Below are 115,343 nucleotides of genomic sequence, written 5' to 3'. Positions count from 1 at the left end.
GCCGAGGAGGTGGTTGACCAGGGACCCGGCGCCGGATCCGCGGGCCGCGACGCGGATGCCGCGCTGCCGGATGTCGTCGACGACCTGGGCGACGGTCAGGAAGTACGAGGGGTAGCCGAGCCGTTCGATCGTGCGCAGCTCGTCGTCCAGCCGGGCCCAGCGCACCCGGTCGCGGTCGTGGCCGCGCAGGACCATGCCGGCGGCGCAGCGGGAGCGCAGCACCCGGGCGGCGGTGCGGCGTTCCGCGCCGACCAGCCGGGGTTCGGGGAAGTGGATCCGGCCGAGCCCGATGTCGTCCTGGGGGTCGACGAGGCACTCCCCCGCGGTCCGCTCGGTCATGGCGAGCAGTTGGTGGGCCAGACCGCGCCGGAAGCCGGCCGCCTCAGCGGTCCGCTCGGCGGTGCGGGCCATCGCGGCGGCGTCCTTGAGCCAGCGCTCGCCGCCGTCCCAGGACTCGGGGCGGTGCGGGTCCACCGGCACCAGGCGGCGGGCGGAGTCCAGGACGTCGGCGACCGGGCCCTGGCCGGGGTCGGCGTAGCGGACCGCGTTGGTCAGGACGGCGCGGATGCCCTGGTCGACGGCGAAGCCGAGGGTGCGGGCGGCCAGCCGGGTGGAGCCGGGGCCGCTGCCGGGCCGGCCGTGGTCGACGACCTCCAGCCGCAGCGCCTCGCCGTACCGCTCGCGCCAGGGGGCGGCGAGCCGGGCGGCGCGGTCCGGGCGGCCGGCGGCCAGCGCCCGGCCGATGTCGGAGTCCGGGCCGAGCAGCACGGTGAGTCCGTCCGCGGCGGATTCCAGGTCGCCCCAGGAGAGGACGGGCCGGTCGCCGCCGCCCGCGTGGGCGGCCGAGACCAGCCGGCACAGGGCGGCCCAGCCGGCCGCTCCGTCGCGGGCCAGGAAGACGGCGCGGGCGGCGGACTCGTCGATGAAGGCGCCGCCGCGCACCGGGGTGCGCCGGCGGGTGGTCGCCGAGGGCTCCGGGGTGTGCTCCGCGACGGCCAGTTCCGCGCCGAAGAGCGGGCGGACGCCGGCCTCCGCGGCGGCCCGGGCGAACCGTACGGCCCCGGAGAGGCCGTCCCGGTCGGTCAGGGCGAGGGCGTCCATCCCGCGTTCGGCGGCGCGCTCGGCCAGCCGCTCCGGGTGGGAGGCGCCGTAGCGCAGGGAGAACCCCGAAGCGGTGTGCAGATGCGTGAACCCGGGCATCCGCACCTCCTGCACCTCACCGCCCCCGGCTGACCTTGTGTCCCTCGTTCCTCACCTCCACCATAACCCGCCCGTCGAACATTCGTACGAACAACACGCCGGGGCACCCAGAAGATCGTCTTCGCACCCTCCGCCGTTCAGCCCAGCCGTTCTGCACCGACCTGCGGCGGATCGCAGGATATGGGGGCAAAAGCCGTCTTCCGGTGGGCCTGCCGCCGGTGGGCGGACCTGCGGCGAGGAGTGACGGATGGCCACCACCACGGACGACGGCAGCCGCACCACCTTTCTCCGCGAGGTGCGGAGCGCGGTGACGCCGCACGCCTCGCTGCTGGTGCTCGGCGTCCTGGGCCTGATGATCGCGTTCATCACCTCGTACACCGGCGCCTTCCACCACCCGCGGCCGACGGACGTACCGCTCGGCGTGGTGGCTCCCCCGCCCGCCGCCCGAAAAGTGGTGACGCAGCTGGACCGGCTGCCCGGCTCCCCGCTGGCCCCGCGCGCGCTGCGCTCCGAGCGCGTGGCCCGGCAGCAGCTCGCCGACCGGGCGATCGACGGGGCGCTGCTCGTCGACCCGCGCGGCACCACCGACCGGCTGCTGGTCGCGAGCGGCGGCGGCGCCTCCCTGTCGCAGGCGGTCGAACTGGTCGTCCGCGCGGCCGAGAAGGCCCAGGGGCGCACCGTCCGGACGGTCGACGTCTCCCCCGCCGCGGCGGGCGACAGCCGCAGCCTGTCGTCCTTCTACCTGGTCGTCGGCTGGTGCGTCGGCGGCTATCTGTGCGCCGCGATCCTCGCGATCAGCGCCGGGGCGCGGCCGTCCAACGGGCACCGGGCCGTCATCCGGCTGGCCGCCCTCGCGCTGTATGCGATCGCCGCCGGACTGGCCGGTGCGATCGTCGTCGGCCCGGTCCTGGACGCGCTGCCCGGCACCTTCGCCGGGCTGTGGGGACTGGGCGCCCTGGTGGTCTTCGCGGTGGGCGCGACGACCCTGGCCTGCCAGGCCCTGCTGGGCATCATCGGCATCGGCCTGGCGATCCTGCTGATCGTCATCCTGGGCAATCCGAGCGCGGGCGGCGCCTACCCGTATCCGCTGCTGCCCCCGTTCTGGCGCGCCATCGGCCCGGCCCTGCCCCCGGGCGCGGGCACCTGGGCGGCGCGCTCGCTCGCGTACTTCGACGGCGCCGCGCTGACCGGCCCGCTACTGGTGCTCGCCGCCTGGGCGGTGGGCGGCACGCTGCTCACGCTCCTGCTGTCGGTCTTCCTGAAGAAGGACCGCCCGGCGGACCGGCCCCCCGAGGACGAACGACCACCGGCCTGAGCCACCGGGCGCCGGCCCGGACACACCGCTCACCCCCACCGCACGAAGGAGCAGCACCATGACCCTCCCCGCCGACCGGCTGACCCACCCCGCGGTGCGCGCACTGGTCACCGCCCTCAACGCCCACGACGAGCAGGCGTTCTTCGCCGCGCTCACCCCCGACGCGACGATGTCCGACGACGGGTCCGACCGCGACCTCCGGCAGTGGACCGGCCAGGAGGTCTTCGGCTCGCGCGGGCACCTGGCGGTGCGGTCGCAGTCGGACGACGGGTTGTCCCTCGTGGCGGACTACCGCAACGACACCTGGGGGGAGATGCGGACCCGCTGGGAGTTCACGGTGACGGACGGGAAGGTGAGCCGGTTCGAGACCGGGCATGCCTGACGTAACGTCATTCCTCTTTGGAACAAGGCCAGTTGGCCTCGGTCACATATGTGTGCCGCCGTCGATCCGGATCTCCGTGCCGGTGATGAACGCGCCGTCCTCCGAGGCGAGCATCGCGATCACGCCGGCGACCGTCTCCGGGCCCGCGAAGCCCTCGCCGAGGGCCGGAGCGAGCTTGGCGAACAGCGACATGTCGGCGTCCTCGGGCAGGCCCGGCCCGCGGCCGCTGGTCATCCCGCTGGCGATGGAGCCCGGCGCCACGCACACCGCGCGCAGCCCCTGCTTGCCGTATTCGGCGGCGATCGCGTGCGTCATGGACTGGATGCCGCCCTTGCTCGCCGCGTACGCCGCCATGTAGGGGTGCGCGAACGAGGCCGAGGTGGAGCTGAAGTTGACCACGACCGGGGACGCGCCCTCCAGGAGGGCGGGCAGGGCCTCGCGGATCATCAGGAACGTGCCGGTCAGGTTGGTCGCGATGATCGCGTTGAAGAGCTCCAGGCCGGTCTCGTGGGTGTGCGCGGAGCGCAGGATGCCGGCCGCGTTGACCAGCACGTCCAGGCCGCCGAGACCGTCCACCGCGGCGGCGACGCCGGAGCGGACCGCCGCCTCGTCGGCTATGTCCAGCACCGCGGTCCGCAGCCGGCCCGCGGCCCCGTCCGCGGCGGCCCGGGCCGCGGTGGCCTCCAGGCCCGCGGCGTCGACGTCCGCCGCGACCACCCGGCCGCCCTCGGCGAGGATCCGGTGGACGGTGGCCTGCCCGATGCCGGAGCCGGCCCCGGTGATCAGGACCCGGCGTCCCTCGAAGCGGTTCATGGTGGTGCTCCCTTCGCGATGGTGACGATCGGCGCTGCGACGATCGCCCTGCACGGTACGCCGCAGTGGCACGATGTGCCAAACACGCGCGACGTGCCGACCTGGCGCCGCGCTCCGTAAGCTGAGCCCATGTCCGCCGAATCCGTGCCCGCCGAACCCCGCTCCGCGGCGCCCGCCGCCCGCCCCTCGCTCACCGAGCGACGCAAGGCCGCCACCCAGCTGGAGATCGCCCGCTGTGCGGCGGCGCTGTTCGCCGAGCGCGGCGCCGCGGTCACCGCCGAGGAGATCGCCCGCACCTCCGGCGTCGCGCTGCGCACCTTCTACCGCTACTTCCGCACCAAGGAGGACGCGGTGGCGCCGCTGCTCTCCGTCGGGGTCAGGCAGTGGATCGACGACCTGGCCGCACCGCCGGCCGGGCCGGCGGCACCCACGGTCCGCGAGGCCCTGGAGCTGGCCGCCCGCCGGGCGCTGACGCCCGCCGACGAGCCGGCCGCGGAGGCGCTGCGCCGGACCCGCGGGCTGCTGCGGGCGATGCCCGGCGATCCGGCGCTGCGCGCGGTCTGGCACCGCGTCCACCACGACGCCGAGGAGGCGCTACGGCCGGTCCTGGCGCGGATGACGGGCGCGGACGCGCTGCAGGTACGGCTGGCCGCGGCCGCGGCGAACACCGCGATGCGGGTCGCGGTGGAGGAGTGGGCGGCACAGGACGGGCCGGTGGACGGGGCGCGGGGGCCCGCCGCGCTGGTGACCCGCGGCATGCGGGCGCTGACGTCCGGACTGCCGGAGCTGGACGGGCCGCCGAACGGGCGGCCCGCGCCCGGGAATTGAGGGAGCCCGCGCCCCGGGGTCGAGAGCGCCCGCACCCCGATTGCGTACGAAAACGCGGCGGGTAAGGCGGCCCGCCGCCGACCGCCTGTTACCTCGAACGGCGGCCGAGGCCGTACGGAGGCAGCCTCCGGCCCTCCTCTTCGGCCATTCGGCGGAGATCGAAACCCTCCCGAACGACCGGTCGGCGGCCGGATTGCTTCCCTCCCGGTCATCGGGGCCCTTGCCCGCCGCACGATGCACGGGGCATCCCGGCTGGCCGCACCCCGCTTCCCGCACGCAAGCCCGAACCCCTCCCGTCAGGTTCGCGCCATTACTCTCAGCTTTCACTCAACGACTCAAAGCGATCGGCGGAGGACCGCTCAAGGTGCTTTCGGGATGTGTTTCGACCAAACTCCCGTCCGGTATCTGCACCTTCGAGCAAAGGAGTGTTCGTCATGCGGTACACCACTGGGGCGATCGCGCTCGGTACGGCGCTGGTCCTCGGCACGCTGGCCACCAGCGCACAAGCCGTCGCCGCCCCAGCACAGCCCGCGCGCAGCGGCGGTCTCTACGCGCCGTCGGAACTGGTGCTGACGGTCGGCCAGGGCGACAGCCGGGCGACCGCCACGGTCCAGCGCGCGGTGTCGCTCAGCTGTATGCCGGTGGCCTCCGGCAGCCACCCGGCGCCGAAGGCCGCCTGCGCCGAACTCCGGGCCGCGGCCGGTGACTTCAACACCGTCACCAGCCCCAAGTCGGACCGGCTGTGCACCAAGGAGTGGGCCCCGATCGTCGTCACCGCCGACGGCGTGTGGCAGGGCAAGCGGGTGTCGTACACCTACACCTACGCCAACTCCTGTGTGATGCGCGCCGGCCTGAGCTCGGTCTTCGAGTTCTGAGCACCGCACCCAGGTCCCCGGGCACCGGTGGGTGGTGCCCGGGGACCGCCACGCGCGGGGACCGCCGGTGCATAGGCTCGACCCATGACCGACATCAACATCCCTTCCCCGCAGGTCTCTTCGGGCCGGGCCGGGGTCGCCGTGCTCTCCGACATCCACGGTGTGCTGCCGGCCCTGGAGGCGGTGCTCGCCGAGCCGGACGTCCGCGCAGCCGGGCGGATCGTGCTGACCGGCGATCTGCTCGCCGGGCCGCAGCCCCGCGAGACCCTCGCCGCGCTGCGTTCCCTCGGGGAGCGCGCGGTGTGGGTCCGCGGCAACGCCGACCGGGAGCTGACCGCGGATCCGGCGGGCGGGGAAGAGGGCCCGCCGGACCCGGTGAGCGCCTGGGCGGCCGGCCAACTCGGCCCGGAGGAACGGGATTTCCTCCGGTCGTTGCCCACCTCCGTCACGCTGGAGGTGGCCGGGCTCGGCCCGGTCCTGTTCTGCCACGCCACGCCCCGGGACGACGAGGAGATGGTGCTCGTCGACTCGCGGCCGGAGCGCTGGGCCGAGGTGCTGGCGGAGCTGCCCGACGCGGTACGGACCGTGGTCTGCGGGCACACCCACATGCCGTACGTCCGGCTCACCCACGGGCGGCTGGTGGTCAATCCCGGCAGCGTCGGCATGCCGTACGGGAGGGCCGGTGCGCACTGGGCGCTGCTGGGGCCCGGCGGCGGCGCGGTCACCCTGCGGCACACTCCCTTCGACTACGACGCGGCCTGCGCCCGGATCGCCCGGGAATCGGGCTTCCCGTCGGCGGCCGACTGGGCGGATACGTACGTACGGGCCCGGGTCTCGGCCGAGGAGGCACTGGCCGCGTTCGGGCCGGGCGACGGGCGGGCGGCGGGCTGACCCCGCGGCGCACCGGCCCCGGAACGCGTCCGGCGGCCGGTGCCCCGGGAACTGCCCGGGCGGTCCTGGAACCGCTGCCGCCGTCAGCCGATCTGTGCGCCGTAGGCCTTCAGGGCCTCCGGGACCGGCTGGAAGAAGGTCTCGCCGCCGCCGGAGCAGTCGCCGCTGCCGCCGGAGGTGAGGCCGATCGCGGACTCGCCGTCGAAGAGGGCGCCGCCGCTGTCACCGGGCTCGGCGCAGACATCGGTCTGGATCAGCCCGTCGACCGTGCCCTCCTGGTAGTTGACGCTGGCGTTCAGCGCCTTGACGGTGCCGTCGTGGACCTGGGTGGTGCTGCCGCTGCGCTGGACCTTCTCGCCGACGGTCGCCTCGGCGGCCTTGGTGATCTTCTGGGTGCTGCCGTTGTAGAGGTCGACCTCGCTCGGGTGCTCGGTGTTCCCGGTGTACTTGGCGATGGAGTAGTCGTCGCCGGGGAACTTGGAGTCCTCGGTGGTCGCGATCTCCGAGCCGCCCTGCTTGTCCGACCAGCTCTTGACGGCGTTGCCGCAGTGGCCGGCCGTGAGGAAGTAGGGCTGGCCGTCCTTGACGACGTTGAAGCCGAGCGAGCAGCGGGCGCCGCTGCCCCAGATCGCGTCACCGCCACCGATGAAGGGCTTGAACTGCCCCTTGCTGTGCCGGAGTTCGACCTTGTCGCCGAGGTTCCGGGTGACCTCGGTGAGCCGGTCCAGCTTGCTGCCGGTGACCGTGCGGTCGGCGGTCACCACGACCTTGTTGCTGCGCGGGTCGACGCCCCAGGCCGTGCCGGGGATGGTGGCCTTGGCCTTCAGCGTCTGCCGGGCCCCGTCGAGCTGGGCCAGGGTGTGCTTGACGAGTCTGGCCTCGGCGCCCTTGGCCCGGACGGCCTTGGCCGCCGTCTCGCTGACGACGTTGACCACCAGCTTCTTCGCCTGCGCGTCGTAGTACGCGCCGGCCGTGCCGGTCTTGAGCTGGGACGCCAGGGTGGTGGCCGCGGTGGAGGTCAGCCGGGCCACCGAGGGGGCGGTGGGGGCCGGGGACGCCTGGGCGTTGGCGAGGGTGACGGTGGCGGTGGCGGCGAGGGCGAGCGCTCCGGCACCTGCCAGAACGGCGCGCCTGTTGGGTATGCGTCGGTGCTTCAACTCAGAGCCTCCCGTGGGGGGAAGGGCCCGGACTGTGGGGAGTCGCACGGGCCCGGAGAGTGAGGTCCGGCACGAACGGGGGCCGCCCCGCGGCGCAGCACCTCAGGGGAGTCGCGTTCATGCCAACGTGCGGAGCCGAGTATTCCCACCCGTCTCAGTCGTGCACAAGACCGAGTTCCGGTCTCACGTACGGCCGTTCACGCTTTCGTCACATCACGGTCACACCGATATCCGCGGACCACGCTCCTGAGTGCGGACATCAGGAGGGGTGCGCGGGGTCCCGGGCGGATCCGTATGTGAGGGTCCGCTCCGGCCGAAAAACGCCCCCGCCGGGGAACGGCGGGGGCAGGGGCGGGCGGACCGGCTCAGCGGAGGTCTTCCGGGAGGTCCACCGGCACGTCGGCGGACCGGTCCGCGGACACCTCGGTCGGCAGGTCGACGGGCAGGTCGACGGGCAGGTCGGCCGGGTGCTCGGCGTTCGGGAGCACTTCCAGCCGCTCTTCGCCCGGCAGCGGCTCCTCCACGGCGGTCGCGCCGTCCGGGCGCCGCGGCCGCTCCCGCCCGTCCGCGGTCTCCGGCGGGCCGGCCGGGACCTGGCCCTGCTGCCCGGAGCGCTCCAGGAACCGCAGCAGCTCGACGGGGAACGGCAGGACGAGGGTGGAGTTCTTCTCGGCGGCGACCGCCACCACGGTCTGCAGCAGCCGCAGTTGCAGCGCGGCGGGCTGGTCGGACATCGCGGCCGCGGCCTCGGCCAGCTTCTTCGACGCCTGCAGCTCGGCATCGGCGTTGATCACCCGGGCCCGCCGGTCGCGGGTGGCCTCCGCCTGGCGGGCCATCGACCGCTTCATCGTCTCCGGTAGCGAGACGTCCTTGATCTCCACCCGGTCGACGGTCACGCCCCAGCCGATGGCCGGGCTGTCCATCATCAGCTCCAGGCCCTGGTTGAGCTTCTCGCGGTTCGACAGCAGATCGTCCAGTTCGCTCTTGCCGATGATCGACCGGAGGGAGGTCTGGGCCATCTGGGAGACCGCGAAGCGGTAGTCCTCGACTCGGATGACCGCGTCGGCGGCGTCCACGACCTTGAAGTAGACCACCGCGTCGACCCGGACCGTGACGTTGTCGCGGGTGATGCCTTCCTGGGCGGGCACCGGCATCGTGACGATCTGCATGTTGACCTTACGCATCCGGTCGATGCCCGGGATGATCATGGTGAAGCCCGGTTGCCGGACCGCGGAGGTCAGCTTGCCCAGCCGGAGCACCACACCGCGTTCGTACTGCCTGACCACCCGTGCCGCCGCCATGAAATACACCGCGCCGGCGCACGCCAGTCCCACTCCGGCCGTCACCAGTTCTTCGACCATCACGGCCCCCTGAGGTGTGCCGTATACCGTCCGTGTTCGGGCTGCTTTTCCATGGTATGCCCGGCCCGGAAGCCGGTCGAGGCGCGTGCGCGGCGGTGCCGGCCGGGTCCCCGTCCGCCGGCTGACGGGGGCCCGGCCGGTGTCAGCCGGTCAGTAGACGCTCACGCCGTACGCGCTGAGCGCCTCGGTGACGGGCTGGAAGAACGTGGTGCCACCGGACGTGCAGTCGCCGCTGCCGCCGGAGGTCAGGCCCAGGGCCGTGGTCCCGGAGTAGAGCGGGCCGCCGCTGTCGCCGGGTTCGGCGCAGACGGTGGTCTGGATGAGTCCGGAGACGATGTCGCCGCCGCCGTAGTTGACGGTGGCGTTCAGGGCGGTGACCTTGCCGCTGTGGATGCCGGTGGTGGAGCCGCGGCGGGTGACAGACTGGCCGACGCTCGGGGTGCCGGCGCTGGTGATGTCCTGGCTACCGACGGTGCCCGGGTGCGACAGGGACGTGTTGGTGTACTTCACGATGCCGTAGTCGTTGCCGGGGAAGCTGGTGCCGGTCGTCGGGCCGATGCTGGTGGTGTCCGAGGAGTTGGTGTACCACGGCGGCTTGCCCTCGGTGCAGTGACCGGCCGTCAGGAAGTAGTAGGTGCTGCCACTGCGGACGTTGAAGCCCAGCGAGCAGCGCCAGCTCGGTGCGTAGATGGCGTCGCCGCCGGCGATGAACTTGCGGAAGGTCCCGGCGGTCCGGTCGATGCGGAGCGCTCCGGCGTTGGCGCCGGCGGCCCGCTGGATCTTCGCGATCTCCGCCTGGGAGACGGTGCGGTCGGCGGTGACGACCAGGGTGTGGGTCGCGGGGTCGACCCGCCAGGCGGTGCCGGCGACGTCCGCCGCGCGGACCGCGTCACCGGCCGCGGCGAGCCGGGCCACGCTGAACGTCTGGGCGGGGGCGGGGTTCTGGGCGCTGGCGGTCGGGACGGCGATGGCTCCGACGGCCACCAGTCCGGACGCCACGGCGATCAGCCGGGTGCGTCTCGCTACGCCGCTGCGGGGGGTGGTGCGCTCGTTCCTCACTGATTCCTCCGAGGGGATCGGGGGGCCGCCGGTGGGCAGCCCGGTGAGGCGCAGCCGAAGGGCACGCGGAATCCGCACGTTCGTTTTTGCGTGCCCCTGACAAGCGCTGAGCGGGAGTCTCCGGCGCGCCACCCCTCAAGCGCAAGAGGGCTTCACGCATGTCTCCGGCCGGAAACCCGGCCGACACGCGTCAACACCGCGCCCCGGCAGCGGAGTTGACGGCTGCCGGGGCGCGGGGTGCCCCTCGGTCGATGCGGGGACGGGGTCAGCGGACGGTGGGGTTCCGCTCCCCCGCGCGCAGCGCGATCGGCAGGGTGTTGCCGGGCGGCGGGAAGGGGCACAGGAAGTGGTCGGCGAGCGCGCACGGCGGCAGCACGATCCGGTTGAGGTCGACCGTGACGGTGCCGTCCTCGGCCGGCGCGGGCGGGCGCAGGAAGCGGAAGCGGTAGCTGTCGGTGCCGCTGGTGGCGTCGGCGAGCACCGCCCACAGCGAGCCGTCGCCCTCGACCGCGACCTGCAGGGTGTGCTCGTCCCCGTCGAGGCCGAAGGCGAGCTCCCCGGCCAGTCCCAGGCCCCGCCGCTGCCCGTCGGCGTTGCGCACCTGGATCGTGCGGCCCTGCGCGTACGGCCGGAAGAGGCCCGGCCGCACCCAGCGCTCGTCGTACTCGTACACGTCGATCCCGGCGAACGACCGGCGGGCCTCGGACCGCGGGTCGAAGTCGCGCACCGCCCACCGGCCGTCCCGGCGCAGCACCAGCAGGTGCCGCTCGCCGCACGTCACCCGCGTCGCCCCGGGGTCCGCGTCCGGGCCGAGCCGGGTCTCGCCGGCGGCCGGCTCACCGTCGACGGCGAGGCCGTCGTCCGGCCCGGCCCGCAGCACGAGCGCGTCGTCCTGCGCGGTCCAGTGGCCCGGCAGGCCCTCGATCCGGCCGTCGGGGTGGTCCGCCGGCCAGTGGGTGCCGGCCAGGGCGAGCGGGCCGTACGGCCCGGTGAGCGCGGCGCGGCGCCGCTCACGCCAGGCCTGCCACTCCTCGTGTGCGTCGGTGCTCATGCGGTGGGTCCCCTTCCTGCGGCGCGGCCGGGCTGCGACGGCAGCCCCAGGTGGGAGCGCAGCGTCGTGCCGGCGTATTCCGTGCGGAAGACCCCGCGCTCCTGAAGGAGGGTACCACCCGGTCGACGAACGGGTCGAGACCGCCCGGCGTCAGATGCGGCACCAGGATGAACCCGTCGGCCGCGTCGGTCTGCACGAAGGCGTCCATCTGCGCCGCGACGTCCTCCGGAGTGCCGATGAAGGACTGCCGGCCGGTGGTCTCGATCACCGTCTCGCGCAGGGACAGCCCCTTGGCGCGGGACAGCGCCCGCCACTTGTCGGCGATCGCCTTCGGGTCGGCGATCCTGACCCGGCCCTGGGCCAGCTCGCTGCCGGGGTCCGGATCGACGTCCGGCAGCGGGCCGTCGGGGTCGTACCCGGAGAGGTCCACGCCCCAGATCTGTTCCGCCGCGAGCAGCGCGTTCTGCGGGGAGACCTGCTGCCGGCGGATCTCGGCGGCGCGCTCCTGGGCCTCGGCGGCGGTGTCGCCGAGGACGAAGGTGACCCCCGGCATGATCGCGAGGTGGTCCGGCTGCCGGCCGTACGCCGCGAGCCGGCGTTTGACGTCGGCGTAGAAGGCCCGGCCGGCTTCGAGGCCGCTGTGCCGGGTGAAGACGACGTCCGCGGTGGCGGCGGCGAACTCCCGGCCCTCGGCGGAGTCCCCGGCCTGGATGATGACGGGATGGCCCTGCGGGCTGCGCGGCACGGTGAACTCGCCGCGGACGGTGAAGTGTTCCCCGCGGTGGTCGACCGGCCGGGGCGCTTCCCCGTCCGGCCAGGAATCCCACAACTCCCGTGCCACGGCGACGAATTCGGCCGCCCGGGTGTACCTGTCGGCGCGGTCGAGGTAGCCGCCGCGGCGGAAGTTCTCCCCGGTGAAGGCGTCGGAGGTGGTGACCACGTTCCAGGCCGCCCGGCCGCCGCTGAGGTGGTCGAGGGAGGCGAGCCGGCGGGCGAGTTCGTACGGCTCGTTGAAGGTGGCGCTGACGGTGGCGGCGAGTCCCAGGTGCTCGGTGACCGCCGCGAGGGCGCTCAGCACGGTGAGCGACTCGGGCCGGCCGACCACGTCGAGATCGTGGATCCGCCCCTTGTGCTCGCGGACCCGCAGCCCCTCGGCCAGGAAGAAGAAGTCGAACAGCCCGCGCTCGGCGGTGCGGGCGAGGTGTTCGAAGGAGGCGAAGTCGATCTGGCTGCCGGATCCCGGGACGGTCCAGACGGTGGTGTTGTTGACGCCGGGGAAGTGGGCGGCGAGACGGATCTGCTTGCGCGGGGTCGGTGCCGTCGGGGTCATGCGGTCTCCCTGGCGGGGGCGTAGCGGCTGGCCGGGCGGGGCAGGCCGAGGTGTTCGCGCAGCGTGGTGCCCGGGCGGCCGGGGCGCCGCAGCAGACCGCGCGCCCGGAGGACGGGGACGGTGGCCTCGACGAGCAGCGCGAGGTCCCGGCCGGGGTCGGCGGGGCGCAGGTGGAAGCCGTCGGCGGCGCCGGCCGCCCGCCAGTCCGCGATCAGGTCGGCGAGCCCGGCCCCGTCGGCCGGGTCGGCGAGTTCGACCGGCAGCGAGGCGAAGACCAGCAGCCGGCCGGGGTCGCGGTCGTGCGTGCGGGCGCGGTCGCGCAGCTCCTCGCGGACGGCCCGGGCGGTGGCCGGGTCCTCGACGCGGACCAGGGCGAGGTCGGCGTGGGCCGCGGCCACCGCGCGCGCCGGCTCCTCGGTGGCATCCACCGCGATGACCGGGCGGCCCTGCGGGGGCCGGGGCACGATCGAGGGGCCGCGGACGGAGAAGGTACGGCCGGTGAAGTCGACGTGGTGGAGCTTGTCCCGGTCGATGAACCGGCCGGTGGCGCGGTCGCGGATCTCCGCGTCGTCCTCCCAGCTGTCCCACAGCCGGCCGGCGACGTCGGCGACCTCGCCGGCCTCGGCCCAGACCTCCGCGGGCGGGGCGGCCGGCCGGCGGCCGAAGAGCGCGGCGTCGGCCTCGGTGGTGGAGACCTCGACGGCCCAGCCGGCCCGGCCGCGGCTGACCCAGTCCAGGGTGGCGACCGTGGTGGAGACGTGGAACGGCTCGGTGTGGGTGGTGGTGACGGTGGGGATCAGCCCGATCTGTTCGGTGGCCGGGGCGACCCGGGCGAGCACGGCCGCGGCGTCGAGGCCGGGGCGGCCGAAGCCGTCGCCGAGGGTCACGAAGGTGAGGCCGCCGCGCTCGGCGAGCCGGGTGAGCGCGACGACGTGCGCGGCGTCGTGGGCGGCGCGGCCGGACGGCTGCGGGGCGTCCAGCGCGACGGCCAGGTGCAGGGGGTGGGACATGGGGTTCCTTTCCGGTCCGGCGCCGGTCAGTTCGCGGTCCTGGGCAGGCCGGGCGGGTTGATCCGGGAGGATTTCAGTGCCTCGCCGGTGAGCCCCCAGCGCGCCAGCACCTTGCCGTAGCGGCCGTCGTCGATGACCTTCTGCAGCGCCGCCGCATAGGCCTTGACCAGTCCGCTGCCCTTCTTCGTGGTGGCGGCGATCTTGCCCTGGACGCTGCCGCCGCCGGAGAAGGTGCCGACGATCTCCGTCCGGCCGGCGGTGTTGACGTGGTACGCGGCGGTCGGGTTCGGCCCGAAGTAGCCGTCGATCCGGCCCGATTGGAGCGCGAGATAGGTGTCGGACGGCTTCTGGAAGTACTTGATGTCGACCGGCTCGCGGCCGGCCTTCTCGTTCTCCTTGCTCCAGTCGACCAGGATCTTCTCCTGGTTGGTGCCGCTGCCGACCGCGATGGTCCGGCCCGCGACGTCCTTGGGGCCGCGGACCTTCCAGCCGCTGCCCTTCTTCGCCTCCATGGCGAGCTGGTCGAGCCGGTAGGTGGCGAAGTCGTACTTGTCCTTGCGCTCCTCGGTGACGGTGACGTTGGCGAAGACCGCGTCGAGCTTGCCGCTGTCCAGGCCGACGAAGAGGTTCTCCCACGACAGCGGCTCGAAGCGGGGCTTGAGGCCGAGGGTGTCGGCGACGAGGGTGGCGAGGTCCTCCTCGACGCCGATGAGGGTCTTGTCGTCGGTGGCGTAGAAGCTCAGCGGCGGGCTGGACTCGGCGCCCACACCGATCCGCAGACCACCGGTCCGGCGCACCCGGGCGGGCACCAGCGCGGCGCTCTTCGGGTCCTTGACGCCGTGGACGCGGTGCTGGTCCGGGCCGATGTTGAGGGTGCTGCCGTGGGCGCCGGTGACGGTGTTCCCGGCGTCGCCGCCGCTGCCCGCGGCCGCGCCGCCGCAGGCGGTGAGCAGCACGGAGCCGGCGGCGAGGGTGAGGGCGGCGGTCAGGGTGCGGCGGTGCAACGGATGTCTCCTCATGTTCACAGGACCTTGGAAAGGAAGGACGTGGTGCGCGCATGGCGCGGGTGGTCGAGGACCTGGCCGGGCGGGCCCTGTTCGACGATCCGTCCGCCGTCCATGAAGACGACGGTGTCGGCGACCTCGCGGGCGAAGCCGATCTCATGGGTGACGACGATCATGGTGGTGCCCTGGCGCGCCAGGTCCTTGATGACGTCGAGGACCTCGCCGACCAGCTCCGGGTCGAGTGCGGAGGTCGGCTCGTCGAAGAGCAGCAGCTTCGGTTCGAGGGCGAGCGCCCGGGCGATGGCCACCCGCTGCTGCTGGCCGCCGGAGAGCTGCTTGGGGTAGGCGTCCGCCTTGTCGGCGAGCCCGACCCGGTCGAGCAGTGCCCGGGCGGCCGCCTCGGCGTCCTTCTTCGGGCGGCGCAGCGCGGAGACCGGGGCCTCGGTGATGTTGGCCAGCACGGTCAGGTGCGGGAAGAGGTGGAAGTTCTGGAAGACGAAGCCGATCCCGGTGCGCTGCTTGAGGATCTCGCGTTCCCGCAGCTCGTGGAGTTTGTTGCCGGAGCGCCGGTACCCGACCAGCGACCCGTCCACGCTCACCGAGCCGCTGTCGACCTTCTCCAGGTGGTTGATGGTGCGCAGCAGGGTGGACTTGCCGGAGCCGGACGGGCCGAGGACGACGGTGACCTCGCCGGCCCGGACGGTCAGGTCCACGCCCTTGAGGACCTGGAGCGGGCCGTAGCTCTTGTGGACCGAGCGGACGTCGACCATCGCGGTCTGCGTGCTCATCGGGTGGCTCCCTTGGCGAAGTGGCGTTCCACGTAGTGCTGGAGGACGGAGAGCACGGTGGTGAGGAGGACGTACCAGGCGGTGGCGACCATCAGCAGGGGCACGACCCGGCCGTTCCGTCCGTAGATGACCTGGACCTGGTAGAAGAGCTCGCCGATCGCCATGACGGAGACGATCGAGGTGCCCTTGAAGAGGGAGATGACCTCGTTGGTGGCGTTGGGCAGGATCGAGCGCGCCGCCTGCGGCAGCACGATGCGGCGCAGCTGCCGCAGCCGGGGGATGCCGAGCGCGGCAGCCGCCTCCAGCTGTCCGCCGTCCACCGCGAGCACCCCGCCGCGCACGATCTCGGCGGCGTACGCGGCCTGGTGCAGCGCCAGCCCCAGCACCGCCGCGCCCATCGCCCCGACCAGGCCCATGGTGTCGAAGTGGAAGAAGCCGGGCCCGAAGGGGATGCCGAAGTCCAGCCGCTTGTAGAGGTAGGCGAGGTTGAACCAGAACAGCAGCTGGACGATGAGCGGGATGGAGCGGAAGGCCCAGATGTAGCCGAAGGCGACCCAGCGCAGGAAGGGGCTGGCGGACAGCCGCATGAAGGCCAGCACGATGCCCAGGGCGAAGCCGAGGGCGGTGCCGTAGACGGTCAGCTGGAGGGTGATCCAGACCGCCTTGAGGACCGTCTCCGCGGTGAAGAACTGGGCGAACACCGGCCATTCCCATGCCGGGTTGGTGACCAGTCCGTGCGCGAACTGCGCGAGCAGCACGGCGGTCACCGCGATCGCGGCCCAGCGCCAGGGGTGACGTACGGGGACGACCTCCAGGGCGGCCGGATCGTCGGCGGCCGGTGGTCCGGCCCGCTCGGTGGCGGTCCGCCGGGCGGCGGGTGGGTCAGTGGTCAAGGGCATGGGTGTCCTCGGGGGTGGGTGCGGTGCCGGAGGCGGGGACGGGGGTGGGGACGGGGGCGGGCCGGTCGGCCCGGTCGCGGAGGAAGGCGAGCAGCACCCGAGCGGTGGCGTCGTTCTGCCGGAAGGCGGGGGCGTTGGTCCGGGGCCGGGAGAACGCGCCGCCGGCCCGGGCGTCGGTGTGCGGGCCGAGGGCGAACAGCCGCGGGTGGTGGGGGCCGCTCCCTGTGCGTGGGGGTCCCCCGGTCGAGCGCAGCCGAGAGTGGGGGAGGAGCCGAGAACCAGGGGGAGGCCGGCCCGGTCCAGGATCCGGCCGTCGGCGGGGTCGACCGCCAGCAGCCCGGCCGGGGTCGCGGCCGCGCCCTCGGCGTACAGGGAACGCAGCAGGGTGTCGCGGGTGTGCGCCACGGTCGGCTCCGGCAGCCGGGCCTCAACCAGCGCCCGGGCCGTGACCGACTCCCCCGGCACGCTGGGGCTCTCGGCGCGGAACACCCCGCGCCGCTCGTCGGCGGTGACGGTGGTGTCCGCGCCGAGGAAGCGCACCACACCGGCCCGGGAGAGCGCGAGCAGCTGGCGCAGCCGCGGCCCCGGCGGGCCGGAGGCGAGGTAGCTGAAGAAGCCGTGCCACCAGGGCCCGCGGTCGCCGAGCCGCACCAGCTGGCCGTAGACCGACAGCAGCGCGAGGAAGACCGCGAGGTCGGGGCTGTGCGCGGGGTCGTGGCGGCGGGCGAGGTCGGCCTCGATGTAGCCGCGCAGTCCTTCCTGCAGCGCCTCGGCGTCGGGGTAGCGCAGACCGGCCAGCGGATGGTCCAGCGCCCGCAGGTCGAGCCGGTCGGCGGGGTCCGGGACGGCCGCGCCGACCAGGGCCTGGAGGGCGGCGCTGCCCGGGTCGGCGGCGGCGTACTTCTCCTCGAAGTCGGGCCAGGCCATCCGGGTGCGGTCGGCGTGCGCGGTGAACAGCCGGTGGTAGTGGGCGAAGCCCAGCTCCTTGTCGATCAGCGGCCAGACGTCGCGCCGGAAGTCGATGCCGTCCTTCCCGGCCCGGGCGAGCAGCTCGTCCACCTGCGGGGGCCCGAAGAACCGCGGCAGCGGCGGCCGTTCACCGCTCGGCGGGTAGCCGATCTTGGAGTGGTACGGGACGCCGCGCCGCGAGCCGACGTACAGGACGGGCTCGCGCCCCGAGGGCCGGTAGGTCAGCCGCCCGTCGGCGCCGGTGGTGTACGTACCGCCGCGGCCCTCGGTCAGCAGCACCATCAGGTCGATGAAGGCCAGCCCGAAGCCGCGCACCAGCACCGGTTCACCGGGCCCGAGGACGCTCAGATCGCTGTCGGCCGTGAAGGCGGGCGGCAGGTGCGTCAGTCCGTGCCGGGCCGCGAATTCGGCCAACTCGGCCTGTTCGGACGGGAGTTCGGCGTCGAGGTGGCCGAGGGCGAGGACGACGAGGTCGGCCGGCAGCGGGGCCGGGCGGCCGGCCAGCCACACCTGTTGCCGGCCGTCGCGCGAGCCGGAGACCCGTACGGCGGTGCCCCGGTGCTCGTGGACGGTGACGGTGGGCGGCAGCGCGGCCACCGACCGCTCGTACACCCAGCGCAGATACGCGCCCTGCTGCTGCCGGCTCAGGAACGCCTGCCCGCCGGCCCCGGTCCACTCGGCGAGGGTGGGCCCGGGCCGGACCGGGCCCGCCTGCTCCACCGTCTCGTCGGTGAACATGGTGACGTCCTCGGCCATCGAGTTCATCCACAGCAGCGGCGACTGGTCGTGGCGCCAGATGCGGCCGCCGCCGGGCGGGTGCGGATCGACGAGGTGGATGTCCAGGGGCCGGTCGCCGTACAGCTCGGGGAGGTTGGCGGCCAGCCGCTCCAGGACGCCGGTTCCGCGCGGGCCGGCCCCGACGATGACGAGCGAGGCGTTCACCGGGCACCTGCCGTACCGCGGGCGTAGTGCCGCTCGACGAAGAACTGGCCGGCGCCGAGCACGGAGGTGACCACGATGTACCAGAGGGTGGCGACCAGCAGCAGCGGGATGACCTGGTAGGTGCGGTGGTAGACCAGCTGCACGGAGTACAGCAGGTCCTGGACGGCGATGACGCTGACGATGGAGGTGCCTTTGAGGGTGCCGATCAGCATGTTGCCGGCCGGTGGCACGATCGCCCGCATGGCCTGCGGCAGCACGATCCGGCGCAGCCGCCGCCAGGCCCCCAGCCCCAGCGACTGGGCCGCCTCCAGCTGCCCCTTGTCGACCGACAGGATGCCGCCGCGGACCACTTCGGCGGCGTAGGCGGCCTCGTGCAGGGTCAGCCCGATGACCGCGATGGCGACCGGGCCGAGCAGGTCGACGGTCTTGATGCCGAGGATCGTCGGGTAGAGCGCCCCGATGTTGAACCAGAACAGCAGCTGCACCAGGATCGGCATCGACCGGAAGAGCCAGACGTAGCCCCAACTGACGCCGCGCAGCACGGGGTTGTCCGACAGCCGCATGGCCGCGAGCAGCGTGCCCAGCGCGAAGCCGAGCACCATGACGGCCACGGTCAGCCAGAGCGTCAGCCCCAGGCCGCGCAGGACGGCGGTGGTGAGGAAGTAGTCGGCGACCACGTCCCATTGGAAGGCGTCGTTGCGGACGACGGAGACGAGGGCCAGCGCCAGCAGGGCGAGGACGACGGCGGCCGCGGCCCGCCGGCCGGTGCGCCGGCGCGGCACGATCCGCGGCGCGGCGGGGTCCGGGGCGTCGGGTGGCGCCGCGACGGGTGGGGCCGGGGCGTCGAGGGTGTCGGAAACGGGGTCGACCAAAGGCATGGCGAAGGCTCCGTGGATGCCGAGAGCGAGCACGGGCTCCGGCGCCTTCACACGAACGAGCGGGTCGCGCCCCTCAGCACGACCGGCTCTTGAGGCTATGGCGTCAACACGCCTGGTTGTCAAGGCCGTCCGCACTGTGAGCCGTGGATCACTCGGCGGTTGACGCGGAAACGGATGCCTGTTCCACTTGTTGGCATGTACGCATGGCAGCGGCTGGTCACCCGCGACCACATCGACTTCGGTCGTGTGTGGTCGTCGTCCTGTTGAGCTGACCCCCTGCCCCGCGGCCCGTCGCCGATAAGGCCGGGCCCCTTCCGCGGTTCTCCTTCCTCTCCCGCCGCGCGCCTTCACACTTCACGCCGCTCCTTCGGCGACCCCTCCCCTCGCTCCGCCTTCTTCGCCGTTCCTCCCTCCCCTCCCCGGAGCCTCCCTTCTCCCTTCTCTCTTCTCGCTTTCCTTCCTCTCCTCCCCCTCCCCTCCGTCCCGCTCGCAGAAGGGCGCGGTATGCGCTTCGGCGTCATGACTCTGATCGACAACGTCCCGGACGCACTGTCCGGACACCTCCTCACCCCACACGACCGGCTCCGCGAGGTCGTCGAACTCGCCGTACTGACAGAGGAGTTGGGATTCGACGCCTTCGGTGTCGGGGAGCGGCACGGGGCGCCGTTCCTGTCCAGCTCGCCGCCCGCGGTACTGGGCGCGATCGCCGCCCGGACCCACCGGATCCGGCTGTTCACCACCGTCACCGTGCTGTCCACCCTCGACCCGGTACGCGTCGCGGAGGACTACGCCACCGTCGACCAGCTCTCCGGCGGCCGGCTGGAGCTGACCATCGGCAAGGGCAACGCGCCCGAGCCCTGGCACCTCTTCCACCGCGATCCGGGCGACCAGTACGCGCTCCAGGAGGAGAACTACGAACTGCTGCGCCGGCTGTGGAGCGAGGATCGGGTCACCTGGTCGGGCCGGTTCCGGCCGCCGCTGAAGAACGCCACGGTGCTGCCCCGCCCGTTCCGGCGGCCGCCCACCATCTGGCACGGCAGCGCCACCAGCGAGCGTTCGGTGGAGCTGGCGGCCCTGTGGGGCGATCCGGTCTTCGCGGCCAACGTCATCCAGCCGGTGGCCGCCTACGCCAAGCTGATCGACCACTACCGGGCACGCTGGGCGGACTACGGGCACGATCCGGCGGCCGCGCTGGTCGCCTCGGGCGGCACGCTCTACGCGGCGGCCGACGACCGCACCGCCCGCCGGGAGTTCGCGCCGTACTACGAGGCGGCGGTCGCCGCGCGCGACGTACCCGGCAACAACACCCCGTTCCGCACCCTGGACGACGCCGCCGACCACGGTCCGGCACTGGTCGGTTCGCCCGCGCGGATCGCCGGCAAGATCCTCTCGCAGCACGTGGCCTACGGCCATGCGCTGCAGTTCTTCTCCGTGGACAGCGCCGGGCTGCCGTTCGCCCGCAAGGCCGAGGTGCTGCGGCTGACCGCCGCCGAGGTACTCCCCCAGCTGCGCCACGAGCTGCCCGACCCGCTGCCCTGGCCGTCGCCCGCACCGGCCGCGCCGCCGGAGCCGGCCGTGGAGGCGGCCCGATGGCCACCACGCCCCGGCCGCGGCCGGCAGCCCGACTGACGGTCCGTCACACCACCGTCGGCGACCCTCCCCCAGCCTCCGGCCGGGGGCACCCCCAGCCCGCCCGCTGCTGGACGAGCTGACCCACGAATACAGCACGCGCTACCAGAAGCCGGTCGACCTCGGCCTGGAGTACCCGGCGGAGGAGTTCGTCCCGCCCGGCGGCACGTTCCTGCTGCTCCTCGCGGACGGCGAGCCGGTGGCCGGCGGCGCCTACCGCCGCCTCGACGCCCGGACCGCCGAATTCAAAAGGATCTGGACGCACTCCGCGCACCGCCGGCGCGGACTGGCTGGGGGCGCCCCCGGACGAAGTCCGGGGGAGGGTCCTCGACCTCCTGGAGGAGAACGCCGCGGCCCGCGGCTACACCCGTGTCCACCTGACGACCGGCCCCCGCCAGCCCGAGGCCAAGGGCCTCTACCTCGCCGCGGGCTACCGGCCACTGTTCGACCTGTCCGCCGACCCGGAGTCGATCGGCCCGCTGCCGTTCGAGAAGCACCTGGAGACCCCGCGCCCATGACCACCACCACGCCCCGCACCCCCGCACTGCGCGCCACGGCGCTGCTGGCCACCGCGGTCCTGGCGCTCACCGCCTGCGGCTCGGGCGACCCGTCGGACGGCACCGGCGCCACCGGACCGGCCGCCGCGCAGGCCAAGATCCCCACCACCGACGTGGTCTCCGGCGTCACGAAGGACCCGGCCGCGGCGAAACTGCTGCCCGCCGACGTCCGCGAGCGCGGCACCCTCGCGCTCGCCGCCAGTGTCGGCACCCCGCCCGGCGCCACCTACCTGCCCGACGGCACGACTCTCGCCGGCGAGGACATCGACTTCGCGGACGCGGTCGGCAAGGCCCTCGGGCTGCGGATCCACCGCGAGGTGGCGAGCTTCGAGGCGATCCTGCCGGCCCTCGGCAGCGGCAAGTACGACGTGGGCACCGGCAACTTCGGCGTCACCGACGAGCGCCGCAGGACCATCGACTTCGTCACGTACATCAACGACGGCCAGGGCTTCGCGGCCCGCAAGGACAGCCCGCTGAAGAAGGTCACCTCGCTGAAGCAGCTGTGCGGACTGACCGTCGCCACCGGCGCGGGCACCACCTTCGAGGCGACGCTGGAGCAGAACCGGCACCTGTGCACCGAGGCCGGCCGGAAGCCGTACGACGTCAAGACCTTCGCCGAGCAGGGGGCGCTGTGGATCTCGCTCCAGCAGGGCCGCAGCGACGTGGTGATGAGCACGATCAACGGGCTGCGGTACGCCGTCAAGCAGCAGCCCGGCCTGACGTTCCTCAACGAGTTCAAACGGCTCGACGTCGGCTTCGCGTTCAAGAAGGGCACCCCGCTGGCGCCCGCCTTCCGGGCCGCGGTCAACCATCTGAAGAAGGACGGCACCTACGACCGGATCCTGCAGAAGTGGGGCACCGGGCCCTCGGCGATCAAAACGTCGCAGATCAGCCCGCCGGAAATCAAGTAGTCCGGGTGGATCAGGCCCCGGCACGGGCCGGCCACTTGCCGCCACGACACGATCGGGTACCGACCGTTACGCTCTTCATACAGTCAGTTTCCTTATAGGGCGCGGAAGCTGATGGCGCGCCACCCTCTTTGCACCAGATGTGTCACGAACCCCCCGTGCGGCCGCTATCCACTTGGCACTCCCTCGGCCTGATGGACGACGATAGGGGCAGGAACACACACAGACCACGGGTGAGAGGAGGCGTCAATGGGATCGGTGCGCAAGGCGAGTGCTTGGCTTGGCCTCGTCGACGACGGTGATGACGAGCGCTACTACGACGACGACTACGCCGAGGGACCCGATGCCGCCGGCCCGGGTGGCAACCCCTGGGTGACCGACCCCCGGGTCCGGGTGGCCGACGAGGCCGCCCAGGACCAGGGCACCCGCATCGCCACGGTCACCCCGGAGAGCTTCCGGGACGCCCGTGGCATCGGCGAGCTGTTCCGGGAGGGCGTCCCGGTGATCGTCAACCTGACGTCCATGGAGTCCGCCGACGCCAAGCGGGTCGTCGACTTCGCGGCCGGCCTCACCTTCGGCCTGCGCGGTTCCATCGAGCGGGTCGCCACCCGGGTCTTCCTGCTCACCCCCGCCGACTACCGGGTGCTCAGCGGCGAGACCCACGACCACCGCAACGGCGGTTTCTTCAACCAGAGTTAGGGGCGGGGCCGCTCACCGGGGGCGCCGTGCGCCGCCGGCCTCCGCTCACCGGAAGGCGTCCAGCCCGGTGAGCGCCTTGCCCAGCACCAGCTGGTGCATCTCGACGGTGCCCTCGTAGGTGAGCACCGATTCGAGGTTGGTCGCATGCCGCATGACGGGGTACTCCAGCGAGATCCCGTTGGCGCCGAGGATCGTCCGGGACGTGCGGCAGATCTCGATCGCCTCCCGGACGTTGTTCAGCTTGCCGAAGCTGATCTGCTCGGGGCGCAGCCGCCCCGCGTCCATCCGCAGCCCCAGGTGGTGGGCGAGCAGGATCCCCTTGTGCAGTTCGACGGCCATGTCGGCGAGCTTGGCCTGGGTCAGCTGGAAGCCGCCGATCGGCTTGCCGAACTGCTCCCGGGTCCGGGCGTACTCCAGCGCCGCCTCGAAGCTGGCGCGGGCGGCGCCCATCGAGCCCCAGACGATGCCGTAGCGGGCGTGGCTCAGACAGCCGAGCGGGCCGCGCAGACCGGTGACGCCGGGGAGCACCGCGTCGGCCGGCAGCCGCACCTCGTCCATGACGAGTTCGCTGGTCACCGAGGCGCGCAGGGACCACTTGTGCTTGATCTCGGGGGCCGAGAAGCCCGGGGCGTCGGTGGGCACGACGAAGCCGCGGATGCCGTCGTCGGTCCGGGCCCACACCACCGCGACGCCGGCCACCGAGCCGTTGGTGATCCACATCTTGCGGCCGGTCAGCACCCAGTCGTCGCCGTCCCGCTTGGCGTACGTGCGCATCGCGGCCGGGTCGGAGCCGTGGTCCGGCTCGGTCAGGCCGAAGCAGCCGATGGTCTCGCCGGCCGCCATCCCGGGCAGCCACTGCTGCTTCTGCTCCTCGGAGCCGAAGCGCCAGATCGCGTACATGGCGAGCGAGCCCTGGACGGAGACCAGCGAGCGGATGCCGGAGTCGGCGGCCTCCAGTTCCAGGCAGGCCAGGCCGTACTGGACGGCGGAGGCGCCGGCGCAGCCGTAGCCGGTGAGGGACATGCCGAGGGCGCCGATCGCGCCGAGTTCCCTGGCCAGTTCGCGGATACCGGGGAGTTCGCCCGCCTCGTACCACTCCGCGATGTGCGGCAGGACGCGGTCAGCAGCCCATTGGCGGACGGTCCCGCGGACCGCGCGGTCCTCGTCGGTGAGCAGGTCGTCGATGCCCAGCGGGTCGCCCGGGTCGAACGGCGGAACTGTCGAAGAAGCTGAGGAAGCTGGCTTGGCTGACATGGCGGGCCTCCGGCGGGTTCAGCGCGCGACTAAAACTAGCAGTGGTAGTTATGCAGCGCGTCCGACGGTACGGCCCGCGGTGCCGCGCGGCAAGGGCCGGCGCCGCGCGGCGGTACGGAAAGCGGGAGGTCCGGGGAGCTCAGCGGCCGGAGCCGGCCGGAGCGGGCTTGCCGGTGCCGCGCCCGGCGCCCGCCGGGGCACCCTCCGCGGTGCCGGTGTCGCCCTCGGCCCGCTCGGTGGTCTCCGCGGCCCGGCGCGGCAGCCGCAGCGCGATGCCGGCACCGACCAGCAGCAGCACGGCGCTGGCGACGAGGGTGATGTGCAGCCCACGGACGAAGGAGTCGCGGGCGGCGATCCGCAGCGCCTCCTTGGCGCTCTCGCCCAGGCCCGCGGCGACCTTGTACGCCTCGCCCAGGGAGTGCGCGGCGGACCCGGACGTCTTCGCGGAGACCCCGTCGACATGTGTCAGACCGGGGGCGTAGGCGGCGTTCATGACGCTGCCCAGCAGCGCGACGCCGATCCCGGCACCGAGCTGGTAGGAGGTCTCGCCGATGGCCGCGGCGCCGCCCGACTGCTCGGCCGGGGCCTCGCTGAGCATCGATTCGTAGGCGCCGAACAGCGTGGACTGGAAGCCGAAGCCGAGCAGCACGAAGCCGCCGGACAGCAGCCACGGGCGGTCCTGGCTGCTCATCGCGGTCAGGCAGAGCACCGCGACGGCGGTGAGCACGAAGCCGAGCGAGACCATCGCCCGCGGACCGAGGGCCTGCAGCAGCTTCGAGCCGGTGAGGCCGGCGGCCATCGCGGCGAACACCAGGGGCAGCATCCGCAGCCCGGTCTCCAGGGGGCTGAGCCCCAGGACCAGTTGGAGGTACTGGACGGCGATCAGCTGGAGGCCGACCAGCGCGAGCATGGCCAGCACGATGCAGCCGACGGAGGTGCCGAACGCCGGCCGGGCGAACAGCCGCATGTCGATCAGCGGGTGCGCGAGCCGGCGCTGGCGCCGTACGAAGAGCAGCAGCAGGGCGATGCCGAGCACGATGGGCAGGAGCGTGGTCGGTCCCACGATCGCCGCGCCGCTGCCGATCCGCTTGACGCCGAGCACGATGCCCAGCACGCCGAGCGCCGCGACGACCGCGCCGATCACGTCCCAGGGACCGTTGCGCTCACCGCGCGACTCCGGCAGCAGCCACCGTCCTATCAGGAACATCGCCGCCATCATCGGGATGTTGATCAGGAAGACCGAGCCCCACCAGAAGTTCTCGACGAGGAAGCCGCCGAGGACCGGGCCGACCGCGGCGCCGACCGCGGCCACCGCGCTCCACACGCCGATGGCGACCGCACGCTCCCGCCGGTCGGGGAAGACCTGCCGGAGGATCGAGAGCGTCGCGGGCATGATCATCGCGCCGCCGATGCCGAGCAGGGCGCGCGCCGTCATCAGGATCTGCGGGTTGGGGGCGAGCGCGGCGACGGCCGAGGCCAGACCGAAGAGGCCGTAACCGAGCAGGAGGATGCGGCGGCGGCCGACGCGGTCGCCGAGCGTACCGAAGAGGATCAGCAACGAGGCCGCGATCAGCGGGTAGATGTCGACGATCCAGAGCAGCTCGACCGGTCCCGGCCGCAGGTCCTCGGTGACCGAGGGCACGGCCACGTAGAGGATCGTGGTGTCCAGCGCGACGAAGAGCAGGCTGACGCAGAGCACGATCAGCACGGTCCAGCGGTTCACACCGCCGCCTGGAAGCCGGGGAACACCAGCCGTCCGTCCCTTGCCGGACGCGGTCGTCCCGGACATGCAGCACCTCCAGTCAAGCTCTCGCGGCCACGGATCAGGGCGCGAAAAACGCCCCGGGGGAACCGGCGGCACGGGCGAGTAGAGACGTCAGACTACGCGAGTCCTCAAGGGTGCCGCGTGGCTCACCTCACGATGAGACGCTCATCGCAGCACCGGACGTTCCCCCTCCGCCCGTCGCCCGGCATTTCCGGAGACCTGGATAATCGTCCAGATGAACGATCTTGCCTCGGCCGCGGTTCCCGGCCGGACCGCTCGGGACGGCGCCGCCGTGGTCGCCGCGCTGCGCCGGGCCGCGCCCGCGCTGGCGGCGTACGCCGCGGTCCGGCTGCTCGGGCTGCTGGTGCTCGGCGTCTGGTCGGCCGCGAACGGCAAGGACTGGCACACCCTGCTCACCGCCCGCTGGGACTCGCTCTGGTACACCCGCGTCGCCGAGCAGGGCTACGGCTACAGCGTCCAACTGGCCAACGGCGACGTGCACTCCAACCTGGCGTTCTTCCCGCTGCTGCCGTGGCTGGAGCGCGGCCTGTCGGCGCTCACGCCGCTGTCGGCCGCGGACGCCGGGATGGCGGTGGCCTGGTCGGCGTCACTGGCCGCGGCCTGGGCGCTGTACGCGACCGGCGAGCGGCTGCACGGGCCGCGGGCCGGGATCGCGCTGGCGGCGCTGTGGGCCGCGCTGCCGGTCGGGATCGTGCAGTCGATGGCGTACTCGGAGTCGCTGTTCACCGCGCTCGCGGCCTGGGGCGTGTATGCGGTCCTGACCGGGCGCTGGGTGACCGCGGGGGTGCTGGCGTCGCTGGCCGGGCTGACCCGGCCGGTGGGTGCGGCGGTGGTCGCCGCGGTGTGGGTCACCGCGGCGGTGCCCCTGTGGCACGAGCGGGCTGCGGGCGTACGGCTGCGCGCGGCGCTCCGCTCCCACCCCGGCATGGCGGCCGGCGTGCTGCTCGCGCCGCTCGGCTGGTGCGGCTACTTCGTATGGGTGGGAATCCGCGAGGGCTCGGTCACCGGCTATCTGGACGTCCAGGGCGGCTGGGGCAACGGCTTCGACGGCGGCGTCGCGTTCGCCGGGTTCATCGGGCAGCAGCCCTTCGCGGCCGGTCTCGGACTGCTGGCCGGCGTCGGACTGGTGATCTGGCTGTACGTCCACGGGGTGCGGCGCGGCCAGCCGCTGCCGCTGGCGGTCTACGGCGGGCTGGTGCTGCTGCTGGCCCTGACCGCCAAGGGCTACTTCGGATCCAAGCCGCGGCTGATGATGCCGGCCTACCCGCTGCTGCTGCCCCCGGCGGCGGTGCTCGCCCGGTGGCGGCCGGCCTGGTCCTGGCTGGTCATCGGGGTGGTGGCGGCGGGGGCCGCGGTCTACGGGGCGTTCTGGCTGAACGGATCGGGCCCGCCGTGACCCGGCCGCGGCCACAAAGATCAACTTCTTCCGGCCGGCGGCCGGATGATCCTCTTCCGTGATCGCGGCCGCGAGGAAACATCATCCAACGCCCCAGTAAATAGCCGATAAACTCCCTTCGGGGAAAAGCAGATAAGGCGCTCGACGGACCGACACGCGGACGCCCGGAAGCGATTGGGAATCCATCGGAATTCCCTTCCAAATCCCGCCGCCGAAGCCCCGATTGAGACCCATTCCACATCACATCGTCATTACAAAGCGCACAGTTTGACCAAGCGCCTACATCACAGGCGGTAACGTCGATTGAGTGCGTACCGATGAGAAGAAGCTCGACCAGATGGAGGAGCGCCCGACCGATCGCGCCCGACCACCCCAGATGACCCGGACCCGCCTGTGGCTGTTCGGCGGCACGCTGGCGGTGTACGCGGCGATCGTGGTCGGAGTGCTGACCACCTCCTGGCTGGTCACCTTCGACTGGCAGGTCATGTTCTTCAGGCCGTACAAGCAATGGCCTGCGATCCACGCCTTCCTCGACTACTTCGTGGTGCTCGGCCAGCGCGGCCCGACCGCGGTGGCGGTGGCGGCCTGGCTGGGCTGGCGCTGCTGGCGCCAGCGCAACCTCCACCCGCTGCTGGTGCTCGGCGCCTCACTGCTGCTGCTGAACATCACGGTGGGCGCCGCGAAGCTGGGCATGGGGCGGCTCGGTCCGCACTACGCGACGACGGTCGGCGCCAACGAGATGTGGCTGGGCGGCGACATATTCCCCTCGGGTCACACCGCGAACGCCGTGGTCACCTGGGGCGTGCTGGCCTATCTGGCGACCACCCCGCTGCGCCGCCGCACGCTGTCGGTGATCGCCGCGCTGGGCGCGCTGGGCGTCGGCATGACGACCGTCTACCTCGGCACCCACTGGGTCAGTGACGTGCTGCTCGGCTGGGCCGCCGGCGTGCTGGTGCTGCTGACGATGCCCTGGCTGGAACCCGGCATCACCTGGGTCGAGGACCGCATCATGGGCATCCTGCTGCGGCTGTGGCTGCGGCTGCGCCCCGATTCGCTGCGCGGCCCGCTGCCGGCCGGCTCGCTGGCTCCCGGTCTCTCCCGGCAGCGCCTCGCCCCGGACGGCGAGGTGCTGGTCCGCGAGACCATCGGCGCCACCACGGGCGGCCGCCCGGCCACCCGCGCCCCGGACGGCGGCTGGCCGCACCACGCGTCGCGCCCGTACACCATCCGGTCGGAGCGCACCCCGGCGAATCCCGCGGGCAGCCGGCGACCGCCGCACGCGGACCGCGTCCCGCGCACGACCCCGCTCGGCCCGACGTCCGTGCGCGGCCGCAACACCGGCGGCTGACCGCCCCACCAGCGGCGGGGCCGGTACGCACACACCCCCGCCCCGCATCGAAGGCCCCGGCCGCTCCTCCGAGCGGCCGGGGCCTTCGTCGTCGTCCCGTCGTTTCGTTGTCGTTCCGCCCGACGTGCCGGGGCGTCGTGCCGCCGGCGCTCAGCCCGGCCAGCAGCGGTGCACCACGTCGTCCTTGACCTCGAAGTTCAGCCGGCCGGCGACGTACTCCATGGTGATCACCGTGCCGGGCGGCAGCGCGCGGACGGTGCTCCAGCCGCGCCCCCGGGCCCGCTCCTCGGCGTCCTGCTGCGCCAGACCGACATAGGTCCGGACGTCGTCCTCGGGATTGGTCGGAAAGTCGGGTACGTCACTCATGACAGCCACCGTAGGCGCCCGTCCCGGGCCCGCGGAAGGGCCGTCCGTCGCACACCCCGGTGACTTTCCGGTCCGGCATTGGTCACACTTGTGTCACAGCCGGCGTTCCGGCGTTTGCCGGATCTTCCGTCACCCGTACGCGCCGGGTGACGGCGCAACCGGGTGGAAAAATAAAACCGGCTGAATTCCGCCGTGATCGGATACGAAACGGACACGGCCGCTCCGGGCACCGGGCAACACCGGCCGGAAATTAATCCACGGTCCGCACCGGATTCCCGCTTATCGGACGCCCATTCCCGGCCGCCGGGAAATTGGCGGACGCACCACACTCCACACACATTTCCCGCACATCGCACCGCGACGGCGCGGCCGGCCGGGCAGCGGGGACGGCGGGCCGGCCGGGACGGCGCGGGCGGGCCTGGGCGGGTATGGCCGGGTATGCGGAAGCCCGGCCGGCGTCCCCGCCGACCGGGCCGGCGCGCCTCGGGCTCCCTCCGCCCGCGTCCGGCTCAGTCCGCGTCCGGACCGGCGACCCGTACGGCCAGGTCGTTGTCGAGCGTGTAATACGGGCCGATGCGGAGCTGCGCCGCGGCCGAGGCCACCGGCAGCGCCGGGTAGCTGAAGACCTGCTTCTTGTCGGCGACGTCATCGAGGAGCCGGGCGATCCGGACCGGCCGGGCGCCCTCGGCGGGGCGCAGCCACAGGTCCCAGGGCTCGGTGCCGTGCGCCCAGCGGGTGGCCAGCTCCTCGTAGGGCAGCGTGAAGCAGAACTCCGCACCGTTGACGGTCAGCGGGACGGTGACGGGCGCCGGGGCCGTCTCCGGGGAGCCGGCGGCGCGCCGGGCGCGGGCCTCGGCCAGGGCGCCGGCGGCCGGGGCGGCGCCGTAGAGCCGCCCGGAGACCGTCATACCGTCCGGCGTGACGAGGATGTCCCCGGCCTCGGCGTGCGGCCCGCGCAGCCAGCTGCGCAGCGCGAGGTTGCCGAGCTTGGTCGCGTACGGGATGCGGACCCCGAGCCGGCCGATGCCGGCCAGCGGACGGCGGTCCACCAGCGACCGCAGGTCGTTGACGCCGGGCTGCAGGCGCCGCGGCGCGCCGCCGTCGCCGAGGTCGGCGTAGGCGTTCCAGCGGCCCTCGGCGAGCGCGACGGTGCTGGGCAGCACGGCCCGCAGCCGGCCGGCGCCGTTCGGGCCGAGCGGCAGCCGGACCTCGTCGTCCGCGCCGTCGCCGCCGCGCCGCCGCAGCACCAGCGCCGCGCTCCAGGAGGGCGCGGCGTCCTGCGGGGCGGTCAGGTCGAAGGTGAGGCCGCCGGCGGAGTCCGCGATGCAGTCGGCCCGCAGCTCGGCGGGCGCGGCCGTGCCGTCCGCCCGCTTCCGCCGCCCGGCCCGCCGTTCGCGTCCGTCGGGTGCCGCGCCGCTCACGGCAGTGGCTTCCTGATCGATGGCGGCCGACTCCTTCGTCTCGTCTCCGGTCCAGGTCAACTGGCGCGACGCGGTCATGCCGTGCGCACCCCTCCCAGCGCGGCGCGGGCCGCGTCCTTGGTGGCGTAGGCACCGCTGAGCAGCGCTCCCCGGGCGCGGTGCAGACCGCCGTGCAGCCGACTGGCGCGCCGGCGCGCCAGCAGTTCGCCGAAGAGCGCCTCGTGGCGTGCGGCGATCCGGGCGGGGTCGAAGCGGGCGGACGCGGCGAGGGCGGCGGTGCCCATCCGGCGGCGGGCGGCGTCGTCGCCGATCAGCGTCAGCAGCGCGCCGGCCATCGCCTCCGGGTCGCCGACCGGCACCAGCCGGCCGTCCACCCCGTCGGCGATGATCTCGCCGGGGCCGTGCGGGCAGTCCGTGGCGACGACCGGCAGTCCGCACCGCATCGCCTCGACGATCGTCATGCCGAACGCCTCCATGCTGGAGGAGACCGCGGCGATCGAGCCCTTGGCCCACTCGGCCTCCAGGGGATGGGCCGGGCCCATCAGGAAGACGTGGTTGTACAGCCCGAGTTCGTCGATCAGCGACCGCAGCGCGGCCTTCTCGGCCCCGCCGCCGTAGATCCGCAGCCGCCAGTCCGGGCGCTCGGCGGCGACCCGGGCGAAGGCCCGGATCAGGACGTCGTAGCGCTTGACGGGGGCGAGCCGGCCGGCCGCGACGACGACCTTTCCGGTGCCGTCGGCGGGCGGCAGCGCGGGCGCGGGCACGCCGTTGGGCACCGCCTCGACGCGTACGCCCGGCAGCCGCAGCCTGCGGCGGTAGGCGCGGGCGTCGGCCTCCGTGACGGTGGTGACCGCGTCCAGCCGTGGATAGGCCCCGCGCAGCGCCAGTTTGAGCGCCCGGCTGTGGGTGTCGAGGGTCAGATGTTCCTGGCCGATACGCACCGGGCCGCGCCGCGTCTGCCGGGCGAGGTGCACGTTCAGCCCGGGCCGGGTGCCGACCACCACATCGGCCTCGATCCGGCGCAGATGCTGGGCTATTCGCCGGTCGGTGAGCTCGCTGTACTGGTCGTAGCGGCGCTCCGCGGCCGGGAAGACCTTCGCGGGCCGGGCGTGCGCCGGGTCGTCGCCGTCGAAGCCGGGCCCGGATTCCCTGAGATCGACGAGGTGCCGCAGCGCGACCCGCGGTCCGGGGTCGAAGACGGGGGCGTCACGGTGGCGCAGGACGGACACGATCTCGACGTCGTGCTGCTCGGCGAGCGTACGCGCCAGCGTGCACGTCGTACGGATCGTCCCCCCGATGCCGTAGGCGTTGTGTATCAGGAATGAGATGTGCATCGTCCCTGTGTCCCCATGGTCTTCCGGTCGTCCCGCTCTCCTCGCGGTCGCCGCGCGCACCCCTCCCCCGCGCAAGGCATCCCTTCTCTGAACGCGAAGACCGCACAAGCTGGTTCCGGGTTGGGGACTTTGGCCAAGATGTGCCGAAAAAGTTAGGCCATCGGTAGCGGTGGGACGGAACCCCGCCGCCGGAAATCCCGTCGGGCCCGGCCGGGTTGGCGCACTACGGCGTGGCGGCGGCGGACCGCCGGACTCCGCCGCCCGCGTGTCGGTCATTCTCCGCCGCGGCGGCCCCCGGATTCTGTCCGGATCCGGCCCGGGCTCCACCTTGCCGGAGTGCCGGCCCAACCGGAAGCCTGTACGGGGCCGTTGCGGCGCCCGGCGTCCGACGCCGGGGCACGGTGGGGCACTTCGTCTGCTCGAACGGGGGAGCAGCCGAACCGCGACGGTCCGGCCCGCACCGGGGGAGGTGCCCGGGCCGCCGAGGAGGTACCGGTGAGGATCAGACGATGGGGCACGGCGGTGGCGGCCGCGTTACTGGCGGTCGGCGGCCTCGTGGTGGCAGGCCCGGCGAGCGCCGCCGACCAGGACGGCGGCGCATCCGCACCCCGGCCCCCCTCGGGCCACTGGGCCCGGTACGACACCTTCTCCCGCTCCCTCGCCGGCCGGACCGAGTGCCGCGCCGCCGGCGAGGCCGGCCGCCGCCAGGGCCGTTGGCCCGCCTACTCCTGCGACTCCGGCGTCTTCACGACCTACTTGGCGGTCTGGGTGCCCTGAGACGGCGGGCCGGCGGTCTGCGGCCCTTGAGACGCGGAACCGGCCGGCGCGGCCCCCGGTGGCGCCACACCGCCGGGCCGGTCCCCTTGAGGCGGCGGACCGCCCGTCGGAACCGCAGGTGGCACCGTGCCGCCCGCCACGGCCCCCTGAGGCGGCGCAGAACCATCCGTGGCGACCGCTTGAGGCGGCGTGGAACCGACCGGCTCGGTCTGCGGAGGCAACGGGCCGACCGGCTTGGTCGCCGTTGGCACCACCTCGACCGTCTTGGCCACCGGAGGCACGCTGTCGACCGTCTCGGCCACCGGTGGCACCACACCGTTGTCGTTCCCGCTCGGTGTCACCGGAGCGGGGCCGGTGGGCTGCCGGACCGGAACGGTTACCGCGGTTCCCGGGATCCGCAGCGTGAGGCCGGCCTTCAGCCGGCGCGGATCGGCGCCCAGGGCCGTGCGGTTGGCCTTGTAGAGCGCCCGCCAGCCGCCCTTGACGTGCAGGCTGCGGGCGATCTTGCCCAGCGTGTCACCGCGCCGGACGACATAGGTCCGGTCTTCGCTGATCAGCCCGTAGCGCCTGGCGCAGACCGGCCAGGCGCCCCAGCCCTGCGCGGCCTGCACCTTCTTCGCGACATGGATCTGCTCCTTGCGGCTCGCGAGGTCGGCCCGCCGCGCGAAGGCCAGCCCGCCGAACGCCTCCCACGTGGGCTGCCAGAACTGCAGCCCGCCGTAGAAGGTGTTGCCGGTGTTGATGTGCCAGTCGCCGCTGCTCTCGCACTCGGCGAGGCATGCCCAGGGCCAGTCGTTGCCGGCACAGGCGTGCCGGGCCCGCACCGAGGCGGGCGCGCCGCCGTCGTCGTAGGGGACCTCGGCGGCGGCACCGGGCGGGCACAGGCCGAGGACGAGGGCGGCGGCCGCCGCGGTGAGCCTCCCGACGGTTCCCACGACACGCCGTGCGGCCGAAGAGTTGTCCGACATAGCCGGTGACGGTAAGCAGGCACCCCCGGCCGGCTCGCGCGCCGCGCCCGCGAAGCCCCGCTCCCACCCGCTCCGGTGTACGGAACGCCGCCGACTGCGCCATGCGTTGCGCAGAGCATGTCCGTACGTGATCGCCCAACGGGTGACTTTCCGCAGTTCTCCTGTGTGCGGTGAATGGTTCGATTCTGTTCCCGTCGTCGCGTGACCCCTGCCGCAGGTCGCCCGTTGTCCTTGTACGAGCCGGGAGACCGCCCGGCAGACGCACAGAGATCGAGGAGCCACCCGTGCCGCGCATGCTCGACGTCAGCGACGACGTTCGCGCCGAGATCGGCGACGAAGAAGCCGACCGCCTGCTGGCCGGTGGCGACGCCCCCGGCAGCTACGACTGCACCTCCTGCCGGACCCCCGGGGACAGCGAGCAGGAGCGCACCAGCACCGTCCTGTTCGTGGGCGAGGAGACCGCGGTGCTCGCGTTCGCCCACGCCACCTGCATCCCCTCGCAGGTCGTCCCGGTGTCGGAGGAGCAGCTCCAGGGAGCCGTGCGCTCCATCACCGGGGCGGACGCCGCCTCCGGTTCCGGAGGGGAGGCCGCGGCGTCCGCTCCGATCCCCGCGAGTGAACGCCAGGCCACCCTCGGGATCACCTGCGGTCTGGTGCTCGTCGAGGACGATCTGCGCCCGGCCCTGGTCGTCGAACCGGACGGCCCGATCGCCCGTCCCGGCTCGGTCAGCCTGAACGACGACTTCCTGCCGCTGCTCCTGGAGCAGGGCTTCCAGCCGGTCTCGGACATGAACAGGCTCCCCGCCGTGATCCCGGGCTGGTCGGCCCTGCTGGCGATGGGCAAGCTGCACGCCGTGCTGCAGCCGGGCAGCGGCGGCAGCCAGGCCGCCTGGTGGCAGGCCCACCAGCCGCTGGCCGTGTCGGACGGCTGGCGCACCGCGGCCAACAAGGCCCAGACCGTGCTGATGTACGCCGCGCCCGCCGGCACCATCGGCCACCAGCCGCGCGAGGACCTCATGCGGCAGGCGCTGGAGCAGGCCGCCGCGCAGGGCAAACTGGTCGCCGCGGCCATGCCGCTGGCCGGCACCTGACCTACCCGGCACCCGATCGCGGGGGCAGGACCGTCGATTCGGCCGGTCCTGCCGCCGCGATCAGCCATTTCCGCGCGCAGGCCGCATCCCGCGGCCATCGGGGTCGTTGGCACATACGTGCACGCATACGACCCCTCCTCCCGCGCCCCGTACACCCACCCGATCCCCGGCATGCGCCCGTCGCACGAACACGGGACGACGCACCCGACCGACCGTGGTTCCGCCACGCCGATCTACGACGCGTTGTACGCCGAGTACCGCCGCTCCTTCCGGGCCCTGCCCGGGGACCGCACGGACGAGCCGGAGACCTCGGAAGTGCTGCGCACCGGGAATTGGGGCCGTACGACGGCGTCCTCGGGCCACTGGGAGGTCGTCGGCCGCCAGCCGTACCACCCCCACAGCCACCTTCCGGCCCTCCCCCCGAGCCCCCGGGACGCCCACCCCCGCCACCCCTGAGGCCCGGGGCACCCGCAGCAGCCGCTACTTCTTCTTGCCGCGCTTCTCCCGCACCCGCACCGAAATGTGGATCGGCGTGCCCTCGAAACCGAACTCCTCGCGCAGGCGGCGCTCGATACTGCACCACTCCGGGGGATAACCCCCGAACCCCCAGCCGCCCCCACGCAGCCGGAGCCACACCTCCCCACGGGGCACCCGCAGCAGCCGCTACTTCTTCTTGCCGCGCTTCTCCCGCACCCGCACCGAAATGTGGATCGGCGTGCCCTCGAAACCGAACTCCTCGCGCAGGCGGCGCTCGATGAAGCGGCGGTAGCCGGCCTCGAGGAAGCCGGAGGCGAAGAGGACGAAGCGGGGCGGCTTGGTGCCGGCCTGGGTGCCGAAGAGGATGCGGGGCTGCTTGCCACCGCGGATCGGGTGCGGGTGGGAGGCGACGATCTCACCGAGGAAGGCGTTCAGCCGGCCGGTGGGGATGCGGGTCTCCCAGCCGGCGAGCGCGGTCTCGATGGCCGGGACGAGCTTCTCCATGTGGCGGCCGGTGCGCGCGGAGACGTTCACCCGCATCGCCCACGGGACCTGGACGAGGTCCCGCTCGATCTCCCGCTCCAGGTAGAAGCGGCGCTCCTCGTCGAGGTTGTCCCACTTGTTGTAGGCGATGACCAGGGCCCGGCCGGCCTCCACCGCCATCGTGATGATCCGCTGGTCCTGGACGCTGATGGACTCCCCCGCGTCGATCAGGACGACCGCGACCTCGGCCTTCTCCACGGCCGCCGCGGTGCGCAGCGAGGCGTAGTAGTCCGCGCCCTCCTGGAGGTGCACCCGGCGGCGGATACCGGCGGTGTCCACGAACTTCCAGGTCTTGCCGCCGAGTTGGATCAGCTCGTCGACCGGGTCGCGGGTGGTGCCGGCCAGTTCGTTGACGACCACCCGCTCCTCGCCGGCGACCTTGTTCAGCAGCGAGGACTTGCCGACGTTCGGACGGCCGATCAGCGCGACCCGGCGCGGCCCGCCGACGGCCTGGCCGAAGGTCTGCGCGGGCGCCTCGGGCAGCGCCTCCAGCGCCGCGTCGAGCATGTCGCCGGTGCCCCGGCCGTGCAGCGCGGAGACCGGGTGCGGCTCGCCGAGGCCCAGCGACCACAGCATGGCCGCGTCGGCCTCGCCGGACGGGCCGTCGACCTTGTTGGCGACCAGCACGACCGGCTTGCCGGCCCGGCGCAGCAGCTTGACGACGGCCTCGTCGGTGTCGGTCGCGCCCACCTTGGCGTCGACGACGAAGACCACCGCGTCGGCGGCCTCGATGGCGAACTCGGCCTGCATCGCCACGGACGCGTCGATGCCGAGAACGTCCTGCTCCCAGCCGCCGGTGTCGACGACCTTGAAGCGGCGGCCGTTCCAGTCCGCCTCGTAGGTGACCCGGTCGCGGGTGACACCCGGCTTGTCCTCGACGACCGCCTCGCGACGGCCGATGATGCGGTTCACCAGTGTCGACTTACCGACGTTGGGTCGGCCGATGACGGCGAGGACGGGCAGCGGGCCGTGGCCGGCCGCGGCGATGTCGCCCTCGACCTCCTCGAGGTCGAAGCCCTCCTGCGCGGCGAGCTCCATGAACTCCGCGTACTCGGCGTCGCCAAGCGCACCGTGCTCGTCGCCGGTGGGGATCTGGTCGTTCATGAAGTCCGTTCCTCGTTCATCATCGTGATCGGTGGGCCGCTCGTCCGCGGCCCACTACTCAAGTTTCGGTCAGCGCCCGGTCAGGCGCCTGGCCGCTGCCAGGTGGGCGGTCAGCCGCTCCTGGATCCGTACGGTCGCCTCGTCGAGCGCCTTACGGGTGCGCCGGCCACTGCCGTCGCCCGCCTCGAAGGCGTCGCCGAAGACGACGTCGACGCGGCTGCGCAGCGGCGGCACGGCCGGGGTGAGCCGGCTGCGGCGGTCCCCGCCGCCGAGGACCGCCACCGGCACGACGGGGGCGCCGGAGCGCACCGCGAAGTACGCCAGGCCCGCCCGCAGGGACGCGAAGTCGCCCGCGCCGCGGGTGCCCTCCGGGAAGATCCCCAGCACCCCGCCGTGCGCCAGCACCGCGAGCGCGTCGGTGATCGCCTTGCGGTCGGCGGCGCTGCGGTCCACCTTCAGCTGCCCGATGCCCCGCAGGAACGGGTCCAGCGGGCCGACGAAGGCTTCCTTCTTGATCAGGAAGTGCACCGGCCGCGGCGCGGTGCCCATCAGCATCGGGCCGTCGATGCCGTGCGAGTGGTTGACGGCGAGGATCACCGGGCCGGTGGACGGCACCCGCCAGGCACCCAGCACCCGCGGCCGCCACAGGCCGTACATCAGGCCGATGCCGATCCGCCGGCCGACCGCGGCACCGGAGGCGCTCGGGGCTCCGGACGCCTGCCCGGCCCCGGCCCCGGCGCCGGTGACGCTCGGTGCCCCCGTGTCGGTCACCGGGCGAGTCCCGCCTTTTCGGCGCTGGCACCCTCGATGAGGGTGACCACGCACTCGATGACCTGGTCGAGGGTGAGCTCGGTGGTGTCCACCTCGACCGCGTCGTCCGCCTTGGCCAGCGGCGAGGTCTTGCGGGAGGAGTCGGCGGTGTCCCGCTTGATCAGCGCCTCGCGGGTGGCCGCCAGGTCCGCGGCCTCCTTGCCCTTGAGCTCGCCGCTGCGGCGGGCCGCCCGCGCCTCGGGCGAGGCGGTGAGGAAGACCTTGAGGTCGGCGTCGGGCAGGACCGTGCTGCCGATGTCCCGGCCCTCGACGACGATGCCGTTCGGGGCCTCGGCGGCGATGGAGCGCTGCAGGTCGGTGATCAGGGACCGCACCTCGGGGACCGCGCTGACGGCGCTGACCGCGGCGGTGACCTCCTGGGTGCGGATCGGGCCCGCGGCGTCCAGGCCGTCGACCGTGATGGTCGGGGCGGACGGGTCCGTGCCGGAGACGATCACGGGCTTGGCGGCGGCGTCGGCCACCGCCGTGGCGTCATTCACATCGATGCCGTTGTTCAGCATCCACCACGTGATCGCGCGGTACTGGGCGCCGGTGTCGAGGTAGCCGAGGCCCAGCTTGGCGGCGACGGACTTGGACGTGCTGGACTTGCCCGTGCCTGCGGGGCCGTCGATGGCGACAATCACTGCAGCCGGGGCGGTCCGGGCGGCGGTTTCCACGGTGACGAACACCTTTCTGGTACACGGGGCGGGGTCCAAGGGCCATGAGGGCCTCGCCCAAGGTTACTGGCTCACCCGGACGGCGCCGTCCACCGCGTCCCGGCCGGGCGGGACCGGGACGTCACTGCCGGATGGACCAGCCCCGCTCCCGCAGCTCCGCGGTCAGCACCGGGACCGCCTTCGGCTCGACCATCAGCTGGATGAAACCGGCCTGCTGTCCGGTGGCGTGCTCGATGCGAACGTCCTCGATGTTGACCCCGACGCGGCCGGCGTCGGCGAAGATCCGGGCCAGCTCGCCGGGCTGGTCGCCGATGTACACGGCGACGATCTCGTACGCGGCAGGGGCGGCGCCGTGCTTGCCGGGGACCCGCTCGCGGCCGGCGTTGCCGCGCCGCAGGACGTCCTCGATGCCGGTGGCGCCGCCGCCGCGCTTCTCCTCGTCGGCGGACTCCAGGGCGCGCAGGGACCGGACGGTCTCGTCCAGGTCGGTGGCGATCTCGGCGAGCACGTCCGCGACCGGACCGGGGTTGGCGGAGAGGATGTCGATCCACATCGCCGGGTCGGAGGCCGCGATCCGGGTCACGTCCCGGATGCCCTGGCCGCAGAGCCGGACGGCGGTCTCGTCGGCGCCCTTGAGGCGGGCGGCGACCAGGCTGGAGAGCAGCTGGGGGGTGTGCGAGACCAGGGCGACGGCGCGGTCGTGGGCGTCCGCGTCCATCACGACCGGGACGGCCCGGCAGAGCGCGACCAGCTCCAGGGCGAGGTTGAGCACCTCGGTGTCGCCGCCGGGGGCCGGGGTGAGCACCCAGGGGCGGCCCTCGAAGAGGTCGGCGGTGGCGGCCAGCGGACCGGAGCGCTCCTTGCCGGCCATCGGGTGCGTGCCCAGGTAGGCGCTCAGATCGCAGCCCATCGCCTCCAGCTCACGGCGCGGGCCGCCCTTGACGCTGGCCACGTCGATGTACCCGCGGGCCACCCCGCGCCGGATGGCATCGGCGAGCGCCGCCGCGACATGGGCCGGCGGCACGGCCACCACGGCCAGATCGACCGGCCCCGTGGGCTGCTCGGCGGTGCCCGCGCCGAGCGCGGCGGCGGTCAGGGCCTGGGCCTGGTCGTGGTCCTCCAGATAGACCTGCACGCCGCGCGCGCCGAGGGCGAGCGCGGCCGAGGTGCCGATCAGGCCGGTTCCGATGACGAGTGCGGTCCTCACTGCGCGATGTCCTTTCGCAGCGCCCCGGCGGCGCCCAGGTAGACATGGGCGATCCCGGTCTTCGACAGCTCGGTCTCCACATGGGCGAGCACCCGCACCACGCGCTCCATGGCGCCGTCGACGTCCAGTTCCTGGGCGCAGATCAGCGGGACGTCCGTGATGCCGAGGGCGCGGGCGGCGGCGGCCGGGAAGTCGCTGTGCAGATCCGGGGTGGCCGTGAACCACACGCTGATCAGGTCGTCGGCGAGCAGTCCGTTGCGCTCCAGGATGGCGGTGAGCAGCTCACCGACCTGCTCCTGCATGTGCTCCGCGTCGTCCCGCTCCAGCTGGACGGCCCCCCGGACCGCTCGTACCGCCACGTCACTGCTCCCCTGCGTCCTCGAGCCGCGCCACACATCCGTGCGCTTCACTGCTCAGCGTAACCAGCCGCACCGACATTCCGTACGCGACGGCCGCCCGCCCGGCCGGCTCCGCCCCGGCCCCGGCCGGAACGCACCGGACCGGTCCCGGCCGTCCGCCGCAAACCTGATGACATTACCCCTCCCACCAGCGACAATCGCCGCCATGTCCGCAGCCGCCGCAGACCACGCTCTGGTCACCGAGCACACCGTCTACGCCTGTGTGATGGGCTCGCGGGCCTTCGGGCTGGCGACGGAGAGCAGTGACACCGACCGGCGCGGGGTGTACCTCGCGCCCACCCGCCTCTTCTGGGGCTTCGAGAAGCCGCCGACCCATGTGGAGGGGCCGCGCGAGGAGGAGTTCTCCTGGGAGCTGGAACGCTTCTGCCAGCTTGCGCTGCGGGCCAACCCCACCGCCCTGGAGTGTCTGCACTCCCCCTTCGTGGAGCGCATCGACGCCACCGGCCGCGAGCTGCTGTCGCTGCGCGCGGCGTTCCTCTCCCGCCAGGTCCACCGCACGTTCACGGGCTACGCCACCGGGCAGCTCAAACAGCTGCGGGCCGATCTCCGACGGCACGGGGCGCCCCGCTGGAAGCACGCCATGCATCTGCTGCGCCTGCTGGCGAGCGCCCGCGATCTGCTGCGTACGGGCGCGCTGACGCTGGACGTCGGCGACGACCGCGCCGAACTGCTGGCGGTCCGGCGGGGCGAGGTGACCTGGGAGGCGGTCGAACGGCGGATGGCCCGCCTGGCCGGGGAGGCCGATGCGGCGGTGTCCGGTTCCCCCTTGCCCCCCGAACCGGACCGGGCCCGGGTGGCTGATTTCTTGTTCCGGGCTCGGCGTTCCTCTGCGATTGGTTGAGCCTTCCCACGTACTTGGCTGTCCCGCCGCGGGTGTTGTTCGCCGTTGCGTGCTTTGCGGCGCCCCGCACGTGCCTGTCTGCGGCGCCGCGGGTGTTGTTCGCCGTTGCGTGCTTTGCGGCGCCCCGCACGTGCCTGTCTGCGGCGCCGCGGGTGTTGTTCGCCGTTGCGCCTGCGGCGGGCTAGGTGTTGTTGGGTGCGGTGACGGACCTCCGGGACCGGTTGTGTGGACTGCTGACGCTTTACGTCCACACAACCGGCCCCTCCGGCCCGTCCCCTCCCGTGAGGGGGAAAGTTGGGGCCGGTGGGGGTGCACGTGACGTCCACGTGCCCGCAGGCAACAGACCAGGCTCGCCCCCAACCAGCTAAGAACTCCCACCTACGGGAGGGGCTGGACCGGAGGACGAAGTCTGGAGGGCCGGCACCGCACCCAAAACACAAACGCCCGCCGCCAGGCGCAACGGCGAGACGACCCGCGGCGGGACGGCGAGGTACATGCGGGGCGCCGCAAAGCGCAACGGCGAACAAGCCCCGCGGCGGGACAGACGGGTACGTGCGGGGCACCGCAAAGCGCACAACGGCGAGGTACCGCCACGGCGCTGCAGCCGAGTACGTGGGCTAGAAATCCCACCCCTCGCCGAGGGTCAGGAGCTCGCTGCGGTATTCGATGCGGGTGGTCCACTCCGCGGGCCAGGCGTCGGCGCCCAGGTGGGCGCCGGCGAACGCGCCGGTGAGGCAGGCGATCGAGTCGGAGTCGCCGGAGGTGCAGGCGGCCCGGCGCAGGGCGGTGAGCGGTTCGGTGGGGAAGAGCAGGAAGCAGAGCAGGCCGGTGGCCAGCGCCTCCTCGGCGATCCAGCCGGCGCCGGTGGCCAGGCAGGGGTCGGTCTCCCGGTCCGGGGCGGCGAGCGCCGCGTCCAGTCGGTCCAGGACGCCGAGGCAGTCGTCCCAGCCACGGGAGATGAACGCGGCCGCGGAGGCGTCCTGGCCGCGCTGCCACAGGTCCCCGAGCCAGTCCTCCCGGTAGACGGTCCGCTGGTCGTGCGCGTACGTACGGAGCAGGGCGGGCAGGTCGGCGGGGGCCGCGCCGTCGGCGAGGACGCGCACGGCGTACGCGGTGAGGTCGCTCGCGGCGAGTGCGGTCGGATGGCCGTGGGTCAGCGCGGACTGGAGCTGGGCGGCGCCGGAACGCTGCTGCGGGCTCAGCCCCGGAGCGAGCCCGATGGGCGCGACCCGCATGGCCGCGCCGCACCCCTTGGAACCGATCTGACTCGCCTCGGCCCAGTGGCGGTCCTCGTCGCTGAGCAGCTGACAGGCGCGCAGACAGGTGTTGCCGGGGGCACGGTTGTTGTCGGGCGAGCGCCACCAGGCGACGTACTCCGTACGCACCGGGCCGACGAGCCGCGCCGGCGTCAGCTCACCGGCGTCCATGGCCGCCCGTAGGCCGCGCGCCAGCGCCAGCGTCATCTGGGTGTCGTCGGTGACGAAGGCGGGGTCGGGCAGTGCCATCTGCCGCCAGGGGCCGCACTTGGCCTCGATCGCCGGTACGTCGTTGAACTCGGTCGGAAAGCCCAGCGCATCGCCGAGCGCGAGGCCGACCAGCGCGCCGGTCGCCGCACTCGTGCCCGTGCCCGTGCGCGACGTCGCGTCCGTGGAGTTCGTGTTCCCCATGAAAAACCACCCCTTAATCGTCACGGTGACGTTAAGGGGTGATGGGTCGGCACCGCAAGCGAGTTGGGGGCCCGGGCGTGCCTGGTGGGACCGCTTCCGCGTGTGGCGGGGTCGCTTCCGCGCGGGGCAGGGCCGCTTCCGCGCGGGGTGGGGCCGCTTCGGTGCCGGTGGGGTCGCTTCCGCGCGTATGGGGTCGCTTCGGTGCTCGCTGCCTCTTTTTCCCCGCCGCCCACCCCCCTTCGGGGGGTGGGCGGGTCAGGTGGTGAGGTTCCGGCGCACGTGCGGGACGGGCCCGGGAATCCGGGCGCCCGCCGGGAAGTCGCCCGGGCACTGGCCCCGGGACCTGCCTCAAGGGCCGGCCCGGGCAGGCCGTCGGGGGCCTAGAGCTCGACCTCGCGCATCAGCATGCCGACCTCCGTGTTGGTCATGCGGCGCAGCCAGCCCGACTTCTGGTCGCCCAGGGAGATCGGGCCGAAGGCCGTACGCACCAGCTTGTCGACCGGGAAGCCGGCCTCGGCCAGCATGCGGCGGACGATGTGCTTGCGGCCCTCGTGGAGGGTCACCTCGACGAGGTAGTTCTTGCCGGTCTGCTGGACGACCCGGAAGTGGTCGGCGCGGGCGTAGCCGTCCTCCAGCTGGATGCCGTCCTTGAGCTGCTTGCCGAGGTCACGCGGAAGCGGGCCCTGGATGGCGGCCAGGTAGGTCTTCTTGACGCCGTAGCGCGGGTGCGTCAGGCGGTGCGCCAGCTCACCGTGGTTGGTGAGCAGGATGATGCCCTCGGTCTCGGTGTCCAGCCGGCCGACGTGGAACAGCCGCGTCTCGCGGTTGGTGACGTAGTCGCCCAGGCACTGGCGGCCGTCCGGGTCCTCCATCGTGGAGACGACACCGGCCGGCTTGTTGAGCGCGAAGAAGAGGTACGACTGGGTCGCGACCGTCAGGCCGTCGACCTTGATCTCGTCCTTCTCCGGGTCGACCCGGACGCCCTGCTCCATGACGATCTTGCCGTTGACCTCGACCCGCGCCTGGTCGATCAGCTCCTCGCAGGCCCGTCGCGAGCCCATGCCGGCCCGGGCCAGCACCTTCTGGAGCCGCTCGCCCTCCTGATCGCCGAACGTCTTGGGGGTCTTGATCTGCGGCTTGTCGTGCCGGGCGCGGTTGCGCTCCTCGACCTGGGCGTCGTACTCCCGCGGCCGCGCGGGTGCCTGGCCGCGGCCGCGCTGGGGCCGCCCTTGCCGCCGGGGCGTCCCGCCTTGGAGGCCGCGCCGGTGCGCGGGCCGCCCTTGGCGCCGCCCCGGGCCGCCGCACCCCGGCTGCCGCCCGCCTTGGGGCCGCCGCGTTCGTCCTTGGCGCCGCCCGCGCTCCCGGATCCGCCCACGTCGTAGCGGCGCTCCTCGGGACGGGGGCGGCCGGCGCGCTGCTGCTTCTCGTCCTTCTTGTTGCCCGCGCCGCGGTAGTTGCCGCGTCCGCTGTCCCTGTTGTTCCTGCCGCTGCTTCGCATCAATGATCCGTCTGAGAGTCGCCGCTGTCGTCTACGTCGAACGACGGATACCTTCCGCGGAGTCGCCCTCGACCGCGTCCGCCTCCGGAAGGAACGGTGCGAGCTCAGGGAGCTCGTCCAGGCCGCGCAGGCCCATCCGCTCCAAAAAGTAGTTCGTCGTCCTGTACAGGATCGCACCTGTTTCAGGTTCCGTCCCCGCCTCCTCCACCAGGCCGCGCTGGAGGAGCGTGCGCATCACGCCGTCACAGTTCACACCGCGCACGGCCGAGACGCGGGAACGGCTGACCGGCTGACGGTACGCGACTACGGCCAGAGTCTCCAATGCGGCCTGGGTGAGCCGGGCCTGCTGGCCGTCCAGGACGAAGCTCTCCACGGCGTCGGCGTACTCGGCCCGGGAGTAGAACCGCCAGCCGCCGGCGACCAGCCGGAGGTCGAATCCGCGGCCCTCGCGGGCGTAGTCGTCGGACAGCTCGCGCAGCGCCAGCGCGACCGCGCGGCGGGGCCGCTGCAGGACCCTGGCCAGGTGTTCCTCGGTCGCCGGCTCGTCGACGACCATGAGGACGGCCTCCAGTGCCGGCTTGAGCTCCAGCTCGGCGACGCCCAGCGCCCCGGCCGGCGGTCCCGGACGCTCCGCCGGCCGCCCGTCGTCCGCCCCGGCCTCCGTGACGTCGTACGTCTCGACGTCATACGTCTCGACGTCATACGCCTCGACGTCGTACGCGCCGTCGTCGGCCGCGCCGCTCATGCCTGCTCCTCTTCCGCTCGCCCGGCCCGCCCCGGTTCCTCTTGTTCCTCTTGCCGGCCCGGTTCCTGCCGGCCCGGTTCCTGCCGGCCGGTGCTTGCCGGCCGGGTTCCTGGTCGAACTCGTCGGTGACGACCGGTACGGCCCCCTCTGCGCCCGTCCAGCGCACCGTGAGCGCCCCGAGCGCCTCCTCCTGGTCCAATGCCACCCCGCTCGCGGTAGAGCTCCAGAAGGGCCAGGAAGCGCGCGACGACCGTGAGGGTGTCCGGGGCGTCCGCGACCAGCTGCTGGAAGCTGGTCTCGCCGCCTCCCGCAGTCGCCCCAGCAGCACCTCGGCCTGCTCCCGCACGCTCACCAGGGGCGCGTGGATGTGGTCGACGTAGACCTGTGGCCTGGCCTTGGGCTGCATCGCCTTCACCGCGAGCTTGGCGAAGCCCTCGGCGCCGATGCTGATCACGACCTCGGGGAGCAGCTCCGCGTGCTGCGGTTCCAGCCCGACCGTGCGCGGGTAGCGCCGCGCCTCGACGGCCAGCCGGTCGCTGAAGATGTCGGCGATCCGTTTGTACGCGCGGTACTGCAGCAGCCGGGCGAAGAGCAGATCGCGGGCCTCCAGGAGCGCGAGGTCCGCCTCGTCCTCCACCTCGGCGGCGGGCAGCAGCCGGGCCGCCTTCAGATCGAGCAGGGTGGCCGCGACGACCAGGAACTCGGTGGTCTGGTCGAGGTCCCAGTCCGGCCCCATGGCCCGGATGTGCGCCATGAATTCATCGGTCACCTTGGACAGCGCGACCTCGGTGACGTCCAGCTTGTGCTTGGAGATCAGCTGGAGCAGGAGGTCGAAGGGCCCCTCGAAGTTGTCGAGCCGGAGCGTGAACTTCCCGTCACCGCCGGTCTCACTGCCGGGCCCGCCACCCGCCTCCCCACCGGCCTCGTGATCGGCCCGGTCCCCGCCCCGGGCTCGACGCCGAACTCGGCCTCGGCATCCAGGGAGGTCGGTCCGGGGGTCTCCTCAGCCGCCTCTTCGGGCGCCTCCGCGGTCTTCTCGGCCGCCTCCACGGGAGTCCCGCCGCCGGGGGACCCCACCGGCGCCGCGGGCGCCGGCTCCGCGCCCGGCCGCGCCCGAGTCGTCGGCGGGCGCGGGGGGCGGGGGTTTCGTCATGGTTCGGCATCGCGGTGGCAGGCTATCCCGCGGCGTGCGATGTGACGTTTCAGCACCGCGGCGGACGCGCCGCGCGGCGGAGCCGGTGGTCCTCAGCGGCCGCGCAGCCGCCGTACCAGGATGCTGGCGTCGCCGCGCGACTCCAGGTCGGCGAGGACCACGGCGACCGCCTCGCGGACGATCCGGCCGCGGTCCACGGCGAGGCCGTGCTCGCCGCGCAGCACCAGCCGCGCGTGTTCGAGGTCCATGAGCTCCTCGGCGGAGACATAGACGGTGATCTTCTCGTCGTGCCGTTCCCGGCCGCTGGGGCGGCGGTTGGCGCCCCGTGTGCCCGGCGCCGGCCGCCGGCCGGTGCGGTGGCGGCCGCGCCGGCCTCGGGAGCGCCCTGCCGGGAGGCGCGGGTGCGGTGGGACGCGGCGCCGTCCGCCTCGCGCCCGCTGTGCTCGGCCGCGGGGACGACCGGGGGCACCGGGGGCGGGGTGGCCGGGCCGCCGTCACTGGCCGTGGCCGGTGCGTCGGTACCGTCGTTCTCCGTGCGCCGCCGGCGTGCGGAGGCCGCCTCCGGGCCCTCCGCGGCCGGGTCGGGCTCGCCGGCCGGCGCGGGCACCCGAGGTGCCTCGCCGTTGGCCGCGGCCGCCGAACCGCCCGGCGTACGGCGGGGGGTGGAGGGCTGGAGCGCCACTCCCCCGGTGGTGCGGAACAGTTCGTCGGCTCCCGGCAGACTCACTCGGCGTGACACCGGGCGAGCACCTCCCTGGCGAGCTGGCGATAGGCGGCGGCACCGACGGAGTTGGAGGCGTACGTGGTGATCGGCTCGCCCGCGACGGTGGTCTCGGGGAAGCGGACCGTACGGCCGATGACGGTGTGGTAGACGTGGTCGTCGAAGGCCTCGACGACGCGCGCGAGGACCTCGCGGCTGTGCACGGTGCGGGAGTCGTACATCGTCGCCAGGATGCCGTCGAGCTCCAGCTCCGGGTTGAGCCGCTCCTGGACCTTCTCGATGGTCTCGGTGAGCAGCGCGACACCGCGCAGCGCGAAGAACTCGCACTCCAGCGGCACGATGACCTTGTGAGCCGCCGTCAGGGCGTTGACGGTGAGCAGGCCGAGCGAGGGCTGGCAGTCGATGACGATGTAGTCGTAGTCGGCCAGCAGCGGCTTCAGGGCGCGCTGCAGGGTCGACTCACGGGCGACCTCGCTGACCAACTGCACTTCTGCCGCTGACAAATCGATATTGCTGGGGAGCAGGTCCATGTTGGGGACCGCGGTCTTCAGCAGCACCTCGTCGGCCGACATGCCCCGCTCCATGAGCAGGTTGTAGACCGTCAGGTCGAGTTCCATCGGGTTGACGCCGAGGCCGACCGACAGGGCGCCCTGGGGGTCGAAGTCGACGAGCAGCACCCGTCGTCCGTATTCGGCGAGTGCGGCGCCCAGGTTGATGGTCGAGGTGGTCTTGCCGACCCCGCCCTTCTGGTTGCACATCGCGATGATCTTGGCCGGGCCGTGGTCCGACAGCGGTCCCGGGATGGGGAAGTAAGGGAGCGGGCGTCCGGTCGGGCCGACGCGTTCGCGGCGCTGGCGCGCGGCGTCCGGCGCGAGCGTCGCGGCGTATTCGGGGTCCGGCTCGTACTCCGCGTCCGGATCGTAGAAGTGCCCCTCGGGCAGGTCGTCGTAGTCGGCGAAACGGGCGGGTTCTCCACTGCCCCGGTCGCCGGCCATGGCGTTCACGTGATGGCCGTCCATGCTCTGGTGGGCTGTCGTGGAAATGCTCTGATGGGCTGCGAAGGTGTGGACCGCAACGGAGCCGACAGCCTCGAACCCCGAGGGACCCTGGCCCCGTGCAACCGCTCCTGGTTGACCACCTCCGGGAGTAAATGTCGACTCATTCACAAGTCGTCTTACCTCCTTGGACGTGACCAGGAAACTTTATCGATAGGTCAGCGTGGCACCATGCCGACGGTTGGCGACTCTATGGCGTGTCGGGCGTCCGCAGCAACACAATCCACCGGACCCGGCACGATGTGTCGGTAACCGGACCCCTCGATGTCAAGGGCGCAAGCGGGATCGGACCGATGTTTCGGGGGTGCGCGAATCGGTTAAAGGGTTACGTTCACGGCGAGTTGAGAGACGACGTTCCGGAACGGCGCGCACCGTGCGTCACACACGCCACCGGCCGGGCCCTGTCGACAAGGCCCGGCCGGATGCTCAGCGTTGACGCGCTTCGTTGACGTCTCAGCCGAGGAGGGTGCGCAGTTCGGTGCACTCGAGACCGTGGGCCTCGGCGACCGGGCCGTAAACGACCTTGCCGTCGTGGGTGTTCAGGCCCTTGGCCAGCGCCGGGTCACGGCGCAGCGCCTCGACCCAGCCGCGGTTCGCCAGCTCCACGATGTAGGGCAGCGTGGCGTTGGTGAGCGCGTGGGTGGAGGTGTTCGGCACCGCGCCGGGCATGTTGGCGACGCAGTAGAAGACCGAGTTGTGCACCTCGAAGGTCGGCTCGGCGTGCGTGGTCGGACGGGAGTCCTCGAAGCAGCCGCCCTGGTCGATCGCGATGTCGACAAGGACACTGCCCGGCTTCATCTTGGCGACCAGCTCGTTGGTGACGAGCTTGGGGGCCTTGGCGCCCGGGATCAGGACAGCACCGACGACCAGGTCGGCCTCGACGACGGCCTTCTCCAGCTCGTAGGCGTTGGAGACGATCGTCTGCACCTTGGTGCCGAAGATCTTGTCGGCCTCGCGGAGCTTGTTGATGTCCTTGTCGAGCAGGGTGACGTGGAAACCGAGGCCCACGGCGATCTGCACCGCGTTCCAGCCGGAGACGCCACCGCCGATGACGACGGCCTTGCCCGCGTGGACACCGGGGACACCACCGGGCAGCACACCGCGGCCGCCGGCCTGGCGCATCAGGTGGTAGGCGCCGACCTGCGGGGCGATCCGGCCCGCGACCTCGGACATCGGGGCGAGCAGCGGCAGCTGGCGGCCGGCCGTCTCGACGGTCTCGTAGGCGATGGCGGTGGTGCCGGACTCCAGGAGGGCGTCCGTGCACTCACGGGAAGCGGCCAGGTGCAGGTAGGTGAAGAGGGTCTGGTCCTTGCGGAGGCGGTGGTACTCCTCCGCGATCGGCTCCTTGACCTTCAGCAGCAGGTCAGCGGTGCCCCAGACCTCGTCGGCGGTGCCCAGGATGGTGGCGCCGGCGGAGACGTACTCCTCATTGGTGATGGACGAGCCGAGGCCGGCGTCCTTCTCAATGAAGACCTGGTGGCCGTGGCGGACGAGTTCGTTTACTCCGGCGGGCGTGATGGCCACGCGGAACTCGTTGTTCTTGACCTCGCGGGGGATGCCGACCTTCACGTCGATCACGGTCCTTGAAAGAGAGGGTGCAGGAGGAATTATCCCCTCATGCGATGCATGACGGAACTGACCGCGCCGTACGCGGCCCAGCCAGTCTATTGAAGGAGCTCTTCTTGTCTAGCCTTGCAAAGCATTAAATCTTGGGAGAGGCACTACCGATTTCGTAGGTCACTCCGGGTGATCTTCCAGGAGTCGCTCTCCCGCGGCGCGGTGGAGCCCTGCCGCGCTTGGGTCCCCGAGCCGTTCGAGGGTGTCCGCGATCCGCAGCTGGAGGGCCGCCTGGAGCCGTCCGTCGTCCGTTTTCCGGACCAGTTCCAGGGCCTCCAGACAGGTCCGCAGCGCCTCCTCGGGGCGTCCGGCGTACTCCTGGACCCGCGCCGCCTCCCCCGTCGCCCGGGCCTGGCCGGCCAGGTCACCCAGCCTGCGGTACGTCCGGGCGGCCGCCCGCCACTGCTTGAGCGCCTCGCCCCACCGGCCGACCGCCATCAGGGCCCCGCCGATCCGCCCGTGCACCCGTGCCGCGTCCGCCGCCTCGCCGCGCGCCAGCCGCAGCTCCAGTGCCCGCCCGTACCAGTCGGCGGCCCGCACGCCGTCGCCCAGCTCGGCGTACGTACCGCCCAGGGACTCCATCGCCCGGACGGTGGCCACCGGGTCCGCCGCCGACCGGGCGGCCTCCAGCGCACCCCGGTACCGGCCGAGCGCCTGGGCCGTCCGTCCCGCGCCGCTGTCCAGGTCCGCGAGGTTCAGCAGCGCGGCGGCCCGCTCGCGCGCCAGCCCGCGCCGCTCGGCGGCCCGCAGCACGAGCCCGTGCACGGTATAGAGGTCCGGCGCGGCCGCCTCGGGGCCCTGGTGCGCGAGCAGGGTGCGGGTCAGTGCGGCCATCAACCGCCGGTCCAGGGTGTCGAGTTGGCCGTCCGCGGCGGCCGCCCCGGCGGCGGCGAGCAGCGCCGGGCGGCGGCTGCGCAGCCAGTGCGCCGCGGTGGCCCGGGAGCTGAAGCGCAGCGACCGGGGCAGTCCGGCGGCCTTCTGCCGGGCGGTGGATCCGGCCGGTTCGGTCATCGCCCGGCACGACTGCAGCAGCCGTACGGTCCGCTCCAGCACGCGGGCGCGGGCCAGCTGGAGCTCGGCCGGCCGCTCGTGCTCCGCGAGCAGCTCGCGCAGCAGCGCATCGAGGCAGCCGGGGACGCGGTACTGCGGGTGCAGCGCGGCGTCCGCGGTCCCGGGGCCGGCGAGCGGGGCGCAGGGCTCCGCCGCGACCGGACGCAGCAGGCCGAGCGCGGCGAAGTCCGTGAGTGCGGCGGCGGCCGTCGGCATCGAGCAGCCGGCCAGCGCGGAGGCGGTGTGCGCGTCCACGAGGCCGGCCGGGGCGAGGGTGAGCAGCCGCAGTATCCGGGCGGCGGTCGCCGGGAGCGCCTCGTAGGAGAGCCGGAAGGCCCGGAAGAGGGGGCGGGCGCCGCTGGGCAGGTCCGGCGGCACCGGGACCGCCCGCAGCGCCTGGTACAGATCGGCCACCGAGAACTTGGGGCGGGCGGCGAGCCAGGCGCCGGCCAGGATCAGCGCGGCGGGCTGGCCGCCGCACTCCTCGGCGACGCTGTCGGCGGTCCGCGGGTCGACGGTGATCCGGGTCGGCCCGGCGTACCGCTCCAGGAGGTCCACGCAGGCCGCGCCGTCCAGGCCGCCCAGGGTGCACGGGCGAACGTCCGGGATGCCGGTCAGCGGCCCCTGGGAGACGACCACGACCAGGCAGTCCGGCGCGTCCGGGAGCAGCGGTTCGACGGCGTCGGCGCCCGGTGCGTCGTCGAGGAAGAGCAGTGCGCGGCGGCCGGCGAGCGCCCCACGCAGCCGCTCGGTCAGCTCGTCCGCGTCGGCGCCCGGCGGGGCGTCCGCACCGAGGGTGCTCAGCAGCTCACGTGCGGTGCGGCCAGTGTCGGCCGGCTCCCCGCCCGGTCCGGTCAGCGTGGCGCGCAGCACCCCGTCGGGGTGGCCGCCGGCCAGTTCGGCGAGCAGTTGCTCGGCGAGTGCGGTACGTCCCGAGCCGGGGCGGCCGGCGATCAGCAGGACCCGGCTGCGGGCGCCCTTGCGGCCGGAGAGGGTGTCCAGGCCGGCCCGGGCGATGTCGGCGTGCAGTGCCTTGAGCTCGCGGCGGCGGCCGGTGAAGCCGGCCGTCTCCGGCGCGAGCCGCCCTGTGCCCACCGCCTGGTCCGTCACCGGTCACGCTCCCGTCCACCTGCGCGTACGCACCCGCCGCAGGCGCGGACGGGAACCCTTACGAGCGTAGTTCACGGGGCGTCACGTCCCCTGCGGAGCAGGGCGGTTGGGTCACCCGACCGGATCGGGGCCGGTCGGGCGCGGGACCACGGCAGGGGTGCGGTCAGGCCTCGAACGGGCGGGCCGGCCAGGGCGCGTCCGCCGGGCGCAGCGCGTCCAGGCCCGCGCCGCGCTGCGCGGCGGTGAGCGCCAGCACGCCCACGACCAGGCAGTTGTTGTGCAGCTCACCGGCGAGCACGCCGCGCACCAGCTCGTCCTGCGGTACCCGTGCCAGCTCCATGTCGGCCTCCTCCTCGGCGACCTCGAAGCGCTCGCCCTCGGCTTCGGACAGGTTCCGGGCGAGGAAGATCCGCACGGCCTCGTCGCAGCCGCCGGGGGTGGTGTAGACGTCGGTCAGCACCCGCCAGTCCTCGGCCTTGACGTGCGCCTCCTCGTACAGCTCGCGCTGGGCGGCGTGCAGCGGGTTCTCCCCGGGGACGTCGAGCAGCCCGGCGGGGATCTCCCACAGCTTCATGCGCACGGGGTGGCGGTACTGCTTCAGCACCAGCACCCGGCCCTCGTCGTCGAGGGCGAGGACGGCCACCGAGCCGGGGTGGACCTGGTAGTCCCGGGTGACCCTGGCGCCGTCCGGCATCACGACCTCGTCGGTGCGGACGCTGGTCTTGTTCCCGGTGAACGGCGTGGTGGAGGCGGTGACCGTCCACTCCTCCGGGGTGTCCTTGATCGCCATGGCGCGTCCTCCTGTATGAGCCTTTACCAACGCGGAAACCGGGGCACGACCTCGGGAAGAGGCCGTACCCCGGCAACCGTAACCGGCAGGTGGGTGCTACTTCGCGGCGCCCGTCTTGCGCGCGACCGCGGCCTTCACCAGCCCGGCGAAGAGCGGGTGCGGGCGGGTCGGGCGGGAGCGGAGCTCCGGGTGCGCCTGGGTGGCGACGAGGTAGGGGTGGGTCTCGCGCGGGTACTCGACGTACTCGACGAGCTTGTTGTCCGGGGAGGTGCCGGAGAACTGCAGCCCGGCCTTCTTCTCCAGCTCACCGCGGTAGGCGTTGTTGACCTCGTAGCGGTGGCGGTGGCGCTCCTCGACGTACCCCTGGTCGCCGTAGACCTCGCGGACGATGGAGCCCTCGGCGAGCTTGGCGGGGTACATGCCCAGCCGCATCGTGCCGCCCATGTCGCCCTCACCTGCGACGATGTCCAGCTGCTCGGCCATCGTGGAGATGACCGGGTGGGCGGTCGCCGGGTCGAACTCGGTGGAGTTGGCGCCCTCGATGCCGGCCAGGTTGCGGGCCGCCTCGATGACCACGCACTGCAGGCCCAGGCACAGGCCGAGCAGCGGCAGCTTGTTCTCGCGGGCGTAGGTGATCGCGCCGACCTTGCCGTCCACACCGCGGTCGCCGAAGCCGCCCGGGATGCAGATCGCGTCGCAGTCGGAGAGCTGCTCGGCGGCGCCCGCGGGCGTCTTGCAGTCGTCCGAGGTGACCCACTTGATCTTGACCCGGGCCTTGTTGGCGAAGCCGCCGGCCCGCAGCGCCTCGGTGACCGAGAGGTAGGCGTCCGGCAGGTCGATGTACTTGCCGACCAGCGCGACCTTGACCTCGTGGTCGGGGTTGTGGACGCGCTCCAGCAGATCGGCCCACTGGGTCCAGTCCACGTCGCGGAACGGCAGGTCGAGCTTGCGCACGACGTAGGCGTCCAGGCCCTCGGCGTGCAGGACCTTGGGGATGTCGTAGATCGACGGGGCGTCGATCGCGGCGACGACCGCGGCCTCGTCGACGTCGCACATCAGCGAGATCTTCCGCTTGATGGCGGTGGGCACCTCGCGGTCGGCGCGCAGCACGATCGCGTCGGGCTGGATACCGATGTTGCGCAGCGCCGCGACCGAGTGCTGGGTCGGCTTGGTCTTGAGCTCGCCGGACGGGCCGATGTACGGCAGCAGCGAGATGTGCACGACGAAGACGTTGTCCCGGCCGACCTCGTGGCGGACCTGGCGGACCGTCTCCAGGAACGGCAGCGACTCGATGTCGCCGACGGTGCCGCCGACCTCGGTGATCACGACGTCGACGTCCTCGGTCGCCATCCGCCGGATGCGGTGCTTGATCTCGTTGGTGATGTGCGGGATGACCTGCACGGTGTCGCCGAGGTACTCACCGCGGCGCTCCTTGGCGATCACGGTGTTGTAGACCTGGCCGGTGGTCACGTTCGCCGAGCCGTCGAGGTCGACGTCGAGGAACCGCTCGTAGTGGCCGATGTCCAGGTCGGTCTCGGCGCCGTCGTTGGTGACGAACACCTCGCCGTGCTGGAACGGGTTCATCGTTCCGGGGTCGACGTTGAGGTACGGGTCGAGCTTCTGCATCGTGACCCGCAGGCCCCGCGCCTTGAGGAGAGCACCCAGGCTGGAGGCCGTGAGCCCCTTGCCGAGCGAGGAGGCGACGCCCCCGGTGACGAAGAGGTGCTTGGTCGTCGTGGATTTGGCTGGCATGGCCAAGAGGGAGCTCCCGTGGTCGCGAGGTGGAGAGGTGCGAAGCGGCGCCGTCCCGCGTCTGTGAGGGGTGCCGTCGCTGCGGTCGGGGTGCCGTGACATGTTGCCGGGGCCCACCGGTCCACGGGGTACCAGGCTATCAGCGCCCGGGCATGGTCGCGCCCGGCCACGCACCGGAACCTCGTGCGACCCCTCCCCGTCACGATGCGTGACGAACAGGGTTGACGCTGTCACGTGACGGAGGCCACCCGTTCGGAGCACTTCACTCGTCGCGAGCGTCGCGCGGATCACCCGCGTGCGTCGTATCCTGCTCGGACACTCGCAACGAGCCATCCGGTAAGGCACCACCCCAGCCCGATTTCCGGTCCCGCTGCTCGGCGACGTTTCATGGGCAGGACGGACAGATCACAACGTCCCATGGGGGGCGTGACTCCAGTTCGACGGGAGATGCACGTGGCCGGGCGCATCGAGGACTACGCACTTATCGGCGATATGCAGACCGCCGCTCTAGTGTGCAGGGACGGGACGGTCGATTGGCTGTGCCTGCCCCGCTTCGACTCGCCGGCGGTCTTCGCAGGGCTGCTGGGCACAGAGGAGAACGGCTACTGGCGGATGGGGCCGGTGACCGGTTCCGAGGACGGGCCGCAGCCCGCCGACCGCCGCCGCTACCGGGGCGATTCACTCGTGCTGGAATCCGAGTGGGACACCCCGCGCGGTACCGTCCGGGTGATCGACTTCATGCCGCCGCGGGACGGCGCACCGCAGGTGATCCGCATCGTGGAGGGCGTCAGCGGCCGTGTGCCGATGCGTTCGGAGCTGCGGATGCGCTTCGCGTACGGCTGGGTGGTGCCCTGGGTGCACAAGATCGACGAGCGGACCGTCGCGGTCGCCGGCCCGGACTCCGTATGGCTGGACACCGAGGTCGAGACGTACGGGAAGGACCTGACGACCTTCTCCGACTTCACCGTCTCGCCGGGCGAGCGGATCGCGTTCACGATCAGCTGGCAGCCCTCGCACCACCAGCCGCCGGCCGTGGCGGACCCGGAGGGGTCGCTGGAGGCCACCGAGGAGTTCTGGCGCGAGTGGGTCGAGCACTGCACGTACCACGGCCCCTACCGCGACGCCGTGGTGCGCTCGCTGATCACGCTGAAGGCGCTGACGTACGCGCCGACCGGCGGGATCGTCGCCGCGCCGACCACCTCGCTGCCCGAGTGCATCGGCGGCGTCCGCAACTGGGACTACCGCTTCACCTGGCTCCGGGACGCCGCGATCACCCTCTCCTCGCTGCTGCGTACCGGCTACCGCGAAGAGGCCCGGGCGTGGCGGGAGTGGCTGCTGCGGGCGGTGGCCGGCGACCCGGACAACCTGCAGATCATGTACGGCATCGCCGGTGAGCGCGAGCTCGGCGAGAACGAGCTCAACTGGCTTCCCGGGTACGAGAATTCGCGTCCGGTGCGGGTCGGCAACGGCGCCGCGGGCCAGCTCCAGCTCGACGTCTACGGCGAGGTCACCGAGGCCCTGCACCTGGCGCACATGACCGGCCTGGCCCGCAACGACTACGCCTCGCTGCTCCAGCTCAAGCTGATCCAGTGGGTGGAGAAGCACTGGGACGAGCCGGACGAGGGCATCTGGGAGGTCCGCGGTCCGCGCCGGCACTTCGTCCACTCCAAGGTGATGACCTGGGTCGCGGTGGACCGCACGGTCAAGCTGATCGAGTCCGGGACGTCGACGGCCCGTTGGAGCGCTGGAAGGACCTGCGCGAGACGATCCACCGGGACGTCTGCGAGAAGGGTTACGACAAGGAGCGCAACACCTTCACCCAGTCCTACGGCTCGCAGGAGCTGGACGCCTCGCTGCTGCTGATCCCGCAGGTCGGGTTCCTGCCGCCGGACGACAAGCGCGTCATCGGCACGATCGAGGCGATCCAGCGCGAGCTGACCACCGAGGACGGCTTCGTGCTGCGGTACCCGACGGCCGGCCAGGGCGAACTCGGCGTGGACGGCCTGGAGGGCGAGGAAGGTGCCTTCCTGGCCTGCTCGTTCTGGCTCGCGGACGACCTCGCGATGATCGGCCGGGTCGACGAGGCCCGCAAGCTCTTCGAGAAGCTGCTCTCGCTCCGCAACGACCTCGGGCTGCTGGCGGAGGAGTGGGACCCCAAGGCCAAGCGCCAGGTGGGCAACTTCCCGCAGGCGTTCAGCCACGTTCCGCTGATCGACACCGCGCTGCGGCTGACGGCGAGCGGGGCGTACGGCGGCTGAGTCCGCCGGTGGTGTACGCCGCGGCCGCCCCCGGGAGTGTTCCGGGGGCGGCCGCGGCGTGTGGGCCGGGAGACCGGGACGGCCGGGTGCGTCAGAAGGGGGTCAGGGTGAGCGTGATCTCCTTCGGGGCGCTGTCCTCGATGTACGAGGCGAAGCCGGCGACGTCGTCGAAGGCGAAGCCGTAGGCCCGGCCGTCCTGGGTGGCGGCGTGCATGGCCTTGGCGTAGTGGTTGGTCAGCCGCTGCCGGTAGAAGGCGGCGGGGTCGGTCGTGGGCTGGTGCGCCTGGGAGATCAGGGTGGAGCGGTTGAGGGCCGCGCCCAGGACGGCGGCCACCGGTCCGAGGGTGCCGTCGTTGGGGGCGGCCAGGGTGCCGTCGCAGAAGAGGACGTCGCGGGTGGACGGCTTGTCGAAGGACACGGTGCCGGGGCCTTGGAAGGTGAGTTTGCCGCCGCTGACCCGGCCGGTGAAGGTTCCGGCGTTGGTGGTGACGGTCAGGTCCTTGGCCGCGTAGGCGGACCAGGCCTCGTCGATGGCGGGGGCGAGGTAGTCCTTGGCGAACAGGCCGCTGTCGAGTCCGTGCCCGGGGGCGATCACCCGCTTGTCGCCGATGACCAGCCGGCCGAAGCCCTCGGCGGCCTTGACGTCGGCGAAGACGCGGGCGCGGGCGCCGTCCTTGAGGGTGCCGGTGGTCTGCTCCTTGGCGCCGGAGAGCTTGATGGCGAGCGGCACGCTGAACATGTCGACCATGGTGGTGTTGCAGTACAGCCCGCCGGAGTTGTGGGTGAACTCGGCGCAGTCGTGGAGGACGTCGTAGTTGGGGTCACCGGAGACCCAGCCCGCCGGGTAGGCGAGCGCGGGCTTGCCGTTGCCGTCCTTGACGGCCTTGAACTTGAGCTTGCTGCCCAGCGCGACGTAGATCCGGCCGGACATCTGCGGCAGGGGGACGGTCGTGGTCCCGCTCGCGGCGAGCGGGATGGCGTAATCGGTGTACCCGTCCGGCCCGTTGTCGCCGAGCGCCACCGGCCTCCGTCCCCCGTCCGGCCCGACCCACACCTGCTGCGCCCCGTCATTCCCCACGATGTACACCCACACCGAGGAATTCCCGTACGCCCCCGAATTGTTGAGGATGCGCAGGGGGACCGCCCCCGCCGCCGTTTTTGCCCCGAGGTCGTCCGTGCCTCCAGAGGGGACCCGAGGGCGCGGCCGGCCAGGGTGAGGCCGGAGGCGGTGGCGGCGCCGGCGGCGAGTCCGCCGAGCAGGGTACGTCGAGTGATCACGGGGTGGCTCCTTGCGGGGCGGCGGGGTGCCGGTCGGCGGCGGCGGGGGCGGGCTCACGGTCCGTACGGGTGGCCGCTGTTGCGGGCTGCTGGACGGAGACCGCGATGTGGTCGACGAGGAGCGAGCCGCCGGGGCGGGTGGCCTCGGTGGGTGTCGCCCGGCCCGCGACGCCGTCCGGGAACGCCCCGCCCATCGCGAGGTTGAGCAGCAGGAAGTGGCCGTGGTGGGTGGCCTTCGCCCAGGTGCCGGCGTCCATCTCGGCCGACGTCACGGTGTGGAACTTCTGCCCGTCGACATACCAGTTCAGCGACTCCGCGGCGCCGTTGGCGCGGTCCAGCTCCAGCGCGTACGTGTGGAAGCCGGCCTGGCAGGCGCTGCCGGGGCACTCGCGGGAGCTGCCCTTGCCCTGGGTCTCGTTGCACGGCCCGCCGGGGTTGACGCCGCAGTGCAGCGTGCCCCAGACCTTGTTGATGCCGTTGACGTTCTCCATGAGGTCGAACTCGCCGATGCCCGGCCAGTTCTGGTAGTTGCCGCGGTAGTCGGCACCCAGTGTCCAGAAGGCGGGCCAGTAGCCGAGCGCGGCGTCACCGGTGACGTCGGGCATCCGGATGCTCGCCTCGATGCGGAGCTTGCCGCCGGCCGGGGCGGCGAAGTCGGTGCGCCGGGTCTCGACGCGGGCCGAGGTCCAGGTGGCGCCGTCCTTCAGTGCGGTGATCTTGAGGTGGCCGGCGCCGTCGAGCTGGAGGTTCTCGGGGCGGTCGGTGTACGTCTCGCGTTCGCCGGTGCCCCAGTTGGCGGGGCCGCCGGGGTAGCCGGTACCGGTGTCGGTGATCCAGTCGTCGCTGGAGGGGCGTGATCCGGCAGCGCCGTCGAAGTCCGTACGCCACACTTCCTGGAAGGCGGTCGTCGCGGCGTTCGCGGTGCGGTCGCTGCTCGTCGTGCGTGCGGTGCTCGCCGTGCGTGCGGTGCTCGTCGTGCGGTCCGTGCTCGGCGGGTGGGCGGTGCCGGTCGCCGGAGCCGCTTCCCCGCGGAGGCGGTGGGGAGGGCGAGGGCGAGCGAGCAGGTGCTGACGAGTGCGGCGCTCATGGCGAAGAGCACCGCCCTCTTCTTCATGCTCATGACATTCTCTCCTCGGGAACAGTGGGGGGTAGTGAGGAGTTCGGGGGGGGTAATCGTGGGGACACCGCGCTTGAGAGCGCTCTCATGGCGTCCTCCGTGCACCCTGCCGACTCGACGGCACACCGTCAAGTCACCGAGTCGAAAAAGGAGTTGGAACGTGCCTGAGCCGAACGGTGGGCGACCCACGCTGGAGGCGGTCGCGGCGCGCGCCGGCGTCTCCCGCGCCACGGTGTCCCGCGTGGTCAACGGCGGTGCGGGCGTACGGGAGGCGGTCCAGGAACGGGTCCGCCAGGCGGTTCACGAGCTGGGATACGTACCGAACAGCGCGGCCCGCACCCTGGTCACCCGCCGCACCGGAGCGGTCGCCGTGGTCATCGCGGAACCGGAGGCCCGGGTCTTCACCGACCCCTTCTTCGGCCGCCAACTACGGGGCATCAGCCGGGAACTGGCCGCCGCCGACACCCAGCTCCTGCTGATGTTCGTCGAGCACCGCGCCGACTACGACCGCATCGGCCGCTATCTGGCGGGGGGCCATGTCGACGGCGCGCTGATGTTCTCGCTGCACCGCGACGACCCGCTGCCCGCCATGGCCGAGCGCGCCGGACTGCCCACGGTGTACGGCGGCCGGCCCGGCTGGACGGGCGCCGACCGCGCGCCGCGGCCGCTGTACGTCGACACGGACAACCGCGACGGTGCCCGGCAGGCCGTACGCCACCTCCTCGACCGCGGCCGCCGGCGGATCGCGGTGATCACCGGCCCGCTCGACCAGACGTCGGCGGTGGACCGGCTCGACGGCTATCTGGAGGCACTGGGCGCGAGCGAGCCCGATCCGCGGCTGATCGCGGACGGCTGTTTCACGGCGGAGGGCGGCGAGCGCGCCATGGCCACCCTGCTGGACGCGGCGCCGGACCTGGACGCCGTCTTCGTGTCCTCCGACCTGATGGCGAACGGCGCCCTGCGGACCCTGCGGGCGCGGGGGCGGCGGGTCCCGGACGATGTCGCGGTGGTCGGTTACGACGACCTGGAACCGGCGGCCTGGGCGGACCCGCCGCTGACCACGGTGCGGCAGGACGTGGAGGAGATGGGCCGGCTGATGGCCCGGCTGCTGCTGCGACTGCTGGATACGCGGCGGGCGGGGGGTACGCGGGGTCCGGGGGCCGGGGACGACGACGGCGCGGAGCTCGCGGAGGGCGCGGGTCGCGGGAGCGGGGCGGACCTTGGAGGTGGCGCGGCTCTTGGGAGCAGTGCGGATCGTGGGACCGGGGCGGGTGGCGCGGCGGCGGCGCCGGAGCTGGCGCCGGTGATCACGGAGGCACGGTTGGTGGTGCGGGAGTCGACGTGAGGGGGCCGTCCCGGGGCGGGGCGCCGCCCGGACGTCGCCCTCGTCCCGCAGCCCCCGACCTCGGACGGAGAGGCTCCGGATAGCGGACTGCGGGTACCGTTCGTCGGCATGGGGCCGGAAGCAAAAATCGAAGCCGAGATCACGGTACGCAGGGCGCTGGAGCTGCCCGCGCTGCGGCGCGGGCTGCCGGAGGTGCTGGCCGGCGGGGACCGGCTGGACCGCGCGGTGCGCTGGGTGCACGCGGGCGAGGTGCCGCACATCGCCTCGCTGCTCAAGGGCGGCGAGCTGCTGCTCACCACCGGTCTCGGACTGGGCGCCCGGCCGTCCGAGCAGCGAGCCTTCATCCGCAAGCTCGCGGACCGCGAGATCGCCGCTCTCGTCGTGGAGCTGGGCTCTCGTTTCGAATCGCTGCCCCGGCGCTGGTGGACGCCGCACGGGACTGTGGTCTGCCGCTGATCCAGCTGCACCGCGAGGTCCCGTACGTCACGGTCACCGAGGCCATCCACACAGAGATCATCAACAGCCACTACGCGCTGCTGCGCCGCGCCGACCAGATCCTGCGCCGGTGTACCGACGTCCTGCTGCGCGGCGGAGGCGCGCCCGAGGTGCTGCGGCTGCTGGCCGTCTTCACCGGCAACCCGCTCTGCCTGGAGGCCCCGGACGGCAGTCCGCTGTACGCCGCGGGCCCGGACGGCGGCGACGAGGAGGGGACCGCCGACGCGGACCCGCTGCTGGCCTGGGAGGGCCTGCGCGATTCCGGTGTCCGGATCGACGTTCCCGGTGGCGGGCACGGCCCCGACGCGGTCCGCGCGCGCCTGGTGCTGCTGCCCGTCAACGCCCCCGTGGCGCCGGTGCACCGGATCGCCGCGGAACGTGCCGCCGATCTGCTCGCCGTCGTGATGCTCCAGTCCCGCCAGGAGGAAGTGCTGGCCGCCCGCGGCCGCGGCGACTTCCTCGCCGACCTGGCGGAGGGCCGGATCTCCGCGGCCGAGGCGCCGGCGCAGGCCCGGCTGCTCGGCTTCCGCCCCGGCCCGGAACCGGTCCTTCCGGTGGTCATGCGGCTACCGGCCGGCCTCCCCACCCCCAACAGCTGGGCGCTGCTCGCCCAGACCCTGCGCGAGGAACTCGCCGCCCTCGGGGCGCCGGTGCTCCTCGGCGTACGCCCCGTGGAGGGCCGGGTGCCGATGCTCGTGGCGCTGCGCGCCGGCCAGCAGCGCGAGGAGCTCGCCGACCGCGTCGCCGAGGCACTGCGCGCCGGGGTGGTCCGCGCGGGGCTGGACCGTCCGACGGCCCACCGGCCGGTGGTCGTCGTCGGCGCCGCGGGTGACTGGGCGGCGGCCGGCCCCGGTCTGCGGCACGCCGCGGAGGCCGCGGCGGCCGCCCAGGGCCTGCCGGAACAGCCCTGGTACGACGCGCGCCGGCTGGACATCGAGCTGCTGCTGTGGCGGATGCGCGAACAGGGCGAACAGGGTGTGCTCAGCGATTTCGTGGACCGTGCCATCGGCCCGCTGCTCGCCCACGACCGCGGCGCCCGGCAGCCGTTGCTGCCGACGCTGGAGGCCTATCTGGCCAGTGCGGGGCGCAAGGCCGAGACGGCCCGCGATCTGAACGTCAACCGGCAGACCCTCTACGACCGGCTGGCCCGCATCGCCCAGCTGCTCGGCACCGACCTGGACGATCCGCAGACCGTGCTGGGCCTGCGCCTGGCCCTGCGCGCCAGGCGCCACACCGACCGGTCGTAGCCCACGGCCGCGTGGGCCAGGGCGAGGGCCAGGACTAGGACTAGGGCTAGGGCTAGGACTGGGGCTGCGTCAACTCGTCGTAGACGCTGAGGACTTGGGTCACGGTGTCGTTCTCGGTCGGCCAGCCGGCCGCCTGGATGCGGCCGGCCTCGGCGAGCGCGTCCCGGCGGTCGGGGTCCGCGAGCAGGGCGAGCACGCTGCGGGCCAGGGCGGCGGCGTCTCCGTAGGGGACCAGTTCCGCGGCGCGGCCGACCAGTTCGCGGGTGCCGCCGGTGTCGGTCGCGACCAGCGGCACCCCGGCGCGCAGCGCCTCCTGCGCGATCAGCGAGCGCGCCTCCCACCTGCTGGGCAGCACCACGAGGTCGGCGGCGGCGAGGAGTTCGGGTACGTCGTCGCGGCGGCCGAGCAACTGGACGGGCAGCTCCTCCAGGTCGATCCGGCGCTGCAGCGCGGCCCGTTGGACGCCCTCCCCCGCGATGACGAGCAGCGGCTGGGGGTCGAGCGCACACCAGGCGTGGGCGGCGTCCAGCAGCAGGTCGTGGCCCTGGCCGGGGCCGAGGCGGCCGACCGCGAGCAGCAACGGGCGGCCGGTCGCGCCCAGTTCGGCCCGCTCCTTGTGGCGCAGGTGGTCGCGTTCCTCGGGCTCGGCCGGCGCTCCTCCGGAGCGGGGCCGCGGGATGGCGACCGGAGCGAGCCGGGCATCGCGCGCACCCCGCTCGCGGGCCCGGTCGACGAGGTCGGAGCAGGCACCCAGGACCACGGCGGCGGCCCGGGCCACCCGACGCTCCATCAGGTGCACCACGCCGGCCCGCGCGCCCTCGGTGTGCGGACTCGTGTGCCAGGTGATGACCAACGGGACCCGCCGCCCTCCCCTGGGGCCGCGCAGTCCGCGCAGCGCCATCGAGGCGCGCAGCCCGGCCCGCAGGCCGTGCGCGTGGACCAGGTCGGCGTCCCAGCAGGCGCTGCGCAGCGTCGCCACGCTCACCGGGTCCATCCGCGGCGGAACGTGGACGAACCGCGCGCCCGCGCCGGTGAAGTCGTACGCCTCCTCGGATTCCGGGGTGGCACAGACGGTGACCCGGACGCCGCGCGCCACCAGCCCCTCGGCCAGCGAGCGGACATGGGCCGCGCTGCCGGCGCCGCCGTACCCCAGCACCTGGACCGTGCGCAGCGGTGACAGACCGTGCGTCGAGGTCGGGGTACTCACGTGTGCGGGACTCCTGGGTCGAGGCGGAACGGGCCGTACCGGTGAGGTCGGTCCGCTGGGTGCGGGCGCTGCGCGGCGCGCCACCGGGCGGGCCGGCCCACCGGAAGACGGCAGGACGCAGCGAGCGCGCCCGGAACCGCGCACCGGGCCCAGGATGCCAGTCCGGCGGCGTCAATTCGGCATCGTCCGCCCGCCGTTCCGGTGGGAAGTCTCACCCCAGCGCCCTTGAGATCACCCACATGGATGACAATCCGCCCGCGCGGGTCGACGGTACGTACGGGTGAGCCGCCCACCGGAGCGCGCCATCTGCCTCACCGGGAGGCGCGCACGACGCGTTTTGTTCCGCCGCGCAGCCCCTACGCGCCGCCCCGGCTGAGGCGCTCCCCGGCGATCGTGGCGGCGACGAGGGCCGCGGCGTGGGCCGTCAGGGCGGGGCGGGTGGTGCCGGTGGCGAGGGCGAGGCCGAGGGCGGCGCCGAGGGAGTGGGCACCGGCGTCGCCGAGCATGGTGCGTTCCTCCAGGTCGTCGCGGGCGACCGCGGCCACGGCTCCCATGGGGGCGGCGGACAGCGGTCCCGCCGGGCCGTTCCGGAGAAGGCCGGGCACGCCGAGGGCCACCACGGCGCCGGCCGCGCGGCCGGGGCGGACGTCCAGGAGGTTCACCAGGTGCGCCGAGCCCGCGATGACCACGCCCGCCAGGAGCTTGTCGGCCGGGCGTTCCTTCACCAGGGCGCCCGCCGCGAGACCGGCGGCACCGATGCCGAACAGCTTCACCGCCCCGCTGGTGACCTCACGGTTCCGCAGCGCCGAGAGGTGGGCCCGGAATCCGCGACGGGGATCACCGGCGCCGAAGACGTCGTCGTACGCCCCGCAGGCCCCGGCCGCCAGTACGGCCAGCGCGGCTGCCGCCCGGGTGCGGGCGGTGAGCCCCGGGGCGGTGGCCGCGGCGAGGGCCGTGCCGGTGGCCGTGGCGAGTCCGGCGTGCAGGTGGACGGTGCGGCCGGCGTGGTTCTTGCGCTCCCACAGGACGGCGCCGCCCGGTGGCCGGCTCCTGAGCGCCCCGTAGGCGGCCCGGGTCGCCCCTGCCGCCGCCAGCAGCGCCGAGATCCGTGTGAGCGCCTTGCCGCCTGCCACCGCCACCATGTCACTCCCTCGCCCGGCACCCTGCCGGCTCGAACTCCCGTCACCCTAGGGCGCGGGAGCGGACCGGCCGGCCCGGGGAGCGCAGCCGGGCGGGAGGACGCGCCTAGCGGCCGGTGCGGGCCGTTTCCAGGAGTTCCTCGGCGTGGGCGCGGGCCGTTTCGGAGTCCTCCTGTCCGGCGAGCATGCGGGAGAGTTCGCGGACCCGCTCCTCGCCCTCCAGGATCGTGACGCCGCTCCTGGTGACCGAGCCGTCGTTGGTCTTCGCCACCAGGAGCTGCCGGTCGGCGAAGGCGGCGACCTGCGGGAGGTGGGTGACGACCACGACCTGGGCCGACTTGGCGAGCCGGGCCAGCCGCCGGCCGACCTCGACGGCCGCCTTGCCGCCGACGCCCGCGTCGACCTCGTCGAAGAGGTAGGTCGGCACGGGGTCGGAGCCGGCGAAGACCACCTCGACGGCGAGCATCACCCGGGAGAGTTCACCGCCGGACGCCCCCTTGGCGATCGGCCGGGGCGGGGCGCCCGGGTGCGGGGCCAGGAGGAGTTCTACCTCGTCGGCGCCGGCCGGCCCGTAGGCGACGGTGCGGCCGCCGACCACGATGCCGTCGGCGTCCTCGGGCACCTCGGTCTGCCGGATCTCGACGGTCACCCGGGCGTGCGGCATGGCCAGCTCGGCGAGTTCGGCGGTGACGGCGTCCGCGAAGCGCTGGGCGGACGCGGTGCGGGCATCGGTCAACGTCTGGGCGAGTTCGCCCAGTTCGGCCCGGAGTGCGTCGCGCTCGGCGGTGAGTTCGCCGATCCGGTCGTCGTCGCCGTCCAGTTCGGCGAGCCGGGCGGCGCTCTGCTCCGACCATGCCAGTACCGCGGCGATGTCCTCGCCGTATTTGCGGGTCAGGTGGTTCAGGGCGGCGCGGCGCTCCTCGACCGCGGCGAGCCGCAGCGGGTCGGCGTCGAGGTTGTCGGCGTAACCGGCGAGCTCGCCGGCCACGTCGGCCATCAGGATGCCGATCTCCCCGAGGCGGTCGGCGAGGCCGGCGAGCTCCGGGTCGTGGCCGCGTACGGCTTCCAGGGCGCGGTGCGCGCCGGCGACGAGCGTGGTGGCCTCGACGCCTTCGGGGTCCTCGGGGTTGCCGGCCAGTGCGGCGTGGGCGGCGGTCGCGGCGGAGGCGAGTGCCTCGGCGTGGCCGAGCCGCTCGGCCTCGGCGGCGAGTTCGGTGTCCTCGCCGGGCTGCGGTTCGACCGCGGCGATCTCGTCGAGGCCGAAGCGCAGCAGATCGGCTTCCTGGGCGCGTTCCCGGGCCCGGGTGGTCAGCTCGTCCAGTTCGGTCGTGACGGCGCGCAGCCGGCGGTGCGCGGCGGTGTATTTGGCGAGCGGGACGTCGACCGCGTCGCCGGCGTAGCGGTCCAGGGCCTGGCGCTGCCGGGCGGGGCGGAGCAGGCCCTGCTGGTCGGTCTGGCCGTGCACGGCGACCAGGTCGTCGGCCAACTCGCCCAGCAGGCCGACGGGTACGGAGCGGCCGCCGACGTGGGCCCGCGAGCGGCCCTCGGCGGAGAGGGTGCGGCTGATCAGCAGGGCGCCGTCGTCGAGCTCGGCGCCGGCCTCCTCGGCACGTACCGCGGCCGGGGTCTCGGGGCCGACGCTGATCCTGCCCTCGACGACGGCCGACTTGGCGCCGATCCGCACCAGGGCGGGGTCGGCGCGCCCGCCGAGCAGCAGGCCGAGGCTGGTGACGACCATGGTCTTGCCGGCGCCCGTCTCGCCGGTCACCGCCGTGAAGCCCGGGGACAGCTCGACTACGGCGTCGTCAATGACGCCCAGGGACCGGATCCGCATCTCCTCCAACACGGATACGACCTTACGAGGTCCCGGGGGCGCCCCGCGACGGCCTCCCCTCCCCCGTCCGCCCGGTACTGCGGAAAACCCCACCCGAAAACGGAGGGTTTCCGCATGGTGCCCGGTACCGCCGGGCCGCGACCCTGATCACGGTTCCGGGACGGTCGCCCCGCGGCCTTCCGGGACGACCCCGCAGGTCAGGTCCGGGACGGCCGCTTCGGTCAAGGTCCGGTCCGACCGCCCTGATCACGGTTACGAAACGAAAGGTGCGTTCATGCCCAGCGGATTGGCGCGCGCGGCGTTGCGCGGTCACCGGCCGGCGTTCGCGGGGACGGCGGTGGCGGCGCTGTTCGCCGCCGCGGTCGTCGGGGCGTCGGTGACGATGCTCGCGGCGACCGGCGCGGACGGCGTCCCGGTCGCCGCGCGGCGGACCATGGCGGCCCACGGTGTCGGGGACATGGCGCTGGTGCTGCTCCTCGGCTCGGTCTACCTGTCGGTCTTCGTGGTCGCCTCGACGATGGGTACGGCCGTCGCCCAGCAGCACCGCGAGTTCGCGATGCTGCGGGCGGTCGGTGCGCGTCCGTGGCAGATCCGGCGGGCGGTGGCCGCGCAAGCGGTGATGGCGGCCGTGCCGGCGGCGCTCGCGGGGTGTGCGCTGGGCGCGGTGCTGGCGCGCTGGTGGTTCGACGGCATGGTCGCCCGCGGCCTGATCCCCGGCACGGTGGCCTTCCGGTTCAGCTGGGTGGCGCTGCCGGTGTGCCTGGCGGTCGCGGTGGTGACGTCGGCGGTGGCCGGGCTGCTCGCGGCCGCCCGGTTCGCGGGGCTGCGGCCCGCGCGGGCGCTCGCGGAGGCGGCGGCCGGGCGCCGGGGGCTGGGGCCGCTGCGGCTGCCGCTGGGGCTCCTGGCGACGGCGGGCGGGGTGCTGCTCTCCCGGCTGCTGGCCGACCAGCCCGCCGAGAAGGCCGGCCAGGGCGCGTTCCTGGTGCTGCTGCTGTTCTGTGCGGGGGTGGCGCTGCTGGGGCCGCGGCTGGTGGGCCCGGCGGCGTGGCTGCTGTCCCGGCTGGTCGGCCGGGGCGGCGCGGCCGGGCTGGCGATGCGGAACGTGACGACGCAGTCCCGCCGGTTCTCCGCTGCGGTGGTGCCGCTGGTGCTGGTGGTGGCGTTCGGCACCACGAAGATCGCGCTGCACACCACCGCGGAGCACCGGACCGGTTCCGCCGGCCCGCCCGACCAGGTGTGGCTGGACTACGTCGGTACCGGGCTGTACGCGGGGTTCGCCGCCATCGCCGCCGCCAACACCCTCGCCGTGATCACCGCCGAGCGCCGCCGCGAGCTGGCGCTGCTGCGGCTGATCGGCTCGTACCGCCGCCAGGTGCGGGCGATGGCGGCCTGGGAGGCGGCCGTCGTCGCGGGCACCGCCCTGCTTCTCGGCACGGCCATCGCGCTGCTCACGCTCGCCCCGGTGCTCCGGCGGACGTTCGGTGCCGCGCTGCCGTACGTGCCCTGGACGACGGCCGCCGCGATCGCCGGCGGCACCCTGCTGCTCGCCCTGCTCGCGACCGGTGTGCCGGTCCATCTGACCCTGCGCCGCCGCGCCACGGGCACCCTGGCCGCGGCCTGACCACCCTGATGAGGTATCTGATGAACGACCGCCGCGGCCCCGGCCGCTCCCCTCGCCCCCGCGGCACGCGCGCGCTGTTCGCCGCCGTGACGGCGGTGACCGCGCTGACCGCCGCCACCGCCTGCGCCGGCGGCCCGGCCGCCGCGCCGGGCGCCACCGCTTCCCGCCCGGCGTCCGCCAGCCGCACCCTGGAGGGCGTCTGGCGGATGGACGGCTACGGGACCCTCGTCACCATCAAGGGCCGCAGCCTGCGGACGTACGAGACCACCGCCGTCAGCTGTCTGCCGGGGGCCGTCACGGGCACCCGGGCGGGCGGGCCCGACGCGCGGGGCCGGAGCCGGTTCACGGTGCCGGACTCGGCGCCGCTGACGGTGGCCCGGACGGCACCAGCGGTGCCCGGCTGACGAGTGCGGACAACGCGGGGCGGCGGGCCCTGCACCGGATCGCCGCGCTGCCCGCCCGGTGCGCCGAACGCCCGTCGCGCGATCCCCGGGCGGTCTTCGACGTGTTCTGGCGGACGTATGCCGAGAACTACCCGTTCTTCCGGGCGAAGAAGGTCGACTGGGCGGCGGTCCGCGACCGCTACCGCCCCCGGATCACGGCCCGGACGACCGACGCCGAACTGTTCGCGGTGCTGCGCGCGATGATCGAGCCGCTGCACGATGCGCACACCCGCGTCGTCGCCGGTCCCGACCGGTGGTTCGCGGGGAAACGTCCCGGTACGGTCCTGCCCACCCCGGCATTCACCACCCGTGTCGACAAAGCGATAGCGGCCGGTCTCGGTCCCGGCGTCCACCGGCGCTCGTGGGCGCAGGGCAAGCTGTCCTATGCCGATCTGCCCGGCCGTATCGGCTACTTCCGCGTCACCCAGTTCGCCGGGTACACGAAGAAGGGCGACTACGCGGGGGACGCCGCCGAGCTCGACCTCGCCCTGGACGCCGTGTTCACGAAGGGCCGTACGCGGGGCCCGGGGGCGCTGCGCGGCCTGATCGTCGACGTCCGGCTGAACGGCGGCGGCGCCGATCCGCTGGGCCTGCGCATCGCCTCCCGGCTGACCGACCGCGGCTATTCCGCCTACCGCAAGCGGGCACGCAACGACCCGCGGGATCCGGCGCGGTTCACCACGCCCGTGCCGGTGCGGGTCGGGCCGCACCACGGGCCGGTCTACACCGGCCCGGTGGCACTCCTCACCGGCCGCCTCACCATCAGTGCGGGCGAGACCTTCACCCAGGCCCTGATGGGCCGCTCCCCCGCGCCCACCCGGATCGGGGAGCACACCCAGGGCGTGTTCTCCGACGTCCTGGACCGCGGCCTGCCGAACGGCTGGCGCTTCGGGCTGCCCAACGAGGAGTTCCTGACCGCCGGCGGCCGCACCTTCGACGGCGCCGGCATCCCCCCGGCGGTACCGGTCCCGGTCTTCGCCGACGCGGACCTCGCCGCCCACCGGGACCCGGCCCTGGCCCGCGCCAGGGCACTCCTCGCGGGGTCGTCGTGAGCGCCCGCTAGTGGGGCGCCCCCCGCCAGCCGGCCACCGGGAGGGCGAACTTGGCGACCAGGCGGTCGGTGAAGGAGGCGTGGTGCAGCCGGGCCAGGCGGACCGGCACGGCGCCGCGGCGGACCTCGACGCGGGCGCCGGCGGGGAGTTCGACGCTGCGGCGGCCGTCGCACCACAGCACGCCGTGCGGCGTCTTGGGCTGGACCTCGACGGCCAGGACCGAGCGCGGCGAGGTGACCAGCGGCTTGGCGAAGAGGGCGTGGGCGCTGATGGGGACCATCAGCAGCGCCTCGACCTCGGGCCAGACCACCGGGCCGCCGGCCGAGAAGGCGTAGGCGGTCGAGCCGGTGGGGGTCGCGCAGACCACGCCGTCGCCGCCGAAGCGGGAGACCGGCCGGCCGTCGACCTCGGTCACGACCTCCAGCATCCGCTCGCGCGCGGCCTTCTCCACCGAGGCCTCGTTGAGCGCCCAGTCGGTGTGCACGACGTTGCCGTTGTTGCGGACGAGGACGTCGAGGGTCATCCGCTCCTCGACCTCGTAGGCGCGGGTGACGACCCGGTCGACGACCTTGTCGAGGTCGTCGCGCTCGGCCTCGGCGAGGAAGCCGACCCGGCCGAGGTTGACGCCGAGCATCGGGACGCCGGACGTCCGGGCGAAGTCCGCGCCGCGCAGCAGGGTCCCGTCACCGCCCAGGACCACCAGCAGTTCGCAGCCCTCGGCCGCGCACTGCTCCAGTTCGACGCGTTCGACCGAGGACGGCAGCGGCAGGTCCGCGGCCTCCTCGGCCAGCACCCGCACCCCGATGCCGCTGCGCAGCAGCCCCTGGACGACGAGTTCGGCACTGCGGACGGCCGCCGGGCGGCCGGTGTGTGCGAGCAGGAACACCGTCCGCCGGTCTCCGGTGTTCTCGTGTGCTGCGCTGCCTTCAACTGCCTGGGTTGTGGTCAACGAGGCCCCTCCGCCACTGCACGGTCGACATCCGCCGGGTCGAGTGCAGGCGCCCCGGCGCGCAGCCACAGAAAGTACTCGACATTCCCGGAAGGTCCAGGCAGCGGGCTCGCAACTACTCCAAGTACGCCAAGTCCGAGTTCCGCCGCCCGGCCCGCGACGGCCGTGACCGCCTCGGCCCGCAGCGCGGCGCTGCGCACGACGCCGCCGCTGCCCAGCCGTTCCTTGCCGACCTCGAACTGCGGCTTGACCATGAGCACCAGGTCGGCGTCCGGCGCCGCGCAGCCGGCCAGCGCGGGCAGCACCAGCCCCAGCGGGATGAACGAGAGGTCGCCCACGACGAGGTCGACGGGCCGGTCGTCGATCTGGTCGAGCGTCAGCTCGCGCACGTTGGTGCGGTCCTTCACGGTGACCCGCTCGTCGCTCTGCAGCGACCAGGCGAGCTGGCCGTATCCGACGTCGACGGCGACGACATGACCGGCGCCGGCCCGCAGCAGGACGTCGGTGAAGCCGCCGGTGGAGGCGCCGGCGTCGAGAGCCCGGCGCCCCTCGATCTTCAGGCCGTGCGGGACGAAGGCGGCGAACGCCCCGGCGAGCTTGTGGCCGCCGCGCGAGACGTAGTCGGGGTCGCTGTCGTCGGCGCGGACGACCACGGCCGCGCTGGTCTCCACCTGGGTGGCCGGTTTGCTCGCGGTGGTGCCGCCGACGGTCACCCGGCCGGCGGCGATCAGCTGGCTGGCGTGCTCGCGCGAGCGGGCCAGCTTGCGGCGCACCAGCTCCGCGTCGAGTCGGCGTCGTGCCACTCCTGCCACCTGTGGTTCAGCTCCTGTTGTCGTGCGTCGTGGAGGACGGTGCGGGCGGCCCGGGGTGCTGGTCGAGACCGGCCAGTACGTCGCGGAGCCCGCGGTGCACATCCTCGTACACCTTCAGGTGTCCGCCCACCGGCAGGTGGTCGGCATCGGCGAGACGCCGCAGTCCGGCGTCGACCGCGGGCTGTCCGGTGGGGGTGACGGGGACGCCGAGCGGCCGGGGTCCGGCCGCCTCGGTGGCCGCCGCCTCCTCGTCGCTGCCGGCCGGCCGCGCGGGCCCGGCCTGCTCCGGGCCGCCGGCTGCCTCCGGCTCCGGCTCCGGGCCGGGCGTGGACTGTTCCATGCCTTTGACGCTACCTCGGCGGGCGGGTGTCCGGGGCCGACCGGCCGCCCGGCGACCTGGCGTATCGTCGATCGCGATGGCAACCCTCGACCAGTGCCGTGCCGCGCTCGACCGGCTGGCCCAGAACCTGTCCTCGGCTGACGGCAAGGTCCGCAGCGCCGCAGCGCTGGACCGTTCGCTCAGCTGCCGCATCACCGACCTGGACGTGACGTTCCTCGGCCGGCTGGCCCAGGGCAGCATCCAGGACGTGACCTGCGTGCCCGGCCCGCCCCCGGACAAGGCCGAGATCCGGTTGGCCATGACGGGCGACGACCTGGTCGCGCTGGTGGACGGCCGGCTGAACTTCGCCCGGGCCTGGGGCAGCGGCCGGGTCAAGCTGGAGGCCGGGCTGCGCGATCTGCTGCGTCTCAGGACGCTGCTGTAGCGGCCCTGCCGACCGTCTCGCCGGCTGCCTGCCGCGCCGCCCGGCCCCCGCGGGGCTGCCGGGCCGCGGGCACGACCAGCGGCGTGCCGGTCTCCGGGTCGTCGATGACCTGGCAGCCGATCCCGAAGACCCGGGCGACCAGGTCGGCGGTGACGATGTCGGCGGGCGGGCCCTGGGCGATGATCTCGCCGTCCTTCATGGCGATGAGGTGGGTCGCGTAGCGGGCGGCGTGGTTGAGGTCGTGCAGCACGGCGACCAGCGTCCGCCCCTGCTCCTCGTGCAGCTCGGCACACAGGTCCAGCACCTCGATCTGGTGCTGGATGTCCAGGTAGGTGGTGGGCTCGTCGAGGAGGAAGAGCGGGGTCTGCTGGGCGAGCGCCATGGCGATCCAGACCCGCTGGCGCTGGCCGCCGGACAGTTCGTCGACGTAGCGGTCGGCGAGCCCGTCGACGCCGGTGGCCGCCATGGACTCCGTCACGATCCGCTCGTCCTCGCCGGACCACTGCCGCAGCAGCCCCTGGTGCGGGTAGCGGCCGCGCGCCACGAGGTCGGCGACGGTGATGCCGTCCGGGGCGACCGAGGACTGGGGCAGCAGCCCGAGCGTCCTGGCGACCTTCTTGGCCGGGAGGGACGAGATCGCCGCGCCGTCCAGCAGCACCGATCCGGCGCTCGGCCGGAGCATCCGGGACAGGGCGCGCAGCAGCGTGGACTTGCCGCAGGCGTTCGGGCCGACGATGACCGTGAAGGAGTGGTCGGGAATGGCGACCGAGAGGTTCTCGGCGATGACCCGCTGGTCGTAGGCGAGGGTGACGTTCTCGGCCGTGAGACGGCTCACTTCGAAGCTCCTGGGGTGGTGGTGAGGACGTGGTCGCGCCGCGGTCGGTGCCCGGGCCCGGGTCGCCGGGGCCTCATACCCGCCCGGCCTTGCGCTCGGTGGCCAGCAGCCAGAGCAGATAGCCGCCGCCGAGGACACCGGTCAGCACGCCCACCGGCAGCTGGTCGGCGCCGAAGAGCTGCTGGGAGGCCCAGTCGGCGGCGACCAGCAGCAGGGCGCCCATGAGGGCGGCGGGCAGCAGGTTGGGGCCGGGCGAGCGGGTCAGCCGGCGGGCGAGCTGGGGCGCGGTGAGCGCCACGAAGGAGATCGGCCCGGCCGCCGCGGTGGCCGCCGCGACCAGCACGACCGCGGCCAGCAGCACGACGATGCGCACCCGGTCGACGCGTACGCCCAGTGCGTACGCCGCGTCGTCGCCCATCTCCAGCATCCGCAGCGGCCGCGCGTACAGCAGGACCAGCGGGATCAGGACGGCGCAGACGGCGGCGAGCGGCCCCACCTGGTCCCAGTCGCGGCCGTTGAGGGAGCCGGTCATCCAGGTGGTGGCCCGGGTCGCCTCGACGATGTTGGCCTTGGTCATGAGGTAGAGGACCATCGCGTAGAGCATGGCGCTGGCCCCGATGCCGACGAGCACGAAGCGGTAGCCGTGGATGCCGCGCTTCCAGGCGAGCAGGAAGATGGCGAGTCCGGTGGCCACGCCGCCGGCGACCGCTCCGGCGGCGACCGCGAAGGTGCCGGCCTGGAAGTAGACGATGGCGATCAGCGCGCCGACCGACGAGCCCTGGGCGAAGCCGAGGACGTCCGGGCTGCCGAGCGGATTGCGGGAGACGGTCTGGAAGACCGCTCCGGCGATCCCGAACGCGGCGCCGACCAGCAGTCCCACCAGCACCCGGGGCAGCCGCAGGTCCTGCACGATGAACTGGGCGCCGGGGTCGCCGCCGCCGGTCAGCGTGGCGACCACCTCGCCCGGCGTCATCGGGTAGTCGCCGGAGCCGATCAGCGCGATGCCGGCGGCCAGCGCGAGGACCAGCAGCACCAGTCCGACGACCGCGGCGCGGACGTCCAGGCGCAGCGAGAGCCCGCCCCTGGTGCGCAGCGCCGCCGCGCGCTTCGTGCCCTGCGCGGGCTTCACAGTGGCACTCACAGCTGGGCCATCCTCCGCCGTCGTACGAGATAGATGAAGACCGGTCCGCCGATGACGGCGGTGACGATGCCGACCTGGAGTTCGCCGGGGCGGGCCGCCACCCGGCCGAGGACGTCAGCGCCGAGCAGCAGGACCGGCGAGAGCACCGCGGAGTACGGCAGGATCCAGCGCAGGTCGGGGCCGGTGATGGCCCGTACGACGTGCGGAACCATCAGGCCGACGTAGACGATCGGGCCGCAGGCGGCGGTCGCGCCGCCGCACAGCAGGGTGACCGCGACCATCGCCAGGACCCGGGTGCGGGTCAGCCGGGCGCCCAGGGCCCGCGCCTGGTCGTCGCCGAGCGCGATGGCGTTGAGCGGGCGGGCGAGCAGGAGCGCGAGGACGCCGCCGACGGCCAGGAAGGGTGCGACGTGGGTGACGGTCGGCATGGTGGCGGCGGCCAGTGAACCCACCGTCCAGAAGCGCATCTTGTCGAGCGCCGCGGTGTCCATGAGGTTGACGGCGTTGATGTAGCCGACGAGGACGGCGGTCAGTGCGGTGCCGGCGAGCGCGAGCCGTACCGGGGTGGCGTTGCGGGTGCCACCGAGGACGTAGACGGCGACCGAGACCACCGCGGCGCCGGCGAACGCGAACCACACATAGCCGGTGAGGGAGGTGATGCCGAAGAGGCTGATGGCGGAGACGACGGCGGCCGAGGCGCCGGCGTTGATACCGAGAACTCCCGGGTCCGCCAGGGGATTTCGGGTCAGGGCCTGCATGACGGTGCCGGCCAGGCCGAGGGCGGCGCCGGCGATCAGGCCGAGCAGGGTGCGGGGGATGCGCACGTCGTGCACGACCACGTCGGTGTCGGTGCCGGAGTAGTGGAACACCCCGTGCCACACCTGGTCGAGCGGGATCTGTTTGGCGCCGACGGCGATGCCGAGGACGACGACGACGGCGAGGACGGCCACGGAGCCGAGCAGTCCCGCGGAGCGCAGGGCGTGCCGCTTCCGGGGTGCCGTGGGGGCCGGGGCCGTTGATGCTTCGGGGGGACTGTCGACCAACACGGTAGTTAGGTTAGCCTACCCTCACATTCGACTTGCAGGCCCTCCCAGAGAGAAGTGCAGCCACCATGAGCACCTCCCGAAGCGTAACTCCGTCCCGTCGCGGCGTCCTGGCCGCGGGCGGCGCCGTCGGCATCGGCGCCCTGCTGGCCGCGTGCGGTGGTGGCAAAAGCTCGGCGGGCGCCAACGGCAGTGCCAAGGGCGGCCCGTGGAGCTTCACCGACGACCGCAAGCAGAAGGTCTCCCTCAAGGGCACCCCGCAGCGGATCGTCGCCTTCACCGGCACCGCGGCCGCCCTGCACGACTTCGGGATCGACGACCAGATCGTCGGCGTCTTCGGCCCCACCAAGCTCAAGAACGGCAAGCCCGACCCGCAGGCCGGCGACCTCGACGTCGACAAGGTCACCATCATCGGCAACGCCTACAACCAGTTCAACGTCGAGAAGTACGCGGGCCTGCGGCCGGATCTGCTGGTCACCAACATGTACGAGCCGGGCGCGCTGTGGTTCGTCCCGGACGACAGCAAGGACAAGATCACCAAGCTGGCCGAGTCCGTGGCCATCACCTCGTCCCGGGTCCCGCTCGTCAAGATCATCGAGCGCTACGCCGAACTGGCCGCATCGCTCGGCGCCGACCTCAAGGCCAAGAAGGTCACCGACGCCAAGTCCCGCTTCGAGCAGGCCGCCGAGAAGCTGCGCAAGGCCGCCAAGTCGAACCGGGTCAAGGTGCTCGCCTGCTCCGGCAGCCCGGACCTCTTCTACGCCTCCAACCCCGGCATCAACGCCGACCTGATGTACTACAAGTCCCTCGGCGTCGACCTGATCGTCCCCGACCACCTGGACAAGGGCGGCTACTTCGAGAGCCTGAGCTGGGAGAACGCCGACAAGTACCAGGCGGACGTGCTCCTGCTGGACAACCGGACCGCCACCCTCCAGCCCAAGGACCTGGCCGCGAAGCCCTCCTGGGCGAAGCTGCCCGCCGTCAAGGCCGGCCAGATCACCCCGTGGTCGAGCGAACCGCGCTTCTCCTACGCGGGCGCCGCACCGCTCATCGAGACGCTGGCCAAGGCCATCGAGAGCGCCAAGAAGGTCAGCTGACGCAGCGACGTACCGCGCGGGCCGCCCCCCGGGCCGTCCGCACGGCACGTCCGCCGGCCGCGGTGCACCGCCCGCCGCACCCGCGCGCCCCGCGGCCCCACCCACCCCCACCACCGTCCGGGAGGTTCCCGCATGACCACGACCGCCGCCCCCGCCACCGCCCCCTTCCGCTTCTTCGACGTGCACGTCGTCCGCTCCCGACGGCTCGGCCCCGCCATGCTGCGGGTCACCTTCGGCGGCGAGCGGCTGGACGAACTGGCCTCCGGCGGCCGTGACCAGCGCTTCAAGCTCTTCCTCCCGCAACCCCACCAGGACCGCCCGGTCTTCGACGACACGGGCGACGGCTGGTACACCGCCTGGCGCGCCCAGGACCCGGCCGAGCGCGCGGTGATGCGCTCGTACACCATCCGCGAACAGCGCCCGGACGCCGGGGAGTTCGACGTCGACTTCGCGCTGCACGGCGCGGAACCCGGGCCGCGGTGACGCGGGGCGGACCGGCCTCCCGCTGGGCCGCCGCCGCCCGGCCCGGCGACCGCCTGACCGTCCTCGCCCCGGCCGTCCCGGACAACGGCGGCGTCGACTTCCGCCCGCCGGCCGGCACCGACTGGATCCTGATCACCGGCGACGAGACGGCACTGCCCGCGATCGCCGGCATCCTCTCCTGGCTCTCGCCCGGCACCCAGGCCAAGGTCTTCCTCGAAGTGGGCCACGAGGACGACCGGCAGCCGCTGCCGACCTTCGCGGACGCCGACATCAGCTGGCTCGTCCGGGACCCGGCCACCGCGGCGCACCACGAGCCGGTGCTCGACGCGCTGCGCACCGCCGCACTGCCCGCCGGCACGCCGTACGCCTGGTCGCCGGGGAGTCCGGCACCGTCAAGGCGGTGCGCCGCCATCTGGTCCGCGAGCGCGGCTTCGACCGCCGGACGGTCAAGTTCACCGGCTACTGGCGGCGCGGCGCCACCGAGGAGGACCTGCTCGCCGAGCTGACGGCGGGTACCGCGACGGCCGAGCGGGACTGAAGCCATCGGCCGCCGTGCGCCGGGCCCCGCCCGACGCCGGGCCCCGTGGCGCCGTCCTCACCACCCGATGCGGGCCAGCGCCTTCCCCGCGTCCGCCCGGCAACTGCCGTCCCCCGCCTGCGTCCAGGCCGCCGCGCACAGCGCCCGCAGCCCGTCCAGCGGCTCCCCCTCGCCCGCCACGGAGAGCACGTCGCCGCCGGCCTCGGCCCGCCAGCCGCCGCACCGGAAGCCGCCGCCGTCCGCGGTCACCTCCGGCTGCGGCGCGAGCAGCCCGCGCAGGTCCTCGTCCACGTAGGAGGGGCGGTGCTCCGGCGGGGCGGCCAGCAGTTCGGCGGGGGTGGTCACGCCGGTGAGCACCAGCAGGGAGTCCACCCCGCCGTTGTGGGCGCCCTCGATGTCGGTGTCCAGCCGGTCGCCGATCACCAGCGGCCGCCGGGCGCCGGTCCGCAGCACCGTCTCGCGGTGCATCGGCGGCTGCGGCTTGCCCGCCACCTGGGGCGTGCCGCCCGCCGCGATCCGGACGACCTCCACCAACGCGCCGTTGCCGGGCGCGATCCCGCGCTCCTTGGGGATCGTCAGGTCGGTGTTGGACGCGAACCACGGCACCCCGCGCTGCACGGCGTACGCGGCCTCCGCCAGCCGTCCCCAGTCCAGGGTCGGGTCGTAGCCCTGCACCACGGCCGCCGGCCGGTCGTCCGCGGAGAACACCGGCTCAAGGCCGCGCTCGCGCAGCGCCACCAGCAGCCCCTCGCCGCCGATCGCCAGCACCCGGGCGCCCGCCGGCACCTGCTCGGCGATCAGCCGGGCCACCGCCTGCGCCGAGGTGATCACGTCCTCGGCGCCGGTGGGCAGTCCGAATCCGGACAGCTGGTCGGCGACGGCCTGCGGGGTGCGGGCCGCGTTGTTGGTCACGTACGCGAGGTGCATCCCGGCGTCCCGGGCCGCGGTCAGCGACGCGACGGCGTGGGCGATGGCCCGGCCACCGGCGTAGACGACCCCGTCCAGATCCAGCAGCGCCGTGTCGTAGACCTCGTGGAGCGCGCGCCGGCTCCCGTCGGGCTGCCTGCGAACCTGCTCGTTCATGCCGTCCCGCTCCTCGCACCTACCGGTATTTCCAGCCACATCCGGACTGTCCCCCGATCTTCCCTCATCGCCCCCGCGGCATAGCATTCTTCAATGACCGATACCGACGGCCTCCGCCTCCTCCCGTTCCGCGGACTGCGCTACGCCCCGGACCGGATCAGCAGCCTCACCGCCGTGACCTCGCCGCCGTACGACGTGGTGGTCCGGCCGGAGGGGGTGCGCCATCTGGAGACCGCCGATCCGTACAACATCGTCCGGCTGATCCTGCCGCACGCCGCGGACCCCGCCGCCCGGCACCGCCAGGCCGCCGACACCCTGCGCCGCTGGCGCGCCGAGGGCGTGCTGGCACAGGACCCCGACCCCGCACTGTACGTGTACGAGCAGCGCTCCGGCGAGGTGCTCCAGCGCGGGCTGATCGGCGCGCTGTGCCTGGACGGCCCGGTGCTGCCGCACGAGGACGTGATCCCCGAGGTCGTCGAGGACCGGGCCGCGCTGATGCGCGCCGCGGCCGCCAATTTCGAGCCGTTGCTGCTGTCGTACCGTGGCGGGAATCCGGCGAACGGCGCCACCGCGGTGATCGAGCGCGTGGTGGAGGGCACCCCGCTGCTGTCCACCACCACGGAGGACGGTTTCACCCACCGTCTGTGGGCGGTCACCGCCCCCGCCGATCTCGCCACCATCGACGCGGACCTCGCCCGCCGCCAGGCCCTGATCGCCGACGGCCACCACCGCTGGGCGACCTACCAGCGGCTGTACGAGCAGCAGCCGGACGCCACCGCCGCCTCGCCGTGGGCGTCCGGTCTGGTCCTGCTCGTCGACACCGCCCGCTATCCGCTCCAGGTCCGCGCGATCCACCGCGTGCTGCCGCATCTGCCGCCCGCCAAGGCGCTGGCGGAGCTGGCCGGCGCCTTCCGCACCCGTCCGCTCGCGGGTGGGCTGGCGGACGCGCTGCGGACCCTGGAGGAGACGTCCGGTACCGCCTTCGTCCTCAGTGGCGGGCCGGACACCTTCCACCTCCTGGACCGCCCGGATCCCGGGCTGCTGGACCGTACGATCCGCCGGGACCGGCCCGAGGCGTGGCGGCGGCTGGACGCCACCGTGCTGCACTCCGTCCTGCTGGACGAGGTCTGGCACATCCCCGACCACCCGTCGGACATCGGCTATCTGCACCACGCCGACGCCGCCGTCGAACATGCCGCCCGGCACGGCGGTTCGGCCGTGCTGATGCGCGCCACGTCCGAGGAGACCGTCCGTCAACTCGCCGAGTGCGGTGTGACGATGCCCCGCAAGTCCACCTCGTTCGGGCCCAAGCCCGCCACGGGACTGGTCCTGCGGACGCTGGAGGACGACAACTGAGGCCGCGGACAGGCCCGGTCCGGGCCCTGTCTCCCCACCCGGGACGTAGTTAGGTTAGGCTTACCTCACTACGTCACCGGGCGGGTCTCCCTGCCCCTGCGCACACCCCGTCCTGCGCAGGACGTGGTCAAGTCCGCACCAGGGAGGACACCTTCATGAGTCTCCTCGCGCACTCCGCCGAGGACCCGGCCGACAGCCGGACGTATCTGCTCAACAACGGTACGGCCCACCGCTACCACAGCGCGGTCACCGAGAGCGTCACACGGATCAGCGCCAAAATCGCCGGTACCGCCCGCCCGTTCACCGGCATCTCCGTCGACCGCCTCGCCCCCGCGATCACCGGTGTCGACCTCGACGCACCGCTGCACGACGCGGCCGCCGCGCTCGACGAACTCGAAGAGGTCTACCTCCGCGACGCGGTCTACTTCCACCACCCGCGCTACCTCGCGCACCTCAACTGCCCCGTGGTGATCCCCGCACTCGTCGGCGAGGCCGTGCTCTCCGCCGTCAACTCCTCCCTGGACACCTGGGACCAGAGCGCCGGCGGCACGCTCATCGAACGCCGGCTGATCGACTGGACGGCCGCCCGGATCGGCCTCGGCGAGCTGGCCGACGGCATCTTCACCAGCGGCGGCAGCCAGTCCAACCTCCAGGCCATGCTGCTCGCCCGCGACGAGGCCTGCCGCCGCGAACTGGCCCGGGACGAGGCACCTCACCACGCCCGGCTCACCGACGTCCTCCCCCGGCTGCGCATCCTGACCTCCGAATGCAGCCACTTCAGCATCCGCAAGTCCGCCACCCTGCTGGGCCTGGGCGCCGAGGCCGTCATCTCCGTACCGGCCGACGCCGAGAAGCGGATGCGCACCGACGCGCTCGCCGACGCGCTGGCCCGCTGCCACCGCGACGGCCTGATACCCATGGCGGTCGTCGCCACCGCCGGCACCACCGACTTCGGCTCCATCGACCCGCTCCCGGAGACCGCCGACCTGTGCGCCCGTCACGGCGCCTGGATGCACGTCGACGCCGCCTACGGATGCGGACTGCTGGTCTCCCGCCGCCGCGAACTCCTCGACGGTATCGAGCGCGCCGACTCCGTCACCGTCGACTACCACAAGTCCTTCTTCCAGCCGGTCAGTTCGAGCGCCGTCCTGGTCCGCGACCGCTCCACCCTGCGGCACGTCACCTACCACGCGGACTACCTCAACCCGCGCCGGATGGCCGAGGCCCGGATCCCCAACCAGGTCGACAAGTCGATCCAGACCACCCGCCGCTTCGACGCCCTCAAACTCTGGCTCACCCTGCGCATCATGGGCGCGGCGGCCGTCGGCGAACTCTTCGACGAGGTCATCGACCGCGCCGCCGACGCGTGGAAACTCCTGCACGACGACCCCCGCTTCGAGGTGGTCACCGAGCCCCGGCTGAGCACCCTGGTCTTCCGCTACGTCCCCAGCGCCGACCCGGACCCCGAGCTCGCCGACCGGGTCAACCTGCACGCCCGCGAAGCCCTGTTCGCCTCCGGCGACGCCATCGTCGCCGGCACCAAGGTCGACGGCCGCCACTACCTCAAGTTCACCCTGCTCAACCCGGAGACCACCCTCGAAGACATCGCCACCGTCCTCGACCTGATCGCCGAGCACGCCGGTGCCTTCCTCGCCGAGCAGCCGCGGCCGGCGCTCACCGCGCGCTGACCCGCCCCGAGCCGAACCCCCCATCGGAGACCCCGTGTCCGCCCCTTACGACTTCCTCGCCATCGGCCTCGGGCCCTTCAACCTGGGCCTGGCCTGCCTGACCGAGCCGATCGACGGACTCAACGGCCTGTTCCTGGACGACAAACCGTCCTTCGACTGGCACCCCGGCATGATGCTGGAGAGCAGCCACCTCCAGGTCCCGTTCATGGCCGACCTGGTCACCCTCGCCGATCCGACCTCCCCGTTCTCCTTCCTCAACTACCTGAAGGAATCCGGGCGGATCTACCCGTTCTACATCCGCGAGAGCTTCTATCCGCTGCGCGCCGAGTTCAACGACTACTGCCGCTGGGCGGCCGGCAAACTCGACACCCTCCGCTTCGGACACCGCGTCACCACCGTCACGTACGACGCCGGCGAGGAGCTGTACACCGTCCACGCCGAGCACCTCCCCACCGGCGAACGGCTCACCTTCCGCGCCCGCAAGCTCGTCCTCGGCACCGGCACCCCGCCGCACCTCCCCGAGGCCTGCCAGGGCCTCGGCGGCGACCTGCTGCACAACGCCGGCTACCTGGACGCCAAGCCCGCCCTCCAGGCCAAGGACTCGATCACCCTGATCGGCAGCGGCCAGAGCGCCGCGGAGATCTTCCACGACCTCCTGACGGACATCGACGCCCACGGCTACCACCTGACCTGGGCCACCCGCTCACCGCGCTTCTTCCCCCTCGAATACACCAAGCTCACGCTGGAGATGACCTCACCGGAGTACGTGGACTACTTCCACGCCCTCCCCGGGGCCACCCGCGACCGGCTCAACGCCACCCAGAAGCACCTCTACAAGGGCATCGACTCCGAGCTGATCAACGAGATCTTCGACCTGCTCTACCAGAAGAGCCTGGCCGGCCCGGTCCGCACCCGCCTGCTCACCAACACCGCCCTCCACACCGCCTCCTACGACGAGACCTCCGGCACCTACACCCTGGGCCTGCGCCAGGAGGAGCAGGGCACCGACTTCAGCCTCGACACCCAGGGCCTGGTCCTCGCCACCGGCTACCGCTACCGCGTACCGGACTTCCTCGAACCGGTCCGCGACCGGATCGCCTGGGACGACGCCGGCCGCTACGCCGTCGCCCGCAACTACAGCATCGACACCACCGGCCAGGGCATCTACGTGCAGAACGCCGAGCTGCACACCCACGGCTTCGTCACACCCGACCTCGGCATGGCGGCCTACCGCAACTCGTGCCTCGTCCGCGAGCTGCTCGGCCGCGAGTACTACCCGGTCGAAAAGGCCATCGCCTTCCAGGAGTTCGCCGCCCCGGCCGGCCCGCACCACCCCACGGAGATACCCGCATGAACACCCCCGTCTTCACCCGCACCGATCCCGCTCTGGGGGAGTTCTCCCTGCGGCCCGTCGACCCCGCCGCCGACGCCGCCGTCCTGCACTCCTGGGTCACCCACCCCAAGGCCGTCTTCTGGCTGATGCAGGACTGCGACCTCGCCGCCGTCGAGAAGGAGTTCGCGCGGATCGACGCCGACCCCCACCACGACGCCTTCCTCGGCCTGCACAACGGCACCCCGGCCTTCCTCATGGAACGCTACGACCCCGCCCACCGCGAACTGGTCGGCATCCACGTCGCCGAACCGGGCGACATCGGCATGCACTTCCTCTGCGCCCCCACCGACACCCCGGTCCACGGCTTCACCCACGCCGTGCTCACCACCGTCATGGAGATGCTCTTCGCCGACCCGGCCACCCACCGCGTCGTCGTCGAACCCGACACCCGCAACACCGGCGTGCACGCCCTCAACAAGGCCGTCGGCTTCGAGATCCGGCGCACGGTCTCGCTGCCCTCCAAGGACGCCTACCTGAGCACCTGCACCCGCGACCAGTTCCTGGCCGCCCGAGGAGACCACTGATGCCCACCGCCCAGGACGCCGTCGCCCACCTCACCCCCGCCCTGTGGGACCGCGCCAACCGCCTGCTGATCCGCAAGGGCCTGGCCGAATTCGCCCACGAGCGCCTGCTCACCCCCAAGCGCCTGCCGCAGGACGGCCACTACGCCGTACGCAGCGACGACGGCGGTACCGAATACCGCTTCGCCGCCCGCAGAGCCGCCCTCGACCACTGGCAGGTCGACGCCGACAGCATCACCCGCCACCACGGTTCGGACGAACTCCCCCTGGACGCCCTGGAGTTCTTCATCGAACTCCGCGCCTCCCTGGGCCTCGGCCAGGAGATCCTGCCGGTCTACCTGGAGGAGATCAGCTCCACCCTCTCCGGCACCGCCTACAAACTCGGCCTCGACCAGCCCTCGGCCGCCGAACTCGCCAAGTCCGGCTTCCAGGCCATCGAGACCGGCATGACCGAGGGCCACCCCTGCTTCGTCGCCAACAACGGCCGCCTCGGCTTCGGCATCCACGAGTACCACGCCTACGCCCCCGAGGCCGCCAGCCCGCTGACGCTGATCTGGCTCGCCGCCCGCCGCGACCACGCCACCTTCACCGCCGGCGCCGGCCTCGACTACGACACCCTGATCCGCGCCGAACTCCCCGAGGAGACCCGCACCCGCTTCACCACCACCCTCACCGGCCTCGGCCTCGACCCCGACGACTACTACCTCTTCCCCGCCCACCCCTGGCAGTGGTGGAACAAGCTGTCGGTCACCTTCGCCGCCGAGGTCGCCCGGCAGCACCTGGTCTGCCTGGGCCCCGGCGACGACGAGTACCTCGCCCAGCAGTCCATCCGCACCTTCTTCAACACCACCGACCCGGCCAGGCACTACGTCAAAACGGCCCTCTCGGTCCTCAACATGGGCTTCATGCGCGGCCTGTCCGCCTCGTACATGGAGGCCACCCCGGCCATCAACGACTGGCTCGCCCGGCTCGTCGACGCCGACGACACCTTCCGCGCCGCCCGCTTCTCGATCATCCGCGAGCGCGCCGCCATCGGCTACCACCACCGCCAGTACGAGGCCGCCACCGAGAAGGGCTCCCCGTACCTGAAGATGCTGGCCGCCCTCTGGCGGGAGAGCCCGGTCCCCACCCTGGAACCGGGCCAGCGGCTGGCCACCATGGCCTCGCTCCTGCACACCGACCGCGACGGCGGCTCCCTCGCCGGCGCCCTCATCGAGGAATCCGGCCTGGAACCGGCCGTCTGGCTCCGCCGCTACCTCGACGGCTACCTCGTCCCGGTCCTGCACGCGTTCTACGCCTACGACCTGGTCTTCATGCCGCACGGCGAGAACGCCATCCTGGTCATCGAGGACGGCACCGTGGCCCGCGTGATCTTCAAGGACATCGCGGAGGAGATCGCCGTCATGGACCCCGACGCGGTCCTGCCGCCCGCCGTCGAACGCATCCGCGCCGACGTCCCCGAGGACAAGAAGCTCCTCTCCGTCTTCACCGACGTCTTCGACTGCTTCTTCCGCTTCCTCGGCTCCACCCTCGACGACCGCGGCATCCTCGACGAGGACACCTTCTGGCGCACGGTCGCCGAGTGCGTCACCGACTACCAGGCGGCCCACCCCCACCTGGCCGACCGGTTCGCGCAGTACGACATGTTCACCGACGAGTTCGCGCTCTCCTGCCTCAACCGCCTCCAGCTGCGCAACAACCAGCAGATGGTCGACCTCCAGGACCCCGCCGGCGCCCTCCAGCTCGTCGGCACCCTCCGCAACCCGATCGCCCCCCACGCACCGGGCCGCTGACCCCCCCCCACAACGCCGAAGGGCGGGATCCCACCGGGATCCCGCCCTTCGTCACCTCCGTCCGCGACGGTCAGCCCTGCTCGGGCCGCTCCCCGCCGTCCGCGTCGCCGTTATCCTCCGTCTCGCCGGACTCCTCCAGCACGTCGGTGAACTCCACACCGTCCAGCTCCGCCAGCCGGTCCGAGGCGTCCGTGGTACCGCCCTGGTCGGCCTCCAGCGCCTTGGCGAACCAGTCACGGGCCTCGCCCTCACGCCCGACCTCCAGCAGCGCATCGGCGTACGCGTACCGCAGTCGCGCCGTCCACGGGTGCACGGCCGTCGAGGCCAGCTCCGGGCTCTGCAGCGTCACCACCGCCGCGTCCGCCTGCCCCATGTCCCGACGGGCACCCGCCGCGACCAGCCGCATCTCGACCTGCCCGGCCCGGTCCAGCTTCTGTACCTCGGGCTCACCGGCCATCGCCAGCGCCTTCTCCGGCCGGCCCAGCCCGCGCTCGCAGTCCGCCATCACCGGCCACAGCTCCACGCTGCCGGTCATCCGCCGCGCCGCCCGGAACTCCGCCAGCGCCTCGCTGTACTTGCCGACCGCGTACGCCGCGAAGCCCGCGGCCTCCCGCACCGCCGCGACCCGCGACGCCAGCCGCAGCGCCACCCGCGAGTACCCGTACGCCTGCTCCGGGTCCTCGTCCAGCAGCCGCGCGACCATCACCAGGTTCCTGGCGACGTCCCCGGCCAGCGTCTTCGGCAGGCTCATCAGCTCCTGCCGGACGTCCTTGTCGATCTCCTCACCGGTGACGTCGTCCGGAATCGGCAGCCGCTTGATCGGCTCCCGGTCCCGGTCCCGCCGCTCGTCCCGACGGTCGTCCCGGCCGCGCCCGCCGCCGTACGGCCGGCGCCCACCGCGCTCATCGTCCCGCCGGAACCCACCACGGTCGTCCCGCCGCGGCCCCCGGTCATCCCGCCGGAATCCACCACGCCCGCCACGCTCGTCATCCCGCCGGAACCCACCACGGTCATCGCGCCGCTCGTCCCGACGGTCGTCACGCCGCTCGTCCCGACGGAACCCGCCACGGTCGCCGCCGTGCCCCCGCTCGTCCCGCCGGAACCCACCACGGTCGCCACCGGACGGACGGTCGTCGCGCCGGAAGCCCCCACGGTCGCCACCCGACGGACGGTCATCCCGAGGGAACCCACCACGGTCGCCACCCGACGGACGGTCATCCCGACGGAACCCACCACGGTCGCCACCCGACGGACGGTCATCCCGACGGAACCCACCACGGTCGCCACCCGACGGACGGTCGTCCCGACGGAAGCCCCCACGGTCGCCACCGGACGGACGGTCGTCACGCCGGAACCCACCACGGTCGCCACCCGACGGACGGTCATCCCGACGGAAGCCACCGCGGTCGCGGTCGCCACCCCGGTCGCCCCGGGAGAATCGCTCGTCCCGGTCCCGCGAGAACCGGTCGTCCCGACGGTCGTCCCGCCGCTCGTCACGGCGGAAGCCCCCACGGTCGTCCCGGCGGAACCCACCGCGCTCGCCGCCGCCCGACCGCTCATCGCGCCGGAACCCGCCACGGTCGCCGCCGTGCCCACGCTCGTCCCGACGGAACCCGCCACGGTCATCCCGCCGCTGGTCATCCCGTCGCTCGTCCCGACGGAAGCCCCCACGGTCGCCACCCGACGGACGGTCGTCCCGACGGGAGCCCCCACGGTCGCCACCGGACGGACGGTCATCGCGCCGGAACCCGCCACGGTCGTCCCGCCGCGGCCCCCGCTCGTCACGCCGGAAGCCACCGCGCTCGCCGCGGTCACCACCCCGGCTGTCCCGGCTGTCCCGGCTGTCCCGGGCGTCGCGGCTGTCACGCCGCGGCCCCCGGTCGTCACGCCGGAAACCACCGCGGTCACCGTCGTCACGCCGCTGCGGCCGGCGCTCCGAACGATCGTCGGAAGAGTTGGTGGACATCGACGTGACTCCTGTCTTCGGTACTGCATTCATTCTCACGCACCGACCACTTCGGCGCGCTTCGGAAAAAACAAAAGGACCCTTGGTCCCAGCATGCACGCTGGGACCAAGGGTCCTTGAAAGATTGTTCGGCGGCGTCCTACTCTCCCACAGGGTCCCCCCTGCAGTACCATCGGCGCTGAAAGGCTTAGCTTCCGGGTTCGGAATGTAACCGGGCGTTTCCCTAACGCTATGACCACCGAAACCCTATCGGGTTCGAGCGAACAAGCACACTCTTCAGTTAATTAAAGTGAAACTTGGTTCAACCGGTGCGACTGTTCGCAACCCGGGAACCACACAGTGGACGCGAGCAACTGAGGACAAGCCCTCGGCCTATTAGTACCAGTCAACTCCACCGGTTACCCGGCTTCCATATCTGGCCTATCAACCCAGTCGTCTACTGGGAGCCTTACCCTCTCAAGGAGGTGGGAGCCCTCATCTCGAAGCAGGCTTCCCGCTTAGATGCTTTCAGCGGTTATCCTTTCCGAACGTAGCCAACCAGCCATGCCCTTGGCAGGACAACTGGCACACCAGAGGTTCGTCCGTCCCGGTCCTCTCGTACTAGGGACAGCCCTTCTCAAGACTCCTACGCGCACAGCGGATAGGGACCGAACTGTCTCACGACGTTCTAAACCCAGCTCGCGTACCGCTTTAATGGGCGAACAGCCCAACCCTTGGGACCGACTCCAGCCCCAGGATGCGACGAGCCGACATCGAGGTGCCAAACCATCCCGTCGATATGGACTCTTGGGGAAGATCAGCCTGTTATCCCCGGGGTACCTTTTATCCGTTGAGCGACGGCGCTTCCACAAGCCACCGCCGGATCACTAGTCCCTACTTTCGTACCTGCTCGACCCGTCAGTCTCACAGTCAAGCTCCCTTGTGCACTTACACTCAACACCTGATTGCCAACCAGGCTGAGGGAACCTTTGGGCGCCTCCGTTACCCTTTAGGAGGCAACCGCCCCAGTTAAACTACCCACCAGACACTGTCCCTGATCCGGATCACGGACCCAGGTTAGACATCCAGCACGACCAGAGTGGTATTTCAACAATGACTCCACACCAACTGGCGTTGATGCTTCAAAGTCTCCCACCTATCCTACACAAGCCGAACCGAACACCAATATCAAGCTATAGTAAAGGTCCCGGGGTCTTTCCGTCCTGCTGCGCGAAACGAGCATCTTTACTCGTAATGCAATTTCACCGGGCCTATGGTTGAGACAGTCGAGAAGTCGTTACGCCATTCGTGCAGGTCGGAACTTACCCGACAAGGAATTTCGCTACCTTAGGATGGTTATAGTTACCACCGCCGTTTACTGGCGCTTAAGTTCTCAGCTTCGCCATGACGAATCATGACTAACCGGTCCCCTTAACGTTCCAGCACCGGGCAGGCGTCAGTCCGTATACATCGCCTTACGGCTTCGCACGGACCTGTGTTTTTAGTAAACAGTCGCTTCTCGCTGGTCTCTGCGGCCACCACCAGCTCAGGAAGAAAATTCCATCACCAGCAATGGCCCCCCTTCTCCCGAAGTTACGGGGGCATTTTGCCGAGTTCCTTAACCATAGTTCACCCGAACGCCTCGGTATTCTCTACCTGACCACCTGAGTCGGTTTAGGGTACGGGCCGCCATGAAACTCGCTAGAGGCTTTTCTCGACAGCATAGGATCATCCACTTCACCACAATCGGCTCGGCATCAGGTCTCAGCCTTAACGTGTGACGGATTTGCCTACCACACGGCCTACACCCTTACCCCGGGACAACCACCGCCCGGGCTGGACTACCTTCCTGCGTCACCCCATCACTCACCTACTACAAGTCTGGTTCGTCGGCTCCACCACTCCCCTACGCTCCGAAGAGCTCAGGGCGGCTTCACGGACTTAGCATCGCCTGATTCAATGTTTGGCGCTTCAAAGCGGGTACCGGAATATCAACCGGTTGTCCATCGACTACGCCTGTCGGCCTCGCCTTAGGTCCCGACTTACCCTGGGCAGATCAGCTTGACCCAGGAACCCTTAGTCAATCGGCGCACACGTTTCCCACGTGTGTATCGCTACTCATGCCTGCATTCTCACTCGTGAACCGTCCACAACTCGTTTCCACGGCTGCTTCACCCGGCACACGACGCTCCCCTACCCATCACGATCCCCGTTAGGAGTAATATCGCAATGACATGACTTCGGCGGTGTGCTTGAGCCCCGCTACATTGTCGGCGCGGAATCACTTGACCAGTGAGCTATTACGCACTCTTTCAAGGGTGGCTGCTTCTAAGCCAACCTCCTGGTTGTCTCTGCGACTCCACATCCTTTCCCACTTAGCACACGCTTAGGGGCCTTAGTCGATGCTCTGGGCTGTTTCCCTCTCGACCATGGAGCTTATCCCCCACAGTCTCACTGCCGCGCTCTCACTTACCGGCATTCGGAGTTTGGCTAAGGTCAGTAACCCGGTAGGGCCCATCGCCTATCCAGTGCTCTACCTCCGGCAAGAAACACACGACGCTGCACCTAAATGCATTTCGGGGAGAACCAGCTATCACGGAGTTTGATTGGCCTTTCACCCCTAACCACAGGTCATCCCCCAGGTTTTCAACCCTGGTGGGTTCGGTCCTCCACGAAGTCTTACCTCCGCTTCAACCTGCCCATGGCTAGATCACTCCGCTTCGGGTCTTGGGCACGCTACTCAACGCCCTATTCGGACTCGCTTTCGCTACGGCTTCCCCACACGGGTTAACCTCGCAACATACCGCAAACTCGCAGGCTCATTCTTCAAAAGGCACGCAGTCACGAGAACAAGGCAAGCCTTGTTCCGACGCTCCCACGGCTTGTAGGCACACGGTTTCAGGTACTATTTCACTCCGCTCCCGCGGTACTTTTCACCATTCCCTCACGGTACTATCCGCTATCGGTCACCAGGGAATATTTAGGCTTAACGGGTGGTCCCGCCAGATTCACACGGGATTTCTCGGGCCCCGTGCTACTTGGGTGTCTCTTAAACGAGCCGTTGACGTTTCAGCTACGGGGGTCTTACCCTCTACGCCGGACCTTTCGCATGTCCTTCGCCTACATCAACGGTTTCTGACTCGTCCCACAGCCGGCAGACTGCAGAAAAGAGATCCCACAACCCCAACCACGCAACCCCTGCCGGGTATCACACGTGACTGGTTTGGCCTCATCCAGTTTCGCTCGCCACTACTCCCGGAATCACGGTTGTTTTCTCTTCCTGCGGGTACTGAGATGTTTCACTTCCCCGCGTTCCCTCCACACTGCCTATGTGTTCAGCAGCGGGTGACAGCCCATGACGACTGCCGGGTTTCCCCATTCGGACACCCCCGGATCAAAGCTCGGTTGACAGCTCCCCGGGGCCTATCGCGGCCTCCCACGTCCTTCATCGGTTCCTGGTGCCAAGGCATCCACCGTGCGCCCTTAAAAACTTGGCCACAGATGCTCGCGTCCACTGTGCAGTTCTCAAGCAACGACCAGCCACCCACCACCCCAACCCGAAGGCTGAGTTCACTGGGGCCGGCATCGCGAAGGTCCAGACTCACAGTCCGTACCCTCAGATACCCAACAGCGTGCCCGACACCCTTGACCAACGAACCGCGTTCCACGCCGAAGCAGTACTAACGCTCGTCTCTCAAGTGTGCCGAGTAGTCAACGTTCCACCCATGAGCTAACCACCGCAGGACATTCGCCTGCGTTATGGCTCTGGACAACCTTGCGGCTGCCTAGATGCTCCTTAGAAAGGAGGTGATCCAGCCGCACCTTCCGGTACGGCTACCTTGTTACGACTTCGTCCCAATCGCCAGTCCCACCTTCGACGATTCCCTCCCACAAGGGGTTGGGCCACCGGCTTCGGGTGTTACCGACTTTCGTGACGTGACGGGCGGTGTGTACAAGGCCCGGGAACGTATTCACCGCAGCAATGCTGATCTGCGATTACTAGCAACTCCGACTTCATGGGGTCGAGTTGCAGACCCCAATCCGAACTGAGACCGGCTTTTTGAGATTCGCTCCACCTCGCGGTATCGCAGCTCATTGTACCGGCCATTGTAGCACGTGTGCAGCCCAAGACATAAGGGGCATGATGACTTGACGTCGTCCCCACCTTCCTCCGAGTTGACCCCGGCAGTCTCCTGTGAGTCCCCATCACCCCGAAAGGCATGCTGGCAACACAGAACAAGGGTTGCGCTCGTTGCGGGACTTAACCCAACATCTCACGACACGAGCTGACGACAGCCATGCACCACCTGTACACCGACCACAAGGGGGACCCTGTCTCCAGGGTTTTCCGGTGTATGTCAAGCCTTGGTAAGGTTCTTCGCGTTGCGTCGAATTAAGCCACATGCTCCGCTGCTTGTGCGGGCCCCCGTCAATTCCTTTGAGTTTTAGCCTTGCGGCCGTACTCCCCAGGCGGGGAACTTAATGCGTTAGCTGCGGCACGGACGACGTGGAATGTCGCCCACACCTAGTTCCCAACGTTTACGGCGTGGACTACCAGGGTATCTAATCCTGTTCGCTCCCCACGCTTTCGCTCCTCAGCGTCAGTATCGGCCCAGAGATCCGCCTTCGCCACCGGTGTTCCTCCTGATATCTGCGCATTTCACCGCTACACCAGGAATTCCGATCTCCCCTACCGAACTCTAGCCTGCCCGTATCGAATGCAGACCCGGGGTTAAGCCCCGGGCTTTCACATCCGACGCGACAAGCCGCCTACGAGCTCTTTACGCCCAATAATTCCGGACAACGCTTGCGCCCTACGTATTACCGCGGCTGCTGGCACGTAGTTAGCCGGCGCTTCTTCTGCAGGTACCGTCACTTTCGCTTCTTCCCTGCTGAAAGAGGTTTACAACCCGAAGGCCGTCATCCCTCACGCGGCGTCGCTGCATCAGGCTTTCGCCCATTGTGCAATATTCCCCACTGCTGCCTCCCGTAGGAGTCTGGGCCGTGTCTCAGTCCCAGTGTGGCCGGTCGCCCTCTCAGGCCGGCTACCCGTCGTCGCCTTGGTAGGCCATCACCCCACCAACAAGCTGATAGGCCGCGGGCTCATCCTTCACCGCCGGAGCTTTCCACACGGAGGTCATGCGACCCCGTGTCGTATCCGGTATTAGACCCCGTTTCCAGGGCTTGTCCCAGAGTGAAGGGCAGATTGCCCACGTGTTACTCACCCGTTCGCCACTAATCCCCTCCCGAAGGAGGTTCATCGTTCGACTTGCATGTGTTAAGCACGCCGCCAGCGTTCGTCCTGAGCCAGGATCAAACTCTCCGTGAATGCTTCCGGGTACTCCCGGTGAACACTCGCGTTGAGCGGAACCAGAGGGAGGAATAATCCCTCGGTTCACAGCGTCCTCGCTGTGTTTTTCTTCAAAGGAACCTCGTCACCAGACCATCCGGTCCGGTAGACGGGGTATCAACATATCTGGCGTTGACTTTTGGCACGCTGTTGAGTTCTCAAGGAACGGACGCTTCCTTTGTGCCTGTTTCACCAGGCTCTCCGGGCGCTTCCCTTCGGTCTTGCGTTTCCGACTCTATCAGATCCTCGCGGTCCTGATTTTCGCCGGTGCGTTTCGGCCTTTCGGCTTCTTCGCGGTTCCGACTTTATCAGATCCGGTTTCTTTCGATTCCAGCTTCCGATTTCGTCGGAGTGCTTCGGGGTGCCTTTGCGGCGGCCCCTCGGCGTGTCACCACTTTAGCGAATTTCCTTGGCGACTCATAATCGAGTCGCCCGGATCGATTTTCGGCAACGCGAAAGTCGATCCCGTCAGGGAATCGTGCGGAAGTAGTTGGTTTGTGCCACCTGGCGGAGGGCGCAGAAAGCGCTGTCCGTCTCCAGCGGCTCGGGCTACGTTAGGCGGTGAGGCAAGCAGAGTCAAGTAGCCGAGGTGGCGCGGCGGCGGGGCACGTGACGGCGGTAGGGACTGACCGTCGGGTCGCCGTCGATCCAGTAGCGCCAGGGGTGGTGGGCGCCGTCTCCGCCCACACCGGTGCGCGGGCCGTTGCACACCCGGTCGGGGGCGGGCGGGGTGCCGTGGAGCAGGGACAAGGGGGCGTCGCCGCCGCGGCAGAGGTCGGTGCCGTCGAGGGTGCGGTCGATGTCGAGGGCGGTGGCCAGGCGGGCCGGGCCCTTGGCCAGTTCGTGCGCGCTGCGGGCCTTGGGGCGGCGGGCGGCCGCCAGGTGCGCGCCGCTGAGGATCTCGCCGGCGCGCAGCAGGACACCGCTCGCCCGGCCCTCGGGGCCGCAGACCGCGTTGAGGCTGAACCACATGCCGTAGATGAAGTAGACGTACGCATGGCCGGGCGGGCCGAACATCGCGGCGTTGCGTTCGGTGCGGCCGCGGTAGGCGTGGGAGCCCGGGTCGCCCTCGCCGTCGTACGCCTCCACCTCGGTCAGCCGGAGCTCGATCGGGCCGTCGGGGGTGTGGCGCAGGAGGGTGCGGCCCAGCAGGTCGGGGGCCACCTCCACGACGGGGCGGTCGAAGAAGTCGCGGTTGAGCGGCATTCGTTCCGGTACGTCGGTCATGCGGATCGAGGGTAGTGGAACCGGCAGGGGTGCCGGCTGGCCAGGTGGGCGGCGGGGTTGGGAAGGTGTGGGCCGTGGAACCGGCCCGTGCCGGTTCGCGTTCGTAGGTAGCGACCCGCGGGTCGTAATGGAGCACAGGCGCTGTGCCTGGGGAGGACGAGCATGGGATTCAAGAAGCTGCTGGCGAGCCTGGGGGCCGGGGGTGCGTCGGTGGAGACGGTGCTCTTCGAGGAGAACGTCGTCCCGGGCGGTGTGGTGCAGGGCGAGGTGCGGATCCAGGGCGGGTCGGTGGCCCAGGAGATCCAGGGGCTGTCGGTCGGTCTGCAGGCGCGGGTCGAGGTCGAGAGCGGCGACGAGGAGTACAAGAGGAACATCCAGTTCACGAAGGTGCAGCTGGGCGGGGCCTTCGAGGTGCAGGCGGGGGCGGCGCACACCGTGCCGTTCGGGCTGGAGATCCCGTGGGAGACGCCGATCACCACGTTCCTGGGCACGCATCTGCGCGGGATGAGCGTCGGGGTGACGACGGAGCTGGCGATCGCGCGGGCGGTGGACTCCGGTGATCTGGACCCGGTCAACGTGCATCCGGTGCCGGCTCAGCAGGCGATCCTGGACGCGTTCGGGCGGCTGGGGTTCCGTTTCAAGGCGGCGGATCTTGAGCAGGGGCACATCCGGGGCACGCGGCAGCAGTTGCCCTTTTACCAGGAGATCGAGTTCTACGCGCCGCAGCAGTACCGGGGGCTGAACCAGGTCGAGCTGTCCTTCGTGGCGGACGACCGGGAGATGGACGTCGTGCTGGAGATGGACAAGAAGCCGGGGCTGTTCTCCGAGGGGTCGGACACCTACCGGTCGTTCACGGTGGGGCTGCACGACTTCGAGGGGACCGACTGGGCGGCTTATCTCCACCAGTGGCTGGCGGAGGTCGGCGGTAAGCGGAACTGGCTCTAACCTGGCCCGACAGAGTGTCAGCGAGCGACCAGGAGGTTCATGTGTCCGAGCTGAAGCGGCGGCCGCTTCCGCACGATTTCCATCCGCCGGTACCGGAGTTCACCGTGGTGAGCGACGAGGTGGAGCCGGGCGGGACGCTGCGGCCGGAGCAGGTCCACTCGGGCGGGAACCGCTCGCCGCACCTGCGGTGGGAAGGGGCCCCCTCGGGGACCAAGAGCTACGCCGTCACCTGCTACGACCCGGACGCGCCGACGGGCAGCGGTTTCTGGCACTGGGTGCTGTTCGACATCCCGGCGTCGGTGACGGAGCTGCCGTCCGGTGCCGGCTCGGGGGACATGAAGGGGCTGCCCGAGGGCGTCGTGCACGCGCGTAACGACTACGGGACGCGGGACTTCGGCGGGGCTGCCCCGCCGCCCGGGGACGGCCCGCACCGCTACGTGTTCACGGTCTACGCGGTGGACCAGGAGAAGCTCGGGCCCGATGCGGACGCCTCGCCCGCGGTGGTGGGTTTCAACCTGCGGTTCCACGCGATCGGGCGGGCCCAGCTGATCGGCGAGTACGAGGTGCCGGCGCAGGGCTGAGCGCCGTAATTCCGTTGCGCCCCGGCGCTTCCGGCACGCAGAGTGGTACCTGTGCCGCCGCCCCTCATCAGGGCGTCGGGCAGTCGGTACCGCAGTGGCGGGAGCGGCGGGGCGCAGGTGTGTCGCCAGCCTCCCCCAAGCTCTTAAGGAGCAGGGGGACCCCCATCCGGAGCCCGGCCTCGTGCCGGGCGTCCGCGCCGGCTGCCGTTCGCTCCGGGTCCCGCGTGTTTCACGGGGGCGGGACCCGGAGCGCACTCTTTTCGGCCGGTCGCGGCCCGTGCGGTCCTCAGGTGTGCGCCATCGCCGGAGCACCCGGTCTTCATCTCGTGCTCGTCCGCCATTTCCCTTGTGGCATGCGGAAATTGCGTTGTTCGGGGAATACCTGCCGCTGCACAGTGGAGCAACTTCGCCGCGGGGGCGGAGCGGGTCCGGGAGGTGGACGGGATGCGCGAGACGCTGGTGCTGAATGCGAGCTTCGAGCCGCTGGCGACGGTGTCGCTGCGGCGTGCGGTGGTGCTGGTCATGCAGGACAAGGCGGTCGTCGAGCACGCCCACCCCGGGATGCGCGTGCGGGCCGCCTCGGTGGACGTACCGGTGCCGCAGGTGATCAGGCTGAGCAGATACGTACGGGTGCCGTTCCGAAGACGGGCGCCGTGGTCGCGGCGCGGGGTGCTGGTGCGTGACCAGCACCGGTGCGCGTACTGCGGGCGGCGGGCGACGACCGTGGACCACGTCGTGCCGCGGTCGCACGGTGGCGGGGACACCTGGCTGAATACCGTCGCCTCGTGCGCGGAGGACAATCACCGCAAAGCGGACCGTACGCCCGAGCAGGCCGGAATGCAGCTGCTGCGGCGGCCGTTCGAGCCGACGCCGGCGGATGCGCTGCTGTCGACGCTGGGGGTGTCGGTGCGGGACGGTCTGCCGGAGTGGCTGGCGCTGCCGGCGTAGTTCCGTTCGACCCGTCGGCCGTCGCCCAACTCCCGCTACCTGAGCAGGAGATGGGCGATGGCCGCCAGGCCGACCAGGACGATGACGGCGCGCAGGACGGTCGGCGGCAGCCGGCGGCCGATCTTGGCGCCGAGCAGGCCGCCGAGGGCGGAGCCGACGGCGATCAGGGCGACCGCGGTCCAGTCGAAGTGGGCGACGAAGAGGAAGAAGACCGCCGCGACGCCATTGACGCCGCCGACGAGGACGTTCTTGAGGGCGTTGAGGCGCTGGAGGTCCTCGTCGAGCAGCAGGCCCATGAGGGAGACGTAGAGCACGCCCTGGGCCGCGCCGAAGTAGCCGCCGTAGACGCTGGCGAGCAGCAGTCCGAGGAGCAGGACCGGGCCGCCGTCGGGGTGGGCGGCGGTGCCGTTGCGCGCCCGGCGGGCGCGGAGGCGGGCCGAGAGCCAGGGCTGGGCGACGACGAGGACGAGCGCGACCGCGATCAGCGCGGGAACGACCATGGCGAACGCCTCGGGCGGCAGCGCCAGCAACAGGATCGCGCCGCCGAGGCCGCCGAGGAGGGCGGCCAGTCCGAAGCGGAGCAGGCGGCGGCGCTGGCCGGCGAGTTCGCGGCGGTAGCCGAAGGCACCGCTGAGCGAGCCGGGCACCAGTCCCAGGGTGTTGGAGACGTTGGCCGTGACGGGCGGCAGTCCGAGGGCGAGCAGCACCGGGAAGGTGATCAGGGTCCCGGACCCGACGATGGCGTTGATCGTGCCGGCGCCGACTCCGGCGGCGAGGACGGCGGCGGCTTCCCAGAAGGTCATGCTGGCTCCCCCCGTGCATGCTCGGTGTGGTCCTGCCCGATCATGCACCAGGGGTGCGGGCGGCGGCGGAGCCGGGCTCAGTCGTCGAGCGGGGGCGTCTCGTGCTTCCGGGTGCTGGGCTTGGGGATGGAGCCACCGCCGGTCGGCGGGGTGAAGTTACCGATGGCGCCGCCGAGGCCCTTGAGGGCGTCGCCGATCTCGCTGGGCACGATCCAGAGCTTGTTGGCGTCGCCCTCGGCGATCTTCGGGAGCATCTGGAGGTACTGGTACGACAGCAGCTTCTGGTCCGGGTCGCCGGCGTGGATGGACTCGAAGACCACCCGGATGGCCTGGGCTTCGCCCTCGGCGCGGAGCGCGGCGGCCTTGGCCTCACCTTCGGCGCGCAGGATCGAGGACTGCTTCTCACCTTCGGCGGTGAGGATCTGGGACTGCCGGACACCCTCGGCCTGGAGGATCGCGGCGCGCTTGTCACGGTCGGCGCGCATCTGCTTCTCCATCGAGTCCTGGATGGAGGTCGGCGGCTCGATGGCCTTCAGCTCGACGCGGTTGACGCGGATGCCCCACTTGCCGGTGGCCTCGTCGAGGACGCCGCGCAGGGCCGCGTTGATCTCCTCGCGGGAGGTCAGGGTCCGTTCCAGGTCCATGCCGCCGATGATGTTGCGCAGGGTGGTGACGGTGAGCTGCTCGATGGCCTGGATGTAGCTGGCGACCTCGTAGGTGGCCGCGCGGGCGTCCGTCACCTGGTAGTAGATGACGGTGTCGATGTTCACGACGAGGTTGTCCTGGGTGATCACCGGCTGCGGCGGGAACGGCACGACCTGCTCGCGGAGGTCGATGCGGTTGCGGATCGAGTCGATGAACGGGACGACGATGTTCAGGCCGGCGTTGAGGGTGCGGGTGTAGCGGCCGAAGCGTTCGACGATGGCGGCGCTGGCCTGGGGGATGACCTGGATCGTTTTGATGAGTGCGATGAACACGAGCACCACCAGGATGATCAGGACGATGATGACGGCACTCACAGCGGCTCCCGTGCCCCTTCGTTGCTGGTCCGTGCCGGCCGGCGACCGGCTTGCCGTTGATCAGTCTTTCAGAGACGTGGTTCGTCGCGCAGCGTGTTCGGGTCAGATGACGACGGCGGTGGCGCCGTCGATCTCGACGACGTCGACCTGCTGGCCCGGCTCGTACACCCGGTCGCCGTCGAGGGCGCGGGCGGACCAGATCTCGCCGGCGAGCTTGATGCGGCCGCCGACGCCCCCGTCGACCCGCTCCAGGACCGTGGCGCTCTTCCCCCTGAGGGCGTCGATCCCGGACAGGTGCTGGGGACCCTGGACGCGGCTGCGGTTGGCGAGGGGGCGTACGACGGCGATCAGCGCGACGGAGACCGCGGCGAACACGAGGAATTGCGCGACCGTGCCGCCACCGAGCGCTGCGGTGACGGCACCGGCGGCGGCACCGACCGCGAGCATCCCGAATTCGGGCATCGCGGTCACGACGAGCGGAATACCCAGTCCTACGGCGGCGATCAGCCACCACACCCATGGATCCACGGGCTCATGGTAGATCCGTACGGCGGCCCGGGGACAGGGCGCGATCGGTCAGCGGCGGCCGGGCGGACGGGCGTTCAGGCCAGCGGCAGGCCCTGGGCGGTGAAGCGGTCGCCGACCCGCTCGACGACCAGGGGCACGCCGAAGCAGTGGGAGAGGTTCCGGGAGGTGAGCTCCAGCTCCAGCGGGCCGGCGGCCAGCACCTTGCCCTGGCGGATCATCAGGACGTGGGTGAAGCCGGGGGCGATCTCCTCGACGTGATGGGTGACCATCAGCATCGACGGCGCGTACGGGTCGCGGGCGAGGCGGCCGAGGCGGCGGACCAGGTCCTCGCGGCCGCCGAGGTCGAGGCCGGCGGCCGGCTCGTCGAGCAGCAGCAGCTCGGGGTCGGTCATCATCGCGCGGGCGATCAGGGTGCGCTTGCGCTCGCCCTCGGAGAGGGTGCCGAACTTCCGGTCGAGGTAGTCGTTCATCCCGAGGCGGTCGAGGAACGCACGGGCGCGCTGCTCGTCGACGTCCTCGTAGTCCTCCTGCCAGTGGGCGGTCATGCCGTACGCCGCGGTCAGCACGGTCTGCAGCACGGTCTGGCTGCGCGGCAGCTTGTCGGCGAGCGCGATGCCGGCGATGCCGATGCGCGGGCGGAGGTCGAAGACGTCGACCTTGCCGAGCTGCTCGCCGAGGATGGAGGCGGTGCCCTGGGTCGGGAAGAGGTAGCTGGAGGCGACGTTCAGCAGGGTGGTCTTGCCGGCGCCGTTGGGGCCGAGGATCACCCAGCGCTCCCCCTCCTTGACCGACCAGGAGACCTGGTCCACCAGAGCCCGTCCTTCGCGGACCACGGATACGTCCACCAGCTCCAGCACATCGCTCATGAGCGCGTTGTCTCCCATTGCATCTCGGTCGTCGCGTGCACCTGTAGGCGCAGCCCCCCTGCAAACCTACGCCACTCGTTGTCAGTGCCGTTCCCTAGGCTGGGGGCCATGCTCAAGGAACCTCGTTCAGGACGGCTGGCGGCATGGGGAAATGCCCTTTTGGCCGGGCTTGTCTCACCTGATGAAGCGGTGCACCGTATCGCGGAGGACGACGCGGTGCACCGCGTGGCCGGTCTGCCCGGGGAGGAGACGCCGGTCGGGCTGACGCTCGCGCTGGGGCGGCTGCGGGCGCTCGGCGCGGTCGGGCTGCGGGTGGCGCTGCCGGTGCCCGGCCATCCGCTGGGGCTGTGCGGGCCGCCGGAATTCAACGCCCGCGCGCTGGAGGCCGAGGAGGCGGTGATCGTCACCGGCGCCGGGCTGGGCCTGGTCCCGGAGACGTACGAGGCCGGGCCGGAGGGCGGAGCGGCGCCCGATGTGCACGTCGAGGTGGTCTGGCGGTGCCTGCCGGTGCGGGAGGCACCGCCGGCGGACGTGCCGTCGCTGGGCGAGGCGGAGCGGGAGCTGGCGGAGGCGCTGCGGGACGCGACCGAGGTGCTCTCGAAGCTGGACGTGGCCGGGGCGGGTCCGGTGGCGCAGGCGGCGCTGGCGGCGTACCGGGCGCGGGCGGAGGCGGGCCGTCAGGTGCTCGCCCCGGGGTATCCGCCGCGGGCGGTGCGCGTGTTGGAGCTGGCGCAGCGGGTCGGGGCGCTGATCGACATCGCGCGCGAGGCCGGCGGGGACGGCGCGGAGCACGGCGCGGCGGTGAGCGCGTCGGAGATGGCGGCGCGCGCGGAGGCGCTGCGTCCGGTGGAGCGTACGGCCCGCCGGGCGCAGGTCGCGGCGTACAACTCCGCCGTGGAGGAGCGGGAGCGGCGCGGCGGCTGAGGAGGGGTGGAAAGGGGCGGGCCCCGCCGGACCATTGTGTGGTCGACGACGGGGCCGTTGCCGAGATGGGCCGAACAGCCCTGGGCAGGGTGAGCTGTTCACCCCAGATCGGACAACCTCAGCTGTTCGAGCTCTCGTTGTCGAACGTGGGGTTGAGCACGCCGACGACGTTGGCGCTGTTGCCGGTGGCGTTCACCGGGACGTGCACGGGCACCTGGACGAGGTTGCCCGAGCCGATGCCCGGGGAGTTCGTCGCCTTGCCGTCGGCCTGGGCGCCGCTGGTGGCGAAGGCGGAGCCGGCCGCGGCGGTCAGGGCGAAGCCGGTGGCCGCGAGGACGAGCGCGGCCTTCTTGGCGGTGTTCATGGTGAGGTGAGTTCCTTGCGTGGTGGCGCGGGACCGCAATGACGGTTGCGGCTTCGGGCGGCTCAGAAGTTGGTGCTGTGGTTGCCGAAGGCGGGGTTGAGCACACCGACGACGTTGACGCTGTTGCCGGTGACGTTCACCGGCACGGTCACGGGCGCCTGGACGAGGTTGCCGGAGAGGACGCCGGGCGAGGTCGTGGTGGCGCCGGCGGCCTGCGGGCAGTCGGTGGCGAAGGCGGAACCGGCGGCCGCACCCAGGCCGAGGGCGGTACCGGCGACGACGAGGGCGGCCTTCTTGGCGGTGTTCATGAAATCTGGTCCTTGCGTGGTGGGAAGCGATCGGAAGAAGAAAGAAAAAGCGGGGTGGTGACGGCTTCCGCGCGGCCGACGGGGGCCGGCGCGGCGGCGGTCAGACGTTCTCGCAGACGTTCCCGAAGGTCGGGTTGAGGATGCCGACGACGGAGACGCTGTTGCCGCAGGCGTTCACGGGGATGTGCACCGGGGCCTGGACGAGGTTGCCGGAGACGACGCCCGGGGAGTTCTTGGCCCCGCCGTTGGCGTCCGCGCCGCCCTGCGCGAACGCGGAACCGGCGGCCGCACCCAGGCCGAGGGCGGTGGTGGCGAGGACGAGGGCGGCCTTCTTGGCGGTGTTCATGCGGGGGATTCCTCCGGTGAGGGGGGCACAGAGCCGGTGAACAGCACTGATGGGGATGACGGGGTGGGGAGGGGGACCGGCCGCGCGCTCACGGCGGTGAGGGGGCCGGTCCGGTGCGGGCCCGCGCGGACGGGATCGTCACACGGGCCGCGCGCAAGGGCCTTGCTGCCCTCAGAAGTTGACGCAGGGGTTGCCGAAGTTGGGGTTGAGCAGACCGACGACCGAGATGGTGTTGCCGCAGACGTTCACCGGGACCTTCACCGGGGCCTGCACGAGGTTGCCCGAGCCGATGCCCGGGGACTGCACCGCGGCGCCCTGCGCCTGCGGGGTGTGGGCGGAGGCGATGCCGGCGCCCGCGAGGGCGAGACCGCTCGCCATCATCGTGACGGCCGCTACCCGCTTGATGTTCTTCACTTCTCTGCTCCTCATTGCCAGTGCCGTGACCAGCCGTCACGGCTGCTCTGGACAACGGCCCGGCACGAGGAGGGATACGCCGAACGGGCTACGGCTACACGACAGTATGAATCTCGGACCGGCGGGCGACGTTCGGGTTGACGCATTGTCGTACCGAAGGGCCGTCCGACCCCGGGCCGGCGCCGCCGCCGGCCCGGTCGTGGCGGCTTACGCGCCTGGTCAGGCCCCGATTCCGTGCCGTACGGCCCACAGCGCCGCCTGGGTCCGGTCGGCGAGGTCGAGCTTCATGAGGATGTTGGAGACATGGGTCTTGACGGTCTTCTCGGAGAGCACCAGGGCGCGGGCGATCTCGCGGTTGGAGCGGCCGTCCGCGATCAGGGCGAGGACCTCGCTCTCGCGGTCGGTGAGCGAGGTCCCGCGTCCCTGGCCGCCGTTGCCGTCCTCCTGGGAGAGCAGCGCGCCGGCGACCTCGGGCTGCAGCAGGACGTGGCCGGCGTGCACGGAGCGGATGGCGGCAGCCAGCGCCTCGGGGTCGATGTCCTTGTAGACGTAGCCGGTCGCTCCGGCGCGCAGGGCCGGGACGACGGTGCGCTGTTCGGTGAAGCTGGTGACGACCAGCACCCGGGCGGGGTTGTCCAGTTCGCGGAGCTTGCGGAGGGCCTCGATGCCGTCCATGCCGGGCATCTTGACGTCCATCAGGACGACGTCCGGGCGGAGTTGTTCGGCGGCGGCGATGCCCTCGGCCCCGTCGGCGGCCTCCCCCACCACCTCGATGTCGTCCTGGACCTCCAGGAACGTGCGCAGACCGCGGCGGACGACCTGGTGGTCGTCGACGAGCAGGACGTGGATCGGTCGGGTGTCAGCCACCGGGCACCTCCATCTCGACAGCGGTGCCCTTGCCGGGCTCCGACTGCACGGTGAGCGTTCCGCCGACGCCGCCGGCGCGGTCGTGCATCGAGACCAGGCCGAGGTGACGGCCGGCCCGGCGGACCGTGCCGGGGTCGAAGCCGCAGCCGTCGTCGGCGATCCGCAGCAGTGCGCCCTGGCCGGCGCGGGAGAGGGTGACCTCGACGTGCTCGGCGCCGGAGTGCCGCAGGGCGTTGTGGAGTGCCTCCTGGGCGACCCGGAGCATGGCCTCCTCCTGGGCGGCGGGCAGCGCGCGGACGCCGTGGGCGGCGAAGGTGACGTGGGCGGAGTGGGCGCGGTCGAGGACCTGGGCCTGTGAGCGCAGGGTGGCGACCAGGCCGTCCTCGTCCAGGGCGGCGGGCCGCAACTCCACGACGGCGGCGCGGAGTTCGTCGGCGGCCTCGGCAGCGAGCGCGGCGACCTGGTGGAGTTCGTCCTTGGCGCGGACCGGGTCGCGGTCGACGAGGGCGGTGGCGGCCTGGGCGGTGAGCCGGAGCGAGAACAGCTTCTGGGACACCGCGTCGTGCAGTTCGTGGGCGAGCCGGGCCCGCTCCCCCACGATGGTCAGCTCGCGGCTGCGTTCGTAGAGGCGGGCGTTGGTCAGGGCGATGGCGGCGTGCTGGCCGAGTATGCCGAGGAGGTGCTCGTCGTCCTCGGTGAAGCCGCATCCATCCCGGCGGGAAAGAGGGGGCTTGGGGCAGCGCTTGTTGGCCAGGAAGAGGGCGCCGAGGATCTCGTCCCCGTCGGCGACCGGCAGACCGAGGAAGTCCCGCATGTCCGGGTGGGCCGAGGGCCAGCCGCCGAAGCGGGGGTCCTGGCGGACGTCGGCGAGCCGTTCGGGGGTGGCGTTGTGCAGCATCGCGGCGAGGATGCCGTGCTGGCGGGGCAGCGGGCCGATGGCCTTCCACTGCTCGGCGCTGACGCCGTCGACGACGAACTGGGCGAAGCCGCCGTGATCGTCGGGCACCCCCAGGGCCGCGTACTCGGCGTCCAGCAGTTCGCGGGCCGAGGCCACGATCGTCTTGAGGACGTCGCGCACCTCAAGATGCCTGCTCATGGCCAGGATCGCGGTGCTCACCGCGGGGATCCCGGCTCCCGGTCCGTTGGTCATGGCTTCACCGTACCGGCGGGTCGGGCGGGCCGTATCGGTCCTGCGGCGTCCGGCGGCCGGGACCACGGTCCTAGGCCGAACGCCCTGGCCGGGGCCGGTCCGCCGGCCGACGCCCGGCGGGTGGCGGCGTTCCTACGGTGAGGGCGCGGGCCGGGGTGACCGGTCCGGGCGGAAGGGGAGGTGATCATGCCGGTGGCGATCATCACGGGGGCGTCGAAGGGGCTGGGCCGGGCGCTCGCCGGAGCGCTGGCCGTACGGGGCTGGGATCTGGTGGTGGACGCGCGGTCCGCCGGCCCGCTCAAGGAGGCGGCGCGGGCGCTGGCCGGGGCGGGGACCCGGGTGGTGGCGCTGCCGGGGGACGTGGCGGACGCCGGGCACCGGGCGGCGCTGGTGGCCGCGGCCGGGGAGCTGGGCGGACTGGATCTGCTGGTGAACAACGCGAGCGCACTGGGGGCGGAGCCGCTGGTGCGGCTGGCGGACCTGCCGCTGGAGGGGCTGCGGCGGGCGCTGGAGGTGAACGTGGTGGCGCCGCTGGGGATTGTTCAGGAGGCTTTGCCGCTTTTGCGACAGTCCTCCTATTGGGAATCGTATGGGTCTGATTCCCCTTATGAGATGGGTGCCCCTTATATAGGGGAAGCGGAAGGTAGAGATATGTCCGATTCGCCCTATTATGGCGCCTCGGATGTGCGGGCGGAAAGGCGGCCGGGCGGGGCGGTCCTCGGCATCAGCTCGGACGCGGCCGTCGAGGCGTACCCGACGTGGGGCGGCTACGGAGCGGCCAAGGCGGCGCTGGACCAGCAGTCGGCGGTGCTCGCGGTGGAGGAGCCGGGGCTGCGGGTGTGGTGGGTCGATCCGGGCGACATGGGGACCGATCTGTACGCGGCCGCGGTCCCGGACGACGACGCGGACCGGCCGCTGCCGGAGACGGTCGTACCGGCGCTGCTGCGGCTGCTGGACGACGCGGCCCCCAGCGGCCGGTACACGGCGGCGGAGCTGCTGGCCGCGACCGGCAGTACGCCCGGCGGGGCGGGCTCCCGGTGACCGCCCAGGCGCTGCGGGTCCCGGAGGAGCTGGCGGCGCGGGTGCCGGCCGAGCAGCGCGGCCCGGGCCTCGGCCGGGACGACGTACGGCTGCTGGTGAGCCGGGGGACGCGGGAGCCCGCCCATCATGTCTTCCGGGAGCTGCCGGAGCTGCTCGGGGCCGGGGACGTGCTGGTGGTGAACACCTCACGGACGCTGCCGGCGGCGGTGGACGGCCGGACCGGGGACGGCCGGGGGCGCGGCGAGCCGGTGGTGGTGCACTTCTCGACCCGGGCCGACCGGTGGCATCCGGCGGGCCGGGCGGTGGCCGGCTGCTGGGCGGTGGAGCTGCGGAGCCCGGACGGCCGGGGCAGCACCGTGCCGCGGGCCGGTGGTCCGGCCGGCGCGGTGGTGCGACTGCCCGGCGGCGCCCGGCTGACCCTGAAGGCGCCGGTGGACCCGGGAGGCGTACGGCTGTGGTGGGCGCGGCCGTCCGGGCTGTCGGTGCCGGAGCTGCTGCGGCGGTACGGGCGGCCGATCCGGTACGGCTACACCGACCGGGACCAGCCGCCGGCCGCGTACCGGACGGTGTTCGCGGTGGACTCCCCCGGCGCCGGAAGTGCGGAGATGCCGAGCGCGGCCCGGCCGTTCACCGCGGAGCTGGTGGCGCGGCTGGTGAGCCGGGGGGTGCAGTTCGCGCCGATCTCGCTGCACACGGGGGTGGCGTCGGCGGAGGCGTTCGAGCCGCCGTACCCGGAGCGCTTCGTGGTGCCGGCGACGACGGCGTGGCTGGTGAACGCGGCCCGGGCCCGCCGCAGGGCCGCGCCGAGGGCCGCCGGGGGCCGGATCGTCGCGGTGGGCACGACGGCCGTACGGGCGCTGGAGTCGGCGGCCGGTCCGGACGGGCGGGTGCGGGCCGCGGCCGGGTGGACGGACCTGGTGGTGACGCCGGAGCGCGGGGTGCGGGCGGTGGACGGGCTGCTCACCGGGCTGCACGAGCCGACCGCCTCCCATCTGCTGATGCTTCGGGCGGTGGCGTCGGCGACCGCGGACCGGGCCGCGCTGGAGCGCGCGTACGAGGCGGCGGTGGAGCGGCGCTACCTGTGGCACGAATTCGGCGATCTGCATCTGCTGCTGCCGGGCTGAGTCCGAGACTCGGTGCATGACACAGGTAACGAGGAACTGGACGCCGGCCCACGGTGAGCCCTACCGGCCGGTGCCGTACCGGCCCGCGCGGATGCCCTCGGCCGAGTCGCTGGCCCGGGCCGCCGCGCTGCGGGAGCGGATGGGCCGGCGGCGTACGGTCCGGCAGTTCGCCGCGGACCCGGTGCCGGAGCAGGTGGTGAAGGACGCGATCGCCTGTGCGGCGACCGCGCCGTCCGGGGCCCATCAGCAGCCCTGGACGTTCGTCCTGGTCAAGGACCCCGGGGTGCGGCGCCGGATCAGGGCGGCGGCGGAGGCCGAGGAGCGCCGGTCCTACCAGGGGCGGCTGGGCGAGGAGTGGCTGGCGGCGCTGCGGCCGCTGGGCACGGACGAGGTCAAGCCGCATCTGACCGATGCCCCGCACCTGATCGTCGTCTTCCGGCAGCGCCACTGGCTGGGTGCGGACGGCAGCAGGCGCAAGCACTACTACGTCGACGAGTCGGTGGGGATCGCGGTCGGCATGCTGCTGTCCGCGCTGCATCTGTCGGGGCTGGCGGCGCTGGTGCACACGCCCAGCCCGATGGGGTTCCTGCAGGAGGTGCTGAAGCGGCCGGCGAACGAGAAGGCGTTCGCGGTGATCCCGGTGGGCTATCCGGCACCGGAGTGCGAAGTGCCCGATTTGGTACGGAAGAGCCTGGATCAGGTACTGGTCGAGAGGTAGCGCATACGGGCTGTGCGTTTGCAATTACTCCTGGCGAGACCTTCCCCTTCGGGCTGTGACGCCGCCAATAGGGCGTAAATCACTTACGACCCGGGTTAGTGGCCGGTGAAATCTCACCTGACCAGGGATTTTTGTATTCGGGACGCAATATTCCGCGTACTGGTTCCACTAACCCGCTTCGTACGTCACACCTTTGCCGGGGCAATTTTCGGCCGCTAAGAATGGCTCCCGTCGCTCGGCGCCGTGGTCAGAACTCGGCGTTGGCCGCCGCTCAAGGCCCGTGCGACGTCCCCCTTCGGAAGGTCTGTCCCGCCATGCCCAAGCACGCTCTTTCCCGCTTCAACCGGACGCACAAGCTCGGTGTCGCCGGTGTCGCCGCTGCCGGTGCCGCAGCTCTGATCTTCGCCGCCGTTCCGGGTGCGGACGCCGACCAGGGCAAGACCCAGGCCACCGCCGTCGAGAACGTCCAGCCGGTCGCCTTCAGCGCCGTCGGTACGGCCGCCAAGGCCCAGCAGGTCACCATCGCCAAGCAGGCCGACGCCTCCGCCGCCAAGGGCAAGGCCGAGGCCGCCGCCGCGGCGAAGAAGGCCGCCGCCGAGAAGGCCGCCAAGGCCAAGGCCGCCGCCGCGGCGAAGGCGAAGGCCAAGGCCAAGGCCGAGAAGGAGCGCAAGGCGAAGCAGGCCGCGAGCCGCTCCGCGGTCCGCACCGCGATCCCGGCCGCCGCGCCGAAGCCGGCCGTGAAGACCTACCCGAACAACCTCGACGGCTGGATCCGCGAGTCGCTGGACGTCATGGCCAAGAAGGGCATCCCCGGCTCGTACAACGGCATCCACCGGAACATCATCCGGGAGTCCTCCGGCAACCCGATGGCGATCAACCTCTGGGACATCAACGCCCAGAACGGCATCCCGTCCAAGGGCCTGCTGCAGGTGATCGACCCGACCTTCAAGGCGTACCACGTCGCGGGCACCTCCTGGAACATCTACGACCCGGTCGCCAACATCACCGCCGCCTGCAACTACGCGGCCGCCAAGTACGGCTCGATGGACAACGTCAACTCGGCCTACTGAGCGGCTGGTTGAGCCGTCGGTCCGCAGGGGGACGCGCACAGACCGCCGAGGGGCGGCACCCGTGGTCGGGTGCCGCCCCTCGGCGTTTGCGGTACGGGCCGGGCGCTACTTGCGCATGACCTCCGGCTCGTGGCGGCGCAGCAGCCGCGCGACGACGAAGGCCAGCCCGACGCCGAGGCTGATCAGGATGATCATGTCCATCACGTAGACGCCGGTCTGGTGCTTCCACAGCGGGTCGGGGTTGCCCAGCTCCCACGGCAGCAGGGTGTTCATATCGGCCGTCGCGCCCATCGCGGCGACCGCCCAGCGGGACGGCATCAGCCAGGCGATCTGGGCGACGCCGACGGTGTCGAAGAGCTGGAAGAGCACGCCGGTGAAGACCACCTGGACGATGGCGAACATGACCAGCAGCGGCATGGTCTTCTCGGCGGTCTTGACCAGCGAGGAGATGATCAGGCCGAACATCATCGAGGTGAAGCCCAGCGCGATGATCGCCAGCGCCATCTCGACCGCCGGGGCCTTGGCGAGGATCAGGCCCTCGGTGGGCATGTTCCGGGTCGAGAAGCCGATCGCCGCGATGATCACGCCCTGCACGGCGGTCACCACGCCCAGCACGATCACCTTGGACATCAGGTACGCCGACCGCGACAGGCCGGTGGCCCGTTCGCGCTCGTAGATGACCCGCTCCTTGATCAGCTCACGGACCGAGTTGGCGGCGCCGGAGAAGCACATACCGACCGCGAGGATCAGCATGATCGTGCTGGCGTCGCGGTTGGTGCGGTGCCGGTTCAGCGGTCCGTAACCGAGGCCGTAGTCGCTGGGGATCAGCATCGAGACCACGCCGAGCACCGCCGGCAGGATCAGCATCAGGCCCAGGAAGCCGCGGTCGGAGGCGAGCACCGAGACGTACCGCCGCATCAGCGTCCACAGCTGCGAGCCCCAGCTCTGGGACTTCTGCATGCGGGCCGGCGGCGGCTGGACGGACACCGACTGCGCGGTGGTGGCGTCGATGTCCGCGGCGTACATCTGGAAGTGCGGCGAGCCGCGCCAGCGGCCCATCCAGTCGTAGTCGCGGTAGTTCTCGAAGGCCGAGAAGACGTCCGCCCAGCTGTCGTACTGGAAGAAGTTCAGCGCCTCCTCGGGCGGGCCGAAGTAGGCCACGCCGCCGCCCGGCGCCATCACCAGCAGCTTGTCGCAGAGGCCGAGTTCGGCCACGGAGTGGGTGACGACCAGGACCGTGCGGCCGTCGTCGGCGAGGCCGCGCAGCAGCTGCATCACATCGCGGTCCATGCCCGGGTCGAGGCCCGAGGTGGGCTCGTCCAGGAAGATCAGCGACGGCTTGGTCAGCAGCTCCAGGGCCACCGAGACGCGCTTGCGCTGGCCACCGGAGAGCGAGGTGACCTTCTTGTCCTTGTGCACATGGAGCTTGAGCTCGTGCAGCACCTCGTCGATCCGGGCCTCGCGCTCGGACTCCGCGGTGTCGCCGGGGAAGCGGAGCTTGGCGGCGTAGCGCAGCGCCTTCTGGACCGTCAGTTCCTTGTGCAGGATGTCGTCCTGCGGGACCAGGCCGATGCGCTGCCGGAGCGCCGCGAACTCCTTGTAGAGGTTGCGGTTGTCGTAGAGGACGTCGCCCTCGTTGGCGGGGCGGTAGCCGGTGAGCGCCTTGAGCAGCGTCGACTTGCCGGAGCCGGACGGGCCGATGACCGCGACCAGCGACTTCTCCGGGACGCCGAAGGAGACGTCCTTGAGGATCTGCTTGCCGCCGTCGACGGTGACCGTGAGGTGGCGGGCCGAGAAGGAGACCTCGCCGGTGTCGACGAACTCCTCCAGGCGGTCGCCGACCAGCCGGAACGTGGAGTGGCCGACGCCGATGATGTCGTTCGGACCGACGGGGGCCTTGCCGGACTTGGGGACCGGCTGGCCGTTGACGTAGGTGCCGTTGTGGCTGCCGAGGTCGCGGATCTCGAAGCGGCCGTCGGGGGTGGCGTGGAATTCGGCGTGGTGGCGGGAGACCTGGAGGTCGGAGACGACCAGCTCGTTCTCCAGCGCACGACCGATCCGCATCACCCGGCCCATGTCGAGGCGGTGGAAGGTGGTCGGGCTGCGGTCGCCGGCCGGTGCGCCGCCGGCCTGGGGCGCCGGGCGCTCCTGGGGCCGGCGGGCCTGCTGCGGGGGGACGCCCTGCGGGGTCTGCTGGGGTACGGCCTGCTGGGGCGGGACGTACGGCGGCTGCTGGCCCTGCGGCGGCGCCTGCCAGCCCTGCTGGGCGGGCGGCTGCTGGCCCGGCGCCGGGTGCGCGGGGGGCGCCTGCCACCCCTGGGCGGCCGGCTGCTGCTGCGGCGTCATCGCGGGCTGCGCGCTGAAGGCGTCGGCGGCCGGCGCGGCGGCGGACAGGGTCAGCCGGGGGCCGTCGGTGGCGTTGCCCAGATGCACGGCGGAACCGGGGCCGATCTCCGTCTGGTGGATCCGCTGGCCCTGGACGTAGGTGCCGTTGGTACTGCCGTGGTCTTCGATGATCCAGCTGCGGCCGCCCCATCGCACGGTGGCGTGGCGCCAGGAGACCCTGGCGTCGTCGAGCACCATGTCGCCCTGCGGATCACGGCCCACGTTGTAGGACCGGGAGGCGTCGAGCGTCCAGGTCCTTCCGTTCAATTCGAGTACGAGTTCAGGCACTCCATGCCCCATTACATAGTCCCCCGAGTGACGCCCTGTGCGGGAAGTCTAGGGATGGCGAACATCGTGAGGAACTATTTCAGGCTCGGCCCGTGGACCGGAAACCGGGACGGGGCCGGGGTGCAGACGGTTTCCGCGGGGCCCGCCAAACACTCCCGGAGCGCGGGAAGAGCCCATGGATCCGCAGGGATCACCGGATTACGGGTGTACCGGACGGGCGGAGGTCCGGACGGGAGTGGCGGCCCTCGGCAGGGAGGCCCTACGAGCCGGTCCGGGAGGCCGTGCGGACCGGCCCCGGAAGCCGCATCATAGGAGGAAGCGGACATCATCCGGATCATAGCCGCGGTCCGCGCGCGGTGCGCCGGCCCTCCGTGCGCGGGCTGCCGCGAGCGCGGTCCGGATGCGCTCCGCCCTCGGCACGCGCCGGCCGCGGCGGGCCGAACCCCGCGACGGGCCAAGGAGGTTGGGTTTTCCGCCGGGGTTGTCCCGACCTGCGGATCCACGCGGGCCGGACACGACTCCATAACGATCGACGGGGCCGCCGGGGCCGCGGCCGGCGGGCCCACCGCGAGGGGCGCGGGCCGGTGGCGGACCGTGCCGCCGCGGTCCGAACCCCGGACAGCCGTACGGACGCGACGGCCCGGCGGTTACCGTAAGGGCACCATGAGCGCATCGCAGATCCCGCCTGCCACCGCCGTACCGGGCGATGACGTACCGACCCTTCTCGTGAAGATCTTCGGGAAGGACCGGCCCGGCATCACCGCAGGTCTCTTCGACACCCTCGCCGCCTACTCCGTCGATGTCGTGGACATCGAGCAGGTCGTGACCCGGGGGCGCATCACACTGTGCGCACTGGTCACCACCCCCTCGCCCGAGCAGGGCACCACCGGTTCCTCCGAGGGGGACCTGCGGGCCACCGTGCACAGCTGGGCCGAATCCCTGAACCTCCAGGCGGAGATCATCTCCGGCCGGGGTGACAACCGTCCGCGCGGCACCGGGCGTTCGCACGTCACCGTGCTCGGCCACCCGCTCACCGCGGAGTCCACCGCCGCCATCGCCGCCGCCATAACGGGCACCGGCGGCAACATCGACCGTATTTTCCGGCTCGCCAAGTATCCGGTGACCGCCGTGGAATTCGCCGTCTCCGGTGCGGCCACCGAGGCGCTGCGTACGGCGCTGGCCCTGGAGGCCGCGCAGCTGGGCGTGGACGTCGCCGTGGTGGCGGCCGGGCTGCAGCGCCGGGCCCAGCGGCTGGTCGTGATGGACGTCGACTCGACGCTGATCCAGGACGAGGTCATCGAGCTGTTCGCGGCGCACGCGGGCTGCGAGGCCGAGGTCGCCGAGGTGACCGCCGCCGCGATGCGCGGGGAGCTGGACTTCGAGCAGTCGCTGCACGCCCGGGTCGCGCTGCTCGCGGGGCTCGACGAGTCGGTGGTGGAGGCCGTGCGCAAGGAGGTGCGGCTCACCCCGGGCGCCCGCACCCTGGTACGGACGCTCAAGCGGCTCGGCTATCAAGTCGGCGTCGTCTCGGGCGGTTTCACCCAGGTCACCGACGCGCTGCAGGAGGAGCTGGGGCTGGACTTCGCCAACGCCAACACCCTGGAGATCGTCGATGGCAAGCTCACCGGCCGGGTCACCGGGCCCATCGTGGACCGGGCGGGCAAGGCGCGGCTGCTGCGGGACTTCGCGCAGCAGGCCGGGGTGCCGCTGGACCAGACCGTGGCGATCGGTGACGGCGCCAACGATCTCGACATGCTCAACGCGGCCGGCCTCGGGGTCGCCTTCAACGCCAAGCCGGTGGTGCGGGAGGCGGCGCACACGGCCGTGAACGTGCCGTTCCTGGACACCGTGCTGTACCTGCTGGGCATCACCCGCGAAGAGGTCGAGGCGGCGGACACGCACGCGGGGTGAGCGGGGGCGACATGTACGCGGAGTGAGCGAGGGCGACACGTACGCGCAGTGAGCGGGGGGCGACACGTACGCGGAGTGAGCAGGGGGCGACACGTCCCAGAGCGAGCGGGGGGCGACACGCTCACGGGGTGAGCGGGGCGCAGGCGGCTCGGTCCGGGGAGTCCCGGCACCGGGAGGCGGGCCTGCGGGACGCGCCGGTACATGAGCCCCGCGGACGGGCCGACGTACGAGCGGGGCCCCGGCGGTGTGCCGGGGCCCCGCTCGCTGTCTCGCTCGGGCGTCTCGGGCGTCTCGCGCGGTGGGACGGCGACGGCTGCCGGACCGGGGACCTCGGCCTGGCGGTGCCGACGGGCGCGGGCTCGGCCCTGCGGCGCCCGGGCGCGGTGGGCGCTCAGCCCTGCGGCGTCCAGTACGCGATCAGCCGGCCGACGCCGTGCTCCACCGACTTCCACGAGCCGTTGAAGGCGACCACGGCGATCGCGGCCGTCGGGAAGCCGCTGCGGTTCATCCGCGGCAGGAGATCGCCGTCGGACTCCCCCGACAGCGCGTCCGCGAGGGCGTGCACGCCCGGGTTGTGCCCGACCAGCATCAGGTCGGTGACATCGTCCGAGGTCTCGTTGAGCAGGGCGATGAGCTCGCCGAGGGAGGCCTCGTAAATCCGCTCGTCGTAGACGGTCTTGGGGCGCTGGGGGAGTTCATGGACGGCGAGCTTCCACGTCTCGCGGGTGCGCGTCGACGTCGAGCACAGCGTCAGGTCGGGGGTGACGCCCGAGCCGGCCAGCCAGCGGCCGGCGACGGGGGCGTCCTTGCGGCCACGCTCGGCGAGCGGACGCTCATGATCGCTGGTCTCCGACCATTCGGCCTTGGCATGGCGGAGGAGGACAATCCGGCGGGGTGTATCGACGCTCATGCGTCCCAGCTTCGCATGAAAGGCGGCGCGGGGCGCGGGGTGTTGAAGCGCTCCCCCCTGCTGGGTGACTGCGGGCAACCGGGGCGCTCAGGCACCTATCCGGAGGATTCCCACCAGGTACTCGAGCAGCACCGCAAACCCCTGCGGGGCGCTCGCCGCACTCGCCCGGGCGGGGCTCGCCACGAGCACCAGCAGCGCCATGAAGGAGACCACCGGCAGCGCCAGCGCCCACCACGGCAGCCGCGCCCGCAGACCGCGTGCCCGCAGCCGGGGCATCCGTAGGCCGGATATCCGCAGCGGCCCGGATATCCGCAGCCCGCGCGTCCGGGAGCCGGGCGTCCGCGGGCCACCGGTCCTCCGCGGGCGGGCGGCCCGGACTGCGGGTGACCGGCTGAACGCGGCGGACATGGGGATCGCCTCCGTGACGCATCGAAGGGGTGCCGGGCCACGGGCCGCGGCTCGGCCACCGCGCTGTGCGGTGTACTCCGAAGCTACGGATCACCGGCGGCCGTTCCTATCCGGGATGCCCCCGACTTACCCCTGATACCGGCCCCCTAGGGGACGGGGGGTTATCCCCACCGCCGTCGCCCCGGCCGGGCCGGCAGCACCGCAGTGCCGCCAGTACCGCCGGTACCGGCGGTATCCCAGCGGCCCGCCGTATGCCCCACGCACGCCGCACGCTGCGGCGGACGTCACCGTGGCGCGGCGATGCTCGCGATGATCGCGACGACGACGGTCACACCGAGCATGAGGCCCAGCACGAGGAGCAGCTTCTTCTGGCTGCCCTGCGGATTCGGTTCGAGCACTGGCATGGGCCCAGTGTCGCACCCGCGGATCCGGCCGTGAGCCCGGGGCGGGCCACACGGCCGGCGCTCACGCCTCGTCCTCGATCCGGCGGTCCCGGCCGGCCAGCACGCCGACCGCGATCTGCGGCACCATCATCCCCGCCATCAGGGCGATCGGCAGGCTCCAGCCGCCGCTGTGCTGGTAGAGCGTGCCGACCAGCAGCGGGCCGGGGATGGAGATCAGATAGCCGACGCTCTGGGCGAAGGCGGACAGCTTGACGACACCCGCGGAGCTGGTCGAGCGCATGCCGATCATGGTCAGGGCGAGTGGGAACGAGCAGTTGGAGATGCCCATCAGCAGCGCCCAGGCCCACGCCCCACCGGCCGGCGCCAGCCACAGCCCCGCATAGCCGGCCAGACCGCAGACCCCCAGGAACACCGCGAGCGGACCCTGATGCCGCATCCGGGACGCCAGCCTGGGCAGCACGAAGGAGAGCGGGACGCCCATCGCCATGGTGACCGCGAGCAGCACCCCCGCGGTCTGCGCCGAGACCCCGGCGTCGCGGAAGATCTGCGGCATCCAGCCCATGGTGATGTACGCGGCGGTGGCCTGGAGGCCGAAGAAGACGGCGAGCGCCCAGGCGGTCGGCGACGAGGTGATCCGCAGCGGGGCCTCCCCCGTACGCGCGCCGCCTCCCGCGGCCGGTCCCAAGGCGGTGGCGCGCTGCCGTACGACCGCGAGCCACGGCAGCACGGCGACCGCCGCGAGCGCCGCCCACACGGCCAGCCCGGTGCGCCAACTGCCGCCCAGCGCCTGGGTCATGGGCACGGTGACCGCCGCGGCGAGCGAGGTGCCCAGGGCCAGTGCCATCGAGTACTGCCCGGTCAGCGGGCCGACCCGGTCCGGGAACCAGCTCTTGATCACGACCGGCATCAGCACGTTGCTGACCGCGATGCCGGCCAGGGCGAGCGCACTGGCCGCGAGGAACCCGCCGGTGCCGCCGGCGTACGGGCGCACCGCGACGCCCACGGCGATCGCGGCCATGCCCGCGCAGACGATCGCGCCGGGCCCCAGCGCCGGGCCAGCCGGGGCGCGGCGAACCCGAAGAGCGCGAAGCACAGCGGCGGCACGGAGGTGAGCAGCCCGGCGAGGGTGCCGCTCATGCCGAGGCCGTCGCGGACCTCCTCCAGGAGCGCGCCGAGGCTGGTGATGGCCGGGCGGAGGTTGAGCGCCGCCAGGACGAGACCGGCGATCACGATCCGCGGCAGCCAGCGTCCGGCGGCCGGGGCGCTCCCCTGGGTGCCCGACGGGGCATCCGGTTGCGCCCGGAGCCGTCGGGCGCCGGGGCGGTGGTGGTCGTAGGGCCTCGGTTTCGGTGCCGAGGGTCGCGAGGTCTTCGTCTGCCATGGGCCTCATCATAGAATCATGGGATGAATACCTGTCCAGCCGATGTCGATAGCCTCTGCTGTCGCGGCCGGCACCGGGGACCGGGAGGACCCGCCGGGCGCCGCGCCACCGCCGTCCGTCCGCCCCCGCACACCGGAGCGCTGCCATGCCGCCTCTGACCTCGCCCCGCCGCTCCGCGCTGGCCGACCAGGTGATCGCGCAGCTGCGCGCCCAGATCACCTCCGGCGAGTGGCCGGTGGGCTCGCGCATCCCGACCGAGCCGGAACTCGTCGAACAGCTCGGGGTGGCCCGCAACACCGTCCGCGAGGCCGTGCGCGCGCTGGCCCACAACGGGCTGCTGGACATCCGGCAGGGCTCGGGCACGTACGTGGTGGCCACCAGCGAACTGGCCGGGGTGATGAACCGCCGGTTCGCGGCCGCCGAGCCGGGGCACGTCGCCGAGCTGCGCAGCGCCCTGGAGGCGGCCGCCGCCCGGCTCGCCGCGCGCCGCCGCACCGAGCAGGACCTGCGGCAGATCGACGCCCTGCTGGAGCGGCGCGAGCGGGCCTGGGAGTCCGGTGCCGCGGAGGCATTCGTGGAGGCGGACGCGACCCTGCACATGGCGATCGTGTCGGCCTCGCACAACGAGGTGCTGGCCGAGATCTACGCCGACCTCGGCGGCGTACTGCGCGACTTCCTCCGGGCCGACGTCGGCGAGGAGCTGCGTCCGGAGGCGCACATGGACCACTCCCGCCTGGTGGAGGCGATCCGCGCGGGCGACGGCGACCGCGCGGCGGCCGAGGCGAGCACCCATCCGTTCGGGTGCCGGGCGGGGGTGCTGGAGGCTCGGTGGAGGGGTAGGCGGCGGGCCGGGCCGGGGCTGGCGCCCAGGGGGCCGGGCTGGGGGCTGGTGCGCCGGGGGCCGGGGACGGCGCCCTTAGTAGGGGCGGGTCGAACGGTTCCCGTAGGGGACGCGAACGCCCCCTGCGGGGCCACAACCGGGCGGGAGCGGGAGGGTATTCCCGCGGGAACTCACGCCCCGGGCCGCCCCTGAGGCCACAACGCGCACTGCCCGCCCCTGAGGC

90 protein-coding genes, 3 rRNA genes and 14 pseudogenes (1 of these 107 cut by a window edge) are annotated in these 115,343 nt (G+C 72.3%); 39 read left to right on the top strand and 68 right to left on the bottom strand.

Going from position 1 to position 115,343, the window contains the following annotated elements; translation table 11 throughout:
- Window positions 1–1,200 (bottom strand): annotated as a pseudogene (locus OJ254_RS19495) (DNA polymerase III subunit alpha); it reaches 2,345 nt to the left of the window's first position.
- Between the two features lie 247 nt (window positions 1,201–1,447).
- On the opposite strand from OJ254_RS19495, the gene OJ254_RS19490 reads away from it, so the two are divergent.
- The gene (locus OJ254_RS19490) at window positions 1,448–2,515 is read left to right on the top strand and encodes a DUF3533 domain-containing protein (protein WP_265363344.1); all 1,068 of its coding nucleotides are present in this window, start codon (window positions 1,448–1,450) and stop codon (window positions 2,513–2,515) included.
- Between the two features lie 58 nt (window positions 2,516–2,573).
- Complete coding sequence (locus tag OJ254_RS19485) at window positions 2,574–2,897, top strand: nuclear transport factor 2 family protein (protein ID WP_265363343.1); 324 nt, start codon at window positions 2,574–2,576, stop codon at window positions 2,895–2,897.
- A 42-nt stretch (window positions 2,898–2,939) separates the two neighbouring features.
- On the opposite strand, the gene OJ254_RS19480 is transcribed toward OJ254_RS19485, so the two are convergent.
- A complete protein-coding gene (locus OJ254_RS19480; RefSeq protein ID WP_261952307.1) occupies window positions 2,940–3,710 on the bottom strand; it encodes an SDR family NAD(P)-dependent oxidoreductase in 771 nt (256 codons plus the stop codon).
- 129 nt (window positions 3,711–3,839) lie between these two features.
- Here OJ254_RS19480 and OJ254_RS19475 point away from each other — a divergent pair, with 129 nt between their 5' ends.
- The 3 genes from OJ254_RS19475 to OJ254_RS19465 all read left to right on the top strand — a co-directional run bounded on the left by OJ254_RS19475 (window position 3,840) and on the right by OJ254_RS19465 (window position 6,304).
- Complete coding sequence (locus OJ254_RS19475) at window positions 3,840–4,538, top strand: TetR/AcrR family transcriptional regulator (RefSeq protein ID WP_265363342.1); 699 nt, start codon at window positions 3,840–3,842, stop codon at window positions 4,536–4,538.
- 434 nt (window positions 4,539–4,972) lie between these two features.
- Entirely contained in the window at window positions 4,973–5,413 is a 441-nt protein-coding gene (locus OJ254_RS19470; protein ID WP_261952305.1) for a subtilase-type protease inhibitor, read from the top strand.
- Between the two features lie 84 nt (window positions 5,414–5,497).
- Window positions 5,498–6,304: a metallophosphoesterase family protein gene (locus OJ254_RS19465; protein WP_265363341.1), complete on the top strand. Its 807-nt coding sequence runs from the start codon at window positions 5,498–5,500 to the stop codon at window positions 6,302–6,304.
- Between the two features lie 83 nt (window positions 6,305–6,387).
- Here OJ254_RS19465 and OJ254_RS19460 read toward each other — a convergent pair whose 3' ends face one another.
- The 11 genes and pseudogenes from OJ254_RS19460 to OJ254_RS19410 form a co-directional block, all read right to left on the bottom strand.
- A complete protein-coding gene (locus OJ254_RS19460; protein WP_265363340.1) occupies window positions 6,388–7,461 on the bottom strand; it encodes a S1 family peptidase in 1,074 nt (357 codons plus the stop codon).
- A 365-nt stretch (window positions 7,462–7,826) separates the two neighbouring features.
- A complete protein-coding gene (locus OJ254_RS19455) occupies window positions 7,827–8,822 on the bottom strand; it encodes a slipin family protein (RefSeq protein WP_265363339.1) in 996 nt (331 codons plus the stop codon).
- A 150-nt stretch (window positions 8,823–8,972) separates the two neighbouring features.
- Window positions 8,973–9,881, bottom strand: coding sequence for a S1 family peptidase (locus tag OJ254_RS19450; RefSeq protein ID WP_265363338.1), 909 nt, complete (start codon window positions 9,879–9,881; stop codon window positions 8,973–8,975).
- A 265-nt stretch (window positions 9,882–10,146) separates the two neighbouring features.
- On the bottom strand, window positions 10,147–10,932 hold the full coding sequence (locus OJ254_RS19445; protein ID WP_265363337.1) for a DUF1684 domain-containing protein: 786 nt from the start codon (window positions 10,930–10,932) through the stop codon (window positions 10,147–10,149).
- Window positions 10,929–12,262, bottom strand: a pseudogene (locus OJ254_RS19440) (NtaA/DmoA family FMN-dependent monooxygenase). Before OJ254_RS19440 ends, OJ254_RS19445 begins: the two are co-directional and overlap by 4 nt.
- On the bottom strand, window positions 12,259–13,272 hold the full coding sequence (locus OJ254_RS19435; protein WP_265363336.1) for an LLM class flavin-dependent oxidoreductase: 1,014 nt from the start codon (window positions 13,270–13,272) through the stop codon (window positions 12,259–12,261). The pseudogene OJ254_RS19440 and the gene OJ254_RS19435 overlap by 4 nt, the downstream one beginning before the upstream one ends.
- Window positions 13,273–13,298: 26 nt before the next feature.
- Window positions 13,299–14,291 (bottom strand): ABC transporter substrate-binding protein, encoded by a 993-nt coding sequence (locus OJ254_RS19430; protein ID WP_265363335.1) that lies wholly within the window; start codon window positions 14,289–14,291, stop codon window positions 13,299–13,301.
- A gap of 2 nt (window positions 14,292–14,293) precedes the next feature.
- A complete protein-coding gene (locus OJ254_RS19425; RefSeq protein ID WP_279351194.1) occupies window positions 14,294–15,064 on the bottom strand; it encodes an amino acid ABC transporter ATP-binding protein in 771 nt (256 codons plus the stop codon).
- Window positions 15,061–15,963: an amino acid ABC transporter permease gene (locus OJ254_RS19420; RefSeq protein ID WP_265363334.1), complete on the bottom strand. Its 903-nt coding sequence runs from the start codon at window positions 15,961–15,963 to the stop codon at window positions 15,061–15,063. The genes OJ254_RS19425 and OJ254_RS19420 overlap by 4 nt, the downstream gene beginning before the upstream one ends.
- Window positions 15,947–17,874: pseudogene (locus OJ254_RS19415) on the bottom strand (FAD/NAD(P)-binding protein). Before OJ254_RS19415 ends, OJ254_RS19420 begins: the two are co-directional and overlap by 17 nt.
- A complete protein-coding gene (locus OJ254_RS19410) occupies window positions 17,871–18,752 on the bottom strand; it encodes an amino acid ABC transporter permease (protein ID WP_265363333.1) in 882 nt (293 codons plus the stop codon). Before OJ254_RS19410 ends, OJ254_RS19415 begins: the two are co-directional and overlap by 4 nt.
- A 504-nt stretch (window positions 18,753–19,256) precedes the next feature.
- On the opposite strand from OJ254_RS19410, the gene OJ254_RS19405 reads away from it, so the two are divergent.
- The 4 genes and pseudogenes from OJ254_RS19405 (at window position 19,257) to OJ254_RS19390 (ending at window position 22,545) form a co-directional block, all read left to right on the top strand.
- On the top strand, window positions 19,257–20,381 hold the full coding sequence (locus OJ254_RS19405; RefSeq protein WP_265363332.1) for an LLM class flavin-dependent oxidoreductase: 1,125 nt from the start codon (window positions 19,257–19,259) through the stop codon (window positions 20,379–20,381).
- 67 nt (window positions 20,382–20,448) lie between these two features.
- Window positions 20,449–20,899: pseudogene (locus OJ254_RS31890) on the top strand (GNAT family N-acetyltransferase).
- On the top strand, window positions 20,896–21,849 hold the full coding sequence (locus OJ254_RS19395; protein ID WP_265363331.1) for an ABC transporter substrate-binding protein: 954 nt from the start codon (window positions 20,896–20,898) through the stop codon (window positions 21,847–21,849). The pseudogene OJ254_RS31890 and the gene OJ254_RS19395 overlap by 4 nt, the downstream one beginning before the upstream one ends.
- A gap of 246 nt (window positions 21,850–22,095) precedes the next feature.
- Window positions 22,096–22,545 (top strand): cell division protein SepF, encoded by a 450-nt coding sequence (locus OJ254_RS19390; RefSeq protein ID WP_261952294.1) that lies wholly within the window; start codon window positions 22,096–22,098, stop codon window positions 22,543–22,545.
- Between the two features lie 45 nt (window positions 22,546–22,590).
- On the opposite strand, the gene OJ254_RS19385 is transcribed toward OJ254_RS19390, so the two are convergent.
- Window positions 22,591–23,799 (bottom strand): acyl-CoA dehydrogenase family protein, encoded by a 1,209-nt coding sequence (locus OJ254_RS19385; protein ID WP_265363330.1) that lies wholly within the window; start codon window positions 23,797–23,799, stop codon window positions 22,591–22,593.
- Between the two features lie 139 nt (window positions 23,800–23,938).
- Window positions 23,939–25,588, bottom strand: coding sequence for an MFS transporter (locus OJ254_RS19380; RefSeq protein ID WP_265363329.1), 1,650 nt, complete (start codon window positions 25,586–25,588; stop codon window positions 23,939–23,941).
- A 211-nt stretch (window positions 25,589–25,799) separates the two neighbouring features.
- Between OJ254_RS19380 and OJ254_RS19375 the strand changes: the two genes are divergently transcribed.
- Together OJ254_RS19375 and OJ254_RS19370 are read left to right on the top strand one after the other, a co-directional pair.
- Window positions 25,800–26,981 (top strand): hypothetical protein, encoded by a 1,182-nt coding sequence (locus tag OJ254_RS19375; protein WP_265363328.1) that lies wholly within the window; start codon window positions 25,800–25,802, stop codon window positions 26,979–26,981.
- A gap of 307 nt (window positions 26,982–27,288) precedes the next feature.
- A complete protein-coding gene (locus tag OJ254_RS19370; RefSeq protein WP_265363327.1) occupies window positions 27,289–28,329 on the top strand; it encodes a phosphatase PAP2 family protein in 1,041 nt (346 codons plus the stop codon).
- Between the two features lie 150 nt (window positions 28,330–28,479).
- Here the strand turns inward: OJ254_RS19370 and OJ254_RS19365 are convergent, their stop codons facing one another.
- The 3 genes from OJ254_RS19365 to OJ254_RS19355 form a co-directional block, all read right to left on the bottom strand.
- Window positions 28,480–28,695: an I78 family peptidase inhibitor gene (locus tag OJ254_RS19365; protein ID WP_265363326.1), complete on the bottom strand. Its 216-nt coding sequence runs from the start codon at window positions 28,693–28,695 to the stop codon at window positions 28,480–28,482.
- Between the two features lie 509 nt (window positions 28,696–29,204).
- On the bottom strand, window positions 29,205–30,194 hold the full coding sequence (locus OJ254_RS19360) for a hypothetical protein (RefSeq protein WP_265363325.1): 990 nt from the start codon (window positions 30,192–30,194) through the stop codon (window positions 29,205–29,207).
- Complete coding sequence (locus OJ254_RS19355; protein WP_265363324.1) at window positions 30,191–31,450, bottom strand: glycosyltransferase family 4 protein; 1,260 nt, start codon at window positions 31,448–31,450, stop codon at window positions 30,191–30,193. The genes OJ254_RS19360 and OJ254_RS19355 overlap by 4 nt, the downstream gene beginning before the upstream one ends.
- 495 nt (window positions 31,451–31,945) lie before the next feature.
- Between OJ254_RS19355 and OJ254_RS19350 the strand changes: the two genes are divergently transcribed.
- Window positions 31,946–32,227 carry a hypothetical protein gene (locus tag OJ254_RS19350; RefSeq protein WP_265363323.1) on the top strand — a complete coding sequence of 94 codons (282 nt, stop codon included), beginning with the start codon at window positions 31,946–31,948 and terminating at the stop codon, window positions 32,225–32,227.
- Here the strand turns inward: OJ254_RS19350 and OJ254_RS31100 are convergent.
- On the bottom strand, window positions 32,203–33,162 hold the full coding sequence (locus OJ254_RS31100; RefSeq protein WP_341483626.1) for a LysM peptidoglycan-binding domain-containing protein: 960 nt from the start codon (window positions 33,160–33,162) through the stop codon (window positions 32,203–32,205). The genes OJ254_RS19350 and OJ254_RS31100 overlap by 25 nt on opposite strands.
- A 317-nt stretch (window positions 33,163–33,479) precedes the next feature.
- Between OJ254_RS31100 and OJ254_RS19340 the strand changes: the two genes are divergently transcribed.
- Both OJ254_RS19340 and OJ254_RS19335 read left to right on the top strand, forming a co-directional pair.
- Window positions 33,480–34,286 (top strand): hypothetical protein, encoded by an 807-nt coding sequence (locus tag OJ254_RS19340; RefSeq protein ID WP_265363322.1) that lies wholly within the window; start codon window positions 33,480–33,482, stop codon window positions 34,284–34,286.
- Between the two features lie 117 nt (window positions 34,287–34,403).
- Complete coding sequence (locus tag OJ254_RS19335; protein ID WP_265363321.1) at window positions 34,404–34,742, top strand: hypothetical protein; 339 nt, start codon at window positions 34,404–34,406, stop codon at window positions 34,740–34,742.
- Window positions 34,743–34,766: 24 nt separating this feature from the next.
- Here the strand turns inward: OJ254_RS19335 and OJ254_RS19330 are convergent, their stop codons facing one another.
- The 6 genes from OJ254_RS19330 to aroH all read right to left on the bottom strand — a co-directional run bounded on the left by OJ254_RS19330 (window position 34,767) and on the right by aroH (window position 39,463).
- A complete protein-coding gene (locus OJ254_RS19330) occupies window positions 34,767–34,937 on the bottom strand; it encodes a hypothetical protein (RefSeq protein ID WP_265363320.1) in 171 nt (56 codons plus the stop codon).
- 12 nt (window positions 34,938–34,949) lie between these two features.
- Complete coding sequence (gene der / locus OJ254_RS19325) at window positions 34,950–36,410, bottom strand: ribosome biogenesis GTPase Der (protein WP_265363319.1); 1,461 nt, start codon at window positions 36,408–36,410, stop codon at window positions 34,950–34,952.
- Between the two features lie 69 nt (window positions 36,411–36,479).
- Entirely contained in the window at window positions 36,480–37,067 is a 588-nt protein-coding gene (locus OJ254_RS19320; protein ID WP_265365231.1) for a lysophospholipid acyltransferase family protein, read from the bottom strand.
- 110 nt (window positions 37,068–37,177) lie between these two features.
- Entirely contained in the window at window positions 37,178–37,897 is a 720-nt protein-coding gene (cmk, locus tag OJ254_RS19315) for a (d)CMP kinase (RefSeq protein WP_423835924.1), read from the bottom strand.
- A 121-nt stretch (window positions 37,898–38,018) separates the two neighbouring features.
- Window positions 38,019–39,104, bottom strand: a complete 1,086-nt coding sequence (locus OJ254_RS19310) for a prephenate dehydrogenase (protein ID WP_265363317.1) — start codon at window positions 39,102–39,104, stop codon at window positions 38,019–38,021.
- Entirely contained in the window at window positions 39,101–39,463 is a 363-nt protein-coding gene (aroH, locus tag OJ254_RS19305) for a chorismate mutase (RefSeq protein ID WP_261952281.1), read from the bottom strand. The genes OJ254_RS19310 and aroH overlap by 4 nt, the downstream gene beginning before the upstream one ends.
- A 205-nt stretch (window positions 39,464–39,668) precedes the next feature.
- Between aroH and OJ254_RS19300 the strand changes: the two genes are divergently transcribed.
- A complete protein-coding gene (locus OJ254_RS19300) occupies window positions 39,669–40,364 on the top strand; it encodes a nucleotidyltransferase domain-containing protein (protein WP_265363316.1) in 696 nt (231 codons plus the stop codon).
- Between the two features lie 617 nt (window positions 40,365–40,981).
- Here OJ254_RS19300 and OJ254_RS19295 read toward each other — a convergent pair.
- From OJ254_RS19295 to OJ254_RS19250, 10 genes and pseudogenes are all read right to left on the bottom strand, one after another.
- Window positions 40,982–42,031 (bottom strand): ADP-ribosylglycohydrolase family protein, encoded by a 1,050-nt coding sequence (locus tag OJ254_RS19295; RefSeq protein ID WP_265363315.1) that lies wholly within the window; start codon window positions 42,029–42,031, stop codon window positions 40,982–40,984.
- A 380-nt stretch (window positions 42,032–42,411) separates the two neighbouring features.
- Window positions 42,412–43,529 (bottom strand): annotated as a pseudogene (locus tag OJ254_RS19290) (pseudouridine synthase).
- A pseudogene (gene scpB / locus OJ254_RS19285) lies at window positions 43,529–44,274 on the bottom strand (SMC-Scp complex subunit ScpB). Before scpB ends, OJ254_RS19290 begins: the two co-directional pseudogenes overlap by 1 nt.
- A 106-nt stretch (window positions 44,275–44,380) precedes the next feature.
- Window positions 44,381–45,437: pseudogene (locus tag OJ254_RS19280) on the bottom strand (segregation and condensation protein A); the annotation flags it as partial.
- A gap of 82 nt (window positions 45,438–45,519) precedes the next feature.
- A pseudogene (locus tag OJ254_RS19275) lies at window positions 45,520–46,154 on the bottom strand (hypothetical protein).
- The gene (locus tag OJ254_RS19270) at window positions 46,151–47,167 is read right to left on the bottom strand and encodes a ParA family protein (protein WP_030416497.1); all 1,017 of its coding nucleotides are present in this window, start codon (window positions 47,165–47,167) and stop codon (window positions 46,151–46,153) included. The pseudogene OJ254_RS19275 and the gene OJ254_RS19270 overlap by 4 nt, the downstream one beginning before the upstream one ends.
- Before the next feature lie 489 nt (window positions 47,168–47,656).
- Entirely contained in the window at window positions 47,657–48,772 is a 1,116-nt protein-coding gene (gene ald, locus OJ254_RS19265; protein WP_265365230.1) for an alanine dehydrogenase, read from the bottom strand.
- Between the two features lie 168 nt (window positions 48,773–48,940).
- Window positions 48,941–50,980, bottom strand: a complete 2,040-nt coding sequence (locus tag OJ254_RS19260; RefSeq protein WP_265363314.1) for an AAA family ATPase — start codon at window positions 50,978–50,980, stop codon at window positions 48,941–48,943.
- A 163-nt stretch (window positions 50,981–51,143) separates the two neighbouring features.
- Entirely contained in the window at window positions 51,144–51,770 is a 627-nt protein-coding gene (locus tag OJ254_RS19255; protein ID WP_265363313.1) for an NUDIX domain-containing protein, read from the bottom strand.
- 96 nt (window positions 51,771–51,866) lie between these two features.
- Window positions 51,867–53,522: a CTP synthase gene (locus OJ254_RS19250; RefSeq protein ID WP_265363312.1), complete on the bottom strand. Its 1,656-nt coding sequence runs from the start codon at window positions 53,520–53,522 to the stop codon at window positions 51,867–51,869.
- Between the two features lie 447 nt (window positions 53,523–53,969).
- Here OJ254_RS19250 and OJ254_RS19245 point away from each other — a divergent pair.
- Window positions 53,970–55,780: pseudogene (locus OJ254_RS19245) on the top strand (glycoside hydrolase family 15 protein).
- A gap of 91 nt (window positions 55,781–55,871) precedes the next feature.
- Here the strand turns inward: OJ254_RS19245 and OJ254_RS19240 are convergent.
- Both OJ254_RS19240 and OJ254_RS19235 read right to left on the bottom strand, forming a co-directional pair.
- On the bottom strand, window positions 55,872–56,867 hold the full coding sequence (locus OJ254_RS19240) for a beta-1,3-glucanase family protein (RefSeq protein WP_423836027.1): 996 nt from the start codon (window positions 56,865–56,867) through the stop codon (window positions 55,872–55,874).
- Between the two features lie 187 nt (window positions 56,868–57,054).
- Window positions 57,055–57,948 (bottom strand): glycoside hydrolase family 16 protein, encoded by an 894-nt coding sequence (locus tag OJ254_RS19235; protein ID WP_423835923.1) that lies wholly within the window; start codon window positions 57,946–57,948, stop codon window positions 57,055–57,057.
- Window positions 57,949–58,335: 387 nt separating this feature from the next.
- On the opposite strand from OJ254_RS19235, the gene OJ254_RS19230 reads away from it, so the two are divergent.
- Both OJ254_RS19230 and OJ254_RS19225 read left to right on the top strand, forming a co-directional pair.
- Window positions 58,336–59,520, top strand: coding sequence for a LacI family DNA-binding transcriptional regulator (locus OJ254_RS19230; RefSeq protein ID WP_265363311.1), 1,185 nt, complete (start codon window positions 58,336–58,338; stop codon window positions 59,518–59,520).
- 108 nt (window positions 59,521–59,628) lie between these two features.
- Window positions 59,629–61,262 (top strand): annotated as a pseudogene (locus OJ254_RS19225) (PucR family transcriptional regulator).
- A 52-nt stretch (window positions 61,263–61,314) separates the two neighbouring features.
- Here the strand turns inward: OJ254_RS19225 and OJ254_RS19220 are convergent.
- From OJ254_RS19220 to recN, 3 genes are all read right to left on the bottom strand, one after another.
- Window positions 61,315–62,469, bottom strand: a complete 1,155-nt coding sequence (locus OJ254_RS19220) for a glycosyltransferase family 4 protein (protein WP_265363310.1) — start codon at window positions 62,467–62,469, stop codon at window positions 61,315–61,317.
- A gap of 356 nt (window positions 62,470–62,825) precedes the next feature.
- A complete protein-coding gene (locus OJ254_RS19215; RefSeq protein ID WP_265363309.1) occupies window positions 62,826–63,611 on the bottom strand; it encodes a hypothetical protein in 786 nt (261 codons plus the stop codon).
- A gap of 103 nt (window positions 63,612–63,714) precedes the next feature.
- Window positions 63,715–65,442: a DNA repair protein RecN gene (recN, locus tag OJ254_RS19210; protein WP_265365229.1), complete on the bottom strand. Its 1,728-nt coding sequence runs from the start codon at window positions 65,440–65,442 to the stop codon at window positions 63,715–63,717.
- Between the two features lie 274 nt (window positions 65,443–65,716).
- Here recN and OJ254_RS19205 point away from each other — a divergent pair, with 274 nt between their 5' ends.
- From OJ254_RS19205 to OJ254_RS19195, 3 genes are all read left to right on the top strand, one after another.
- Window positions 65,717–67,063, top strand: coding sequence for an FtsX-like permease family protein (locus OJ254_RS19205; protein ID WP_265363308.1), 1,347 nt, complete (start codon window positions 65,717–65,719; stop codon window positions 67,061–67,063).
- A gap of 20 nt (window positions 67,064–67,083) precedes the next feature.
- Window positions 67,084–67,467: a hypothetical protein gene (locus tag OJ254_RS19200; RefSeq protein ID WP_265363307.1), complete on the top strand. Its 384-nt coding sequence runs from the start codon at window positions 67,084–67,086 to the stop codon at window positions 67,465–67,467.
- A 101-nt stretch (window positions 67,468–67,568) separates the two neighbouring features.
- Window positions 67,569–68,558 carry a S41 family peptidase gene (locus OJ254_RS19195; protein ID WP_265363306.1) on the top strand — a complete coding sequence of 330 codons (990 nt, stop codon included), beginning with the start codon at window positions 67,569–67,571 and terminating at the stop codon, window positions 68,556–68,558.
- 7 nt (window positions 68,559–68,565) lie between these two features.
- On the opposite strand, the gene OJ254_RS19190 is transcribed toward OJ254_RS19195, so the two are convergent.
- From OJ254_RS19190 to OJ254_RS19180, 3 genes are read right to left on the bottom strand one after another with little or no spacing between them, the layout of a single operon-like run.
- Entirely contained in the window at window positions 68,566–69,507 is a 942-nt protein-coding gene (locus tag OJ254_RS19190; RefSeq protein WP_265363305.1) for an NAD kinase, read from the bottom strand.
- Window positions 69,504–70,319, bottom strand: a complete 816-nt coding sequence (locus OJ254_RS19185; RefSeq protein WP_265363304.1) for a TlyA family RNA methyltransferase — start codon at window positions 70,317–70,319, stop codon at window positions 69,504–69,506. The genes OJ254_RS19190 and OJ254_RS19185 overlap by 4 nt, the downstream gene beginning before the upstream one ends.
- Window positions 70,320–70,326: 7 nt before the next feature.
- A complete protein-coding gene (locus tag OJ254_RS19180; protein ID WP_265363303.1) occupies window positions 70,327–70,659 on the bottom strand; it encodes a hypothetical protein in 333 nt (110 codons plus the stop codon).
- Window positions 70,660–70,735: 76 nt separating this feature from the next.
- On the opposite strand from OJ254_RS19180, the gene OJ254_RS19175 reads away from it, so the two are divergent.
- The gene (locus OJ254_RS19175) at window positions 70,736–71,083 is read left to right on the top strand and encodes a sterol-binding protein (protein WP_265363302.1); all 348 of its coding nucleotides are present in this window, start codon (window positions 70,736–70,738) and stop codon (window positions 71,081–71,083) included.
- Here OJ254_RS19175 and OJ254_RS19170 read toward each other — a convergent pair.
- The 3 genes from OJ254_RS19170 to OJ254_RS19160 form a co-directional block, all read right to left on the bottom strand.
- Window positions 71,067–71,918, bottom strand: coding sequence for an ABC transporter ATP-binding protein (locus OJ254_RS19170; RefSeq protein WP_265363301.1), 852 nt, complete (start codon window positions 71,916–71,918; stop codon window positions 71,067–71,069). The two genes, OJ254_RS19175 and OJ254_RS19170, sit on opposite strands and share 17 nt — an antisense overlap.
- Window positions 71,919–71,991: 73 nt before the next feature.
- Window positions 71,992–73,059, bottom strand: coding sequence for a FecCD family ABC transporter permease (locus OJ254_RS19165; RefSeq protein ID WP_265363300.1), 1,068 nt, complete (start codon window positions 73,057–73,059; stop codon window positions 71,992–71,994).
- Window positions 73,056–74,102 (bottom strand): FecCD family ABC transporter permease, encoded by a 1,047-nt coding sequence (locus OJ254_RS19160; protein WP_423836026.1) that lies wholly within the window; start codon window positions 74,100–74,102, stop codon window positions 73,056–73,058. Before OJ254_RS19160 ends, OJ254_RS19165 begins: the two co-directional genes overlap by 4 nt.
- Window positions 74,103–74,170: 68 nt before the next feature.
- Between OJ254_RS19160 and OJ254_RS19155 the strand changes: the two genes are divergently transcribed.
- Both OJ254_RS19155 and OJ254_RS19150 read left to right on the top strand, forming a co-directional pair.
- The gene (locus tag OJ254_RS19155; RefSeq protein WP_265363298.1) at window positions 74,171–75,199 is read left to right on the top strand and encodes an ABC transporter substrate-binding protein; all 1,029 of its coding nucleotides are present in this window, start codon (window positions 74,171–74,173) and stop codon (window positions 75,197–75,199) included.
- Window positions 75,200–75,331: 132 nt separating this feature from the next.
- Window positions 75,332–76,220 (top strand): annotated as a pseudogene (locus OJ254_RS19150) (siderophore-interacting protein).
- A gap of 57 nt (window positions 76,221–76,277) precedes the next feature.
- Here OJ254_RS19150 and OJ254_RS19145 read toward each other — a convergent pair.
- Window positions 76,278–77,303 (bottom strand): HAD-IIA family hydrolase, encoded by a 1,026-nt coding sequence (locus OJ254_RS19145; protein ID WP_265363297.1) that lies wholly within the window; start codon window positions 77,301–77,303, stop codon window positions 76,278–76,280.
- Between the two features lie 93 nt (window positions 77,304–77,396).
- On the opposite strand from OJ254_RS19145, the gene OJ254_RS19140 reads away from it, so the two are divergent.
- From OJ254_RS19140 to OJ254_RS19120, 5 genes are all read left to right on the top strand, one after another.
- Complete coding sequence (locus OJ254_RS19140) at window positions 77,397–78,659, top strand: DUF1015 family protein (protein ID WP_265363296.1); 1,263 nt, start codon at window positions 77,397–77,399, stop codon at window positions 78,657–78,659.
- Between the two features lie 155 nt (window positions 78,660–78,814).
- On the top strand, window positions 78,815–80,347 hold the full coding sequence (locus OJ254_RS19135) for a pyridoxal phosphate-dependent decarboxylase family protein (protein WP_265363295.1): 1,533 nt from the start codon (window positions 78,815–78,817) through the stop codon (window positions 80,345–80,347).
- Between the two features lie 34 nt (window positions 80,348–80,381).
- Entirely contained in the window at window positions 80,382–81,701 is a 1,320-nt protein-coding gene (locus tag OJ254_RS19130; protein ID WP_265363294.1) for a lysine N(6)-hydroxylase/L-ornithine N(5)-oxygenase family protein, read from the top strand.
- Complete coding sequence (locus tag OJ254_RS19125; protein WP_265363293.1) at window positions 81,698–82,264, top strand: GNAT family N-acetyltransferase; 567 nt, start codon at window positions 81,698–81,700, stop codon at window positions 82,262–82,264. Before OJ254_RS19130 ends, OJ254_RS19125 begins: the two co-directional genes overlap by 4 nt.
- Entirely contained in the window at window positions 82,264–84,054 is a 1,791-nt protein-coding gene (locus OJ254_RS19120; RefSeq protein WP_265363292.1) for an IucA/IucC family protein, read from the top strand. Before OJ254_RS19125 ends, OJ254_RS19120 begins: the two co-directional genes overlap by 1 nt.
- 70 nt (window positions 84,055–84,124) lie before the next feature.
- Here the strand turns inward: OJ254_RS19120 and OJ254_RS19115 are convergent, their stop codons facing one another.
- The 6 genes and pseudogenes from OJ254_RS19115 to OJ254_RS19090 form a co-directional block, all read right to left on the bottom strand.
- On the bottom strand, window positions 84,125–84,865 hold the full coding sequence (locus OJ254_RS19115; protein WP_265365228.1) for a tetratricopeptide repeat protein: 741 nt from the start codon (window positions 84,863–84,865) through the stop codon (window positions 84,125–84,127).
- Between the two features lie 39 nt (window positions 84,866–84,904).
- Window positions 84,905–86,020: pseudogene (locus tag OJ254_RS19110) on the bottom strand (hypothetical protein); the annotation flags it as partial.
- Between the two features lie 126 nt (window positions 86,021–86,146).
- Window positions 86,147–86,263 (bottom strand): 5S ribosomal RNA (gene rrf / locus OJ254_RS19105).
- Between the two features lie 112 nt (window positions 86,264–86,375).
- A 23S ribosomal RNA gene (locus OJ254_RS19100) occupies window positions 86,376–89,496 on the bottom strand.
- 303 nt (window positions 89,497–89,799) lie between these two features.
- A 16S ribosomal RNA gene (locus tag OJ254_RS19095) occupies window positions 89,800–91,328 on the bottom strand.
- Together the 16S, 23S and 5S rRNA genes form the textbook arrangement of a ribosomal RNA operon.
- 597 nt (window positions 91,329–91,925) lie before the next feature.
- Complete coding sequence (locus OJ254_RS19090; RefSeq protein WP_265363291.1) at window positions 91,926–92,576, bottom strand: DNA-3-methyladenine glycosylase; 651 nt, start codon at window positions 92,574–92,576, stop codon at window positions 91,926–91,928.
- Between the two features lie 162 nt (window positions 92,577–92,738).
- Here OJ254_RS19090 and OJ254_RS19085 point away from each other — a divergent pair, with 162 nt between their 5' ends.
- From OJ254_RS19085 to OJ254_RS19075, 3 genes are all read left to right on the top strand, one after another.
- Window positions 92,739–93,521, top strand: a complete 783-nt coding sequence (locus OJ254_RS19085; protein WP_030799426.1) for a sporulation protein — start codon at window positions 92,739–92,741, stop codon at window positions 93,519–93,521.
- A 41-nt stretch (window positions 93,522–93,562) separates the two neighbouring features.
- Complete coding sequence (locus OJ254_RS19080; protein WP_261952248.1) at window positions 93,563–94,102, top strand: YbhB/YbcL family Raf kinase inhibitor-like protein; 540 nt, start codon at window positions 93,563–93,565, stop codon at window positions 94,100–94,102.
- 444 nt (window positions 94,103–94,546) lie between these two features.
- The gene (locus OJ254_RS19075; protein WP_030799422.1) at window positions 94,547–95,050 is read left to right on the top strand and encodes an HNH endonuclease; all 504 of its coding nucleotides are present in this window, start codon (window positions 94,547–94,549) and stop codon (window positions 95,048–95,050) included.
- A 35-nt stretch (window positions 95,051–95,085) separates the two neighbouring features.
- Here the strand turns inward: OJ254_RS19075 and OJ254_RS19070 are convergent, their stop codons facing one another.
- The 4 genes from OJ254_RS19070 to OJ254_RS19055 form a co-directional block, all read right to left on the bottom strand.
- On the bottom strand, window positions 95,086–95,853 hold the full coding sequence (locus tag OJ254_RS19070) for a sulfite exporter TauE/SafE family protein (RefSeq protein WP_265363290.1): 768 nt from the start codon (window positions 95,851–95,853) through the stop codon (window positions 95,086–95,088).
- 77 nt (window positions 95,854–95,930) lie between these two features.
- Window positions 95,931–96,872 carry an SPFH domain-containing protein gene (locus tag OJ254_RS19065; RefSeq protein ID WP_265363289.1) on the bottom strand — a complete coding sequence of 314 codons (942 nt, stop codon included), beginning with the start codon at window positions 96,870–96,872 and terminating at the stop codon, window positions 95,931–95,933.
- A gap of 102 nt (window positions 96,873–96,974) precedes the next feature.
- The gene (locus tag OJ254_RS19060) at window positions 96,975–97,388 is read right to left on the bottom strand and encodes an NfeD family protein (RefSeq protein WP_265365227.1); all 414 of its coding nucleotides are present in this window, start codon (window positions 97,386–97,388) and stop codon (window positions 96,975–96,977) included.
- Between the two features lie 86 nt (window positions 97,389–97,474).
- Window positions 97,475–98,266: an ABC transporter ATP-binding protein gene (locus OJ254_RS19055; protein ID WP_261952244.1), complete on the bottom strand. Its 792-nt coding sequence runs from the start codon at window positions 98,264–98,266 to the stop codon at window positions 97,475–97,477.
- A 108-nt stretch (window positions 98,267–98,374) separates the two neighbouring features.
- Between OJ254_RS19055 and OJ254_RS19050 the strand changes: the two genes are divergently transcribed.
- Entirely contained in the window at window positions 98,375–99,190 is an 816-nt protein-coding gene (locus OJ254_RS19050) for a hypothetical protein (protein WP_265363288.1), read from the top strand.
- A gap of 118 nt (window positions 99,191–99,308) precedes the next feature.
- Here the strand turns inward: OJ254_RS19050 and OJ254_RS19045 are convergent, their stop codons facing one another.
- From OJ254_RS19045 to OJ254_RS19020, 6 genes are all read right to left on the bottom strand, one after another.
- Window positions 99,309–99,554: a chaplin gene (locus OJ254_RS19045; protein WP_265363287.1), complete on the bottom strand. Its 246-nt coding sequence runs from the start codon at window positions 99,552–99,554 to the stop codon at window positions 99,309–99,311.
- 62 nt (window positions 99,555–99,616) lie between these two features.
- Window positions 99,617–99,862 carry a chaplin gene (locus OJ254_RS19040; protein WP_265363286.1) on the bottom strand — a complete coding sequence of 82 codons (246 nt, stop codon included), beginning with the start codon at window positions 99,860–99,862 and terminating at the stop codon, window positions 99,617–99,619.
- A 100-nt stretch (window positions 99,863–99,962) separates the two neighbouring features.
- Entirely contained in the window at window positions 99,963–100,208 is a 246-nt protein-coding gene (locus tag OJ254_RS19035; RefSeq protein ID WP_265363285.1) for a chaplin, read from the bottom strand.
- Between the two features lie 171 nt (window positions 100,209–100,379).
- Entirely contained in the window at window positions 100,380–100,622 is a 243-nt protein-coding gene (locus tag OJ254_RS19030; RefSeq protein ID WP_279351163.1) for a chaplin, read from the bottom strand.
- A 219-nt stretch (window positions 100,623–100,841) separates the two neighbouring features.
- Window positions 100,842–101,489 carry a response regulator gene (locus OJ254_RS19025; protein ID WP_279351161.1) on the bottom strand — a complete coding sequence of 216 codons (648 nt, stop codon included), beginning with the start codon at window positions 101,487–101,489 and terminating at the stop codon, window positions 100,842–100,844.
- The gene (locus OJ254_RS19020; protein ID WP_265363284.1) at window positions 101,482–102,639 is read right to left on the bottom strand and encodes a GAF domain-containing sensor histidine kinase; all 1,158 of its coding nucleotides are present in this window, start codon (window positions 102,637–102,639) and stop codon (window positions 101,482–101,484) included. The genes OJ254_RS19025 and OJ254_RS19020 overlap by 8 nt, the downstream gene beginning before the upstream one ends.
- A 186-nt stretch (window positions 102,640–102,825) precedes the next feature.
- On the opposite strand from OJ254_RS19020, the gene OJ254_RS19015 reads away from it, so the two are divergent.
- From OJ254_RS19015 to OJ254_RS19000, 4 genes are all read left to right on the top strand, one after another.
- Entirely contained in the window at window positions 102,826–103,680 is an 855-nt protein-coding gene (locus OJ254_RS19015) for an SDR family NAD(P)-dependent oxidoreductase (RefSeq protein WP_265363283.1), read from the top strand.
- Window positions 103,677–104,804, top strand: coding sequence for an S-adenosylmethionine:tRNA ribosyltransferase-isomerase (locus tag OJ254_RS19010; RefSeq protein WP_265363282.1), 1,128 nt, complete (start codon window positions 103,677–103,679; stop codon window positions 104,802–104,804). Before OJ254_RS19015 ends, OJ254_RS19010 begins: the two co-directional genes overlap by 4 nt.
- Before the next feature lie 16 nt (window positions 104,805–104,820).
- Window positions 104,821–105,522 carry a nitroreductase family protein gene (locus tag OJ254_RS19005; RefSeq protein WP_265363281.1) on the top strand — a complete coding sequence of 234 codons (702 nt, stop codon included), beginning with the start codon at window positions 104,821–104,823 and terminating at the stop codon, window positions 105,520–105,522.
- Between the two features lie 314 nt (window positions 105,523–105,836).
- On the top strand, window positions 105,837–106,592 hold the full coding sequence (locus OJ254_RS19000; protein WP_265363280.1) for a transglycosylase SLT domain-containing protein: 756 nt from the start codon (window positions 105,837–105,839) through the stop codon (window positions 106,590–106,592).
- Window positions 106,593–106,697: 105 nt separating this feature from the next.
- Here OJ254_RS19000 and OJ254_RS18995 read toward each other — a convergent pair whose 3' ends face one another.
- Window positions 106,698–109,277 carry an ABC transporter ATP-binding protein/permease gene (locus tag OJ254_RS18995; protein WP_265363279.1) on the bottom strand — a complete coding sequence of 860 codons (2,580 nt, stop codon included), beginning with the start codon at window positions 109,275–109,277 and terminating at the stop codon, window positions 106,698–106,700.
- Between the two features lie 651 nt (window positions 109,278–109,928).
- Here OJ254_RS18995 and serB point away from each other — a divergent pair.
- Window positions 109,929–111,176 (top strand): phosphoserine phosphatase SerB, encoded by a 1,248-nt coding sequence (gene serB / locus OJ254_RS18990; RefSeq protein WP_265363278.1) that lies wholly within the window; start codon window positions 109,929–109,931, stop codon window positions 111,174–111,176.
- 391 nt (window positions 111,177–111,567) lie between these two features.
- On the opposite strand, the gene OJ254_RS18985 is transcribed toward serB, so the two are convergent.
- The 4 genes and pseudogenes from OJ254_RS18985 to OJ254_RS18970 all read right to left on the bottom strand — a co-directional run.
- The gene (locus tag OJ254_RS18985; protein ID WP_265363277.1) at window positions 111,568–112,086 is read right to left on the bottom strand and encodes a SixA phosphatase family protein; all 519 of its coding nucleotides are present in this window, start codon (window positions 112,084–112,086) and stop codon (window positions 111,568–111,570) included.
- A gap of 87 nt (window positions 112,087–112,173) precedes the next feature.
- Window positions 112,174–112,494: a hypothetical protein gene (locus tag OJ254_RS31675; protein ID WP_423835922.1), complete on the bottom strand. Its 321-nt coding sequence runs from the start codon at window positions 112,492–112,494 to the stop codon at window positions 112,174–112,176.
- A gap of 284 nt (window positions 112,495–112,778) precedes the next feature.
- The gene (locus tag OJ254_RS18975) at window positions 112,779–112,898 is read right to left on the bottom strand and encodes an SGM_5486 family transporter-associated protein (RefSeq protein ID WP_261952231.1); all 120 of its coding nucleotides are present in this window, start codon (window positions 112,896–112,898) and stop codon (window positions 112,779–112,781) included.
- A 61-nt stretch (window positions 112,899–112,959) separates the two neighbouring features.
- Window positions 112,960–114,167, bottom strand: a pseudogene (locus tag OJ254_RS18970) (CynX/NimT family MFS transporter); the annotation flags it as partial.
- A gap of 257 nt (window positions 114,168–114,424) precedes the next feature.
- Between OJ254_RS18970 and OJ254_RS18965 the strand changes: the two are divergent.
- Window positions 114,425–115,084 (top strand): annotated as a pseudogene (locus tag OJ254_RS18965) (FadR/GntR family transcriptional regulator); the annotation flags it as partial.
- Window positions 115,085–115,343: the final 259 nt, after the last annotated feature.

Source organism: Streptomyces endophytica, assembly GCF_026153355.1.
GTDB lineage: Bacteria > Actinomycetota > Actinomycetes > Streptomycetales > Streptomycetaceae > Streptomyces > Streptomyces endophytica.
The sequence above is the reverse complement of the archived record's forward strand: the minus strand, read 5'-3'. Positions and strand labels throughout refer to the sequence as shown.

Bases quoted from the DNA above. Each gene is read 5' to 3' on its own strand.
- OJ254_RS19490 (WP_265363344.1), top strand. From the start codon at position 1,448: ATGGCCACCACCACGGACGACGGCAGCCGCACCACCTTTCTCCGCGAG.
- OJ254_RS19485 (WP_265363343.1), top strand. From the start codon at position 2,574: ATGACCCTCCCCGCCGACCGGCTGACCCACCCCGCGGTGCGCGCACTG.
- OJ254_RS19480 (WP_261952307.1), bottom strand. From the start codon at position 3,710: ATGAACCGCTTCGAGGGACGCCGGGTCCTGATCACCGGGGCCGGCTCC.
- OJ254_RS19475 (WP_265363342.1), top strand. From the start codon at position 3,840: ATGTCCGCCGAATCCGTGCCCGCCGAACCCCGCTCCGCGGCGCCCGCC.
- OJ254_RS19470 (WP_261952305.1), top strand. From the start codon at position 4,973: ATGCGGTACACCACTGGGGCGATCGCGCTCGGTACGGCGCTGGTCCTC.
- OJ254_RS19465 (WP_265363341.1), top strand. From the start codon at position 5,498: ATGACCGACATCAACATCCCTTCCCCGCAGGTCTCTTCGGGCCGGGCC.
- OJ254_RS19455 (WP_265363339.1), bottom strand. From the start codon at position 8,822: ATGGTCGAAGAACTGGTGACGGCCGGAGTGGGACTGGCGTGCGCCGGC.
- OJ254_RS19445 (WP_265363337.1), bottom strand. From the start codon at position 10,932: ATGAGCACCGACGCACACGAGGAGTGGCAGGCCTGGCGTGAGCGGCGC.
- OJ254_RS19435 (WP_265363336.1), bottom strand. From the start codon at position 13,272: ATGTCCCACCCCCTGCACCTGGCCGTCGCGCTGGACGCCCCGCAGCCG.
- OJ254_RS19430 (WP_265363335.1), bottom strand. From the start codon at position 14,291: ATGAGGAGACATCCGTTGCACCGCCGCACCCTGACCGCCGCCCTCACC.
- OJ254_RS19425 (WP_279351194.1), bottom strand. From the start codon at position 15,064: ATGAGCACGCAGACCGCGATGGTCGACGTCCGCTCGGTCCACAAGAGC.
- OJ254_RS19420 (WP_265363334.1), bottom strand. From the start codon at position 15,963: ATGCCCTTGACCACTGACCCACCCGCCGCCCGGCGGACCGCCACCGAG.
- OJ254_RS19410 (WP_265363333.1), bottom strand. From the start codon at position 18,752: ATGCCTTTGGTCGACCCCGTTTCCGACACCCTCGACGCCCCGGCCCCA.
- OJ254_RS19405 (WP_265363332.1), top strand. From the start codon at position 19,257: ATGCGCTTCGGCGTCATGACTCTGATCGACAACGTCCCGGACGCACTG.
- OJ254_RS19395 (WP_265363331.1), top strand. From the start codon at position 20,896: ATGACCACCACCACGCCCCGCACCCCCGCACTGCGCGCCACGGCGCTG.
- OJ254_RS19390 (WP_261952294.1), top strand. From the start codon at position 22,096: ATGGGATCGGTGCGCAAGGCGAGTGCTTGGCTTGGCCTCGTCGACGAC.
- OJ254_RS19385 (WP_265363330.1), bottom strand. From the start codon at position 23,799: ATGTCAGCCAAGCCAGCTTCCTCAGCTTCTTCGACAGTTCCGCCGTTC.
- OJ254_RS19380 (WP_265363329.1), bottom strand. From the start codon at position 25,588: ATGTCCGGGACGACCGCGTCCGGCAAGGGACGGACGGCTGGTGTTCCC.
- OJ254_RS19375 (WP_265363328.1), top strand. From the start codon at position 25,800: ATGAACGATCTTGCCTCGGCCGCGGTTCCCGGCCGGACCGCTCGGGAC.
- OJ254_RS19365 (WP_265363326.1), bottom strand. From the start codon at position 28,695: ATGAGTGACGTACCCGACTTTCCGACCAATCCCGAGGACGACGTCCGG.
- OJ254_RS19360 (WP_265363325.1), bottom strand. From the start codon at position 30,194: ATGACCGCGTCGCGCCAGTTGACCTGGACCGGAGACGAGACGAAGGAG.
- OJ254_RS19355 (WP_265363324.1), bottom strand. From the start codon at position 31,450: ATGCACATCTCATTCCTGATACACAACGCCTACGGCATCGGGGGGACG.
- der (WP_265363319.1), bottom strand. From the start codon at position 36,410: ATGAACGACCAGATCCCCACCGGCGACGAGCACGGTGCGCTTGGCGAC.
- OJ254_RS19320 (WP_265365231.1), bottom strand. From the start codon at position 37,067: ATGTACGGCCTGTGGCGGCCGCGGGTGCTGGGTGCCTGGCGGGTGCCG.
- OJ254_RS19300 (WP_265363316.1), top strand. From the start codon at position 39,669: ATGTCCGCAGCCGCCGCAGACCACGCTCTGGTCACCGAGCACACCGTC.
- OJ254_RS19295 (WP_265363315.1), bottom strand. From the start codon at position 42,031: ATGGGGAACACGAACTCCACGGACGCGACGTCGCGCACGGGCACGGGC.
- OJ254_RS19270 (WP_030416497.1), bottom strand. From the start codon at position 47,167: ATGGACGGCCATCACGTGAACGCCATGGCCGGCGACCGGGGCAGTGGA.
- OJ254_RS19255 (WP_265363313.1), bottom strand. From the start codon at position 51,770: ATGGCGATCAAGGACACCCCGGAGGAGTGGACGGTCACCGCCTCCACC.
- OJ254_RS19250 (WP_265363312.1), bottom strand. From the start codon at position 53,522: ATGCCAGCCAAATCCACGACGACCAAGCACCTCTTCGTCACCGGGGGC.
- OJ254_RS19215 (WP_265363309.1), bottom strand. From the start codon at position 63,611: ATGGTGGCGGTGGCAGGCGGCAAGGCGCTCACACGGATCTCGGCGCTG.
- recN (WP_265365229.1), bottom strand. From the start codon at position 65,442: ATGCGGATCCGGTCCCTGGGCGTCATTGACGACGCCGTAGTCGAGCTG.
- OJ254_RS19205 (WP_265363308.1), top strand. From the start codon at position 65,717: ATGCCCAGCGGATTGGCGCGCGCGGCGTTGCGCGGTCACCGGCCGGCG.
- OJ254_RS19200 (WP_265363307.1), top strand. From the start codon at position 67,084: ATGAACGACCGCCGCGGCCCCGGCCGCTCCCCTCGCCCCCGCGGCACG.
- OJ254_RS19180 (WP_265363303.1), bottom strand. From the start codon at position 70,659: ATGGAACAGTCCACGCCCGGCCCGGAGCCGGAGCCGGAGGCAGCCGGC.
- OJ254_RS19175 (WP_265363302.1), top strand. From the start codon at position 70,736: ATGGCAACCCTCGACCAGTGCCGTGCCGCGCTCGACCGGCTGGCCCAG.
- OJ254_RS19155 (WP_265363298.1), top strand. From the start codon at position 74,171: ATGAGCACCTCCCGAAGCGTAACTCCGTCCCGTCGCGGCGTCCTGGCC.
- OJ254_RS19145 (WP_265363297.1), bottom strand. From the start codon at position 77,303: ATGAACGAGCAGGTTCGCAGGCAGCCCGACGGGAGCCGGCGCGCGCTC.
- OJ254_RS19140 (WP_265363296.1), top strand. From the start codon at position 77,397: ATGACCGATACCGACGGCCTCCGCCTCCTCCCGTTCCGCGGACTGCGC.
- OJ254_RS19135 (WP_265363295.1), top strand. From the start codon at position 78,815: ATGAGTCTCCTCGCGCACTCCGCCGAGGACCCGGCCGACAGCCGGACG.
- OJ254_RS19125 (WP_265363293.1), top strand. From the start codon at position 81,698: ATGAACACCCCCGTCTTCACCCGCACCGATCCCGCTCTGGGGGAGTTC.
- OJ254_RS19120 (WP_265363292.1), top strand. From the start codon at position 82,264: ATGCCCACCGCCCAGGACGCCGTCGCCCACCTCACCCCCGCCCTGTGG.
- OJ254_RS19090 (WP_265363291.1), bottom strand. From the start codon at position 92,576: ATGACCGACGTACCGGAACGAATGCCGCTCAACCGCGACTTCTTCGAC.
- OJ254_RS19085 (WP_030799426.1), top strand. From the start codon at position 92,739: ATGGGATTCAAGAAGCTGCTGGCGAGCCTGGGGGCCGGGGGTGCGTCG.
- OJ254_RS19075 (WP_030799422.1), top strand. From the start codon at position 94,547: ATGCGCGAGACGCTGGTGCTGAATGCGAGCTTCGAGCCGCTGGCGACG.
- OJ254_RS19070 (WP_265363290.1), bottom strand. From the start codon at position 95,853: ATGACCTTCTGGGAAGCCGCCGCCGTCCTCGCCGCCGGAGTCGGCGCC.
- OJ254_RS19055 (WP_261952244.1), bottom strand. From the start codon at position 98,266: ATGAGCGATGTGCTGGAGCTGGTGGACGTATCCGTGGTCCGCGAAGGA.
- OJ254_RS19050 (WP_265363288.1), top strand. From the start codon at position 98,375: ATGCTCAAGGAACCTCGTTCAGGACGGCTGGCGGCATGGGGAAATGCC.
- OJ254_RS19045 (WP_265363287.1), bottom strand. From the start codon at position 99,554: ATGAACACCGCCAAGAAGGCCGCGCTCGTCCTCGCGGCCACCGGCTTC.
- OJ254_RS19040 (WP_265363286.1), bottom strand. From the start codon at position 99,862: ATGAACACCGCCAAGAAGGCCGCCCTCGTCGTCGCCGGTACCGCCCTC.
- OJ254_RS19035 (WP_265363285.1), bottom strand. From the start codon at position 100,208: ATGAACACCGCCAAGAAGGCCGCCCTCGTCCTCGCCACCACCGCCCTC.
- OJ254_RS19020 (WP_265363284.1), bottom strand. From the start codon at position 102,639: ATGACCAACGGACCGGGAGCCGGGATCCCCGCGGTGAGCACCGCGATC.
- OJ254_RS19015 (WP_265363283.1), top strand. From the start codon at position 102,826: ATGCCGGTGGCGATCATCACGGGGGCGTCGAAGGGGCTGGGCCGGGCG.
- OJ254_RS19005 (WP_265363281.1), top strand. From the start codon at position 104,821: ATGACACAGGTAACGAGGAACTGGACGCCGGCCCACGGTGAGCCCTAC.
- OJ254_RS19000 (WP_265363280.1), top strand. From the start codon at position 105,837: ATGCCCAAGCACGCTCTTTCCCGCTTCAACCGGACGCACAAGCTCGGT.
- OJ254_RS18995 (WP_265363279.1), bottom strand. From the start codon at position 109,277: ATGGGGCATGGAGTGCCTGAACTCGTACTCGAATTGAACGGAAGGACC.
- serB (WP_265363278.1), top strand. From the start codon at position 109,929: ATGAGCGCATCGCAGATCCCGCCTGCCACCGCCGTACCGGGCGATGAC.
- OJ254_RS18985 (WP_265363277.1), bottom strand. From the start codon at position 112,086: ATGAGCGTCGATACACCCCGCCGGATTGTCCTCCTCCGCCATGCCAAG.
- OJ254_RS31675 (WP_423835922.1), bottom strand. From the start codon at position 112,494: ATGTCCGCCGCGTTCAGCCGGTCACCCGCAGTCCGGGCCGCCCGCCCG.
- OJ254_RS18975 (WP_261952231.1), bottom strand. From the start codon at position 112,898: ATGCCAGTGCTCGAACCGAATCCGCAGGGCAGCCAGAAGAAGCTGCTC.